This is a genomic window from Aestuariibacter sp. GS-14, assembly GCF_006494365.1.
Taxonomy (GTDB): domain Bacteria; phylum Pseudomonadota; class Gammaproteobacteria; order Enterobacterales; family Alteromonadaceae; genus Alteromonas; species Alteromonas mangrovi.
In genome coordinates this window covers 230686-346028 of record NZ_VHIP01000003.1, presented here as the reverse complement: position 1 = coordinate 346028, position 115343 = coordinate 230686, and the positions used below count along the sequence as shown (strand labels likewise).

102 protein-coding genes, 5 tRNA genes and 2 pseudogenes (1 of these 109 running past the window's edge) are annotated in these 115343 nt (G+C 45.1%); 55 read left to right on the top strand and 54 right to left on the bottom strand.

Going from position 1 to position 115343, the window contains the following annotated elements; translation table 11 throughout:
- Both FJ444_RS07480 and uxuA read right to left on the bottom strand, forming a co-directional pair.
- Positions 1-878, bottom strand: partial view of a family 43 glycosylhydrolase gene (locus tag FJ444_RS07480; RefSeq protein WP_219993880.1) — the 5' portion only. The gene continues 343 nt to the left of window position 1, outside the view; only the first 878 of its 1221 coding nucleotides appear in the window; the start codon lies at positions 876-878; its stop codon lies beyond the left edge, outside the window.
- 492 nt (positions 879-1370) lie between these two features.
- Positions 1371-2540 carry a mannonate dehydratase gene (uxuA, locus tag FJ444_RS07475; RefSeq protein WP_140957427.1) on the bottom strand — a complete coding sequence of 390 codons (1170 nt, stop codon included), beginning with the start codon at positions 2538-2540 and terminating at the stop codon, positions 1371-1373.
- A gap of 242 nt (positions 2541-2782) precedes the next feature.
- On the opposite strand from uxuA, the gene FJ444_RS07470 reads away from it, so the two are divergent.
- The 15 genes from FJ444_RS07470 to FJ444_RS07400 all read left to right on the top strand — a co-directional run bounded on the left by FJ444_RS07470 (position 2783) and on the right by FJ444_RS07400 (position 20702).
- Positions 2783-3238 carry a MarR family winged helix-turn-helix transcriptional regulator gene (locus FJ444_RS07470; RefSeq protein WP_140957425.1) on the top strand — a complete coding sequence of 152 codons (456 nt, stop codon included), beginning with the start codon at positions 2783-2785 and terminating at the stop codon, positions 3236-3238.
- Positions 3239-3631: 393 nt separating this feature from the next.
- Entirely contained in the window at positions 3632-4078 is a 447-nt protein-coding gene (locus FJ444_RS07465; protein WP_140957423.1) for a GNAT family N-acetyltransferase, read from the top strand.
- A gap of 49 nt (positions 4079-4127) precedes the next feature.
- Positions 4128-4610, top strand: coding sequence for a MarR family winged helix-turn-helix transcriptional regulator (locus tag FJ444_RS07460; protein WP_140957421.1), 483 nt, complete (start codon positions 4128-4130; stop codon positions 4608-4610).
- Between the two features lie 162 nt (positions 4611-4772).
- A complete protein-coding gene (locus FJ444_RS07455) occupies positions 4773-5165 on the top strand; it encodes a RidA family protein (protein ID WP_140957419.1) in 393 nt (130 codons plus the stop codon).
- A gap of 16 nt (positions 5166-5181) precedes the next feature.
- Complete coding sequence (locus FJ444_RS07450; protein ID WP_219993879.1) at positions 5182-6324, top strand: DSD1 family PLP-dependent enzyme; 1143 nt, start codon at positions 5182-5184, stop codon at positions 6322-6324.
- Positions 6325-6386: 62 nt separating this feature from the next.
- Entirely contained in the window at positions 6387-7856 is a 1470-nt protein-coding gene (locus tag FJ444_RS07445) for an aldehyde dehydrogenase family protein (protein ID WP_140957417.1), read from the top strand.
- A gap of 15 nt (positions 7857-7871) precedes the next feature.
- Complete coding sequence (locus FJ444_RS07440; protein ID WP_140957415.1) at positions 7872-9194, top strand: FAD-binding oxidoreductase; 1323 nt, start codon at positions 7872-7874, stop codon at positions 9192-9194.
- Positions 9195-9303: 109 nt separating this feature from the next.
- Positions 9304-10467, top strand: coding sequence for a DUF1624 domain-containing protein (locus FJ444_RS07435; protein ID WP_140957413.1), 1164 nt, complete (start codon positions 9304-9306; stop codon positions 10465-10467).
- Between the two features lie 118 nt (positions 10468-10585).
- Positions 10586-12169 (top strand): ABC transporter substrate-binding protein, encoded by a 1584-nt coding sequence (locus tag FJ444_RS07430; protein ID WP_255439067.1) that lies wholly within the window; start codon positions 10586-10588, stop codon positions 12167-12169.
- Between the two features lie 466 nt (positions 12170-12635).
- A complete protein-coding gene (locus FJ444_RS07425) occupies positions 12636-13442 on the top strand; it encodes an SDR family oxidoreductase (protein ID WP_140957411.1) in 807 nt (268 codons plus the stop codon).
- Between the two features lie 51 nt (positions 13443-13493).
- Positions 13494-14636 carry an alpha/beta hydrolase gene (locus FJ444_RS07420; RefSeq protein ID WP_140957409.1) on the top strand — a complete coding sequence of 381 codons (1143 nt, stop codon included), beginning with the start codon at positions 13494-13496 and terminating at the stop codon, positions 14634-14636.
- A gap of 101 nt (positions 14637-14737) precedes the next feature.
- Complete coding sequence (locus FJ444_RS07415; protein WP_140957407.1) at positions 14738-15274, top strand: Crp/Fnr family transcriptional regulator; 537 nt, start codon at positions 14738-14740, stop codon at positions 15272-15274.
- Positions 15275-15353: 79 nt separating this feature from the next.
- The gene (locus tag FJ444_RS07410; protein WP_140957405.1) at positions 15354-16253 is read left to right on the top strand and encodes an NAD(P)-dependent oxidoreductase; all 900 of its coding nucleotides are present in this window, start codon (positions 15354-15356) and stop codon (positions 16251-16253) included.
- Between the two features lie 266 nt (positions 16254-16519).
- On the top strand, positions 16520-17626 hold the full coding sequence (locus tag FJ444_RS07405) for an efflux RND transporter periplasmic adaptor subunit (protein WP_140957403.1): 1107 nt from the start codon (positions 16520-16522) through the stop codon (positions 17624-17626).
- Between the two features lies 1 nt (position 17627).
- Positions 17628-20702, top strand: a complete 3075-nt coding sequence (locus FJ444_RS07400; protein WP_140957401.1) for an efflux RND transporter permease subunit — start codon at positions 17628-17630, stop codon at positions 20700-20702.
- A 1057-nt stretch (positions 20703-21759) separates the two neighbouring features.
- On the opposite strand, the gene FJ444_RS07395 is transcribed toward FJ444_RS07400, so the two are convergent.
- The 4 genes from FJ444_RS07395 to FJ444_RS07380 form a co-directional block, all read right to left on the bottom strand.
- Positions 21760-22524: an SDR family NAD(P)-dependent oxidoreductase gene (locus FJ444_RS07395; protein ID WP_140957399.1), complete on the bottom strand. Its 765-nt coding sequence runs from the start codon at positions 22522-22524 to the stop codon at positions 21760-21762.
- Between the two features lie 10 nt (positions 22525-22534).
- Positions 22535-25066, bottom strand: a complete 2532-nt coding sequence (locus FJ444_RS07390; protein ID WP_140957397.1) for a beta-glucosidase — start codon at positions 25064-25066, stop codon at positions 22535-22537.
- Between the two features lie 455 nt (positions 25067-25521).
- Positions 25522-28725 (bottom strand): alpha-L-rhamnosidase, encoded by a 3204-nt coding sequence (locus FJ444_RS07385; RefSeq protein ID WP_140957395.1) that lies wholly within the window; start codon positions 28723-28725, stop codon positions 25522-25524.
- A 101-nt stretch (positions 28726-28826) separates the two neighbouring features.
- Positions 28827-32039, bottom strand: coding sequence for an alpha-L-rhamnosidase (locus tag FJ444_RS07380; protein WP_140957393.1), 3213 nt, complete (start codon positions 32037-32039; stop codon positions 28827-28829).
- Positions 32040-32859: 820 nt separating this feature from the next.
- Between FJ444_RS07380 and FJ444_RS07375 the strand changes: the two genes are divergently transcribed.
- From FJ444_RS07375 to FJ444_RS07355, 5 genes and pseudogenes are all read left to right on the top strand, one after another.
- Complete coding sequence (locus tag FJ444_RS07375; RefSeq protein ID WP_140957391.1) at positions 32860-35358, top strand: TonB-dependent receptor domain-containing protein; 2499 nt, start codon at positions 32860-32862, stop codon at positions 35356-35358.
- Positions 35359-35511: 153 nt separating this feature from the next.
- Positions 35512-35682, top strand: a pseudogene (locus FJ444_RS07370) (IS5/IS1182 family transposase); the annotation flags it as partial.
- 359 nt (positions 35683-36041) lie between these two features.
- On the top strand, positions 36042-36491 hold the full coding sequence (gene cynS / locus FJ444_RS07365; protein WP_140957387.1) for a cyanase: 450 nt from the start codon (positions 36042-36044) through the stop codon (positions 36489-36491).
- A 152-nt stretch (positions 36492-36643) separates the two neighbouring features.
- Positions 36644-38188 carry an EAL domain-containing protein gene (locus FJ444_RS07360; RefSeq protein ID WP_140957385.1) on the top strand — a complete coding sequence of 515 codons (1545 nt, stop codon included), beginning with the start codon at positions 36644-36646 and terminating at the stop codon, positions 38186-38188.
- Between the two features lie 48 nt (positions 38189-38236).
- The gene (locus FJ444_RS07355) at positions 38237-39439 is read left to right on the top strand and encodes an MFS transporter (protein ID WP_140957383.1); all 1203 of its coding nucleotides are present in this window, start codon (positions 38237-38239) and stop codon (positions 39437-39439) included.
- Here the strand turns inward: FJ444_RS07355 and FJ444_RS07350 are convergent.
- On the bottom strand, positions 39428-39799 hold the full coding sequence (locus FJ444_RS07350) for a diacylglycerol kinase (RefSeq protein WP_140957381.1): 372 nt from the start codon (positions 39797-39799) through the stop codon (positions 39428-39430). The genes FJ444_RS07355 and FJ444_RS07350 overlap by 12 nt on opposite strands.
- A 141-nt stretch (positions 39800-39940) precedes the next feature.
- On the opposite strand from FJ444_RS07350, the gene FJ444_RS07345 reads away from it, so the two are divergent.
- On the top strand, positions 39941-41032 hold the full coding sequence (locus FJ444_RS07345) for a mechanosensitive ion channel family protein (protein WP_140957379.1): 1092 nt from the start codon (positions 39941-39943) through the stop codon (positions 41030-41032).
- Here FJ444_RS07345 and FJ444_RS07340 read toward each other — a convergent pair.
- From FJ444_RS07340 to FJ444_RS07305, 8 genes are all read right to left on the bottom strand, one after another.
- Positions 41025-41657, bottom strand: coding sequence for a tetratricopeptide repeat protein (locus FJ444_RS07340; protein ID WP_140957377.1), 633 nt, complete (start codon positions 41655-41657; stop codon positions 41025-41027). The two genes, FJ444_RS07345 and FJ444_RS07340, sit on opposite strands and share 8 nt — an antisense overlap.
- A complete protein-coding gene (locus FJ444_RS07335) occupies positions 41654-42463 on the bottom strand; it encodes an SDR family oxidoreductase (protein WP_140957375.1) in 810 nt (269 codons plus the stop codon). Before FJ444_RS07335 ends, FJ444_RS07340 begins: the two co-directional genes overlap by 4 nt.
- A gap of 11 nt (positions 42464-42474) precedes the next feature.
- Positions 42475-43146, bottom strand: coding sequence for a TenA family transcriptional regulator (locus tag FJ444_RS07330; RefSeq protein WP_140957373.1), 672 nt, complete (start codon positions 43144-43146; stop codon positions 42475-42477).
- A gap of 2 nt (positions 43147-43148) precedes the next feature.
- The gene (locus tag FJ444_RS07325) at positions 43149-44588 is read right to left on the bottom strand and encodes an AMP-binding protein (protein ID WP_140957371.1); all 1440 of its coding nucleotides are present in this window, start codon (positions 44586-44588) and stop codon (positions 43149-43151) included.
- Positions 44581-45270, bottom strand: coding sequence for a thermostable hemolysin (locus FJ444_RS07320; protein ID WP_140957369.1), 690 nt, complete (start codon positions 45268-45270; stop codon positions 44581-44583). Before FJ444_RS07320 ends, FJ444_RS07325 begins: the two co-directional genes overlap by 8 nt.
- 157 nt (positions 45271-45427) lie before the next feature.
- The gene (locus FJ444_RS07315; RefSeq protein ID WP_140957368.1) at positions 45428-45853 is read right to left on the bottom strand and encodes a universal stress protein; all 426 of its coding nucleotides are present in this window, start codon (positions 45851-45853) and stop codon (positions 45428-45430) included.
- Between the two features lie 82 nt (positions 45854-45935).
- The gene (locus tag FJ444_RS07310; RefSeq protein ID WP_370298018.1) at positions 45936-47573 is read right to left on the bottom strand and encodes an FMN-binding glutamate synthase family protein; all 1638 of its coding nucleotides are present in this window, start codon (positions 47571-47573) and stop codon (positions 45936-45938) included.
- Between the two features lies 1 nt (position 47574).
- The gene (locus FJ444_RS07305; protein ID WP_255439066.1) at positions 47575-48459 is read right to left on the bottom strand and encodes a cation diffusion facilitator family transporter; all 885 of its coding nucleotides are present in this window, start codon (positions 48457-48459) and stop codon (positions 47575-47577) included.
- 262 nt (positions 48460-48721) lie between these two features.
- Here FJ444_RS07305 and FJ444_RS07300 point away from each other — a divergent pair, with 262 nt between their 5' ends.
- The 4 genes from FJ444_RS07300 (at position 48722) to bfr (FJ444_RS07285) (ending at position 52048) form a co-directional block, all read left to right on the top strand.
- Complete coding sequence (locus tag FJ444_RS07300; RefSeq protein WP_140957366.1) at positions 48722-49213, top strand: hypothetical protein; 492 nt, start codon at positions 48722-48724, stop codon at positions 49211-49213.
- Positions 49214-49403: 190 nt separating this feature from the next.
- A complete protein-coding gene (locus tag FJ444_RS07295; RefSeq protein WP_140957364.1) occupies positions 49404-50987 on the top strand; it encodes a cation:proton antiporter family protein in 1584 nt (527 codons plus the stop codon).
- Between the two features lie 117 nt (positions 50988-51104).
- Positions 51105-51581, top strand: coding sequence for a bacterioferritin (gene bfr / locus FJ444_RS07290; protein ID WP_140957362.1), 477 nt, complete (start codon positions 51105-51107; stop codon positions 51579-51581).
- Positions 51581-52048, top strand: a complete 468-nt coding sequence (gene bfr, locus FJ444_RS07285; protein ID WP_140957360.1) for a bacterioferritin — start codon at positions 51581-51583, stop codon at positions 52046-52048. The genes bfr (FJ444_RS07290) and bfr (FJ444_RS07285) overlap by 1 nt, the downstream gene beginning before the upstream one ends.
- Before the next feature lie 73 nt (positions 52049-52121).
- Here bfr (FJ444_RS07285) and FJ444_RS07280 read toward each other — a convergent pair whose 3' ends face one another.
- The gene (locus FJ444_RS07280) at positions 52122-52541 is read right to left on the bottom strand and encodes a hypothetical protein (RefSeq protein ID WP_140957358.1); all 420 of its coding nucleotides are present in this window, start codon (positions 52539-52541) and stop codon (positions 52122-52124) included.
- A 283-nt stretch (positions 52542-52824) separates the two neighbouring features.
- On the opposite strand from FJ444_RS07280, the gene ccoN reads away from it, so the two are divergent.
- The 12 genes from ccoN to rssA all read left to right on the top strand — a co-directional run bounded on the left by ccoN (position 52825) and on the right by rssA (position 63700).
- Positions 52825-54258 (top strand): cytochrome-c oxidase, cbb3-type subunit I, encoded by a 1434-nt coding sequence (gene ccoN / locus FJ444_RS07275; RefSeq protein ID WP_140957356.1) that lies wholly within the window; start codon positions 52825-52827, stop codon positions 54256-54258.
- A gap of 13 nt (positions 54259-54271) precedes the next feature.
- Positions 54272-54877: a cytochrome-c oxidase, cbb3-type subunit II gene (ccoO, locus tag FJ444_RS07270; protein WP_140957354.1), complete on the top strand. Its 606-nt coding sequence runs from the start codon at positions 54272-54274 to the stop codon at positions 54875-54877.
- Position 54878: 1 nt separating this feature from the next.
- Positions 54879-55049 (top strand): CcoQ/FixQ family Cbb3-type cytochrome c oxidase assembly chaperone, encoded by a 171-nt coding sequence (locus FJ444_RS07265; RefSeq protein WP_140957352.1) that lies wholly within the window; start codon positions 54879-54881, stop codon positions 55047-55049.
- Between the two features lie 5 nt (positions 55050-55054).
- Positions 55055-56011 carry a cytochrome-c oxidase, cbb3-type subunit III gene (gene ccoP / locus FJ444_RS07260; RefSeq protein ID WP_140957350.1) on the top strand — a complete coding sequence of 319 codons (957 nt, stop codon included), beginning with the start codon at positions 55055-55057 and terminating at the stop codon, positions 56009-56011.
- Between the two features lie 95 nt (positions 56012-56106).
- Positions 56107-56598 carry a FixH family protein gene (locus tag FJ444_RS07255; RefSeq protein WP_140957348.1) on the top strand — a complete coding sequence of 164 codons (492 nt, stop codon included), beginning with the start codon at positions 56107-56109 and terminating at the stop codon, positions 56596-56598.
- Entirely contained in the window at positions 56599-58974 is a 2376-nt protein-coding gene (locus tag FJ444_RS07250) for a heavy metal translocating P-type ATPase (RefSeq protein WP_140957346.1), read from the top strand.
- A gap of 9 nt (positions 58975-58983) precedes the next feature.
- Positions 58984-59205 (top strand): cbb3-type cytochrome oxidase assembly protein CcoS, encoded by a 222-nt coding sequence (ccoS, locus tag FJ444_RS07245; protein ID WP_140957344.1) that lies wholly within the window; start codon positions 58984-58986, stop codon positions 59203-59205.
- Positions 59198-59866 (top strand): sulfite exporter TauE/SafE family protein, encoded by a 669-nt coding sequence (locus FJ444_RS07240; RefSeq protein WP_140957342.1) that lies wholly within the window; start codon positions 59198-59200, stop codon positions 59864-59866. Before ccoS ends, FJ444_RS07240 begins: the two co-directional genes overlap by 8 nt.
- A gap of 28 nt (positions 59867-59894) precedes the next feature.
- Complete coding sequence (gene fnr, locus FJ444_RS07235; RefSeq protein WP_140957340.1) at positions 59895-60632, top strand: fumarate/nitrate reduction transcriptional regulator Fnr; 738 nt, start codon at positions 59895-59897, stop codon at positions 60630-60632.
- A 91-nt stretch (positions 60633-60723) separates the two neighbouring features.
- On the top strand, positions 60724-61644 hold the full coding sequence (gene uspE / locus FJ444_RS07230; protein ID WP_140957339.1) for a universal stress protein UspE: 921 nt from the start codon (positions 60724-60726) through the stop codon (positions 61642-61644).
- A gap of 105 nt (positions 61645-61749) precedes the next feature.
- Positions 61750-62688, top strand: a complete 939-nt coding sequence (ttcA, locus tag FJ444_RS07225) for a tRNA 2-thiocytidine(32) synthetase TtcA (RefSeq protein ID WP_140957337.1) — start codon at positions 61750-61752, stop codon at positions 62686-62688.
- 4 nt (positions 62689-62692) lie between these two features.
- Positions 62693-63700: a patatin-like phospholipase RssA gene (gene rssA / locus FJ444_RS07220; protein WP_140957335.1), complete on the top strand. Its 1008-nt coding sequence runs from the start codon at positions 62693-62695 to the stop codon at positions 63698-63700.
- A 45-nt stretch (positions 63701-63745) separates the two neighbouring features.
- On the opposite strand, the gene FJ444_RS07215 is transcribed toward rssA, so the two are convergent.
- The 7 genes from FJ444_RS07215 to FJ444_RS07185 all read right to left on the bottom strand — a co-directional run bounded on the left by FJ444_RS07215 (position 63746) and on the right by FJ444_RS07185 (position 69108).
- Positions 63746-64342 carry a DUF2987 domain-containing protein gene (locus FJ444_RS07215; protein WP_255439065.1) on the bottom strand — a complete coding sequence of 199 codons (597 nt, stop codon included), beginning with the start codon at positions 64340-64342 and terminating at the stop codon, positions 63746-63748.
- A gap of 35 nt (positions 64343-64377) precedes the next feature.
- A complete protein-coding gene (locus FJ444_RS07210) occupies positions 64378-65169 on the bottom strand; it encodes a glucosaminidase domain-containing protein (RefSeq protein WP_140957332.1) in 792 nt (263 codons plus the stop codon).
- Complete coding sequence (locus tag FJ444_RS07205; RefSeq protein ID WP_140957330.1) at positions 65162-65896, bottom strand: YciC family protein; 735 nt, start codon at positions 65894-65896, stop codon at positions 65162-65164. The genes FJ444_RS07210 and FJ444_RS07205 overlap by 8 nt, the downstream gene beginning before the upstream one ends.
- Before the next feature lie 93 nt (positions 65897-65989).
- On the bottom strand, positions 65990-66616 hold the full coding sequence (locus FJ444_RS07200) for a LysE family translocator (protein WP_140957328.1): 627 nt from the start codon (positions 66614-66616) through the stop codon (positions 65990-65992).
- Positions 66617-66629: 13 nt separating this feature from the next.
- Positions 66630-67355 carry a Sir2 family NAD+-dependent deacetylase gene (gene cobB, locus FJ444_RS07195; protein WP_140957326.1) on the bottom strand — a complete coding sequence of 242 codons (726 nt, stop codon included), beginning with the start codon at positions 67353-67355 and terminating at the stop codon, positions 66630-66632.
- The gene (locus FJ444_RS07190; protein WP_255439064.1) at positions 67348-68193 is read right to left on the bottom strand and encodes a sulfurtransferase; all 846 of its coding nucleotides are present in this window, start codon (positions 68191-68193) and stop codon (positions 67348-67350) included. Before FJ444_RS07190 ends, cobB begins: the two co-directional genes overlap by 8 nt.
- A 48-nt stretch (positions 68194-68241) precedes the next feature.
- Positions 68242-69108 (bottom strand): GyrI-like domain-containing protein, encoded by an 867-nt coding sequence (locus FJ444_RS07185; protein WP_140957324.1) that lies wholly within the window; start codon positions 69106-69108, stop codon positions 68242-68244.
- Positions 69109-69389: 281 nt separating this feature from the next.
- On the opposite strand from FJ444_RS07185, the gene FJ444_RS07180 reads away from it, so the two are divergent.
- The 5 genes from FJ444_RS07180 to FJ444_RS07160 all read left to right on the top strand — a co-directional run bounded on the left by FJ444_RS07180 (position 69390) and on the right by FJ444_RS07160 (position 74075).
- Positions 69390-70538 (top strand): methyl-accepting chemotaxis protein, encoded by a 1149-nt coding sequence (locus tag FJ444_RS07180; protein WP_140957322.1) that lies wholly within the window; start codon positions 69390-69392, stop codon positions 70536-70538.
- A gap of 11 nt (positions 70539-70549) precedes the next feature.
- Positions 70550-71383, top strand: coding sequence for a nitrate- and nitrite sensing domain-containing protein (locus tag FJ444_RS07175; RefSeq protein ID WP_140957320.1), 834 nt, complete (start codon positions 70550-70552; stop codon positions 71381-71383).
- A 160-nt stretch (positions 71384-71543) separates the two neighbouring features.
- Entirely contained in the window at positions 71544-72314 is a 771-nt protein-coding gene (locus FJ444_RS07170; protein WP_140957319.1) for an alpha/beta hydrolase, read from the top strand.
- 1 nt (position 72315) lies between these two features.
- Positions 72316-73548 carry a kynureninase gene (kynU, locus tag FJ444_RS07165; protein ID WP_140957317.1) on the top strand — a complete coding sequence of 411 codons (1233 nt, stop codon included), beginning with the start codon at positions 72316-72318 and terminating at the stop codon, positions 73546-73548.
- Positions 73549-73787: 239 nt separating this feature from the next.
- Positions 73788-74075 (top strand): hypothetical protein, encoded by a 288-nt coding sequence (locus tag FJ444_RS07160; protein ID WP_140957315.1) that lies wholly within the window; start codon positions 73788-73790, stop codon positions 74073-74075.
- Positions 74076-74161: 86 nt separating this feature from the next.
- Here FJ444_RS07160 and FJ444_RS07155 read toward each other — a convergent pair whose 3' ends face one another.
- The 9 genes from FJ444_RS07155 to FJ444_RS07115 form a co-directional block, all read right to left on the bottom strand.
- Positions 74162-74557 carry a hypothetical protein gene (locus tag FJ444_RS07155; protein ID WP_140957313.1) on the bottom strand — a complete coding sequence of 132 codons (396 nt, stop codon included), beginning with the start codon at positions 74555-74557 and terminating at the stop codon, positions 74162-74164.
- A gap of 325 nt (positions 74558-74882) precedes the next feature.
- Positions 74883-74969, bottom strand: a tRNA-Leu gene (locus FJ444_RS07150).
- 45 nt (positions 74970-75014) lie between these two features.
- Positions 75015-75088 (bottom strand) — tRNA-Cys (locus FJ444_RS07145).
- A gap of 57 nt (positions 75089-75145) precedes the next feature.
- A tRNA-Gly gene (locus tag FJ444_RS07140) sits at positions 75146-75221 on the bottom strand.
- Positions 75222-75358: 137 nt separating this feature from the next.
- A complete protein-coding gene (gene pgsA, locus FJ444_RS07135) occupies positions 75359-75925 on the bottom strand; it encodes a CDP-diacylglycerol--glycerol-3-phosphate 3-phosphatidyltransferase (protein ID WP_140957311.1) in 567 nt (188 codons plus the stop codon).
- A gap of 96 nt (positions 75926-76021) precedes the next feature.
- Complete coding sequence (gene uvrC, locus FJ444_RS07130; RefSeq protein WP_140957309.1) at positions 76022-77839, bottom strand: excinuclease ABC subunit UvrC; 1818 nt, start codon at positions 77837-77839, stop codon at positions 76022-76024.
- A gap of 13 nt (positions 77840-77852) precedes the next feature.
- The gene (gene uvrY / locus FJ444_RS07125) at positions 77853-78491 is read right to left on the bottom strand and encodes a UvrY/SirA/GacA family response regulator transcription factor (protein WP_140957307.1); all 639 of its coding nucleotides are present in this window, start codon (positions 78489-78491) and stop codon (positions 77853-77855) included.
- 557 nt (positions 78492-79048) lie between these two features.
- A tRNA-Ser gene (locus FJ444_RS07120) sits at positions 79049-79140 on the bottom strand.
- Between the two features lie 493 nt (positions 79141-79633).
- Positions 79634-79725, bottom strand: a tRNA-Ser gene (locus tag FJ444_RS07115).
- A gap of 243 nt (positions 79726-79968) precedes the next feature.
- On the opposite strand from FJ444_RS07115, the gene FJ444_RS07110 reads away from it, so the two are divergent.
- The 5 genes from FJ444_RS07110 to FJ444_RS07090 are packed head-to-tail and all read left to right on the top strand — an operon-like array spanning position 79969 to position 82031.
- The gene (locus FJ444_RS07110; protein ID WP_140957305.1) at positions 79969-80634 is read left to right on the top strand and encodes a Bax inhibitor-1/YccA family protein; all 666 of its coding nucleotides are present in this window, start codon (positions 79969-79971) and stop codon (positions 80632-80634) included.
- A gap of 56 nt (positions 80635-80690) precedes the next feature.
- Complete coding sequence (gene tusD / locus FJ444_RS07105; protein WP_140957303.1) at positions 80691-81077, top strand: sulfurtransferase complex subunit TusD; 387 nt, start codon at positions 80691-80693, stop codon at positions 81075-81077.
- Positions 81077-81427: a sulfurtransferase complex subunit TusC gene (gene tusC / locus FJ444_RS07100; RefSeq protein WP_140957301.1), complete on the top strand. Its 351-nt coding sequence runs from the start codon at positions 81077-81079 to the stop codon at positions 81425-81427. The genes tusD and tusC overlap by 1 nt, the downstream gene beginning before the upstream one ends.
- Positions 81427-81684: a DsrH/TusB family sulfur metabolism protein gene (locus FJ444_RS07095; protein WP_140957300.1), complete on the top strand. Its 258-nt coding sequence runs from the start codon at positions 81427-81429 to the stop codon at positions 81682-81684. The genes tusC and FJ444_RS07095 overlap by 1 nt, the downstream gene beginning before the upstream one ends.
- A complete protein-coding gene (locus tag FJ444_RS07090) occupies positions 81669-82031 on the top strand; it encodes a TusE/DsrC/DsvC family sulfur relay protein (RefSeq protein WP_370298017.1) in 363 nt (120 codons plus the stop codon). The genes FJ444_RS07095 and FJ444_RS07090 overlap by 16 nt, the downstream gene beginning before the upstream one ends.
- Before the next feature lie 54 nt (positions 82032-82085).
- On the opposite strand, the gene serS is transcribed toward FJ444_RS07090, so the two are convergent.
- The 7 genes and pseudogenes from serS to lrp form a co-directional block, all read right to left on the bottom strand.
- Positions 82086-83381, bottom strand: coding sequence for a serine--tRNA ligase (gene serS / locus FJ444_RS07085; protein ID WP_140957298.1), 1296 nt, complete (start codon positions 83379-83381; stop codon positions 82086-82088).
- A 10-nt stretch (positions 83382-83391) separates the two neighbouring features.
- Positions 83392-83775: a fluoride efflux transporter CrcB gene (gene crcB, locus FJ444_RS07080; protein ID WP_140957296.1), complete on the bottom strand. Its 384-nt coding sequence runs from the start codon at positions 83773-83775 to the stop codon at positions 83392-83394.
- A complete protein-coding gene (locus tag FJ444_RS07075) occupies positions 83772-85091 on the bottom strand; it encodes a replication-associated recombination protein A (RefSeq protein WP_140957294.1) in 1320 nt (439 codons plus the stop codon). The genes crcB and FJ444_RS07075 overlap by 4 nt, the downstream gene beginning before the upstream one ends.
- On the bottom strand, positions 85091-85705 hold the full coding sequence (gene lolA, locus FJ444_RS07070) for an outer membrane lipoprotein chaperone LolA (RefSeq protein ID WP_140957293.1): 615 nt from the start codon (positions 85703-85705) through the stop codon (positions 85091-85093). Before lolA ends, FJ444_RS07075 begins: the two co-directional genes overlap by 1 nt.
- A gap of 12 nt (positions 85706-85717) precedes the next feature.
- Entirely contained in the window at positions 85718-85918 is a 201-nt protein-coding gene (locus FJ444_RS21790) for a DNA translocase FtsK (RefSeq protein WP_370298020.1), read from the bottom strand.
- A gap of 65 nt (positions 85919-85983) precedes the next feature.
- A pseudogene (locus FJ444_RS21785) lies at positions 85984-88234 on the bottom strand (DNA translocase FtsK 4TM domain-containing protein); the annotation flags it as partial.
- 207 nt (positions 88235-88441) lie between these two features.
- A complete protein-coding gene (gene lrp, locus FJ444_RS07060) occupies positions 88442-88927 on the bottom strand; it encodes a leucine-responsive transcriptional regulator Lrp (RefSeq protein ID WP_140957587.1) in 486 nt (161 codons plus the stop codon).
- A 132-nt stretch (positions 88928-89059) separates the two neighbouring features.
- Between lrp and ald the strand changes: the two genes are divergently transcribed.
- Positions 89060-90187 (top strand): alanine dehydrogenase, encoded by a 1128-nt coding sequence (gene ald, locus FJ444_RS07055; protein ID WP_140957289.1) that lies wholly within the window; start codon positions 89060-89062, stop codon positions 90185-90187.
- A gap of 118 nt (positions 90188-90305) precedes the next feature.
- Here the strand turns inward: ald and pyrF are convergent, their stop codons facing one another.
- The 9 genes from pyrF to gyrA form a co-directional block, all read right to left on the bottom strand.
- Positions 90306-91004: an orotidine-5'-phosphate decarboxylase gene (gene pyrF, locus FJ444_RS07050; RefSeq protein ID WP_140957287.1), complete on the bottom strand. Its 699-nt coding sequence runs from the start codon at positions 91002-91004 to the stop codon at positions 90306-90308.
- 6 nt (positions 91005-91010) lie between these two features.
- The gene (gene lapB / locus FJ444_RS07045) at positions 91011-92171 is read right to left on the bottom strand and encodes a lipopolysaccharide assembly protein LapB (protein WP_140957285.1); all 1161 of its coding nucleotides are present in this window, start codon (positions 92169-92171) and stop codon (positions 91011-91013) included.
- A gap of 5 nt (positions 92172-92176) precedes the next feature.
- On the bottom strand, positions 92177-92431 hold the full coding sequence (locus FJ444_RS07040; RefSeq protein WP_140957283.1) for a lipopolysaccharide assembly protein LapA domain-containing protein: 255 nt from the start codon (positions 92429-92431) through the stop codon (positions 92177-92179).
- Between the two features lie 108 nt (positions 92432-92539).
- Positions 92540-92827 (bottom strand): integration host factor subunit beta, encoded by a 288-nt coding sequence (ihfB, locus tag FJ444_RS07035; RefSeq protein WP_140957281.1) that lies wholly within the window; start codon positions 92825-92827, stop codon positions 92540-92542.
- Between the two features lie 90 nt (positions 92828-92917).
- Positions 92918-94588 carry a 30S ribosomal protein S1 gene (rpsA, locus tag FJ444_RS07030; RefSeq protein ID WP_140957279.1) on the bottom strand — a complete coding sequence of 557 codons (1671 nt, stop codon included), beginning with the start codon at positions 94586-94588 and terminating at the stop codon, positions 92918-92920.
- Positions 94589-94706: 118 nt separating this feature from the next.
- Positions 94707-95378, bottom strand: a complete 672-nt coding sequence (gene cmk, locus FJ444_RS07025) for a (d)CMP kinase (RefSeq protein WP_140957277.1) — start codon at positions 95376-95378, stop codon at positions 94707-94709.
- A gap of 218 nt (positions 95379-95596) precedes the next feature.
- Positions 95597-96886, bottom strand: coding sequence for a 3-phosphoshikimate 1-carboxyvinyltransferase (gene aroA, locus FJ444_RS07020; RefSeq protein ID WP_140957275.1), 1290 nt, complete (start codon positions 96884-96886; stop codon positions 95597-95599).
- Positions 96883-97968 (bottom strand): 3-phosphoserine/phosphohydroxythreonine transaminase, encoded by a 1086-nt coding sequence (serC, locus tag FJ444_RS07015; protein WP_140957273.1) that lies wholly within the window; start codon positions 97966-97968, stop codon positions 96883-96885. Before serC ends, aroA begins: the two co-directional genes overlap by 4 nt.
- Before the next feature lie 145 nt (positions 97969-98113).
- Entirely contained in the window at positions 98114-100795 is a 2682-nt protein-coding gene (gene gyrA / locus FJ444_RS07010) for a DNA topoisomerase (ATP-hydrolyzing) subunit A (RefSeq protein WP_140957271.1), read from the bottom strand.
- A gap of 288 nt (positions 100796-101083) precedes the next feature.
- On the opposite strand from gyrA, the gene ubiG reads away from it, so the two are divergent.
- From ubiG to yfaE, 4 genes are all read left to right on the top strand, one after another.
- Positions 101084-101800: a bifunctional 2-polyprenyl-6-hydroxyphenol methylase/3-demethylubiquinol 3-O-methyltransferase UbiG gene (ubiG, locus tag FJ444_RS07005; RefSeq protein WP_140957270.1), complete on the top strand. Its 717-nt coding sequence runs from the start codon at positions 101084-101086 to the stop codon at positions 101798-101800.
- Between the two features lie 426 nt (positions 101801-102226).
- Positions 102227-104548, top strand: a complete 2322-nt coding sequence (nrdA, locus tag FJ444_RS07000) for a class 1a ribonucleoside-diphosphate reductase subunit alpha (protein WP_140957268.1) — start codon at positions 102227-102229, stop codon at positions 104546-104548.
- Between the two features lie 63 nt (positions 104549-104611).
- Positions 104612-105742 (top strand): class Ia ribonucleoside-diphosphate reductase subunit beta, encoded by a 1131-nt coding sequence (nrdB, locus tag FJ444_RS06995; protein WP_140957266.1) that lies wholly within the window; start codon positions 104612-104614, stop codon positions 105740-105742.
- A 3-nt stretch (positions 105743-105745) separates the two neighbouring features.
- Positions 105746-106030 carry a class I ribonucleotide reductase maintenance protein YfaE gene (gene yfaE / locus FJ444_RS06990; RefSeq protein ID WP_140957264.1) on the top strand — a complete coding sequence of 95 codons (285 nt, stop codon included), beginning with the start codon at positions 105746-105748 and terminating at the stop codon, positions 106028-106030.
- Between the two features lie 113 nt (positions 106031-106143).
- Here yfaE and FJ444_RS06985 read toward each other — a convergent pair whose 3' ends face one another.
- From FJ444_RS06985 to dapA, 4 genes are all read right to left on the bottom strand, one after another.
- The gene (locus FJ444_RS06985) at positions 106144-106995 is read right to left on the bottom strand and encodes a DMT family transporter (protein ID WP_140957262.1); all 852 of its coding nucleotides are present in this window, start codon (positions 106993-106995) and stop codon (positions 106144-106146) included.
- Between the two features lie 83 nt (positions 106996-107078).
- Positions 107079-107792, bottom strand: a complete 714-nt coding sequence (purC, locus tag FJ444_RS06980) for a phosphoribosylaminoimidazolesuccinocarboxamide synthase (RefSeq protein ID WP_140957260.1) — start codon at positions 107790-107792, stop codon at positions 107079-107081.
- 14 nt (positions 107793-107806) lie between these two features.
- Positions 107807-108913 carry an outer membrane protein assembly factor BamC gene (gene bamC / locus FJ444_RS06975; RefSeq protein ID WP_140957258.1) on the bottom strand — a complete coding sequence of 369 codons (1107 nt, stop codon included), beginning with the start codon at positions 108911-108913 and terminating at the stop codon, positions 107807-107809.
- Positions 108914-108922: 9 nt separating this feature from the next.
- A complete protein-coding gene (dapA, locus tag FJ444_RS06970) occupies positions 108923-109807 on the bottom strand; it encodes a 4-hydroxy-tetrahydrodipicolinate synthase (protein ID WP_140957256.1) in 885 nt (294 codons plus the stop codon).
- Between the two features lie 228 nt (positions 109808-110035).
- Between dapA and FJ444_RS06965 the strand changes: the two genes are divergently transcribed.
- Positions 110036-110569, top strand: coding sequence for a glycine cleavage system protein R (locus FJ444_RS06965; protein WP_140957254.1), 534 nt, complete (start codon positions 110036-110038; stop codon positions 110567-110569).
- 3 nt (positions 110570-110572) lie between these two features.
- Positions 110573-111037, top strand: a complete 465-nt coding sequence (gene bcp, locus FJ444_RS06960; RefSeq protein WP_140957253.1) for a thioredoxin-dependent thiol peroxidase — start codon at positions 110573-110575, stop codon at positions 111035-111037.
- A 31-nt stretch (positions 111038-111068) separates the two neighbouring features.
- Here bcp and FJ444_RS06955 read toward each other — a convergent pair whose 3' ends face one another.
- A complete protein-coding gene (locus FJ444_RS06955) occupies positions 111069-112502 on the bottom strand; it encodes a serine hydrolase (RefSeq protein ID WP_140957251.1) in 1434 nt (477 codons plus the stop codon).
- A 52-nt stretch (positions 112503-112554) separates the two neighbouring features.
- Positions 112555-114093, bottom strand: coding sequence for a sulfotransferase (locus tag FJ444_RS06950; protein ID WP_140957249.1), 1539 nt, complete (start codon positions 114091-114093; stop codon positions 112555-112557).
- 329 nt (positions 114094-114422) lie between these two features.
- Between FJ444_RS06950 and FJ444_RS06945 the strand changes: the two genes are divergently transcribed.
- The gene (locus FJ444_RS06945) at positions 114423-115304 is read left to right on the top strand and encodes a dienelactone hydrolase family protein (RefSeq protein ID WP_140957247.1); all 882 of its coding nucleotides are present in this window, start codon (positions 114423-114425) and stop codon (positions 115302-115304) included.
- The last annotated feature ends 39 nt before the right edge of the window (positions 115305-115343 follow it).

Sequence of the window (115343 nt, the reverse complement as noted above, 5' to 3'; positions counted from 1 at the left end):
ACATCATTGGGATGTAAAATTCCCAGCGTCTTGAAAGGACCATGATAATCCTGAGCACTTGCAATTTCTGACGGGTTCGGAAAATACCCTGACAGACCAGACGTTGTCATATAGATAGTATTGTCGCGCTTGAAAAGGGCTGGAGCCTCGCGAGTATTGGGTGGCTTTCTTGGAAAGTGATGTGAAATATTTTCGGTGGCATCTGTCCAGTCTTCATTTAATTCGGCACAGATAATTTCAGAATGATCGTGTTCAAAATACATATAGGCTTTGTTGGTGTCTTCATCGATCACTAAATCGAAATCACCAGCATGAAGCCCTGCTGGGAATAGTTTTTCGTGCACCATCAGATAGGGACCGGTGATTTGATCAGCTATCAAAACCGTTCTGAATTGCGGACCTAATCCACGAATTTTTATCCAGCAAACGTATTTTTTGGTGACTGGATTATAGATAATATGCGGTCTTTCTGGGTATACCTTATAGCTTAAAGGAGACTCAGGATCTTCGATATTCGCTGGAATTATGGCCCCTAAGTCTTCCCAGTTGTACAGGTCTTTTGAGCGATAAAAACGTATCCCCCAACTCTCAATACCACTTTTACCGTCTGTGTATTCTTTATTTTCACCGTACCAATAATAGGTATCGCCAACTGCAATTAATGAACCCGCATGTGCCTGTATTGGTTTTCCATCAGTATCAAGCCAAACTTTACCAGGATAAATTGCATCCAGCTTTTTTGGTGCAGTAAGTAATTTTGATGATGTCGTGCCGCAACTCATTAGCGAAAATGTGCCAAGCAAGCTGGCAGCACCGCCTAACAGCGCTCTACGGGTGACTTTTGGTGCATCTGACGTAATGTCATCTATATTATTCATGAAAAACCTCTTAATCCGCTCTAATACGATGCTTGCTAAAATGTTACCCACAACAATACATCTCTAAAGATTCAAATTCTAGTATTACTGACAAACAATGTAAATAAAACATTTTATTTATTAACAATTCTGCTAACTGAATGGTGCGAATTGCTAAATTCATCGATTACATACGGTAATTTTTACCAGTCGATTACGACGTTTTTTAATAAAACAAAACTGACGCTTGATGATGTGGAATGGGTGTTCAACTGTGTCTTCAATTTGTTCACTAAATTGCGAGAGACATTAGTTTTGTTGAGCATGTGTTTAAAGTAATAGCCTTGGAGCTTAGTTTCCAGTGGATAGAAACTGCGTTCATTACTCATCTTTGGATTGCACTGTTCAAAGCATAGCGATAATTTTTTAAGAGCGCCTTTCCCTTACTTAGACGCTCATATATATTATCAAACTTCCGACTGCTAACCCGCTATTTGACCACCCAAACAACAACTAACGAGAAGAATCCAAGGCATTAAGTGTGTGAATTACACCTCTCAATTCACTCAGACCTTTTAATCTGCCTGTATAGGAATAGCCTGGTTTAACATCTGCGGCACCTATTTCATCAGCCATTAAATGACCGTGATCAGGTCTCATTGGTATTTGAAGCGCATGTTTTTTCTCTACTTTCAGTAAAGCATCTATTAGGCTCACCATATTGGTGTCGCCATTCAAATGTTCGGCCTCATAAAAAGAGCCATCACTTTCCCTGATTACATTTCTTAAGTGTACAAAGTACACCCTATCTGAAAATGAATTAACGATATCGACAAGATTATTGTCTGCCCTTGCGCCAAATGAACCAGCACACATCGTTAATCCATTTGAAGAACTTGGAACAGCCTCAATGATTTTTCTTGCATCATCCTTAGTAGAGACCACGCGCGGTAAACCAAACAATGAAAAAGGAGGATCATCAGGATGAATACATAGCTTTACACCATGCTCTTCTGCAACGGGAATTACTTCACGTAAAAATTCAAATAAATGATTACGAAATCTCTCTGTACCAAGATTAATAAATTCTTGTATCGCGACTTTAATTGACTCTCGGCTATATGAACCTTCGCCACCAGGTAATCCTGCGATCACATTTTTTTCAAGCAGCAAGATTTCTGCTTCAGTCATACCATTAATTCTTACTCTCGCTTTCTCAAGTTGCTCTGGTGTGTAATCCGCTTCTGCTCCCGGTCTTTCCAGAACGAAAACATCGTAAGCGACAAAATCCGACATTTCGAAACGCAATGCAAAGCTCGTGTTCGGCAACTTGTAATTTAAATTGGTTCTTGTCCAATCAACCACAGGCATGAAGTTATAACAGACTGTATCAACGCCCGCCTTGCCGGCATTGGCAACGCTAGTCTTATAGTTCTCTATGTACTTTTTAAAATCACCGGAGCGAGTTTTGATATCATTGTGAACAGGAATACTTTCTATCACTGACCACGTTAAACCAGCTTTTTCAATCAGTTTTTTACGCTCCAGAATATCGTCTAAATGCCAAGCATCTCCTGTTTTTACTTCGTGCAGCGAAGATACAATGCCCTTAGCACCCGCTTGCGCAATTTTTTCTAGTGAAATGGAATCTCCCGGTCCAAACCAACGCCATGTTTCAATCATAAAACCCTCAACTAATTTTAACTTTCGAGAACATTAGAAACTCAAAACTTTTACATCTCTAGAGATGTTAATGCATCACTGGAGATATAACTAGCATTATTTTGAAATTTTTGTTAAAAATAAGATCATGTGGTTTAAGGGTAAGCAAAAACGAAAAATGCTTGGTGTTTGAATATGCTCATGGGATTACATACTATGAACGTGAAACGATTGCCCTCACCTTTATTAACGAATGACAAAAGATGACAATAACACTCGGAAACTTAAACTACGCAATTAAAAAACTAAAGCTAGCATCTGAAGAAGCGGCTGTAAAAACTTCAATACCTGTTGACCCTCCCCTAACACCAGGTGAGTCAGCTGTACTGGAATTTTTAGTGTCTCAAACAGAAGAGAAATCAATATCAGAAATTGTTGAGGAAACCAGCTTGGTACAAAGCTGGGTATCTACCGTCGTAAAGTCTTTGGACAAAAGAGGTTGGGTAAAAGTAGCAAGACACCCAAAAGATAAAAGGGTCACTACTGTAATAGTGACAGACGAATTAAGAGAAGGTGCGGAACTTACCTTAAAACGCGACGCCAATGTGGTATTTGATAAGCTTTTAAAAAATGCTTCTGAGGAAGAAAAACTCGCAGTCAAAGTAGGATTGGAAACACTTTACGATATCATTCGTAAACTTGATCAAGCAGAAAAGTAGTTAAGTACCAACTGTAGTTACAATACGAGTCCATCAAGCAATGTCAGTCAGTTAAACTGCCTGACATTGCTCTTTGCCATGGAAAATAAGTCATCATCGGCTTTTTCATCCTGGAAGACCTTTCCCATTCGTAGATGAAGGAAGTTAAATAAATCTATATAGAACAAAGAGAAGAATGTAATTATTTTTCGATTTTTACCAAGGCTGCCTTACAAATAGTCACCAAACGCAAAAACTAGTTGAGGACACGACCTACCAGTCAACCTACTAACTATCTACCCTCCCCTAGGTACTCAAAATAAAAATTACGTAAATCTTATTTATGCTTGAAACGAAGCCCAAAGATGTTAGTTTGCGTGTTTTTTTGGTTTTGAAGAGATATGGGCGTAATCAATGGGTAATACAACTGGCGTTAATTTTGATGCTTTATCTATTCACCGTATTCAGTGGGAAGATACTATTTCACTTCGTCACTCTGTACTTTGGCCAAACAAAGATCCCAGTTTTTGTTTTGTACAGGGAGATCAGGATGCTTTCCACTACGGAGCTTATGTCAACTCAGAGTTAGTTAGCGTAGCTTCAATATACATTGATAAAACAAGTGCGCGACTGCGTAAATTTGCGACTAATAGCATTTACCAAGGTAAAGGAATCGGCTCATGTATGATTCGCTATATTATTGCTGACTTGCAGCAACAAAATATAATCTTATTGTGGTGTGATGCCAGAGAAACGGCAAGACACTTCTATGAAAGGCTTGGCATGTCCGTATGCAGTGAACGTTTTTACAAGTCTGAGATCGCCTATTTAAAAATGAGTAAGCATCTAACAAGGTCTTAAGTAAGTTAGTAATAATGGTTGTTACCGTAAAAGTTATGGAAAATTAGTAATGTATAAAGATGTTGTGGAAAATTTGTTAGCCGACTGGCGTAAAGAGAGGCCAGACTTAGATGGCGACGGAATAGCCGTAGTAGCCAGAATTATTAATCTGGCTAATCGGTACGAACAAGAGATCAATCGATTTCTGAAAGACTACGGAATTAATTATACCGACTTTGATTTGTTAGCAACCCTCAGGCGTAAAGGTTCTCCTTTTAAGCTTTCCCCAGGTCAACTTCAAGATGATGTCATTTTAACATCCGGAGCAATGACGGCCTGTTTAAAGCGACTAGAAAAAAAGAACTTATTAGCACGTACTACTTCCGAATCAGATCGACGCGGTGTTGACGTTCAATTGACCGAGCAAGGCAAATCCTTGGTTGATGAAACCATATCAAAACGATTCGAATTCGCGACATTGTCAGTAAAATCACTCGAAAGCAATGAGCAGGTTCAACTCGCAAATTTGCTTCAAAAATTGTCCAAAAGCTAACGTGAATCATTGAAAATTAATCATTTTTCTATCTATTTTTAGCCTGTTTATTGCACAGCAAGAATAGAACAGCATTTTCTGCTGCTGTTAAAGGTGAGTTCACAACAATATATCTTCATATAAAGATATATTGTTGTGAACTCACCTTAAGAGAGATTAAAAATGGCTACGGACATTATATACACAATAAAGGCGCCCTCGCCTGGCGGACACTATGTACAAGCTCTAAAGCATGAAGGGCTATTGTACATATCCGGACAGCTATCGTTTCCTCCAGAGGGACCGACGAGTTTGAACGATAATTTTACCGAGCAAGCTGCACAAGCATTTGAAAATGTTGGCGCTGTACTCAACGAAGCCGGATTGGACTTCTCTCATATTTTACAATTGCGCGCATATATCGTAGGCATCGAAAACTGGCCTGCATTTGATCAGGTCTGTGCACAATATCTACAGGAATATAAACCTGCTCGTGCCGTTGTTCCTGTCCCAACGCTTCACTACGGTTGCATGGTGGAGCTTGAAGCAGTAGCACGCGTCATTTCCACAAAGTAATAAAGCGAGAAAATCCATGTCTGACTCATTACGTACGGTAAATACACCTTGTTTAGTTATCAATCAGCAGGCGATGAATACCAATATTAATCGCCTGAAGTCTCATTTGAATGACTTAGGAGTGAGTTTTCGTCCTCATTTAAAAACAGCTAAATCCATTGCCGTAGCCCGAAAGGTTATGATGTCCGAATATGGCCCGGCTACGGTATCTACTTTGAAAGAAGCTGAGCAATTTGCCGCAGCTGGCGTGACTGATTTGACTTATGCTGTCGGCATTGAACCAGGTAAGTTTCCGCGCGTTAGTGCACTTCGGAACAACAATATCGATATTTCGGTATTGCTCGATTCGGTAGAGCAAGCTCATCAGTTGGCTCAATATTGTGCTGAACATGGCGAATTTATTCCTGCGTTAATTGAAATTGATTGTGATGGCCATCGTTCTGGCGTCAGGCCTGAGCAGGAAGAATTACTTATTGAAATTGCCCAAGCTTTAAACAGTAGTAATGCTTTGTTCAAAGGCGTCCTAACTCACGCTGGCGCCAGTTACAGCGAGAGTACCGTTGCTGCATTGAAACAATGTGCAGACCATGAGCGTGATGCTGCTGTCGGTGCTGCCAAAACACTTGCCGCAGCTGGATTCAATTGTGAAGTAGTGAGTGTCGGCTCTACCCCAACCGCTCATTTTTCTGAAGATCTCACTGGTGTAACAGAAGTTAGGGCTGGTGTTTTTGTTTTCTTTGATCTGGTCATGGCAGGCATAGGCGTTTGCAAAATTGAGGATATCGCCTTGTCAGTGCTAACCACGGTGATCGGTCATCAAGCAGATAAAGGCTGGATACTGGTTGACGCTGGTTGGATGGCAATGTCACGGGACCGCGGAACATCAAGGCAAAAGATTGATCAGGGGTATGGGATAGTGTGTGACGTTCACGGACGCCCTTTTGCTGATCTCATTATGGTTGATGCCAACCAGGAACATGGTGTTATTGCACTGAGAAGCCAGTCGTCTAAGAGGTTACCCAATTTGCCAATCGGTACCCGCCTACGAATCTTGCCAAATCATGCCTGTGCAACCGCCGCACAACACAATGAATACAAGGTTGTTGATGGAGACCAAGACAACATTGTTGACGTTTGGCCTCGATTCTACGGTTGGTAATGAAATACCTGATTTGGCAATAAATACACACAGCTGACTTTCTGTTTCTTTTAGAGATCAATATGAGTAAAGACGAAAATACATATCAGTTAATCGCAGAGTTGCCGGTAAAACATGCACTTATTAATGGGAAGTGGATAGAACTTAAACAACCATCATTGATTTCTGTTATTAATCCATCCACTGAAGAAGTGTTAACCCACATCGGACTAGGTCGAGAATCCGACGTTGATAGTGCTGTTGCTGCGGCAAAATATGCTTTTAAAAAGTGGTCGAAAACGTCTGTGGAAGAGCGAGCAGACCTACTACAACGTATTTACACGTTAATTCATGAACGAGCAGAAACATTGGCTCAACTGATTTCTCTCGAAATGGGAGCGCCAATTAATTATGCGCGCAGTGCTCAGGTTCCCTTGGCTGCTGAACATGTAAAAGCGGCAAGAGAAAACTTGCTCAGATTTGAGTTTATAAAACAGAGAGGGACTACCGCAATTGTCAGAGAGCCAATTGGAGTGGCAGGACAAATTACGCCTTGGAACTGGCCTCTGTATCAAATCACGGCAAAAGTTGCTCCAGCGCTGGCAGCAGGGTGCACTGTGGTTTTGAAACCGAGTGAATTATCACCGCTCAGCGCACTGTCATTTGCGCAACTAATGCTTGATGCGGGCGTTCCTGATGGTGTGTTTAATTTAGTTTTGGGCGACGGAAAAACGGTTGGAAACGCGCTTTCTAAACATCCCGACGTCGATATGATTTCTATTACCGGCTCAACCAGAGCAGGCATAGAAGTGGCAAAAAGTGCGGCATCAACAGTTAAACGTGTTGCCCAAGAATTAGGTGGAAAATCTCCCAATATATTGTTACCCGATACAGACTTTGCTACTGCGGTTCCTCTTGGGGTCGCCGCTTGTATGCGAAACAATGGTCAGTCTTGTAGTGCCCCAACAAGAATGCTGGTGCCAAAAGCATCTCTGGCTTTGGTTGAAACCTTAGCGTTATCCGCACTTTCTCAATTTAAAGTCGGGAATGCGAGTGATCCGCAATCAACACATGGCCCTTTGGCCAATGTTGCGCAATACAACAAAGTCAGAGAAATGATCTCTATTGGTTTAGATGAAGGCGCACGGTGTATTGCGGGAGGCCTGCAAAAAACGCCACTGTGGCCAAAAGGTTACTTTGTTTCTCCAACCATATTTAGTGATGTCTCAACGTCGATGACCATTGCAAAAGAGGAGATTTTTGGCCCGGTACTTTGCCTCATCCCATACGATTCTATCGAAGAAGCCATTTATATTGCCAATGATACGGTATTTGGACTCGGTGCTCACGTTCAATCCGCAAACCTTGCGCAGGCTCAAGACGTAGCCAAACAAATCCGCAGCGGTCAGGTACATATTAATCATCCAGCATGGGATCCGAATGCGCCGTTTGGCGGTTACAAGCAATCTGGTAATGGCCGGGAGTACGGTGTTGAAGGGATAGAAGAATACCTGGAAACCAAAGCCATTTTGGGTTTCTACAACGAACAGTGAAAGTGAGAAGTCGACATGTCACCAGCGCTTAAAAAAATATCCAATAGCGAAAAATTCCCTGATGAAGTGGATGTTGTTGTTATTGGCGGCGGAATTATAGGCGCTTCAGCGACCTATTTTTTGGCCAAACAAGGGTATTCCGTAGCACTTATTGAGAAAGGTCTCGTTGGGTGTGAACAATCCAGTCGTAATTGGGGATGGTGTCGTCAACAAAATCGAGACGAAAGAGAACTGCCTACCTCCGGATTGTCAATGCGATTGTGGGACGAGATGTCCCGTGATATTGGTCTGGACCTGGGGTTTAGACGCTGTGGTCTTATTTACACTACTGATGATCCAAAGCAATTGGCTGAATGGGAAAGCTGGCGAAGTACCGCAAAGCAATTCGATATCAACACCAAAATGCTAAGTGCTAAGGAAGCAAACTTAACGGTACCAGCAAAGGGCAGAAATTGGATCGGAGGTGTTCATTCTGTCGATGATGGTAAGGGAGAGCCATCGTTGGCTGCGCCCACTATTGTTGAGGGGGCAAAAATACTTGGGGCCTACCTTCATCAGCAATGTGCTGCCAGAGGGCTGGATATCACAAATGGCAAAGTGACAGGTGTTGTGACCGAAAAAGGCACAATCAAAACCTCACGAGTGCTTTGTGCGGCGGGTGCCTGGGCATCCACTTTTTGTCGCCACCTAGGTGTAGACTTTCCACAAGCCAGTGTTAGACAAACTGCTTTAAGAACAGCGCCTACGGCAAACTTAGGTGAAGCCATTTATACATCGGGTTGCGCATTAACCAGACGGTTGGATGGTAGCTATACGATAGCATTAAGCGGTACTGCAAAACTGGAAATTACGCCGCAAGGGTTGCGCTATGCAAAAGAGTTCTTCCCGATGTTTTTAAAACGATTAAAAGCAGTGCAAATCGGGCTAGGCAGTTCATTTTTTTCAGGCCCCGAAGCAATTAACCGCTGGGAGAATTCCACTGTCTCACCGATGGAACTGATTAGAATTCTTGATCCGGCGCCAAGTAAACAAAATGCCCGCAAAACCATCGCCGCGGTGAAAAGTATGTTTCCGGCTCTGGCCAACGTCGACATCGTTGATAGTTGGGGGGGCTATGTAGACTGCACGCCAGATGCGGTGCCTGTGATTTCTGAAGTTGACAATGTAGAAGGGTTTTATCTGGCAGCGGGGTGCTCAGGACACGGGTTTGGCCTTGGACCCGGCCTGGCAAAAGTTGCATCTGATTTAGTTGTTGGCGCACCACCGGTGTTGGATTTAACGCCTTTTAGACTCTCACGTTTCCACGGCGGTGAGAAATTGGAGGTCGGTGCGCTATAGCCCGACAAAATTATGGAATCACTAATCAACAAATTTGAAAAGTGATGAGCTCTCGCATCAGTCCAGCACTGTGCGGGGTTACTTCTCGTCAATGAGTAGGAATATAAAAATGGAAATAGCAGGGCGAAACGAAGTAGTACTGCATAAAAAGAGAATTGCTTCTATCGATATATTGCGTGGTTTGGTGATGTTGCTAATGACGGTTGACCACGTTCGGGAGCGTTTTTTTTATCACCTGAATGTGTCGGATCCAATGGATATCGATACCACTAGTCCACAACTATTCTTTACACGGATCACCGCGCACTTTTGTGCGCCAGTATTTGTTTTTTTAACAGGACTTTCAGCGTGGCTTTATGCCAATCCTCCCGGCAAAAGTTCACGTTCTGCTACCGGCTTTTTGTTCAAACGCGGTGTATTTATTATCTTTATAGAAATTGCAGTGATCAACTGGTTGTGGTCTGGAACATATCAAACACTGTGGTTGCAAGTTATGTGGGCTATAGGGATCAGTATGGTCTTTTTATCGCTTCTGAGTAAACTGCCAGCCAAAGCAATACTGTTATTGGGCTTTACCATTGTGTTTGGTCACAACCTGTTAAGCCCAATTACTTTTGACCCGTCTGATACGGGGTATGCGTTGTGGTCATTTCTGCATCAGAAAGGGTTTATCTATACGTCTGAAGTCTTCCGAATTAAAATTTCATACCCGGTTTTACCCTGGATTGGGGTAATTTTACTCGGGTTCAGTATGGGGCCGGTCTATGCGCAATCGATGCAGAGTCAAACGCGTAAGAAGGTGTTGCTCACGAGTGTGTGTAGTATGTGGATGTTGTTAATTCTGCTACGCAGTACCAATTTTTATGGCGAGCCCAATTTGTTTGAAGTGCAGGAAAATACTATTCAGACTGTGATGTCATTTATAAATTTCACCAAGTACCCGCCATCGCTTGATTTCCTTTTATTCACGTTAGCAGGCGCATTCCTAGTGCTTTATTTATTGGAAAACGTAGACAACAGATTATCCAAATGGGTTGAGACATTCGGTTCAGCGCCTATGTTTTACTATATCGTACATTTAACTGTTTTGTTGGTTAGCTATCGCGTCGCGTTGGCCATAATGGGGCCAAATTACGGCGACATGCTGGTGTTCGGCGATTTATGGCAAGTGTGGTTTGTGGCGGCCATCTTAGTATGTCTATTGTATGTTCCGACCAAGGCGTTCTCTGCGTTCAAGCGGCAAAGCAAGAATCCATTAATTAAATATTTTTAAAATTCATTCAATGCAGGAGCAGTTCTTGCCTCTGCATGAGATTTTAATTCATGTTGCTGATTTCAGTTCAGGCAAGTACTAAGTTGCATCAAAGTCGTAGGACAAGAGACAAATAATTATGGCAGCAAATAATGAGTTCAACACACGCAGGGATTTATTAAAGTATTTAGGCGTTGCAGGCATGGCCACAGCGGCCAGTGGTATGTTGATTCCGAATTACCTATTGGCGCAACAATATGAAAAAGGCGCCGGGGAAACCCCCAAATATGGTGGCAAGATAAGGGTTGCAACGACGTCATCTTCAACCAAAGATACGCTGGACCCAGCTAAAGCCTCTTTGGGAACGGATTATGCCCGTATTTATATGCTCTATAGTGGCTTAACTCAATTTAACGAGTCTTTAGGAGCTGAACCTGCTTTGGCTGAACGACTCGAAACAGAAGATCAAAAGATCTGGTTTATCGAGTTGCGTAAAGAAGTAACTTTTCACGATGGAAAGCCACTTACATCAGCGGATGTTCAATATTCTCTGATGCGACACAAAGATCCTGAGTTAACCTCTCGCGTTGCGCCAATCGCCGAACAATTTGAGGAGGTAACTATACTTGGCTCTCATAGTTTGCGCCTCACACTAAAAACAGCAAATGCTGATTTGCCAACAATTCTGGCATCATCAAATTTTTGCATTGTCGCTGAGGGTACACAAAACTTCAGAGATACAGCAAACGGTACTGGCCCATTCAAATTGAAGCAGTTTTCACCCGGGATCAGAACGGTTGTTGAAAAAAATCCAAACTATTGGAAACAAGGTAAACCTTATTTACAAGAGATAGAACTGGTTGGAATTTATGATGAACCCTCCCGCGTCAATGCGCTCCTCGCGGGAGATTTGCAGATTGCCGTTGCAATTAACCCCAGATCAACCAAAAGGATAAAAAATTCCGGTAAATGTGATGTTTTACAAACAGAGTCGGGCTTGTACACCAATCTGGTAATGAGAAAGGATACCTACCCAACCAATAGCGATGATTTTGTTCTTGCTATAAAGTATATGCTGGATCGTGAAACCATAAAAAGAGCGCTGTTTCGAGGGTTTGCCACTGTAGCTAATGATCATCCAGTCCCCCCATCCCATAAATATTATAACTCGGAATTACCACAACGCCTCTATGATCTAGATAAAGCAAAATACTATTTAAAAAAATCGGGTATGAAAGGAGCAAGGTTTCCTATTTTTGCCACCCAGGCAGCCGAAGGGTCAGTTGAAATGGCGGCCATACTTCAATTATCGGCTATCGAATGTGGTTTCAACCTTGGAATAAATCGGGTGCCAGCCGACGGATACTGGTCTAATCATTGGATGAAACATCCACTTGGTTTTGGCAATATCAACCCTCGACCAAGCCTTGATGAGCTATTTAGTCTTTTTTACAAATCAGACGCGCCCTGGAATGAATCTGGTTGGCAGAATAGTCAATTTGATCAGCTATTGTTACAAGCCAGAGGTGAAGGAGATGAAAGCAAACGAAAACAAATGTATTGGGATATGCAGGAGTTGATTGCACAGCACTGTGGTGTAAGTGTACCAGTTTTTATGAACCTGATTGATGGATTCGACAAGCGCATCAAAGGGTTCAAAGCCATTCCTACGGGTGGACTAATGGGGTATATGTTTGCGGAGCATGTTTGGTTTGATGCGTAATTAACAATATGACTGCAGGCCCCGGGTAATCCACGGGGCGTTGCCATTCAGATTACGAATTGTATTTCATTCTTATACCCACTTCCCTATTAGGCGTGTAATGCGTCGGCAGCTAACACACGATAGTCCTAAGTAATTTATCACGACCAATCAACAAGTTAATCGTAGCAGTGATATCTACTTGTAAGATCGATATCGACTCCTTTATCACTAACATCCACAGTTATAAGGAAAAATCTAATTTCTCGCTGTTCTAGCCCATAAATTCTTTTGTGCCTTTTATTCTTAGGCCCGCTCTCTTTTCAATTGTAAATAAAAAGATAAAAAAAGATTGCAATAAACATCTCTAGAGATTAATTTACATCTCTAGAGATTTTTATTGCGTTAACCGCTAAGTTAATTTTTCCCCTAGAAAGTCAGGCTAAGAAAAATAGAAACTAGTAATGGGACAAGTGGAGCTTCACAGATGGTAGTGAAAAATAAAGTGTTTGTTGTAACCGGTGCAGGAAGCGGAATGGGAAGAGAGATCAGTCTCTCATTGCTCACTCGTGGTGCTCTGGTCGTAGCGGTTGATATCAATGAAAAAAACCTGATAGAAACCAAAGACCTAGCATCCGTGAATGCTGAAAATCTTAAAAGCTTCGTACTGAATATTGTAGACATAGACGCTGTTAATCAGCTACCAGAACAGATTATTGGTGTATTTGGACACATTGATGGCCTGATAAATAACGCAGGCATTATTCAGCCTTTCGAGCGTATAAAAGATATTAGTCTTTCAACGATTGAAAAAGTGATCAATGTAAATCTTTACGGTTCACTTTATCTTATAAAAGCACTGTTGCCTTATTTACAAGAGAGACAGGAAGCCCACCTTGTCAATGTATCGAGTATGGGTGCGCTTGTTCCAGTTCCTGGACAAGTCATGTATGGTGCCAGCAAAGCAGCGATAAAATTACTAACGGATGGACTTCGTTCTGAACTGGCTGACACCAGTATTCACGTTAGTCTGGTCATTCCCGGGGCCGTTAACACCAATATAACCTCTAATTCAGGTGTCGCAGGATTGAGCGGTGTGGATGCATCTGGCGATAAAGTGCTGAGTGCTGAAAAAGCAGCTCGCATTATTGTTGACGGGATAGAAAAAAATAAGGCCAGGATTTTTGTGGGTAAAGATGCACGTATATTAGACATATTAAGTCGCATCAGTCCTGCTTTCGCTGCAAGCATCATCAATAAGAGTATGGCAAAGCTATTGCCCCCCTCTGCGTAACAAACTCCTACAGCAATAAAGATAACTATTTATTATGGACAAGAGCGAACAATGAAATACTACGCACTCCTCATATCTTTTAAGCTTTTTCTACTTTCTTTTACACCTTTTGCATCATTCGCAGAAGCATCTGAATGCGACAGCGCAAAAGAACTACTCCAAAAGTTTGAGCAAATTCCTCTGCGCAATGAAAAGCTGGACACAAGCGGCGAACTCGTAGAATGTATAGGTGAATCCGTTATTTTGCGGAATGTGACCCAGGCGACAATAAGCCCTGTTCTTCCTGAAAAAAACACAACGGGCTTAGCCGTTGTGGTGGCTCCCGGCGGCGCCTTTATGATGCACAGCATTATGGCCGAAGGCTATGACGTAGCAGAATGGCTCGCATCTAAAGGTATTAGCGCATTTGTACTCAAGTACCGACTTAATCCTACTCCGGAAAGTCATGATGATTTTCGAAAGCTTAGTCGAGAGATATTAGGCACAGGAGAATCGCTCAAACAATCTGATCAGCAATCTGAAGCAACTCCAGAGGCGCTTCAGGATGCCCAGGATGCGATAGCATATATACGCCAAAATGCGGAAAAATGGGGCGTAAAATCGGACCGAATTGGCATTGTTGGATTTTCAGCCGGCGCAATGACTGCATTGTCTGTTGGCGATACACAAATTGCACTATCAAAACCAGACTTTATTGCCCCTATTTACCCTCCCATGTCATCCCGTAGAGTACCTTCTCATGCGCCACCAATGTTTTTATCTATCGCCCTGGATGACAACTACTTCGCCAAAGACAAGCCCTTGGAGTTAATAAACTCATGGCGTCAGGCGGGGATTCCAATTGAGGCTCACTTACATCAAAGTGGTGCTCATGGTTACAACCTTTACGACAAAAATCACTCGGCAAATCTATGGCGTGAGTTGTTTTTTGCGTGGTTAACCGACCGCGGATTAACGACAACTAAGATACACTACTCCGTTGATAAAACAGTAATTGGTACTTTATTGGATAATCCAGAAGCAAGAAAAATACTGGCTAAGGTGATTCCCAATATTGTTGCCTCAGATGACAAAAATAACCCTCAGAGTAATGCCATGCGACAAATGACATTGTCTGCACTTAAACCATACTCGCAGGGTTCGATTACAGAAAAGCACCTAAAAAGCATTCAAAAAGCGTTAGATGAACTGTAGTGTTTTTCCCCTAAGGGAAGCACAACATTAATAGGAGAATTGCTAAATACTGACATTTTTTCTAATGTTTGTACTTCCCTAAATCCTACTTGAGATGTGACATGAAAAAAAGATCTGATTTGTATGAGGTGTTTCTGCAACATGCCAAACCAGTCAGTTATCAGAAGCGGGAATCAATACTCAGAGAGGGGGAACACTGCAATTGTGTGTACCTGATTGAACAAGGATTTGTGAGGTCCTGGTTTAATGACGACGGTAACGACATAACATTTCAGTTTTTCTTTCCCGGCGACATTGTGACGTCATTTGAAAGTATGAAAATGCACCTGCCTAGCTTATACAATATAGAATCAATCAGCGCGGTAACACTAAAAAGGCTGACTGAATCAGAACTGAAGCTCATTCTTAAGGATTCCCCTGACCTAAACGCAGTTATCACAGATTATCTGACTGACAGGCTTTACCGCTATCAAAAATTATTTATATCACGCATAAAAAATAGCCCGCAGAGACGATACGAAGAACTGCTAGAGCATTCACCTGAAATTTTTAATGAAATCCCCCATCACTATATTGCCTCATATTTAGGCATCACACCTGTCTCCTTAAGCAGAATTAAAAATAAACATCCACTCTGATAACAATTGTTAATGCCCGGTTTTGTGCAAGCAGTAAAGTTTCACCAACTTAACGCTAAATCAAACCAAGGTATTAATTATGACAAATACAAACAATTCATTAAGAATAGGCTTTATCGGGTTGGGTAAAATGGGGGCCGGAATCTGCGCTAATATCCAGGATGCCGGTTATCAGTTAACGGTGTACAACCGAACACACGAAAAAACGGCACCATTTGTGGCCAGGGGTGCGACTGCAGTGTATTCAATCACAGAAGTACTGGATAGTTCTGATATCATTTTTTCCAGCCTTTTGGACGATAAGTCCCTATTAGACCTATGCCTGCAAAACAATGGAATTGCACAGCACAAAGCTGCTGGTAAAATTCATGTTGGTCTAACAACCGTTTTGCCCGACACCTCATCGAAACTGGCAGAAGCGCATCAACGTGTTAGTTGCCATTATATTGCAGCACCTGTGGTTGGCAGACCAGACGCCGCAGCAGCTGGTGCACTCATATCATTTATCGCTGGCGACAAAAGTGCAACCGAAATAATCACACCAGTTGTAAACACTTACACAAAAAAGCAAGTTTACCTGGGCCCACATACCAGTAGTGCCAATGCATTGAAAATTTGCACTAATTATATGGCCATGACCCAGCTGAATATGCTCGGGGAAATATTCACCTATGGCGAAAAAAGTGGACTGAACAGAGATCTCGTTGCGCATGTAGCAAGCCTTTTCTTCGCAGGTAATGAGCCCATGCTTGAATACGTCGATAGAATAAATAACAGAGATTTCGATACGGTTGGATTCAACTTGTCTGCCGGCCTTAAAGACGCCCTGATATTTGATCAGGCATTCACTGATGCAGGCCTATACGCAGGAGCTATAGCCAAAGCTAAAGAAAACTTACTAACGGCAAATGCCAGAGGGTTAGGCAACAAAGATTGGAGTGCGCTGACCGAAATGACACGCCAATCTTCCGGACTGTAATTTACTTATCAATAAGGGAGAGTATCGAACCTCTCCCCCATTCATTGTTATCATTTCTATAACCCTCCTCGAATAAACATTTTTATAACATTATCAATTTCTCTTTGATTATATATCTTTAGAGATATATCATTAGGGATATTATTGTTGCCGAAGCTATGTAAACGTCAACATCAAAACAGTTCCGTTGTCCAAAGTTCGCCAAAAAAACAAAAAGCTAACTGCATCGGTATCTGTCAATAAAGACTTTTTGTAGGTTGCCTAGAATGAAGATTAGCTCTAATCGTGTTTTAAATGCATGTATCACAGTTGTCGCTCTGCTGTTAATGGCTGGTTGTGAAGAAGAAGCATTGACCGACTTGAGACCTCCCAGAAGTGTATTAACCGTTGAGACTGTTTCGCCCGCTAAAGCGTTCTGGCCTCAAACCCTCAAAGCAAATGGCGAGATTAACGCCTGGCAGAAGGCGTCGATTAGTAGCGAGATCGCAAATCTAAAACTATTGGAAATATTGGCCGATGTAGGTGACAAAGTAGAAAAGGGTCAGGTACTTGCAAGATTCGATACTGCGTCCGTAAAGCTCGATGTAGAGCAGGCAAAGGCCTCTTTACTGGAAGCCGAAGCCAATTTACTTTATGCGCAAAAACAAGCTGAACGGAATATTAAATTGAACCAAAAGGGTACCGTCAGTGATGACGCGCTACTGCAAAGTGAAGTCAACGCCAAGTCAGCAAAAGCTAAACTGATTTCTGCCCAGGCAAACCTGGACTATCAACAATTCCGATTGGAAAGAGCCATTGTGACAGCGCCAGACGACGGCGTGATATCGGCAAGAAATGCACAAATAGGTTCCGTCTACACTCCCGGCACCGAACTTTTTGAATTAATAAGACAAAACCGCTATGAATGGCTCGCAGAGTTGTCGGAAACACAATTTAAACGTGTAGAGGTCGGGCAAAATGTAACGCTGATATTAGATTCAGGGCATCAGATTAAAGGAACGGTTAACAGGAAAGCGCCTTTGGTTGATAAGTCCACCCTTACGGCTACCGTATATGTAACGCTTCCACAGGATCCAAATATATTGGGTGGCAACTTTGCTTCAGGAAATATAGAGCTTCCACCCAAAGAAGTCACTTACCTGCCTGAAAGCAGCATTGTTTACAGAGACGGCTATACCTTTGTAATGGCCGTGGTTGAAAATGCAATACAGCCCATCCGTGTTGTAACCGGACAGCGTCACAGCAAATTTGTTGAAATTTTTACAACACTGAACAGCACAACAATGTTTGTTAAATCTGGTGGCGCTTTCCTCGTTAATGGTGACAAAGTTGAGGTTTCTTCTCAGCCGAACACCAGTACACAAGGGGAATAGTATGAACTTTTCAGCATGGGCCATTAACCGCCCTATCCCACCTATCTTATTATTTATGCTCATGTGCCTTGCTGGTCTTGTTTGTTTTAAACAATTGCCCATTCAACATCTGCCTGATACTGATTTTCCAATAGTTAAGGTAGTTGCCAGTCTCCCCGGTGCATCTCCTTCCACACTTGAAAACGAGGTCACCAGACGTCTCGAAGACAGCATTGCGACTATTGGCAATGTCCGGCACATCACTTCGACTATCAATGAAGGGAATTCTGTCAGTATTGTTCAGTTTGAATTGGAAGTTGATTCACAACAAGCAGTTAGTGACGTACGAAATGCCGTTGAAACAGTGAGAAATCAGTTACCATCGGAAATGCAAAACCCGGTAATTTCCCGCATGAGCACCACGGGTTCAGCGATTCTCGGATTCTCCGTACACTCTGACATGTTATCCGAAACAGAATTATCCTGGTTCACCGACAATGAAATCAGCAAACAACTACTCACTGTAGAGGGCGTAGGCGAAGTTAAACGAACAGGTGGTAATGAACGCGAAATAAGAATCGAGCTGAGTCCTATCAAACTTGCTGCGTTGGATATTACTGCTGCGGACGTATCAAACCAACTTAAAAGTTTATTGAAAGACGCTCCTGGCGGAGAAAGTGAAATTGGTGGTATGCGTCAATCAATCAGGACGATTGCAGCAGCCGGTAACCGTGATGACATTGCAGCGATAACCATAACGTTATCGGATGGAAAAGCGGTCAGACTTGATTCCATTGCGGCAATAAAGGACACCTTTGCAGAGCGTAATCAGCTTGCTTTAGTAAATGGCAAGGAAAGTGTCACTTTCGAAATAAAAAGGGCCCGGGGAGCCAGTGAATTAGAAACAGCAGCTAGAGTCCGTGACAATATCGCTATCATCCAGAAGAAATATCCTCACGTATCCATAGAGGAAATTTTTAATACTATTTCACCGGTTAAAAATAACTATGATGCTGCGATGAATACCCTGTTTGAGGGCTCAATTCTGGCAATAATAGCGGTTTGGATATTCTTAAGGGATGTCCGAGCGACACTGGTTGCATCCGTTGCATTACCACTTTCTATACTACCAACTTTTGCATTTATCTACTTCCTGGATTTCCAGCTTAACTCGATTACATTGCTGGGAATGACCCTGATTATTGGCGTTTTGGTGGATGACGCTATTGTAGAGATAGAAAACATAGAAAGGCACTTGCATCACGGACTCACTCCCCGAAATGCTTCTTTGGTAGCAGCCAACGAAATTGGCCTGGCTGTGGTTGCAACCACATTTACACTGGTTGCAGTATTTTTACCAACCGCATTTATGAGTGGTATGGCGGGAGTCTTCTTTAAGCAATTCGGCTGGACAGCCTCTATCGCCGTACTGTTTTCATTACTGGTGGCCCGACTCATTACCCCCATGATGGCAGCCCAAATCATGCGTGCCAAACCGACACAAAAGCATACGCAGTTAGATTCTCCAGGCAAAGTAATGAGCACATACCTCAAAACTGTTCGCTGGAGCCTGAAAAATCCGAAAACGACCCTAGTGCTAGCCTTCGTTTTCCTTGTTATGTCGATAATGCTGGTTATGCAAATTCCTACCAACTTTGTGGATGCTGATGATCAGGACCAGATTTTGGTCTCGCTGGAAACACAACCCGGGAGTCAATTGTCAGAGACTATCATTGCAGCTGAGCAGGCAGGTGCATTGCTGGAACAGTTCGACGAAGTCGAAAATGTGTATATCCGAGCAGGCGATGAAAATGGCAATGTGACTCAGGCAAAGATTGTCGCCACACTTTCACCTATCGTGGACAATGACCGGAGAACGCAGCAGACATTAGAAGGGATACTGCGGGAAAAAGTCACATTGATCCCAGGGGCACGAATCACTATTGGCGGAAATAATGCCGGCCAGGTTATGGAAATTGGACTAAAAAGCGATAATACCTATGCGCTTGAAAAAGCGGCCACTGAAATCGTAGGCGCCCTGCGCGCCCAACCGGGCATGGGCAACGTGATTTCTAGCTCAGGTTTAATGCGTCCTGAGTTAACCATAGCACCTTATTATGATCGTGCCGCGGAATTAGGGATCACGACAGCAGCTATCAGTGACGCCATCAGAACAGCCACTACCAGTGAGTATGAGCAGTCCTTACCACGGCTCAATTTACCTGACAGACAACTTTATGTCAGAACCATGATTGCAAAAAATGATCTGACAGATGTTGACACCGTTCGTAACATCAAAGTTGTTGGTAACAGTGGAGCAGTGCCACTTGGTAGTTTTGCGACTATGAGTTTTGAAGGCGGTCCCGCACAGATAGACCGCCTCGACAGAACCCGGACAATCACCATAAAGATTGATACGATGAATCAGCCTCTTGGTGAAATTACTCAACTGATTGAAAGTATTCCCGAACTCAAAAACCTGCCAAGTAGTGTTGAGCGTGTTTCTGCAGGCGATGCTGAACAGCAACAGGAATTATTCGCAGGCTTTGGAATGGCCATACTGGCAGGCGTTCTCTGCGTTTATGTTGTTTTGGTACTGTTGTTCCATGACTTTTTGCAGCCTATAACTATTCTTGTCGCGCTCCCCTTGTCGGCGGGCGGTGCATTTTTAGCGCTCTATATTTGTGGTTACAGTTTGTCACTCTCATCGCTAATCGGTTTAATTATGCTAATGGGGATTGTAAGTAAAAACTCTATCCTTTTAGTGGAATTCGCCATCATGTCCCGGGAAGAAAAAGGGCTATCCCGAACTGAAGCAATAGTCGACGCCTGTTCTAAGCGAGCACGTCCAATTATTATGACCTCATTCGCGATGATTGCGGGTATGTTACCTATGGCCCTGCAAATAGGTGTACCGTCAGCATTCAGAGGCCCTATGGCAATTACTGTTATCGGCGGTCTAATCACATCAACAGCATTGAGTTTATTGGTAGTGCCCTGTGTCTATGTGCTAGTGGATAAACTAAAAGTTAGGCTAAGAAAACTGTTCAAAACTCAAGAACAGTTCGAACCTGCCGGCCACGCCAACGCGAGTTGATGTTTCTACGTGTCCACGGACAGTAAAAATACGAAACCGATATTTACCTAAAAATATGATGAATGGCCTTCGCAGGAAAATATGTCTGAATACCATGAATTTCAGAAACATTGTGCTTGTGTAATTGGCCATAAATCCAATAATCAATTCAGGGATAACTATCATAAGTTGAATATTTCTTCAGTTCCATGGCCGAAATATCGCATAACCAAATCGATTTGAAGCAAAAATCAAATAAATTTCTTCGGTCAATGTGTGAAGAATTTTATGCTAAAGAATAAACTCCAGCCAATGCTCAAAGAAATAAACTCGATAGACGACTGTTTCTGGTGAAGGAACTTCATTTCCCGATAGATAAAAACGGCATAATTATTACGTGCCATCGATGATTAGATTAAAACAGTAAATCTCATCAGACTAGAGAGGAGCTCCATTGAATGACACAATTTTCGTGAATTTAGAGCAAGAGTGTAATATTCCGCAGGCAATTCTAATATATTGCCTATCCTGGACAATACCGAATTGCTTTTTATAAATTTGCAGCTCAGCGATACATCATTGATGGAATAAAACACCAATGAAATATCAACCGGTATTGTGAGATTGCGTGCTATTTTTAAAAATGAGAATTTAGCCTAAATACCAATAAGTCTGTGAAGCTAAATAGGTAATTGAATAGTTCTCCTATTCAATGAAATTAGATGCCTCGCATACTTTTTAGTTTCGATGGTAGTAACTGGGTGGTGATCATCAAGGTAACCTTTACGTTAGATAGTTAAATCAGATAACGTAAAAATCGCACTAGTGGCTACTGCAGACTGATATGTTTATGCGTTTTTGACACTTCCAAGAATGGGCTTTCAGGGCATGTACTAGGTATCGCTGAAAGGTTATACACCCTGTCTATCAAATAAAAAACGTTGCTTTAAATTAATATTTTTTGATATTTCAGTTGCGAATCCATCTTACAACGAAAAAACGAATTACTTTATATCAGGCGCATATGGCAGCGAAACCCCAGACTTTAACACTATCCGGGGTTCATTCTTTTACCGGCCTAGGTGCGCATAATGGCCCCGCCATCAACACAAACCGTCTGCCCTGTAATCCATGCAGCCATGTCTGAAAGTAAAAAGGCCACAAATGCCCCCATGTCCTCTGGAGTGCCGACTCGAGGAGCGGGGATCATCTGTAATACCATATCGACTAAATGACCAGAGTTTTGTTTTCCACTCTCAGTTAGTACAAGACCTGGCGAAACAGCATTACACCGGACTCCTTGTTTTCCGAAGCGACTTGCGGTATTTCGGGTCAGCGCCCCTACTCCGGCCTTTGTTACGGAGTAACTCAGCTTATCAGGCATGTTTGCATACACAGCGTCAGATATCGTATTAACGATAGAACCGCCACCAGCAGCAATGATATGTGGGGTGGCGTACTTGGTCGTAAGCATATAACCCGTTAGGTTAATATCGATATTGCGTTGCCAGCAGGCAAGATCTATATCGACTGAGTTTGTGTCCTGTGCTACCTCAGTTGGATCTATATTCGCTGCGACATTGAATAAGCCGTTTATCTGTCCAAACTCACTGATAGCAAACGCCACAAGTGCTTTAACTTGTTCTTCATTCGCAATATCCAGCGTTGTTGCAACACCATCCCCACCCGCATTTTTGACGACTTCAATGCAACGCTCAGCGCTTGCAATATTAATGTCGCCCACAACGATTTTGGCTCCGCTTTGCCCCAAATATTGAGCAACGCCATCTGCAATACCACCGGCACCTGCGAAAACAATAACTTTATCTTTTAACCCTTCCATTGCTCGCTCCTTACTGAATTGAAACACTGGTTGAAACTGGTAAATTACGTGATGAACTTCCAATTGAAATACGGTAACTGCCTGACTCAGTTACCCAGTCATGCTGATGCACATCAAAATAGGCGAAGTCACGTTTAGTAAGGCTGAAAGACACTGATTTTGTTTCTCCCGGGGCGAGTGAAATTTTATCGAATGCCCTCAACTCATTCTCGGGTCTGGGAACAAGACGTGCTTCATTGTCACCAACGTAAACCTGAACAACTTCCTGCCCGGCAACGCGGCCGGTATTTTTTACTTTCACGCTAACACTAACCGTTCCGGACGCTGTGTCGACAGACGCTGATAAATCACTGAATGCAAAATCTGTGTACGACAAACCATGCCCGAACGGATATAGCGGCTCTATGTTTTTCTTGTCGTAATAACGGTATCCGACAAACACGCCTTCGCCGTAATTCGCGTCCCGTCCACCACTGTAGTGAATATAAGTTGGGTTATCTTCAATACGTTTTGGGAAAGTCAGTGGTAATTTACCTGAAGGATTTGTTTTACCAAGCAGTACATTTGTCAATGCATGGCTGCCCTCTTCACCACTGAACCAAGCTTGCAATAACGTTGGTACTTTCTCATCCCAGGGAAGACTCACTGGTCCGCCAGAATTAAGCACCACAATCGTATTTGGATTCGCTTTGACCACGGCTTCTACCAATGCATTTTGTTGGCCAAACAAAGTCATATCGCTACGGTCATGACCTTCTGTTTCCGAGGTTCGGGAAGATCCCACAAAAACTAAAGCCACATCGGCATTTTTTGCCGCTGCAACTGCATCTTCAATAGCCCCCGCTGGGGTGCGAACATTAAAGTAAAAAATTGGCCAGGTTTTCGCAGACTTTGTATAACGCATTTCAATAGGAACGGGCTTACCTGCAGTCAAGTAGACCTTTTTACTGGGCTTGTCTTGTAAGTTTTCCCATTCTTTATCATCTACATTTGCGCCGTAAATAGCCTTGCCGTCGACAAACAATGATGTGTTGCCGTGGCCATGTGCAGCAAACTCATACTCACCATCCACCTCTGGCCAAAAATAGCCTGTCCACTTGACACTGAACGACGGGTTCTTGAAATAAACTTCCCGACCAAATCCCTTTTTCTCAAACCAAGTGTCTTGCTTGGTGATTTCGGGCTGCCCGGAAAAGTCAGGGTTCGCGAAATAGTCGGCACTTAAACCAACGATTTTCCTGGCTTTGTCAGTACTAAAATAATTGCCCTCTGCTGGCGGTGGTGACTTATCATTATCGACACCTTTTGCATAAGTAACCGTCACGTTTTGAGGCAGTTGTTCACGCAAACTTTCAAGCGGCGATACTATGTCGGTTGGCACCACTTTTGAGCTACCGCCGCCACCGGTCAGGGCGATATTGGCATTAGGACCGATAACCGCCACAGAACGAAGTACTTTTGTGTTTAACGGCAGTACGCGTTGATCATTTTTTAAAAGCACGATGGACTCTTCCGCGGCTTTCAGCGCAATATCCCGATTATCTTCAAGCGCCTTAAGGCCCACGCTTTCGGTTGTTTTTCCAAATTTTCCGGTACGGAAAGCAAGTCTTAGCAACCTTCTTGCGGCCTCATCGATCACGCTTTCTTCAACCTGCCAATGCTTAACGGCTTCCGCTAACTTTGCATCAAAGAATTTACCGGGTCCCGGCATTTCCAGCGTTAGTCCACCATTGATTGCACTCACCGAGCTATGTAACGCTCCCCAGTCTGACATTATGACACCGTCATAACCCCATTCTCCACGCAATACATCATTGAGAAGGTAATCATGCTCTGTCATATAGGTGCCGTTTACACGGTTGTAGGCAGCCATGAAGGTCCACGGGTTCGATTCTTCCAGCATGATTTCGAATGGCTTCAAATAAAGTTCACGTAACGCACGCTCGCCAATATTTGAACTTCCCCGCCCACGTTCGAGCTCTTGTTCATTACCTACGAAATGTTTTGCCGAAGACCCAACGCCTTCACTCTGGAGACCTACAACATAGGCAGCACCTAGCTTGCCGCTGAGGTACGGATCCTCAGAAAACTGTTCAAAATTACGCCCAGCCAACGGCGTTCTTTGAATATTCACTGCCGGCGCCAACATCAAGTCAACCTTCCTGGCTCTTGCATCTCGGCCAATCGCTGCACTGACCTGATTGACCAGCTCAGTATTCCATGTTGAGCCAAGCGCAATGCCGACTGGATAGGCGAGTGTTGGATCACTGCCTAAATCCCTGACCCCTGCCGGACCGTCAGAGAAAACAATAGATGGGATCCCCAGGCGTTCTATTGCTGCTGTAGAAAATGCATCACCGCCGGCAAGTAGGGTAATTTTTTCTTCCAGTGTTAATTGCGCAAGCAACTCTTCAACCTGCTGTTCCGAATAAGAGGTTTCATTTTTGTAGGGTACGGCTGTTTCTGCATTCACAGTAACCACTGAAGAGTGGGTAAAAATACATATTCCCAACAGTGCTGAAGACAATTTCGTTAACTTCATATCTTTAATTCCAAATATCTATACACATCTACGGTGCTTCAATTAATGTGAGTGGTTCTTGTACAAGTCGGCAAGAACGTCAAAAGCGAGTTTTTCTCCCCTTTTTCTGACACAACGCCTTTACGGTTATAAATGTCCTGTATACCGCTGAACTCTCTTAAATAAGAGCGAGAACCCATAAACAGTAAGGCTAACGTACCCTTAACAACGGTGCTGGATTCCAACAGATTCAATTGCGTTACATAAAAAATAGTTCTCTACAGATGAATATACATCTGTAGAGATTTAATAGTCAATAATTCTTTAACTTTAATTGTTAATTTCATTAACACAACACAGATCTGTACTCGTTATAGTTATGAATTGCTGCTTAGCCAAGACGGTGATGGAGTAGTCAGTCCAAAATATATTGAAATACCTGGATACACCTAGTGTATCCAGGTGGGTCGAGAGATTTAATTGAGGATGAATTTATACTGACCTGGGTTAGCCGATAACGTCAGGTTTCCTGGTTCATTGCTCATCATTTCAATTGTGTTTTCACCAAGCACTGTTCGTACCGATTTGACCACTGGTGGCAGTATTACATCTGCTTTAGTGTTATTTGGAACAGTCAGTGACAATTCTCCGGTCAAATCTGCATCAAACGTCCACGCCACGTTAATTGCGCCCTTCACACATTTATGTTCAGACTCACAATACCCGAGTCTTTCTGAGAGAATTGGCGCGACCTTAAATGTAGCAAACCCGGGAGAGGTGCCTTCAATACCGGCAATGCGCCGATACAAGAACCCAGTTACTGCACCCAGCGCATAGTGATTGTAGGAGTTCATCGCTACGTCGCCCACATCGCCATTCCAGCGCTCCCAGATTGTAGTTGCGCCCTTCTTGACCATATACCCCCAAGATGGGTAAGCATCACGCAGTAACAAATCACAAATCAATTCATATTCGTCGACACGGGTAAGCGCATCCAATGCAAAGGGAGTCCCCAAAAAACCGGTCGTTAACATGGTGCCAGCATCACGAATAGCCTGTGCTAATTTCTTACCGGCTTTCTGTACCATATCCGCATCGAGTAAACCAAACTCAATGGCCAGAATATAACTGCAATGACTACCATTACCTACGCTACCGTCTGCTTGTACGAAGGCTTTGTTAAAATTAGCCTTGCAGAGTGGTAGCCTATTCCGCCAGGATTCAGCCTTAGCGGTCTCACCCACCGCGGCTGCCATATCAGCAAACTGTTGCATAGAACGGTATAAAAAAGCGGTACCAATCAGATCTTTCGGTGTTGGTTCATCACGTCCGCTTTTATAACCAATAGACAAATGATCTCCAAAGTCGAAACCTCTGCCGTTTTTCCAAACCAGATCTTCATTAAGACTCACCACGTAGTTAAGGTAGCGTTCCATTGCCGAGAGATTGTCTCGTATTACTGCGGTGTCACCATAATGCTGCCAGGCGACATAAGGCAAATTAACAATGCCATCAGCCCAGCCTGGAGTCGGAAACGGCAGCGGATCAGGAACTGGCTTGGGTGCCCATAAAGGTGGTGTGCCGTTTTCTTGTTGGGCATCTCTGATGTCGGTCATAAATTTACGAGTAAACCCACCAATATCCATGTTATACGCAGCTGTATCCCAAAAAACATTTGCGTCTCCAGTCCAACCCAGACGTTCATCCCGCTGAGGACAATCAGTCGGTACAGCGACGAAATTGGAACGCTGACTCCACTGGGTATTTTCCCAAAAGCGATTAATCAACGCACTTCCACACTTAAACTTACCTGAAATAGGCAGGTTATTGTGAATAACCTGTCCGGTAAGTTCGCTTTTAGCCGGTGCCTTATCTAATCCGCTAATCTGAACATATCTGAAGCCATGATAGGTAAAGTAAGGTTCATAATTAGCGACAGCGCCCTTACCAATATAGATATCCCGACTCAATGCAGCACGCAAATTAGACTGGTCTACAGAGCCATCGTCATTTAGTACTTCGGCAAAACGCAGCGTTACCTTTTGCCCCATACCAACATACATCCCAAGGTGAACCCAGCCAGAGAAATTCTGTCCGTAGTCAACAACATAATCACCATTATCAAGGGGGGTAACAGATTGCGGGGACAAGGTTAAAGTACGCTCGATAGGTTGACTGTCCCTGGCAACAATAGAAATAGGCGGCTTATCGGCGAGTTGTGCATTTTCCCAACCGCTATCGCTAAATCCAGGCGCATTCCAGCCTGGTAATTCCAGCCTGGCATCATAGACTTCACCGTCGTATATTTCTGAAGATAAAACAGGTGACGTGTGTACTTTCCATTTGTCATCGGTACAAATACGTTCTTTTGTACCGTCATTGTACTCAATGTCTAACTGTGCCAGCAGGCGCAAAGGTGCCGGGCCGTAACTAAAACGGGTACCACGCGCGACATAACTGGCATACCAACCATCGCCCACAATTGTTGCCAGCACATTTTCTCCCGGCTTTAACAATGCTGTTACGTCATTAGCGTTATACATTGCACGCTTTGCAAAGTCGGAACTTTCGGGTTGCAGTACTGCTGAGCTGGTATTGTCACCATTCAGGGTTAACGTATAACCGCCCAATGCAGTTGAATAAAGTCGGGCTTTCTTAACCCTTTTTTTCAAGGTAAAGGTTCGACGCAGATAATTTGCCGGAGCCGGAGCCCAAGGCTCGACAGGGGCAGGCTCAACGGTATCTAGTTTGGCCCAGCCTCCTAGCTCTGTTGCGTACTGCCACCCATCTTTGACTCTCAAAATGTTGCCGGTTAGCTTTTCCGTAATCTTCAACATCGAGGCGAAATTTACGTAGGGCGGACGAAAAACACTGGTTTGTGCGGTGATTTTTACTGCCAGTGTGAAGTCACCTTTTGGCAAATCAAACTGGAGTTTAAAGGGCTTTCTCATACCAAATGCATTGTCGGGATGAGGAGGCAGTTCCACAGCTTCGCCGTTCATTTCCATCGCTTTAATTTCACCAACGATGGCGTAATTAAGCTCTACAGAGGATTGTTCCGCTGTTGAAAAACGTAATCGGGTCCATATTTGCTTCGGGGGTTTAGGTGGGTACTCGAAACGCTTGCCTAAAGGAAGCGGAAAAGTGTACCACGTCATACCAAATTCACGGTCTTCTCGTTGCGCCTGGTTTTCTGCAGCGATCCATTGCGCCTTCCAGTCGTCACTTGAAAATAATCCTGTCTCCCATTGGCTTACGTTACTTTCAGAAAAACCTTCATCGCCATTGTGCCATACCTGCACTTTCCAATAATAAGTGGTTTGCTGCTCCAGCGCTGGCCCGGCATAGACAACACCGGCACTCTGCGCAGACGGGACTTTCCCGGAATCCCAAACATCGTATTCATTTTCCAGAAGTATGCTTTTGGCACTCGCGACAAGTATCCGGTAGCTGCGTTGCGTAAAAGTTGCTGATTGTTGATTAAAAGCCCACGCAAAAGCAGGATTTTGATTGTGAATATGCAAAGGAGAGCCAAGTTGATTAACCAGCAACGACTCCGATTTAGCCTGTTTACTTACCTGTGACTGCGCACCAGAATGCAGTGAACAGCCCATGGGTAAAGCAGTAACAATAACTGCACTGGCAGATATTTTTAGAAAATCTCGGCGATTCTCATTCATTACAAATGTCCTCGTATATAATCAGCCAGCTACCTGAACTCGAAATTCAACGGCCTGGCTGACGTAAAACAATTCACGACTTGTCGGTTTTACTCGCCAAATCAAGCGTTGAAATTCAATGTGTAGCGACCAGGCAGAACCTTTGCTTCCCAGGTACCGTTCTGAACAGTCAAAGCAAGGACATTCTCTAATTCTGCAATATCAGACGACCCGTTTAGCGTGACTGGCACGAAGGTATCAGGAAACTCGAGTAGTCCATGGCAATTGGCCGGGATTGTGACTTCGCACTCTATACGGTCGGCAGTAACGTAACGCCAGCTCACATGGATGTCGCCTTTAATACTGGCGTATGTCGCTGAACAATGGCCAATCTTGTCAGAGAACAGAGGCGCGATTTTTATCTCCTCACAACCGGGTTTGGATACTTCAATACCAGCGACTTTGCGGTACAGAAATCCGCTTACCGCACCCAATGCGTAATGATTGTAAGAATTCATTGAGACATTGCCGACGTCACCGTTCCAACGTTCCCACACACTCGTTGCGCCTTTCTTAATCATGTATCCCCATGACGGATATTCGTTGCGCAACAACAGCTCGTAAATCAGGTCTGTTTGACCAACTTTCGCAAGGGCGTCCAATGCAAACGGAGTACCTAAAAAGCCGGTAGTGAGCATCGTACCGCGGTCACGAATAGCCTTCACAAAAGCTTTTCCAACCTGGTCTATTTTATTGTCCGGGGTTAAATCAAATGCTAATGCAAGGATATAGCCGGTATGACTGTTGTTACCCACCATACCGTTGCTTTGGATAAAGTGGTGGTCAAATTGTTTGCGTGTATGTGATGCGAGATCAAACCAGTATTTGCTGCTGGCTTTATCTCCGCTTGCTTCACACATTTGTGAAAATCGATACATTGAAAGATACAGATAAGCTGTGCCAACGAGATCTTTAGGTGTCGTTTCATCCTCAGGGTTCTTCGCGTCCACCGACAACCAGTCTCCATAGTCTTCTCCACGATCATTTCGCCACACACCATCGGGATTTGTCGCAAGCACGCCATTAAGATAATTGGTCAACTCCGCTTTGTAGCGGGCAAACAGGCTTAAATCACCATAGTGCTGCCACACTACGTAAGGCAACGTAATAATGGCGTCAGACCAGCCCGGCGTGGCACTATCAGCCTTGTGCGGATCAGAATTGGGCGCCCACAATTTTGGTACGCCATTTTGATTCTGCGTATCAACAATGTCGGTCACAAATTTGCGCGTAAAACCATTCACCTGCATATTGTAAGCAGCGGTATCCCAGAATACATTGGCATCACCGGTCCATCCCAATCGCTCGTCACGTTGAGGACAGTCAGTGGGAACCGACAGAAAGTTAGAACGCTGACTCCACAGTGTGTTTTCCCATATTTTATTAATTTGGGCATTTCCACTTGTAAACTCCCCCGTTTCTGCCAGGCCATTGTGTACCACCACACCCATGACTTCGTTTTGATTAGGCTTGGCTTTTAAGCCACTGATTTGGGCATAGCGAAAACCGTGATAAGTAAAATAAGGTTCGTAGTTAACTGGCTTCCCATTGCCAATGTAGACATCGCGTGCCTTTGCCGTTCTTAAGTTACTCTGGTCCACCTCACCATTTGCAGACAAGATTTCTGCGAATCGCATAGTAACCTTTTGATCTTTTGAAACCGGGGTTTGTAACCGTAGCCAGCCAGAAAAGTTTTGCCCGTAATCAATCAGGTAGTCTCCATTGGATAACTTATTGATTGAAATTGGTGCTATCACTTTATTTCGGGTGACAGGCTCTGCCTCATGGGCGTTGAGTTCAATTGCAGGCGCGTCAGCAAAATGGCTCTCATTCCAACCAACAGGGTTATAGCCTGGCTTGCTCCATCCGTCCTGTTCCAGCCTAGCATCATAAATTTCACCGTTGTAGAGTTCAGATTCAACAACCGGAGAAGCTGTGCTTTTCCAATTTTCATCGCTGGTCACAATCGCTTTTGTGCCGTCGTCATAAATAACTTCTAACTGTACGATGAAGCGCAAAGGTGCCGGGCCAAAATTAAACCGGCTTTGTGGCATCAGAAAACTGCCGTACCAACCATCGCCAACCATGCTCCCCAGTGCGTTGTCGCCAGTAAGCAGTAGATCTGTTACATCTTCTGCAACATAGAGTGCGCGCTTGCTAAAATCAGTACTGCCTGGCTGGAGCACTGCATCCCCTACTCTGTGTCCATTAATAAAAAGTGCCATTGCACCTAACGCAGAGGCGTACAGACGGGCCTGTTTCACTGGCTTGGTCAATGTAAAACTGCGACGATGCATCTGCGGGTGTTGTGGCGGCCAGGGTGTTTTAGTGTTTTTGGAATCTTTTTCAACTTCAACCCAGTTTCCAGCCGTGTCTATTTTCTGCCAGTCCGGGTGTTGACGTGAATAGGTACCATCTTCATGCGCTAACCGAACCATAGTGGCAAAATTGACGTAAGGCTTTTTCGACGTCATGGTAAATACGCGGGCTTCCAGCAATACCTCACCTTCGGGGACCTCCCAGGTCACTTCAAAGGGTTCTCTCGTACCGTAGCGTATATTCATTATGTCCATTAGGTTGAACGGATGCCCATTCAATTTAAGTTCGGTGATCACCCCTTCAATAGCAAAAAACAACGTTAATTTGGCCGCTTTAGAAACGGGAATCTTTGCTTTTACTGGGACCAATGATGAAGGCGCGGGAGGAAAACGTACGCTGCTGCCAAGAGACAAATAATTCCATTGAAATCCAAATTCCCGGTCCAATTTCATCACCGGACTTTCTGAAGCGATCCAATGGCCTTTCCAATCTGACGATGACCTAAGTCCGGTTTCGCTAGAAGCAATATCACTGATCCCAGACAATACCCCATTACTTCCCCACACCATCACCTGCCAATAAAATGTAGTGTTGGATGGTAAGTTTTTGCCCTGATAAGTCACGCCGCAAGAAGTCATTGAGTCAATTTTGCCGCTATCCCAGAGATCGTACTCGCACATTTCCAGCTTTTTAGGCGTAGTAGCAACAACCACACGATACGCAGACTGCATAAAAGCCGACGGAGCTTTTGTTTGAACGGTTTGCCATGAGAAAACAGGCACATGTTGGTTGAGGCTCAATACCCGGCTTTTTTGGTTTAACGCAGCCTCTACGCCACCGTAACCACCCTTTGTTTTGCATTCATTGAATAAAGAACCTGCATAAGAAAGTGGCATTGCCGTTACCAGTACAGAACTACTGGTTAACTTTAAAAAATTGCGTCGATTTAACGGCATACATCCTCACTATTCAGCCAATATTCAATCAAATTTTTCAAATCATTCTAGACAGGCCAAATAAATCTGTAAAGATGTTAATTTGAGTAACATTGGAATTTGTGACTAGTATAAACAGAACAGAAAAACACTAGATTATTGAAAAATATATATAAAATTACATTTCCAATATATGTATTCATTCTTGTACTACGGTCAATCAGCAAAGAAATTGTTAAGAATTTTGCACTATCACATTTGGTTTAAATATGAATACAGTCATATAAAGAGTTACGGTCAGCGATAACACATGATAGGAAAAATGATTGAATTACAATAGATTCACGTTCAGCTTGGTTGTCTGATGCGTGGCAGCAATGAACTCACATAAATCCCCCGACATTATGTGATGTGACGAGACTTCATTACTACGAATAGAACTATAAAGCTGAATCTTAAATTACCCCGTATATTAGTAACTTTAAAAATGTTTAATTCATGTAAATAAATTCAAATCTTTCTGTCTCACAGACCGACCAGCTTCAATAAAAATCATATTAAAACATAAACTTAGAACAAACAAAGCCGTTACCTCCCGCTTATAGTCTTAAAGTTACACATCTCATAATTATTAACATAATGTAAAAATGTGGTTGCAAATCGTCAATCTCGATTATAATATATCGCTAAAGATGCATCGTTGGAGATTTTAAATGCATCCACGTTATTGCATGATGAGTAGTTGTTGATTCATAGCTATTCAAATGTAACTTACTCTTACTTGAGTATGCGTAATGTTTAAATAACCAGTATTGGTTGGGGTCTGAACATAGGAACTCATATGGAACACACACTAAAATACAATAGAATTACAACGTCTTTGAAGCACGGATTAAAGTCGTGCCGCCTCAAATATCTCATTGGTGCATCACTACTTGCCGTTTTGCCCACAACGCAAGCACAGAGTACGAATGAAGAAAGTGTTGAGAACATTCAGGAAGTAATTGAAGTAAAAGCACGCCGTGTCGGTGAAAGCATTCAGGACGTGCCACAAACTGTACGTGCTGTAAACTCCGAATTGATGGAGAAATTAAACCTTCTGGACTTTGAAGACATCGAATATGTTGTACCCGGACTGTCGTTGAACAGTGAATCAAATGGATTTAGTTCATCGGCATCAATGCGCGGTGTGTCATATGTTGCAGAAACCAGTGCAACACCTACAATCGATTTCTATTTCAACGATGCGCCTATTGAATCAAGTACAGCTTTCCAATCCATGTTCGACATCGGCCAGATAGAAGTCTTGAGTGGACCGCAAGGTACATTGCGTGGACGTTCAGCTCCTTCAGGAGCGATAACCGTTGCAGCACGTCGTCCGGATCTCTATGGACAAGAAGGTTACTTCAATATTTCGGCATCAAATTTGTCTTCTTCAAATATACAAGGAGCGTTTAACCTGCCTATTATCGAAAACATGTTAGCGGTGCGTTTTTCAGGTTTGTATAACCAAAACGATATTGATGGTGTAAAGAGTCTTTACAATGATAAAGATCCAAAAGCAGAAACTAACGCATATCGCGCAAGTTTGTTGTTTACGCCGATGGACAACCTCGAAATCAATTTGGTATATCAAAATCTAAAAACGGATCGCAGATCATTTATTCAGGTTTTTGGTGATGGTGCAGATGGTGCGAACGGCCCGGTCATTACGCCTAATCAAAGAGTGGGTATTACCGACGGTGCGCGAGATGTAGAGCAAGACAATGATTTATTGGTTGCGCAAATTGACTGGACAGTTATGAACCATGTAGTTAGCTATATTGGTTCGCATTCTAAAACTCAAACCAGTTCATTGACTCCCAGAGACCAGGCTCATTGGGTACCAGGTGCTGAGTTATACCGTTTGCTTGACTCAGATACGGAAGTAAACAGTCATGAGTTGCGAATTTCTTCTGCGACTAAAGTGTTTGACCTGTTCGATTATACTGTGGGAGTTTTTTACAATAAAAACGAATATTCAACGTATCTAGATGATAAAGCCAGTGCGCTTTCAGGTACATTTGGATCACCACTTGAGGGCTTGGATTTATCCTCATTTAACGAAGATTTCATTATCCCTCTATACTTAACTTCAGACTCATCTGCCAAAGAATTCTCAATATTTGCAAATGTTACTTTTGATATTACAGATAATACTGAACTTGCATTGGGTTTACGCCAGATTCAGTCTGATGTTGTACGTGATAACCAATTAGATATCGGCTCCGCAAAAATTGCATTAGCGACTCTGCCAGAAGCTTATTGCGGACCGGCAGGTGGGACATGGGAAGGCACTTACACAGGAGTGTGTGACCTCACAATTTCTCCGAGTAAATTGCAGGACATCGTAGATAAGAGAGACGACGACAATCTTATATACAATGTATCACTGTCTCATCGCTTCAATCGCGATCTGATGGTTTACGGAACGGTTGGCACATCATGGCGTGCAGGTCCAACTATAGTAGGTCTGACCACTGAATTGGACGAAACGTTAGAAAATTTTGTGTTTTTAGATCCTGAAAAATCCACATCATATGAAATTGGCGCAAAGTCGTCGCTTTGGGACAACCGAGCGCGTCTTAACGTAGCACTGTTCCGTCAGGACTTTGAAGGCTTCTTTTATTATGGTGAGTCGTCCTATTATCTGATTGCAGGGAACTGTATTTCTGGCGACAACATTGGCGCTTTTGATTTCACGTCAAATGCTGATGCTACAGTAGATGGAGTCGACGTTGATCTGGACCTGAGCCTGACCGACGACTGGAAAATGAAAATTGGATACAGCTACTCGACCAGCTCAATTCAAGATTCCGAAGTACCATGTAATGACTCAAACTTTGATGGTATTGCTGACGACGGCACGCCTACGGCAGCTGATTTCCGTAGCTACGGAAAATATGTAGCATTGTGTAAATCCGATGCATCTGTTTCACTATTACCTAATTGGAAACTCAGTCTCTTATCGGAATATTTCTTCCAGTTGCGTAACGATATGGAAGCTTATGTTCGGGCCGTATATCTGTACACCGGAGAAAATAATAACTCAAGCTACACCGCTGATGCCTATGGATTGCTGAACTTATATACTGGTATAGTTGGAGGCGAAGGTTTGTGGGAAGTGGGACTGTATGCGAAAAATGTCCTTAACGAAGAGCAGGCGTTACAAGGAGACACTTCTGCACCTGTAAACTCGCTGAGTGGCATGGACACTTTATTAGGTTCTTCAGGTTACTTTCGCGTGACACAATACACCCCAAGAAGAGAAGTCGGAATCAGCATTCGTTACAGCTTTTAAGATACAACATTAATTGATACGCCACCTCACCAGAGGCTGCAGATTGACGACAAAGGCCAGGACGTAAGTCCGGGCCTTTGATCTATTAGGCATAGTGAAATAGGAGTGTTCACCAAGCTAAAAGACAAATCCCTTCAGCAAGTTGAGCTCGAAATGGTTTACATCAACGAGCTGGTTCCCGAAGACCATCTGGTTCGCCTTATCGATATGGCTATCGATTTTGAGTTCATCCGTGATGAAGTCGATCACCTTTATTGTAAGATCAATGGCAGACCAGCCGCAGACCCCGTTCGCTTCTTTAAAATCCTGTTTCTCGGTTACTTGGGATCTTCATTTGGGTAATAGTTGGAATGAGTGCAACCATTACACCAGTTTGTTCCCTGTCCTGACTACACTGCTCTTATTTGGTGCGCAATGTACTCTTTGCTGCGCAACTATAGTTCATTCCTGCTCTATCTTCCGTTAATCATTTAGCCCAGAGTTTTGTTTTAAAAGTACTTTAATCAATTGGCATTATATCTGCTCTACATAAACTGAAACGTACCAAGCAGTAAACAAGTCACAATTTTTAACGGATAAAGGCGTCCTGTCTGGCTAATCATTTAGTCAGCAAGGACGCCTTTTGCATTTTTAAACCTTATTAACAGGCTTTAACTGTACAAATACTCACAGAGGAAAGAGCAATGATTACAGATCGCACGCAAGTTACCGCAATGATTCAGTCTGCCAAGGTAAAAAAAGGCATTAAGTGGGCTCACGTTGCCGACATAATTGGTCAGTCTAAGGAATGGAGCACCGCAGCTTGTTTAGGCCAAATGGCGATGAGTAAAGAACAAGCAGAAAAAGTAGGTGATCTATTTGAACTGAGTGATGAAGCTGTCGCCTGGTTACAAATCGTACCCTACAAGGGTTCATTACCTACAGCGGTTCCTACTGATCCCCTTATTTATCGCTGGTATGAATTAGTGAATGTGTATGGCACCACATTAAAAGAACTGATCCATGAGGAATTTGGCGACGGCATTATGAGCGCGATTGATTTTTCCATGGACCTGCAGCGTGAACCCGATCCCAAGGGTGACCGTGTAAGCGTAGTGATGTCAGGTAAGTTCTTACCCTATAAAATGTATTGAGTTTAAAAAGGGTACTTGTGCATAGTACGCGTACCCTACTCTGCATAAATTGCCAGCCATCAGACCGTTAGAGCAACACGTCGCACGTTGCAGCATTAAACAAATATAATGTTATACTAAAGTTGTGCTTGTTTTATGGATATTGGCACCGTATGCCATCTACAAATAATTATCACTTCTTGTCGTTCGCATTTAAGCTGGTCATCAGTGCATCTGTTAGCATCGGTGTGTATTTAGCGGCAACCAAATATCTGGAGAAGGATTTTGAAACCGTTATCCATGCTGAAATTCAGGATTCCTTCGCCGAAATATCCAATATAACCAACGAACTGTATGTTGTTTTTAATGAGCTTAAATCCTTAAACGCTACTGAATGTAACGATGAGTTGTTACTGGCAATGCGCCGGCAATTATTCAATGCAAACTACACAAAGGATTTAGGCTTTTTACAGGGCGAATATATGCTCTGTTCTACCGGCATTGGCGTGTTCGGTTCTCCTGTGTATGTTGATGTAGCAGATTATATCGGGCCAAAGGGATTAGAAATTTGGGTAGACAGAGGAATCGAGTTATTTGATCAGCAGGTAAAAGCCATGATCATCCGAAGTGGTGATTTTAATGCGGTCATTACTCAACAGCAGTTCGATTCACTTATTCATATTCCTGTGCAATGGCGCATTGTATATCATTATGAACAACAGCATGTTCATGTTGCAGGCCACAAAGCACTCCCCGTTCCCGACTCTCAGCAGCACAAAATTGATGAAAACTATTTTTATCAGACTGATTGCAGCGATACAGTACCCTATTGTATCGGTACTCTCACTCCCCGGAGTTACTTTGAGCAGTACAATCACAAACTGTTAACCCTTTGGTATGTTATCTCTATTTTAATTGGCGTATTTTCACTTGGTGCAATGTTGGTAACCAGTAATCTCCGTCGGGCTCCTAAATCGAGAATCATGCGAGGATTAAAGGCTTCGCAGTTTTATTGCGACTACCAACCTATTGTTGAATTATCTTCAGGTCGCATTATTGGTTGCGAAGTATTGGCAAGATTTAAAGACAATTCCGGGCCAATATTTCCGGATGCGTTTATTCCTATTATTCAGGATACAAACAAAACCTGGGAATTCTCGGTTCAAATAATGAATCGGGTTTATAAAGACTTTTCAAAGGTTGATCTCAACCTTAAACCGTTCAAGGTTAACATTAACTTTTTTGCACGGGATATCGATAACGGTCGGGTTTTAGCGGTTCAACACCACAGTCTGGCCAGTCTCCCCGGGATCAAGGTTGTGGTAGAAGTCACTGAAAGTGAACAACTTGCGAGTTTGTCCAGCAAAAACACCTTACAATTACTCAGTCAGAATGGATTTCAAATCGCAATTGACGACTTTGGAACGGGGTATTCTAACCTTGGGCAATTGCGCCAATTTACTTGTCATACACTCAAGATCGATCGCAGTTTTGTGAGTGAAATGGAAGATGGCTCCATACGTTCATCCTTAATACCCCACGTGGTAGACATTGCTAAAAACATCAATGTTAATATTGTTGCGGAAGGTATCGAAAATGACAAACAGCGTGTTGCGCTGATGCAAGCAGGCATTCAATTCGGACAGGGGTATTATTTCGGCAAACCCATGCCATTACTTCAGTTGATCACTCAACTAAAGTCAGACAAGTCGTTGTGATTTATGATAAAGTAACGCCTCTTTTCATCTGGTACATTTCTCTAACCAATGACAGATTCACGGTTATTCTCTTCACAGTTTTCCTGGTTTTTATTGGGTCGGGGTGTATTCAGCACCATCGAATCAATTATGGGTGTGGCCTTTGCCTGGCATTTGTATCAATTAACCAAAGATCCCTTTGACCTGGCATTAGTGGGATTATTCCAAATAGTCCCGGTGTATTTGCTGTTTCCTATAACAGGATGGGTAGTAGACCATCTGTCCCGAAGCAAAATTCTGGTGTTGGGTGCAACCGCACAACTTACCGTACTCATCGGGTTTGCGTTGCTCATGCAAACACCTGATTTCAATAAATGGTGGCTGCTGTCGCTCATCAGTATTTACGGATGTGCAAAAGCGTTTATGTCTCCCACATTACAAGCTACTTTGCCTAACCTGGTAAAACCACACCAACTTAACCAGGCCGTAGCCATAACCAGTACAGTTTGGAATATAGCGCTGACCATAGGCCCTTTTGTTGCGGGATTACTCATTGCCCTGCTCGACCGGAATATTTATTGGCTTTTAGTATTTGCCGCGTGCGGAACATTAACAAGCTTTTTGCAGCTCCCCGCGATGGGGCCTGCCAATGCCGCCGGGGGAAAACGTGATCTCTTAGGCGGTTTGCGTTTTCTAAAACAGAATCAAGTGGTACTTGGCAGCTTAGCCCTCGACCTCTTTATTGTGTTGTTAGGCAGTGTAGTTGCTTTATTGCCGGTATACGCGGCAGATATTCTGCACGTTGGGCCGGAAGGATTGGGATTGCTTCGCGCGATGCCAGCGGCAGGTGCTGTGTTAATGGGTATATACCTTTCGCGGTTCAAAACCGAATTTGCACAAACGGGTACCACTTTATTTAACGCTTTGTTTATTTTTGCCGGTTCTATTTTGGTATTTGGGCTGTCTACCAATATCTGGATTTCGGCCGTTGCACTGTTTGTTTACGGTGCATCAGATATGATCAGTGTGGTAATTCGCGGAGCGGTTGTTCAGTTAAATACTCCCGATGCCTTGCGTGGACGGGTAAGCGCGGCTAACTCTATCTTTATTGCGTCTTCCAACCAGCTGGGCGATTTCAGAGCGGGCAGCGCTGCTGCTGCATTGGGTCCGGTAAATGCCACACTGGCCGGTGGCATTTGTGCATTTGCGGTGGTTATTGCAGGAAGCTATTGGTTTAAAGACTTGCGTCAGTTAAAAACCTTAGAAAAATAATCCGTACAAAATACCACCCCAACAGAGCAGCGCCAGCATAATGGCCATAAATACAGCGGCAGAGCCAATATCCTTGGCTTTGCCGCTTAACTCATGTATTTCAGGTCCGATACGATCAACCACGGCTTCTATTGCGCTGTTTAACAACTCAACAATAATGATCAGCAATATGCTGCCTATCATTAAAATACGTTCCATCATGGATACATCCAGCCACAGGCTGACTGCAATGCCTACTATCAGCAGAAAGCTCTCCTGACGGACTGCGGGCTCACTCAGAAAAGCGGCTTTTAACCCTTTTAATGAATACCAGGTTGCATAGTACAAGCGCTTGTAACCCGTGACCTTTGTAACAAACATAACATGATCCCAAAACTGTGTGACCGGCATAGTACCAAACTAATGCGACGAGAATATGAATCTCTGGTGTGTCGATTGCAAGTTTAACTGTAACTGAGTGTGTAGATACCTTTACCAATCACTTTGAAATAAAGGTAACCAATGGATTTTGCTAACATTTTAACAACCCAGCAAACAATTACCGCAGCGGCCTGTATTATCGTTCTGTTGTGCCTTTATCTGGCAAAACGCCTCTTTTTGGTGCGTTTGCGCGCCCAAATTCATCAGCAAGACAGTCAGGTAACGCACTTTTATCAGGTACTTGCACTAGCACTCAATGCACCGTTAAATCTCATCATCTTCACCATTTTATTGTGGCTAAGCCGATATGGTTTTGACATTACCGGCGTATGGGCCTATCCAGACAGTGAAATAGTGGCAGATGTAATTCGCGCACTTATTATCATTACTTTTATTTTATTTATAGAGCGTTGGGTAACTTACGCCATCAAAGTATACGCAGCGCGTTCATCATTGCTTACCAATACACGCAGTATTGCCAGTGGCGCCATTCGTGCCTGTTTAATTGGGCTAGCCATCTTATTGGTATTGGGATCCATGGGTATTTCGGTTACGCCATTAATTGCCTCTTTGGGGATCACGTCTTTGGCGGTGGCCCTTGCCCTGCAACCCACACTTGAAAACTTCTTTTCAGGGGTACAAATACTCATCGACAAGCCATTCCGCATTGGCGATTTTATCGAGCTGGAAAGCGGTGAACAGGGTTTCGTAGACAAAATTGGCTGGCGGTCGACCTGGATAAAAATGCTCCCAAATAACATTGTGATTGTGCCCAATGGTAAAGTGTCGCAATCTAAAATCATTAATTATTACTACCCGGTAAAAGAACTTTCTGTTCCGGTAGAAGTAAGTGTACATTACCGCTCAGATTTGGAGTTCGTAGAGTGCGTTACACTTGAAGTTGCCAATCAGGTTTTGCAAGAACACGAATGGGGCGTAGAAACCTACGAACCCTTTGTGTTATTCCATACGTTCGATAATTCCAGTATTAACTTTACGGTGATGCTGCGAACCAAAGAGTACTTCAACCGATTTTTCGTTAAATCCATGTTTATTAAGAAGCTGCACAAGCGCTATAACGAGGAAGGGATTGTTATTCCCTTCCCCATTACCGCCATTAACCTTCAACAAGAACAGGAAGATACCGTTGTTAATACAGACAGAACTAATTAAGTTTTGCTTCTACCCGCTGTTTTAACGTAGCTATTTCCAGTTGACGGCCTTTATCTGCCAGCGGGCGGTCTGCCCTCGGTGCTGCGGTTTGCGCTACCTGCAAATGTTCGAGTGCTTTTGCGTATTGCTTATTATCGTAAAAATATTCCGCTGCAAAATAGTTGCTGTCGATACCATCCGGACTCTGTTTTAATCCGGCAAGTATGAGCTCTTTCGCTTTTTTGTCATCACCAAATCCTAACGGCCATCCCGGCACCTTGTGATAAAGCACGCCCAAACTTACCATTGCGGATCCATTCAACGCATTTTCGTCTAACCGGAGTGCCTGCTCGAAGTTTTTCTTGGCTTTTTTAGCCAAAGACAGTGCCCCTAACCCACCTTTCGCTCCAGCAAAACTCGACTGAACAATGCCAAGCCATATGTGAGCTTCAGCAGAATCAGGTTGAGACTTCACCCAGGCTTCTGCTTTTTCAAGTAAGGTATTAAAGGCTTTTTCCTGGTCGTCACCCGTTAAATCGTAATTCACGTGTGCCCAATCTTGCTGAACATCTAACAACGTATCAGCGTGCGCAGATACAGCTAAAACTGACACAGACAGAAGTAATGCAGACAGTAAACGTTTCATATTTTCGCCTCCGAAACAGCAAAATTTGCGTATCGTTTGATTATGGGTAATTGCTTTACTAATGCAGAATCCACAATAGACGGAAAGACTGCATTTATTTTAACAAACAGTCGTTCTGGCCAACCCAGCGTTTTGCGGGGTTGCTGTTTGTTGATTTGTTGAATTAATTCCTGAGCAACGTAAACGGGGCTGTCAACTTTGGTACCCAGTGCTTTATTCAGCGCAGAGACCTCACCAGCATTAATCGTGGTGTCTGTTGCTCGGGGCGCAAAGTAATGCACATTTACACCAGTGCCATGTAATTCCCGGTACAAACTCTCTGAGAAACCTTTAATACCGAACTTACTGGCGCAATATAATGCTTGCGAGGGGTAACCAATGCTGCCAAACACAGAGCCAACATTCACGAGGTAACTGTGACTTTGCAGTTTTAACAAAGGCAGTAGTCTTAATGTTAGCGAGATGGTTGCGGTTAAATTGGTACCAATAACCTTGTTTATTTGATGATTACTCGTTTGCTCAAATAATCCAAAGCCACTCACCCCTGCGTTATTGATAAGCATGGTGAGTCCGCCATGTTGATTTACCGCATTAAACACGTTGTCTACACCGACCTCTGTTGCGAGATCGGCAATAACATAACTATGACGCTGGTTATTGAGTTCATTCAATAACGCCCGCAATGTCACTTCATTGCGTCCGTGCAGTATCAGCGTTGCGCCCAGCTGTGAAAGCTGGCGCGCGATTTCTTTACCAATTCCACCGGTTGCGCCCGTGATGAGACATACCTGATCCTGCCAGTTCATTATCATGTTCCTTATGCGGCCATCGGTAAACCGTGCTGGTTATCCAGTTCACGGAATATACCGGCATAAAGACGGTAGAACATTTTAGCACTGTGAATAATGCATGCCTGTTCTTGTTCATCTGTGATCTTGTTCATCAGATTTTCAAAGAAGACAATGTGTTCCTGATCCAGTGCACCGTGAGATGTTAAATAACTGAACGCCTTTTTGGGTAACGCCAGTGTTGTTGCAATTTGTCTTGCCGCACTGTCTGCGATGGTTATGCTGGTACCTTCCAGCACAAACACCATGCCAAAAAAGGCCAGTGGATTATTACGGGTTACTGTGTCGTAAGCGTAGGCAACCATTAGCTCAGTTGAAGCCGCTGGTTTACTGTGCCTTGCTGCTTCTTTATTAGCGCCACATGCTGCCAGGTCGTTGAGGATCCATTCCTGATGGCCCATTTCTTCTTCAATGTATTCGCCAATTGCTACGCGTAACCACTCCTGATCATCACGTAACCTGCTGCCTGTTGCCATCAGCAAAGGTACTGTGTGTTTAACGTGATGATATGCCTGTTTTAAAAAAGCTACATAATCATCAATTGAAATATCACCATTAAAAACCCGTTGAAAAATCGGGCTCGACAACAGGTATTCCCGTTCCGCTTTTGTTTCATTGTTCAGTGTTTGATAAAAAGTCATATCTACTCCTGTTTGTACTGCTTGAAGTACATCGGACTGATTGTCCCATCATAAAATTCAGAAATGGCTGTTCTTACTGGCTTACCCGTTGCGGTAAGACACCCATTTTGCGGTGAAGGTAGTTCTGGAAATGCTTCCCAAACAAATACCCTTGCGTAATCCGGTAAGCGTTCATTTACCGTATGAAAAATTGCATCGACATAGCGCCTGTCTATATTTGGCGACGCCAATGAATAGAGCGCAGTTAAATAGGGTTTGGCATCGCCAAGTACCACAATGTGCTGAAATGCCCCGGTGGCAAACAGTTCTGCCTCTATCCACTCGGGCGAAATATTTCTGCCCCAGGAATTAATTAACAGGTGTTTACGCCGGCCACTAACATGCAGGAATCCATTTTCACAGAACCCCAGATCGCCGGTAGCCACCTTGTCAGGATAAAAAGAATCAGCGTCGTTCAAATAACCCAGAAAATGACTGCCAGACACAACAATTTCTTCGGCTACAATCTCCACCTGATTGTGAGCCAGGCAATACCCCACGGCAGAATCATTCTGCTGAGCGGGTGTATTCAGGGCAACAACTGAACAGCATTCAGACAACCCATACCCCTGAAAAACAGGCAGTCCAAGGTGTCTGGCTTTCGACAACAACTGCGATGAGACCAGCCCACCGCCAACCGCAATAAAAGCCAGTGATGAGGGTGGTTGCCAACCGTTGCTGGCAGCAACCACTAAAAATTGCAACAATTCAGGTACCAGTATGAGTGTATTGGGCTGCTCAGTGGATATCAGAGTCAGTAACGTCTGGGGATTCACCAGCCTACTTCCCTCAAATCCTCGCTCTTGTGCGCTAGCCAATACAATCTGACCGCCACTTAGCAGTGGGCTGTAAATTCCAGCAATATTTTCCAGTAGTAAACTCAGTGGTAATACTGCCAAATGCTTCACTTTTGGAATGTCTACCGCTTTTGCTAGAGATTGCGCCACAGTCAACTGCGACTGTGCAGATAAACACACGCCCTTGGGCTGCCCGGTTGACCCCGAAGTAAACGTTATTTTTGAAGTCCCGTCTGGAATCAATGCTGTGTTATGTTGATTGTGACGTTCGGTAACACTGGCAAAAAAACCGGTTTCAGGATTAACGAGAGTTCGTTCGCTAATAACATATTGAATATCGGCACTGGTAAAAAGATGATCTTGCTGTGCAGCAGAAAAAAATGCTGGAACAGGAACAAGTACACAATTGGCCATCTGACACGCTAAATCAAAGAAGACCCACTCCAAACCGTTATCAGCAATGATTGCAAAACGTTGCGCATTAAGCTGCTTTATATACTGTGCACGTGATAACACTGCTTCATACAAATGCGCATAAGTCACTTGAGTGGATGCTGTGCTAAGCGCAACATCATTATTTACGTCAAAAGGATAGGTATTAAGCATGGCGTAACCACCGCAGTTGAGACGCAATGGTGGACGCCGCGGGTTGCTGAGCCCGATCAATATCGGTAAGACGCGGGTTGTTTTTTACTACTGCTGAAACTCGCGCCAGGTCAAGCAACATTACTGTTGGACCAGCCTGGTAATAGCTTCCCCATTCAGCCGCTTTACCGTCCAGCTTCTCAGGACTAGCCGGGCAAATTGCTGAAGCTTGTAAACCATAGCGCATAAAGAGTGCCTGAACACGCGTAGTTGCGGTAAATAATGCATAGGTAAAACCAGCTTCGAGCAGCGCTTTAACGGTTGTCAGTAATAAAGGTAATGTGTAGGCGTGAGATTCACTGTATAAATTGCCAATTTCGGCAACCTTACCTTCAACATCTTGAATTCCTTGGGCTGCAAGGGTCTCAGTTAATCCACTGTCAAGGTAACGCGTAACCAACATATCAGTAGTTTGGGTACGCAAACCCAGTACAGAATGAATATTCTGCGCTCTTGCTGTTACCAGCAAGGGCAAAAAATCCTGCACATCTGCGCGATACCACTGGTAGAACCCTTTGCGGATAAATTCTTGTACCTGATGGCGGCATGAAGCATGCCTATCACACCCTATCACATCTACAGAAGGTATCGATGTGCTTAAAGGGTGAAACTGCAGAGCATTAGCATTAAACGCATTCATCATGTATCAGTCCAACGGAATTTCAGAACATGATGAAAAGATAATCGCGAAAACTTAACGGAACATTAAGAATAAAAATAATTTTAAAAAATAAAAAAAGGCAGTGAATGGTTGGGAATTCACTGCCTAAATACAGGCGACACAATGCCCGCCTGGCAACTTATACTTTTACCGCCAGTAAATCACATTCAATGCCGTGCAGCACGGAACTGGCGGTAGAACCTAACAACAACTGCACACCACTTTGACCGTGTGTTCCCAACACAATTAAGTCAGCGTTGAGCTTTTTGGCTACCAGGTGAATTTCCTCTGCGGCAGAACCAATTGCAACCTGTACGTGGGTGCGCGGCACGCCATGACCATCGGCGATCCTTTCTAATTTCTTTTGCGCCTGCTCGCGCACTTCTTCAGAAAAATCACGTTCAAGGAACAAACCATAAGGCTCGAAATTCGTCTGCGGATACGCTACATATATCAGGTTAAGCTTTGCAGGTGCCCCCGCTACGGCCAATGCTTTTTCTACAACGGCTTCATGCTCGTTTGAGAACACATCTATTGCTACCAAAACGCAGTTATAACCACTCATAATCAGCCTCCTTATGGCTGTTTTCTGTAATGTCAGTATAGAATAGCGGCAATCAATTACTGTTGATTTTAATCAATATTTGCTAATTACTATTCACTGATTGGGTACTATTTTCAACCTGAGCCAAAATATTGACCGGCTTAAACGATGCAGCAGATGCTTCTTTTATATGCAATGCATAATGCGATGGCACATCGTCGCTATAAAAGCTACCGGGTTGAATAAGCGGAAATATTTCATCGTAACGTTTAACCGTTTCCTGATTAACCCGCCTAAAGATATGAGTGCGAGTCAGTTCACTGGCTGAGCGATGCCCGGTTGACGATAAAATATCTACCATTGCCTTCACGGTTTTGTGATGGAAATTGGCTACCCGTACACTTTTATCTTTAACATCCAGCCCTTTAAACAGCTTTGGATCCTGTGTGGCAACACCTGTTGGGCAGGTATTAGTATGACAGGACAATGACTGTACACACCCTAATGCCAGCATCATTCCTCTCGCACTGTTACATACATCGGCGCCCAACGACAGATTTTTAACCATATGAAACGCCGTAATGATTTTTCCCGACGCAATAATTTTAATCTTGTCTCGTATCCCAAATCCCACCAGACAATCATCAACAAATGCCAACGCGTCCCTTAACGGAAATCCAATTGAATTTGAATATTCCAAAGGTGCTGCACCGGTGCCACCTTCTCCGCCATCAACCGTAATAAAGTCAGGCATAATGCCGGTTTGTTTCATGGCTTTGCACACTGCAATAAATTCACTCTTGCGGCCTATAGCCAGTTTAAATCCTACTGGTTTACCACCACTGAGTTCACGTAGCTGTTTAACAAAATCAAGCAGGCCAACAGGTGTACTAAAAGCACTGTGAGTAGGTGGCGAAATAACATCTGTTGCCACGGGGACGTCGCGGATTGCTGCGATCTCCGGGGTGTTTTTGTGTGCAGGCAAAATACCGCCATGACCAGGCTTTGCGCCCTGACTTAATTTTATTTCAATCATTTTTACGGCAGGCAAACGTGCTTTTTCCTGAAATGTTAGCGGATTAAATGTGCCATCTTTATTCCGGCACCCAAAATAGCCGGTACCAATCTGCCAAACAATGTCGCCACCGTTTTCCAAATGATAAGGCGTTAACCCGCCCTCGCCAGTATTCTGGTAAAACCCGCCTAACTTCGCACCTTTATTTAGCGCGAGCACTGCGTGCTTGCTCAAACTACCAAAACTCATGGCCGAAATGTTCAACAAGCTGGCGTTATAAGGCTGAGTGCACTCCGGACCGCCAATTTTTACTCTGGGATCATCATCCAGTTCTTCTACGTTTAATGCAGATAGAGAATGCCCTATCCATTCGTAGCCTGATTCATAGGTATCCAACTGAGTGCCAAACGGTACCGTGTCTAAACTGTTCTTTGCCCGCTGATACACGATGGAGCGAAACATCCGGCTGATTGGTTTGCCACTGGTTTCTGTTTCTAGCAGGTATTGCTGAACGAATGGCCTTAGCTCTTCTATTATCCAACGCAAACGGCCTACAAGAGGAAAATTAGCGAGCAACGAATGACGTTTTTGGAAGGCATCGTGAAGTGTTAATGCCAACAATAGGGCAAATACTCCAACTACCCATTCAAATCCCTGATAAGTAAATGCCAGCAGAAGTGATGCTAACAGTCCCATACCAACAATAAACAATACTCTGTTTCTCACATTAACTCCGGTCAGATAACTCATCGGGTTCAATGTGTATCACAACATCATTAAGCTCGATATGCTTTTTGAGATAGTCTTCGAATTCATGGGCAAGCTTGTGGGCCTGCGTAACCGTTAAGTGTGGCGAGACAATGAGCGTTAGATCCGCGTTGATGTGCTCGCCCATTCTTCTGCTGCGTACTTCCGCAACCCGGGCAATATCGTTAAAGTCGCTGGTATACCGGGATAGCGTTTCAACCGAAAGCGATTTGTCATTGGCGTTAGCGTCAACCAGCACTGGGAGTGCCTGATTAAACAGTTCCCATGCCAAATGCGCAACCAACAAAGCCACTCCCAGGCAAAAAACAGTATCCAACCAATACCACCCTGAAGCGGCAAGTTGCCAGCCCACCAGTACCGCTACCGATGTGAGCACGTCACTAAGTGTATGTTTGGCATCGGCTGCCAATAATTCAGACCGAAGGAATTTGGCCTTGCCCATTTGCCAGCGACTCAGCAGAAAATTCACCGCAATCGCGAGTATTAACAATACCAGGCCAGTAATGTTTTGCTCTACAGGATTACCATGATGTTCAATGGCGTAAATCACCAATTCAAGCGACACCACCGACAGTAAAACAGCCAACAGAAAAATAGCCAGGTATTCAAATTTCTGATGTCCGTAGGGATGGGAATGATCGGGTGGTTTCTGGCTGATTCGAATGGCAACAAAAGCAATTACGTTGTTGAAGAGATCCGTTAAGGAATGCAGCGCATCGGCCAGAATGACTGAGGAGTGAGTAATTATTCCTACCGAAAGTTTTGTCAGGGTCATTAACAGATTGACACAACCTTCAATAATCAACACCCGTTTAATCGCTGAAAACCGCTCAGTTTTATTCACATAATACCCAATGAGTTAATTAAAAAGCTTCAAAAGCACGCAACTGTACCTCATTTTACTGCACCGACCAGTACGAATCGTGTTTGATTTTTGACAATTTTGCACATTTTGTGTCAAAAGTTTGACTTTTGTAGTATTGCATGTACAAATATTCAACAGTACTATAACGCAGAATTTCGGCAATTTGTCGATAGTCCAATAATAATATCCATATAAACCAACCTGATCGCTGTTTGAATCCGGTATAAAAAAGTGCGCTAAAATGGAAAAATTAGAAACAGTTAAGAGCTTAGTCAGAGCCAATAACTATAAAAACAATGATGTTACCTATAAGCAGTGCCTTGACATGGGCGTATCGGTAAACAGGGTTGGATTGGAAATATTTGCGCGTAAATTACGTGCAATGGATCGTGCTGAAGAAATTGAAGCACATAAAAACCACTCCATGCAGTATAGCCAGTCTCAACGGCTTCATGGCGAATCGATGCTATCGTTTGAGAAATCGTCTATCGAATACGGTAGCGGATATCAACGACCTTCCTCAGGCTCGGTAGCAGAACTTAAGAAAGTATCCAATATCGCGAATCTGGAATCCCGACGAAAAATGCCTGGGTACAGCCCGTCGGAGCGAAAAAAGGAAATCACCTTTGAGCTCGGCACAATTAAAGTGCGCGAATATGAATTATTGCAAGAACTCAATCTGCTTATAGCAGAAGAATCCCACGATAAATCCAAACAAGCAGCAACGTTTTAGTTTTGCTCTGAGGCTCACGCTTAACACATCATGTCACCAAGGGAACTGGTGACAGCTCACTCTCCTCAAATGTGTATTTAGCAGTTCTCCATGCTGATAAGTATCCTAAGTGCCCGCTCGGATAATTTTGCCAGCACCAAGTCTAACATGGTACTTTTGTGGCAAATCTGACTATCTCAATGTTGCGATAATGGAGTATATCTTTTTACTGTTTGCATTCATTTGCGGGCTTGGCGTGAAACTTATTGGCATTCCTCCACTGGTTGGCTACTTGGCGGCAGGTTTTTTACTTCATGCTCTGGGTTATTCAACCACACCAGCAATCACCACACTGGCCGATCTTGGTATTACAATAATGCTGTTTACCATCGGCCTTAAACTCAACATAAAGGATTTGTCTAAACGGGAAGTGTGGTTTGGCAGCATCGCCCATACTGTGTTGTGGGTAGCAGCCATTTCTGCCCTGTTAATTTTATTTGGCAGCCTGGCAGCAGCGGGATTTGGCGGACTTGATTGGCAGAGCGCAGCACTGATTGCGTTTGCACTGTCGTTTAGCAGCACAGTGTGTGTGGTTAAAGTACTGGAAGAAGCCGGCGAATCAAAAACGCGTCATGGCAAGCTGGCTATCGGTGTATTAGTCATGCAGGATATTTTTGCTGTGGTATTTCTGGTGGTTGCAACCGGTAAAATACCCAGTATATACGCACCATTGTTACTGCTGATTATCCCTGCTCTTCCATTGCTAAACCGCATTATCAATCAATCAGGGCATGGTGAATTGCTTCCCTTAACCGGTTTTATTTTTGCACTTGGTGGGTATCATCTGTTTGAATTAGTGCAGATAAAAGGCGACCTGGGTGCACTGATATTCGGTCTGTTATTCGCCAAACATGCCAAAGCTACTGAAATGGCAAAATCCCTGTTGGCGTTTAAAGACCTGTTCCTGATCGGCTTTTTCCTGTCAATTGGATTAACCGCCCTCCCCAACCTTGAGATGCTGGGAATGGCGCTGATTATCACCCTGCTGCTACCCATTAAAATGTCGTTATTCTTCTGGCTGTTTACCCGGATGTCGTTGCGAGGACGTACCGCTTACCTTGGCGGATTAGTGTTATCCAATTACAGCGAATTTGGTTTGATTGTTGGCGCATTAGCCGTGAGTCTGGGAATGCTGGGTGATAACTGGCTTGTTGTTTTGGCAATATCAACCTCCCTGTCATTTGTGTTAACCAGCATTGTATATCGGTATTCGCATAGTATTTATCAACGTATCAAAGACACCGTGAAGCGCTTCGAGCGAGAGAAACGACTCAAAGAAGATATCTACCCGGTTATCGCCGACGCTAAAATCCTGGTGGTCGGGCTTGGTCGTGTTGGCATTGGTGCCTTTACCTCGCTCAATAAACTCATGGAACATCACGTGTGGGGAATGGATGCCGATCGCGTTAAAATTCAAAAGATGCGCAACGACGGCATGAATGTAATCACAGGTGATGGTGAGGATGTTGATTTGTGGGAAAACCTGGATATCCGGCACGTCGAATTGGTACTACTCGCCCTGCCTTCTATAGAAGACGCAATGAACATTAGCAAACAGCTAAAGAATGCTGGTTATCAGGGGAAAATAGCGGCCATTGCGCGTTACGAGGACGAGGTTGAAGCACTGTTAAACAATGGTGTGGATAAAGTATTTAACTTCTTTACCGAAGCGGGCTTAGGTTTTGCAGAGGAAAGTTTATCGCTGGTAAATTATCAGGTTAACCGTACCGAATAGTAACAAAGGCCAGACTAATAATTATTCTCATTAGTATATTGTTGTTTTTAAAGGAAAAACTTGATTTTTGGAGCAGTGAGGACTACACTTGCCCTATTCTACGGTGAGGAACGAACTATGAAAGGCGATAAATCCGTAATAGCCATTTTAAACGAAGTATTAACCTGCGAATTGACGTCGATCAATCAATACTTCCTTCATGCCCGGATGTTTAAAAACTGGGGCCTGAAAGAGCTCAACGAAAAGAACTACAAGAAGTCGATTAAAGACATGAAGCAAGCTGATGATCTCATTGAACGCATCTTGTTTTTAGAGGGTTTACCTAATCTTCAGGCTCTTGGCAAATTGTACATTGGTGAACACACAGTAGAAATGCTGTCGTGCGACCAAAAATTCCAGGAGGAACAACTTCCTCTACTTCGCAAAGCCATTGCGCTGTGCGAAGAAAAGCAGGATTACGTTAGCAGAGAACTGCTTGAGTCCATTCTGGAATACGAAGAAGAACACCTGGATTGGCTGGAAACTCAGTCTTATCAGATTGATAAACTAGGTGTAGAAAACTATCTGCAAGCACAAGTAATGGGAGACGACTAATGCAAGGTAATCAAAAAGTCCTGGAAGGTCTCAACGAACTGCTCGCTTACGAGCTTGCAGCGATGGACCAGTATTTTATTCATGCGCAAATGTACCTCGACTGGGGATTTAACAAACTGTACGAGCGCATCAATCACGAGTTTGATGACGAAAAAGGTCATGCAACCAAGCTTATTGATCGCATGTTAATGTTAGGCTTCGCCCCAGACATGACACAGCGCAGCGGATTCCAGGTAGGAAAAGACGTGCCTGAAATGCTGGAAAGTGATTTACGTGTTGAATATCACGTAGGCAACAAACTGAAAGAAGTAATTGCCATCAGTGAACAGGCCCAGGATTACGTTACCCGGGATATGCTGGTTGAGTTGCTGGACGACACAGAAGTTGATCACGCTCACTGGTTAGAGCAACAAATTAAACTTATCAAGGTACTCGGTCTGCAAAACTATCTACAGACGCAACTGTAGGTAGTTTCGAACCTGCCGGACGCCAGTGCCAGTCACTGGCGTTTTTATTTCTGTGATCACAATGTATGTGTGTTTAGCCTGATTGCTCAGTGGTAAACAAAATAGACACGGGTGACTCATTTTCATTAAATTGAATTTGTAATTGCCACTGCATGCGAGGCTCTGTGCAACTTCCCAACATAAACCAGCCTTCCCATTGACCGTGATCCTGCAGAGTAAGTTGAACAGGCACTACCCCCATAAACATATTCACGCCCTCTATTCGGGCTTGTTTAACGGTAAGTCCAACGGGCAAGGTGACGCTGATATCCAGTTGTTCTTCCGTAGTTAACAGTCCCGAAATATCCACTCGTACACGCCCTGCTGTCAGCATAAATTCACAATGATTTTCGGTTAAAATACACTGCGTATTTTCACTGTCGTTATTGTAGCTATTATTAATGGGAATAATACCCGTGGATATACTGGTTAAAATTCCTACGATTAGAAGCAAAACAATGGCTTGAATAAGTTTTACATGTCTATTTAATGTTAATTTTTTGTTCATTATTTTAACGTTATTGTTAAGCGTGGTTCTTCTTTATTGACAGAGATCAACCCGCCCTAGTTTATGGTATCTTTTTATTATTAAAAACCTTATTATCCGCGGTACCAACTGGTCTGGACGATAATAAGTCATACACTCCAGGCTCAGTGTTACGGCCGCAACCGTACCTGAAAATTCAAATTTTTGCAGTTGGAAACCCTTTTTATAAAGAAGTGGAAGATTCATTACAATGAGTGAAATAAGCCAAGCAAAGCCGGATTACAACTATAAAGTTGTACGGCAATTTACCATTATGACCATCATATGGGGTATTGTGGGAATGAGCCTTGGGGTATTTATTGCTGCGCAATTATTTGCCCCCGCGCTAAACTTCGATATTCCATGGTTAACCTATTCCCGCCTCCGTCCTCTGCACACCAACGCCGTAATTTTTGCTTTCGGTGGCTGTGCATTGTTCGCAACCTCTTACTACATTGTTCAGCGCACCTGTCAGGTACGTTTGTTCAGTGACAAACTTGCTGCATTTACCTTCTGGGGATGGCAAGCGGTAATCGTGGCTGCGGTAGCTACACTGCCCTTCGGTATTACCACCAGTAAGGAATACGCAGAATTAGAATGGCCAATCGACATTTTGATTGCATTAGTTTGGGTCGCATACATTATCAACTTCTTCGGAACGCTGGTAATTCGTCGTGTGTCGCATATCTATGTTGCCAACTGGTTCCTGGGTGCCTTTATGTTAACGGTTGCGGTGTTGCATATTGGTAATAGTATGGCTTTGCCTGTTTCATTCTTTAAGTCTTATTCGATTTATGCAGGTGCAGTAGATGCCATGATGCAGTGGTGGTACGGCCACAACGCGGTAGGTTTCTTCCTGACTGCAGGCTTCCTGGGTATGATGTACTACTTCGTACCTAAGCAAGCGGGTCGCCCTGTTTACTCATACCGTTTGTCAGTTGTTCACTTCTGGGCACTGATTTCACTGTATATCTGGGCTGGTCCTCACCACTTACACTACACAGCCCTGCCTGACTGGACTCAGTCTCTGGGTATGGTGATGTCTGTGATCCTGTTCGTTCCATCTTGGGGTGGTATGATCAACGGCATCATGACGCTGTCTGGCGCATGGCACAAACTGCGTACTGACCCTGTATTGCGTTTCCTGATTGTTTCTCTGTCTTTCTACGGTATGTCTACTTTCGAAGGCCCAATGATGGCAATCAAAACGGTAAACGCACTGTCTCACTACACAGACTGGACAGTAGGTCACGTTCACTCTGGTGCGTTGGGTTGGGTTGCAATGGTATCAATCGGTTCTGTTTACCACTTGATCCCTCACCTGTTCGGTCAGCAATCTATGTACAGTACCAAACTGGTTAACGTGCACTTCTGGTTCGCAACTATCGGTGTGGTTCTTTACATCGTAGCTATGTGGATGTCTGGTGTACTGCAAGGTCTGATGTGGCGCGCAGTTAATGCTGACGGTACATTAACTTACAGTTTCGTAGAGTCACTGGAAGCGTCTAAGCCTTTCTATGTTGTTCGCTTTGTGGGCGGTTTGTTTGTGGTTACCGGTATGTTAATCATGGCCTACAACACCTACAAAACTGTTCGTGCCCCCAAAGGTAGTCTGGTAGCTGAACCAGCCGGCCAGGCAGCATAAGGAGTCTAGACAGATGCGTAATCCACATGAATTAGTAGAAAAGAACGTTGGTCTTCTGACCATCCTTATCCTGGTTGCAATTAGCTTGGGTGCACTGGTGCAAATTACACCGCTGATGTTCCAACAGCAAACTATGGAGCCCGTTGAAGGCCTGAAGCCCTATACTGCTCTGCAACTGGAAGGTCGTGACCTGTATATCCGTGAAGGATGCGTGGGTTGTCACAGCCAGATGATTCGTCCTTTCCGTGCAGAGACCGAGCGTTATGGTCACTACAGCGTGGCAGGTGAATCAGTTTGGGAACACCCGTTTCTTTGGGGTTCTAAGCGTACCGGGCCAGATTTGGCGCGCGTTGGTGGCCGTTACAGTGATGAATGGCACCGTGTGCACCTGAGAAACCCTCGTGACGTGGTGCCTGAGTCAAACATGCCTGGTTTCCCTTGGTTAATGGAAAACACATTAACAGGTAAAGACACCGCTAAGAAGATGGAAGTACTTCGTGCTTTGGGCGTGCCATACACGGATGAAGACATCAATGGCGCGCAGGCGGCAGTAAAAGGCAAAACCGAAATGGAAGCCATTATTGCTTACCTTCAGTCTCTTGGCACATATTTGAAATAATATGGATCAGGGTACTGTAGGCAGCATTTTTACTGTCATCGTCTTTGTCATATTTATGGGCATTGTCTGGTGGGCATTTAGTAGTCGCAATAAGAAGAAGTTCGACGAAGCCGCTAACCTGGTATTTGCTGACGAAGACCAAGAAGAATCAAAGAAGAATAGCGGGAGTTAACACTCATGAGCATGTTTTGGACAATCTGGATCTCTGTGATAACACTGGGCTCCATTATTGGTACTTACCTGCTGTTACGTTGGAACTTAACCAACTACACAGGTCATCCAGAAGGCGAATCGATGGATCACGAATTCGACGGGATTGTGGAAATCAATAACCCACTCCCTCGCTGGTGGACCATTTTGTTTTACATCACCATTATATGGAGCTTTTTTTACCTTGCTCTGTATCCTGGTCTGGGCGCATTTGAAGGCTTCCTGGGCTGGAGAAGTTCTAACCAGAACATCCAGTCAATCGAAGAATCAGTGCAGGCTCGTGCTGACGCCAAACAAGAAGGTTTAATCGTTCAATACGATCGCGAACTGGACTATGCGGCAGAAAAGTTCGACCCAATCTTTGAAGCGTATTCACAAATCCCGGTTGAAGAACTGGCGAAAAACGAAGAAGCTGTAAAAGTTGGTCAACGTTTATTCATGCAGAACTGTTCACAGTGTCACGGTTCAGACGCTCGCGGTAACGCTGGCTTCCCTAACCTGACTGATAATGACTGGTTGTATGGCGGCACTGGCGATAAGATCAAAGAAACGCTGACCAATGGTCGTCAGGCAGCAATGCCAGCGTGGATTGATGCCATGGGCGAACAAGGTATTCAGGAGACAGTTGCTTATGTACTGAGCCTGAGTGGTCGTGAAATGAGCGAGAATCACGAAGCTCTGGCGTCGGCAGGACAACAGCGTTTCATGGTTTGTGCAGCCTGTCATGGTATGGACGGTAAAGGTAATCAAATGCTTGGCGCACCTAACCTTACCGACAATATCTGGTTGTACGGTGGCTCTGAGCGCGCAATCACCGAAACCCTGACTCATGGTCGCAACGGTGTAATGCCTTCGTTCAAGAAAACCCTGGGTGACAACAAAATCCACGTAGTTGCCAGCTACGTATACAGCTTGTCTCACTAATCAGGCATAAAATGATAAAGCCTCGTTTTTACGAGGCTTTTTTTATGCGACACTACTCAACATTCGTAATAGCACGCTCTTAGGTATTTTGATTCATGGAAAAATCAGACGTAAAACCCTGGTACAAACAATTTTGGCCCTGGTTCTTGATTGCCATCCCTACTTCGTCGTTCATCATGGGGTATTTCATTGTGAAATTTGCCACCAATACTCAGGACTCACTGGTAATCGATGACTATTACAAAGAGGGCAAAGCCTACAATGTCAACCACCAGAAGGTTGAAAATGCACGCAGACTTCGCATTATGACCGATTTGTCGATTAACGACGGTCAGATAGCACTGGAATTCCACAGTGGGATCCCACAAGAAGGTAATGCTCTAAAACTCAGTTTTTATCACGTTACGCTCGCCGAGCGGGATGTGTCATTGTTATTAACCCGCGACGCCAATGGTATTTATCGCGGCTTTGTAGAACAGGATTTACAAGGAAAATGGCGGGTAACATTAAGTCCTATGGACGACAGTTGGAAAGTTCAACAGGAAATTGGGCTACCACGCGCAGATAAAATTCGATTTGTACCCTAAATGACCAGTAAGACGCCCTGTTACCACTGCGGGCTCCCCGCAGAAAGCCCCAGCCCTTATCACGCCATAGTGTTAGGCAAATCAAGGGATATGTGTTGCCTTGGTTGCCAATCTGTTGCGGAAGCCATTGTGAGTAACGGCCTTGAAAACTACTATCAGTTTCGCACTGAACCTGCGGCTCAGGGTGAGTCAGAAATACTGGAAACCCTCGACAAGCTCTCTGTTTACGATGACCCTGCATTACAGGAAGATTTTGTTTATCAGGAAGGTAAACACAACCAGATTCAGCTTACTGTAGAAGGCATCACCTGCGCAGCCTGCGGCTGGTTAATTGAAAAGCAATTGGCCAAAGTAAGTGGTATCAGCCAGGTGGCTGTCAATGTTGCAGAACGTCGCGCCATGGTGACCTGGGAACCCAACAGTATAGCGTTGAGTGGGATCCTGAAAGCCCTTAAACGCATCGGTTATAAGGCGCTGCCCTTTCAGCCAGATCAACACGAAGCATCCTATGTAAGCGAACAAAAACAGTTTCTGAAAAAAGTGGGACTTGCCGGGCTCATGACCATGCAGGTTATGATGTTAATGACCGGCCTGTATTTTGATCTGTTTGGCAGTATAGAAGCCGAAACCCGACAGTATTTTTATTGGGTAGCCTTGGTTCTGACTACGCCAGTGGTGTTGTATTCCGGCAGTACGTTTTATTTGGGTGCAATAAAAGCGATCAGCGCTCGCACGGTGAATATGGATGTCCCTGTAACCCTCGCAATATTCGGTACTTATATCGCAGGTTTGAAGGCCACAATACTCCAAACCGGAGAAGTCTATTTCGAATCCATCTGCATGTTCATTTTCTTGTTATTGCTCAGTCGCTATCTTGAACATCGGTCACGCCACCAGGCAACCCAGATATCAGCCAACATGATGCAGTATATCCCGGTAACCGCACACCGCCTGGCTGCCGACGGACAAATCACCGATTGTTTGGCAAAACACCTGCAAACAGGCGATATCGTAATTGTAAAGCCGGGTGAAACCATTCCGGTAGATGGTGTAATAACAGATGGCGTAAGCGCCATCGATGAATCTATGCTTACCGGCGAATTTGAGCCTGTTACCAAGCAGCCCCAATCCACGGTATTCGGCGGGACGGTGAATCAACAAAGCACCCTTACCGTGGAAGTAAAACAGCCACTCAAACACGCGTTGGTGAATCAGATTATTCGCTTACAATCCAGCGCAATGGCCAATAAACCCAAAGTGGCACAAATGGCTGATACCTTCTCGCGGTATTTTGTTATTGCCGTACTGGTAGTGTCGGGCGCCGCCTTTGCTTACTGGTATTGGCAGGGTAACGACGACGCTTTTTGGATAGCAATAGCCGTACTGGTAGCAACCTGCCCTTGTGCGTTGGGGTTGGCAACCCCTTCTGCCCTTACCTGTGCAATGGCAAGGTTAAACAAGCAAGGTGTATTACTTAAGCGTGCAGATGCCCTTGAACAACTCACCACTATAGATACTATTGCGCTGGATAAAACCGGCACTTTAACCGCGGGCGAATTCAGTTTACAGCAGTGTTGGGTCACCGAGGGTATTTCAGAAGCCGATGTAATGCAGGTCGCAGCAAGTCTCGAAGCCCGTTCCGAGCATCCAATCAGTAACGCTTTTCAATCTGAAATGCTCCTTCCGGTAAGCGACTTTGATGTAACAGCCGGTGGAGGCATAAGCGGTACAGTGTTAGGTCGTAAATGGATGATGGGATCGGCCAGTTTTACTGGTGTGTCACCCGTTACCATTGCAGAAAACGCCAACGTATTCTTAACGTCAAACGGTAACTGTATTGCGGCATTTTTGGTGAGTGATAGTTTAAAACCAGGCACAGCCGAAACGCTCGAAGCGCTCAGTGCCATGCAATTAGTACTGCTAAGCGGCGACAATCAGCACAACGTAGATGCTATTGCACATAAGTTACCTATTCATCAGGCGTATGGGGGCCTTACCCCCGAACAAAAATACCGCCATGTTCAGGCGCTCCAGGCAAAAGGACATAAAGTACTGATGTTAGGCGACGGCATCAATGATGCGCCTGTGCTGGCCAGTGCAGATGTCTCCCTGGCGGTAGGTAACGCCACCGACGTAGCCCGGAATGCCGCAGATGTTGTGTTGCTTAGCGACTCACTCAGCATGGTTCCACCGTTACTGAAGTTAGCAAACCAAACACGCCAGAAAATACGACAGAATATTTTGTGGGCGGTTGGTTATAACCTGCTGATCCTGCCATTTGCCGTTTCGGGCCTGTTATTACCCTGGATGGCGGTGATTGGTATGTCACTTAGTAGTATTATTGTAGTTACCAATTCTACCCGATTGTTAAAATAAGAGTGTATTGTGAGCATTATTTACGTTCTGATCCCGTTAGCTATTCTATTGGTAGCGTTGGCTATCGGAATTTTCTTTTGGGCCGTGCGTTCCAACCAATTTCAGGATCTGGAAAGACAAGGCTACAGCATTTTGTTTGATGACGATTTAGCAGAAAGCAAACAACCAGTGAAGACTGAAAAGACAGAAGCTGCGTCTGGTATCACATCAAACCCAAACAAGCATGACTGACTTTTCGTTATTTTCTGCCTTTTTGGTGGGAATCGCGGGTTCAGTGCATTGTTTTGGCATGTGTGGTGGATTTGCTGGCGCCCTCACCGCGGCAATCCCTCAAGGAAAATCTCCCACACCGTTTGTGTTAAGCTATAACACTGGCAGGATCCTTAGTTACACGCTGGCGGGTGCCATTACCGGTGCATTGGGTAGCATTGCGCAAAGCTCGATGACATCGCTACTTTACGGTTTTAAGTTGTTCAGCGCCTTTATGCTGATTGCAATGGCACTCTATCTGGCACAGTGGTGGCGTGGTTTAGCCAGAATTGAATCGCTGGGTAAACAGTTATGGCAACATTTACAGCCGCTTTCGAGACGATTTTTACCTTTCAAATGTCCCCTATCAGCGCTGCCGTATGGCATAATCTGGGGTTGGTTACCCTGTGGTTTAGTATACTCCACGTTAACCTGGTCATTATCGGCCGGTACCGCATTACAGGGAGCCATGATAATGGCAGCGTTTGGCGTGGGTACGTTACCCGCGTTGCTTGCAGTAAGTTTTGGCGCTAACGGGTTACTTACTTTACTGCGTATGCCTAAAACGCGAACATTCATCGCGGTAACGTTAATTATATATGCGGTTTTCTTGATTTATCGCACTGTAAATAGTATTAGTTAGGCCTACGTTTACACGGAGACGTTGAGTTATGTCAAAAGGTTCAGAATTCTCTATTCACTGTCAGAGTTGCAGTTTTAGCCACTTGTGTTTGCCTGTCTCTCTGAATAAAACAGAGCTGGACTCTCTGGATGACATCATCGAGCGCAAAAAGCCGCTGCATAAGCACGACAAACTGGTAAAAGCGGGTGACAAATTTAATTCGTTGTTTGCGGTGCGTGCGGGCTCATTTAAGTCATTTGTGAGCAGCAAAGATGGTGAAGAACAGATCATCGGCTTCCATTTCCCTGGCGACATTATTGGTTTCGACGCGCTTCGCGAAAATACCCATCAAAGCTATACACAGGCGTTAGAAACCGCCATGGTATGCGAATTACCCTACGAAACCCTGGATAAAATGTCGGTGCAGTTTCCTAAATTGCGTCATCAAATCATGAGTTTCATGAGCGCTGAAATTAAACACGATCACGACCTCATGATGTTATTGAATAAACGCACAGCGGAAGAACGCCTTATTTATTTTCTGGCGCACTTATCCAAACGTTTTGAAGAACGCGGCTTTTCGCCGCGTCAGTTCAATCTGAGCATGACGCGCAACGAAATTGGTAATTACCTGGGATTAACAGTAGAAACCATCTCTCGTTTGCTCACGCGTTTTCAAAAAGAAGGCATTATTCAGGTTGACGGCAAACTCATCACCATTCTGGATTTTGAAGCCATGGATGCCAAGCTTCACAGTATGGATATTCCTACCATTGCAGTGGATTAACTTTCCGGGTTGATCCACCGCAACACCAAAAACTGGTGAAGATGGCACTCTGGACATACACTCATAGAGTACATAATGTCCGGAGGCTGTTATGATCAATTACACCCATATTCTTGCTGTTGTTGATACTGAACGAAGTTCGCAACCCGCCCTTTCCCGCGCCCTTGAATTAGCCGCCAAAACCGGTGCTAATATCACTGCTTTTATGACCATTTACGACTTCTCCTACGAAATGACGACCATGCTGTCGGGTGAAGAGCGTGAAGCGATGCGAGCAGCTGTTATTAAAGAGCGCACCGAATGGCTTAAACAGCAAGTATCCGAATACGGCACAAACATCGCAGCAGTGGTGCAGTGGGATAACCGTCCCTACGAGGCCATTATTCGCCACGCAATCATCTCAAAGGCCGATATAGTGGTAAAAGCCACTCGTGCACATGATGATTTACGCTCAGTGATCTTTACCCCAACCGACTGGCACCTGGTAAGAAAATGCCCTACTCCTGTTCTGTTGGTTAAAGAGCACGACTGGCCAGCTGATGGCAACATTATTGCTGCCGTGAATGTGGGAACTGAAGATCGGGAACACGCGCAACTCAATCACAAGATCACGGAAATCGCCCGAGACTACGCATCACTGCTCAGCGGTTACGTACATTTGGCCAACAGCTACCCCGCTACTCCGCTCAATATCGCTATTGAAGTGCCGGAATTTGATCCTGAAAGTTACAATGCATCGGTAAAAAACCATCACCTTGAAGAAATGGAAAAGCACAGTTCACGCTTCGGAATACCGTTAGATCGCTGTCATGTTAAAGAAGGTCTGCCAGAAAAGGTCATTCCATTTGTGGCCAAAACCATTGATGCAGAATTAGTGATCATAGGCACCGTTGGGCGAGTCGGGATTTCTGCGGCATTAATTGGCAATACTGCAGAACACGTTATTGATGAACTGAACTGCGATGTACTCGCCATTAAGCCTGACGGATTTGAGTCACCGGTAAGGGCTTAGTCCTTACCAGTTAGCCATATAATGTTTACAGAGCACGGTCGATTCTTCTAAGCGCCCGGTGTTGATGATACAATGCGGCCTGAGCAGTTACAGGTCGCCAGATTAATGAGTTTACAGGTAAATTCTCTGGGTACGCTTGCACCGTCCCAGTCCAAACAAAAATACAATTTTAACAAGCTTCAAAAACGCTTGCGCCGCAATGTGGGCAAAGCCATCGACGACTTTGGCATGATTGAACATGGCGATAAAGTGATGGTGTGTCTGTCGGGTGGAAAAGACAGCTATACCTTGTTAGACATTTTAATGTACTTACAGCGTATCGCGCCCATTTCGTTTGACATAGTGGCCGTTAACCTAGACCAAAAGCAACCTGGGTTCCCCGAGCATGTACTGCCGGATTATTTAAAAACGCTGGGCATCGATTACCGTATTGTTGAAGAAGATACGTATTCCATAGTGAAAGACAAAATCCCGGAAGGCAAAACCACGTGTTCGCTTTGCTCACGATTACGCCGAGGCATTTTGTACAGAACAGCCACTGAGCTGGGTGCGACCAAAATTGCATTGGGGCACCACAGAGATGACATGCTGGAAACGCTGTTTTTAAATATGTTCCATGGTGGCAAGCTGAAGTCAATGCCGCCCAAGCTGGTAAGCGATGATGGCAAACATGTAGTGATCCGCCCGCTTGCTTATTGCGCAGAAAAAGACATCGAAAAATACGCACAGGCAGTCGAGTTCCCCATTATTCCTTGTAACCTGTGTGGTTCGCAGGAGAATCTGCAACGTCAGAACATCAAAATGATGTTACAGGACTGGAACCGTCGGTTCCCGGGCCGCATTGAATCCATGTTCCGCGCTATCCAGAATGTCACGCCTTCGCATTTAGTAGACAGCAATCTTTACGATTTTAAAACCATCAAGGCTACAGGCGTTGCCTCTGATGACGGTGACATTGCCTTCGACAAACCCGATTTTAGTAGTCAGATGATCACCGAAGATGTTGATGATAACGCCATTCAAATAGTTAACTTAACGGAATAAATTAATGAAAATTGGCATTGCACTGGGTTCTGGTGCAGCAAGAGGCTGGGCCCATATTGGCGTCATTCAGGCGCTGGAAAAACTGGGGGTTCGCATTGATGTAGTGGCTGGGTGTTCAATTGGTGCTTATGTTGGTGCAGCCTATGCCAGCGGCCATTTACAGGAACTCAAAGAGTGGGCCTGCTCTCTCACTGAGTGGCAAACGCTCAGTTTAATGGGTATTGGCATTCGACGAGGCGGTCTGGCAAGTGGTCAGAAGGTGTTTGATAAACTGGCAGCCGAATTCTGTGCGCCAACCTTTGAGCAAATGCAAAAGCCCTTTGCCTGTGTGGCTACCGATTTATACTCTGGGCGGGAAGTTGTGTTTAATCAGGGTGAAATTGGTAAATCTATCCAGGCGTCCTGTGCCATCCCCGCGCTATTCTCCCCCATTAGTCATGAGGATCGCTGGCTGGTAGACGGTGCAGTGGTAAACCCTGTGCCAGTGAATTTATGCCGTCAACTTGGCGCCGACTTTGTTATAGCCGTGAATTTGAATGCCGATTTTCGACCGTTACAAATTGCCAGGGAAACCCAAAAGCACAAGCAAAACCAGGAAAAGAACGAACATTTCTTTAAGAAAAGCCAGGATGTGGTTCGTCAGTGGTTTTCACCTGAAACCAAGGAAGAAAATACCAAGCAATCGCCTGGGATCCTGGGCGTAATGACGAGTTCGTTGGAAATTCTTCAGGCGCGGGTTACCCGCTCGAGATTAGCCGGCGAGCCACCAGATATTTTAATTGAGCCACCATTAACCGATGTAGGCCTGATGGATTTTCACCGGGCGACTGAGCTGTGTGAGACCGGAGAAAAAGTGATCCAGCGTCTCGCAGAGCAAATTCGCTATCAGCTGGTATTGGACGAGGTGTTACCAGCAGAACAAGTAGTAGCGCCGCTGGATGAGCAAATATCGGAAGAATCTGGTAATCCTGTTACTAAACAGGATGCCGAAACGAACGAAAGAGTCAGTTAAGTTAAGGGCGGATATTCCGCCCTTTTTCATCCGTCGTATTAAAGATTAACTTTTTGCAATCGCCGTAATACGCAGTGGTGCCTGAGGTAAAGTTATCCCTTTACCCTGTGCAAGCCAATCTTTATCAAGCATCAGCATGCCACCATTAATGCCATTGGTGCCTGGAATGGGCAGATTCAGCGATGGATCAGAAAAGCGAAATATAAGTCCGTTGACCGATGGCATCATAAATGACAAAAAACCACCCATTTCATTAAAGAATGCTTCGTATTGACGCGTGATAAAGGCCAGTTCGTCTGCGCTGTACTCGGTTTTAACGTATTGGGCCGTGGTTTCGATTTGCACCGACATATCACACAGATTGGCGGCTTCCTCCAAATCAATCAAAATAAAGGCATCAGCTAGGTTTAATGCGCGTTCTTTGGGAACCAGGAATCGTTGTTCTTCACTCACGTCAAGTGGAATGGTTTGTTTTTGGGTGATGATTTGCGCACTGTTTATTTTACACAGGCGATCCTGCCCAACACGCATAAAACCAAAGGCAAATTGCAGCGCTGCCGTGTCTTCATCACCTATTTTATTAATGTGGCTATAAAAGCGCTTGTATTCAACTTCAATGGTCTCGGCGTGAGATTGTGCCATAAAGACGCTCAAAATAAGCAAACTAAGAAAACGCGTCATTCGTTGATGTACTCCTGATTAAATCGAATCATATGCTGTAGTTCATTGACATAAGCGGCACCGCGCTCGGAATAACTCATCAGCCCTTCTGCAAGTGCCAGGCCTGTTATGGGAAGTTGCGCGCGTCTGAGTGAAGCGCGAATATGACGAAGCTCTTTATACGCGCTATGGCGATTAAGATTGCGCATGTAATGATACGTTGCGCGCGAAATGTTCTCAAACTTAGCGACTTCGTGCTTTTCTCCACTGGAACGGAGATTTGGTACAAATCCGCAGCCCTTTTTATAACACCAGAGACCGTAAAAATTATAGCCCTCGCTGGCAAACCGGGATGTGCCCCAGGCAGATTCATTTGCTGCCTGCATCAGCACCAGTTCAACAGGCAAAATATCAACGCGATTCAACAATAACTTAATTTGATCTTCAGTGCGTCTATTGTCGTCAACGCGATATTCTTTTATCAACCAGCTCAACCGTTTATCGTCTTCTCTGGTTAGGCCGTGTCCTGCATTCAATTTTCGTTGCAGCGTTTGCAGGTAGTGACGCAAACTCAGTAAATATTCATTTTGCTTTTCTACTTCAGGACGCAGGTAATTAAAAAACGCACGTTTCTTTTCGTTCGTGTCGCTGATAGCGGAAAAATCCGGTACCGGATTGGCGGCTTCTTTGGTTTCAGGGTAATCGAAGATATCAGGATCACGGCTAGCAGTTTTCCAGGCAAGGGCCACTGTGATCGCCATAACGGCAACCACAATTAGCACAATTTTGCTGGTTTCCCGCTTATGCATCCAGTAAAGAATCCTGCGATGGTGGCTGAGACGTTATGTCTGATTGAGTACCAAATAAATCATTATAAAGTTGTCCCAGCACAAGGCTGTAAATTGGGCCGACCCAAAAAATAGCTAAGCCCATGGTTAAAAACACCAACGTGAATAGCAATACAAACAAAATGAGTAGCAATAAAAACGGCAGCAGATAGCGGTTAACTACTTTGGCCGACAGAATAATTGACTGTATGACGCCTGCCCGTTGTTCAGCAAGTATCACAACTGCAAATTGGGTAACCAGATAGACGTAAATACCAGGCAAAATTAACAGCATAAAGCCAAGCTGCACCAGTAAACTGGTCAGTAGATTTAAGGTTACCAGAGCAAGGGTTAGCGAGAAGTACGCGCTCAACTCGGATACATCAGCCTGTTGGTTAGCCGACAACTTCACACCTAGCATGCGAAACCCCGCCAAAAGCGGTGACATGATCACCAGCATGATGATGTCTATCATGCCAACCGGACTGTTTTGCATACCCTCAACCGAGCTGGTATCAACATTGAATACTGACATTAATACCAATGTGCTACCCACACCAATTAACAACAGCATACCAACGGCTTTGATAAAGGTTAGCAAATTAGACTTGTACATGTCCTGACTGTTATTAAACAACGCTTTGAAATCAAATCGATATTCACCATTTAACGCGCGTTCGAGGTTACTTTTTCCTTGCTCAGGCTGCATAGTTTCCGACAAATATTATTCGTTACTGCTCTTGGCGCGCAGTATAACACCTGCACACAGCTTCCCCAACCGGCTTCAGCTTATCCCACTGGTTCACAGCGTAACTAACCTTACCGCCAAACCAATAAGCACGACGCCCATCAGCCTGTCGAGCCAGTAGCCTTTGTCTCCAATGAGCTTCACCACACTTGATGTGCTGAGCAAATACGACAACATGCAAAACCACAAGCCAGTTGCGACGGCCAGATAAATACCATAAAGCGCTTTTACCGAAGTTCGCGTATCAACGTTAATAAATGCTGTAAATAATGATAAGAAAAATAAGGTGGCCTTTGGATTCAATCCGTTTGTTAAAAAGCCATTGATCAAGGCTTTTTTCGGGCTCACTTGGGTTTGTTTTGCATCAGTACTGATATTAGCCGACGAGTTTCCTGGTTTACTTTGCAACGCACCAAAGGCCAGATACAACAGGTACGCGGCAGACAAATAACAAATCGCAGAATACAGCCAAGGTGTAGTTTTTATCACAACGCTAAGGCCAACCAGGGAGTAAGCTACATGTAATAGAATGCCCAGGCCAACGCCAACACTGGCGTACATGGCAATTCTACGCCCGTGATTGACGCTGTATCGTACAATAATCGCAAAGTCCGGCCCCGGGCTGGCAACGGCGACCAGATGTACCAGTGCGATAGTGATAAATTCGCTTAGATATTCCATTAACTTACTCTAATCAGTTGAGGTATTGCTGAATAAACTGCGATACGAAGGCTGGCAGTGTTTCTCCCGCCGGACCGGTGATGCGCTGATCAAATAAACGGTTTTGTTGACCCGGTTCCAGATTCATTTCAATGGTTTGCGCACCACTTTCTGCGGCTATGGACACAAAATTGGCAGCAGGATAAACCTGGCCTGAAGTACCCACCGCAATAAAAATATCTGCTTGCGCCAGCGCATCGATGATTGTATCCATGTGCATAGGCATTTCACCAAACCACACAATGTCTGGCCTGAGTGGTTCCGCTGGAATACAGCACCGGCAGCCGGTTGTATGATCAAAATCGTCATACCACACTCGCGATTGACCGGACGCACAACATCGCGCAGACAACAGCTCACCGTGCATGTGTAACACCCGTTCACTACCCGCTCTTTCATGCAGATCATCAACGTTTTGCGTCACTAACAGAAAGTGCTCACCTAAGCACTGCTCAAGGTCTACCAATGCCAGGTGAGCGGCATTAGGCTTAACATCGGGAGACTGCAATTGTGCCCGACGTGCATTATAAAATCGGTATACCAGCGACGGATTGCGAGAAAAGGCCTCCGGTGTAGCTACGTCCTCTACCCGGTGATTTTCCCACAGACCATTGTTGTCCCGAAACGTTTTCAAACCGGACTCGGCAGATATGCCCGCGCCAGTTAGCACCACTACGCGTGGTAATTGTGGATTAGTCATGCTTTGTAACTACCGGGAATGTGTTACCCGCGCCCCACTCTGCCCATGAGCCATCATACACAGTAACCTGCTGTGCTCCGCACTCTAATGCTGCCATTCCCACAATACACGCCGTAACACCGGAACCACAGGAACACAGTAACCGTTGTTCAAGGCGGATATTCGCATAAGAAAAATAACTTTTGAGGGTGTCGGATGATGCCAGAGATTTGTTTGCAGTTAACAACTCAGTAAATGGTACATTGACTGCGCCTGGCATATGACCACTGCGTAAACCTGCACGCGGCTCAGCTACTTCACCATTAAATCTGGGCCGGCTTCTCGCATCCAAAATAGTAACATCAGGATTATCCAAGGCATTGACTACACCATCAGAATTGCAGAACCAATCTGCTTGAGGTTGCGCCAAATATTGAACGGGCTCAATGCTTTCAGGTGATTTAAGCGACTGACTAACCGGCAATCCTTTGGCTTTCCAGGCTGGCATACCGCCATTCAGCACACATACCTGCTGATGACCGAGCGCTTTGAGCATCCACCACAAACGAGGGGCGCAAAACAAACCGTAATTATCGTACAGTAGCAAAGTAGTAGAAGCGGAAATACCAAGCCCACCCAGTAACGTGGCCATTGCTTGTGCAGATAACAGCGTATGAGGCAAATCACCGCTGTGATCACTGCCTTCGGCATCCAGGTCAATCTTAACCGCACCGGGTATATATCCGTCGCTGGCCGTGTCTTTTTCACCTGATACCGGATTGCTCATAGAAACCAGTACTACCTGAACATTGTTCAGCGTATCCTGGGAAATATCATCAACTGAAATAAAACGCTGCACTGCAATTCCTTACATTTCGTGTATTGCGGTGCAGTGTACCACTTTGTGCTATTTGAGTAATACCATGACTCGGTTTAATGATTGATTTAACGGGACATCCGGATAAAATCGAATTCGTTGAACTACGAGCGGACAATCAGCCATAACCTCGTTATTAGCAGGAATAAACTGGTCTATAAGGGTATGTGCTGCTTGCTGGATGAGATGATCGCCACCTTCAATATCCATCACGGCATAACGACCCGCTGGCAAGCTGGTTTTATACACTTTAGTGTCTGCCAGTAATGGCACAGCGCGAATAGCCTCGCACATAATATCGACTCTTACATCGCCTTGGGCTCCAAAAGGATCCTGCCAAAAGGCGTTGTAGGTCCGACTGATAGACGGCGATAGCTTATGCTGCTGTCGCCACGCGATAAATTCCCTCACAGTAACCGGAATAGAAGACGGGTTGCCTCTATGGGACATGGCATAAACCGCAACTGCAGGTAACGCTAAAATATGTGGCTCGTTGTGTTTCGCATTATCTGATTTGTTGTGTTGCTCTGTAGTGCGTTGCAACGCTGCTAACGTTTCTATATGCGGTAAATTTTCTATTTTTATATGTCGCCGTTGAAAATCAGTAGGTGTAAAGCCGGTTACCCGCTTAAACCCGCGCCTGAAACTATCAGTACTGTTGTATCCACACAAAATGGCCACATCAGTAAAACGCAGTGACTGCCTGTAATGCAATAGGTAACAACCACGATGAATCCGCAATAGTTCCACTAATTTTCCGGGTGTCATACCGGTAAGCTTACTCACTTGCCGATGAAAATGCGTTTCGCTGTACCCGAGCTCAGACGAAAGTGATTCTGTAGAAATCGGTGATTCAACATTTTCCACAATAAAGGCAATAAGGGAATGTAAATTCATTTTGATTAACAGCCTGCAAAGTTAATGACGCAAATACACACAACAGCATAAGTGAAAGTTATCGCAAATCTGCCACCGGTGTCCGACAAATACTGCCACCTTTTGAAAAAGAAATGTGCCATTTAAACGCAGCGGCGCACCACAAAAGTGCACAACAACCAAAATCAATCAAAACTCACCCATAATCCGTCGAATAATCAAGTACATTAACCCTGTTGAACATGGCGTAAAGATTGCTGTAGTCCAACTTTCAAGGAAGCCATAAGTTAAGGACACAATTTATGCTCTCATTGTTAAGATTCCCTGGCATTATTTTAATTAATGCTTTCGGGCTTAAACAAGCCGCCGTATTTGCCGTGATATTTAATTTGGCAGGTTATGGTTTTATTCTTCTTAATCCTTTGGATACCCTGGCTTTTCCACTTTCATGTGCAGCGCTAATGACCTGGCTGGTGCTGTCTATGTTGCTGTTGTTAGTGAATGAAATTGACATCATTGACACCCTGCTTGCTGAAGTGAAAAACGATCAGCAAGGTTACCAGAACCTGGTAGAGAATCCGTCAATTCTCACTCAACATGTGAAATCGGTTTTTGACATATTAAAAGAAGTCGCCAGACAACGTGATAAATTCGCAGAACATTTTTCAGAAATGAAATATTCATCTGAACAAATGATTCAATCGGCGGTAAAGGTTGCCGACAATGCCACATCACAGTCTGCCGCTACTGAGTCTACGGCAGCAGCAGTAAATGAACTAACCGCGTCACTCAATGAGATAGTTGAGAAATTTAATCAGGTAAACGATGCTGCATTACAGGCATCCAATCTGGCACAACAAGGTCATAGTTATATGGATAGCCTGGTGAATGATGTGGAACACGTGGGTAAAGACGTTGATGCCACTCACAGTGCCATTACCACGTTGGGGCAATCTATAGAAACGGTACTGTCCCTCACTGCCACTATTCAAAACATCGCTGAACAAACCAACCTGCTTGCGCTAAACGCGTCTATTGAAGCCGCTCGTGCCGGTGACATGGGCCGCGGATTTGCCGTGGTAGCCGATGAAGTGCGCAATCTGGCCTCTGAAAGCCGTCATTCTGCCGATACCATTAATCAGAGCATTGCAGAGCTGGATGCGCAACGAAAACTGGTTGCTAACAATATGCAGCGCGTTACACAACGCACTACAGACTGCCTGACCAAAGCTAAAGATGCAGCCGACATACTGGCTAATATAGAACTACAATCGGAACACTCTCGGAATCAGGTAATGGAGATCTCCGCTATTACCGAACAACAAAGCAAAGCAACAGAAGAAATTTCCCGCAGTATAGAACGCGTGGTTGAAGGTGCAGCGGCCAATGCACACATAGCAAAAGAAACGTCAGCAGTGGCAGAATATCTGCGCACGTTGTCGGCCGGCTAGGAGGAAAGCGTATGAGTATGCTTATATTGGGAATGGTGTTGTTACTGATTGGCTTGATTGCCTTTCAATGGTTTCGCAGTCGGCGTTTGTTAAAACAGCGCCTTTACAATGCGCTGGAGTTAATCGGAAGTATCAAGAAAATTATCAGTTACACTCAAAAACACCGGGGGTTAACGGCGTCATATTTGCAAGGCAACCAATCTGTTCGAAATGAATTACTTGCTCTTAAACAACATATTTCAGGCATTGCTGACCCGCTAAAACACAATGACATGCTAAAACGTGAGGAGCGTTGGGACAGTTACCAGGATCACTGGAGCCGATTAAAAGGCAATGCCGAAACTCTCACGGTAGCCAGCAGTTTTCAACAGCACACTCATTTAATAGAAACCTTGCTTTACTTGCTTGAGGATGTGGCTGAAAACATTGAATTTGGAGGCGAACAACAAGCAACGCCACAGATTCACTTTTTATGGCATGAATTTCCCAAAGTGATTGAATTTATTGGCCAGGCACGCGCTATTGGCGTTGCCGTGGCTACCAAAGGTGAATCTACTCAAATCGATAAAGTTAAACTGGGTTACCTTGTCGAGAAAATAAATACCTTGAGCAGTCAGTCGTTTGACCGCTTAACCTTGCTACAGGCAGGTTCATCCATAGCGCAAATTGAGCAAGCCAAACAAGCGTGTCTGACACTCACAAAGACAATACGGGAACAATTAATTAACGTGAGTAAAGTTACTTTGGCAAGCCAGGAGTACTTTAATCTGGCCAGTCACACTATGGATTTATGTAATACCGTGTTAGATAACGAAATTAATGCTATAAAACACAATTATCGCTAAATTCGCTTCAGTAACAGACCAATTGTTTAGGGGCACATCATGTGCCCTTTTTGTTGAATTCGTTCATTTCAATAAGGATTTTCTTATCAAAAAGCTGCTCCCTTTGTTACTGCTAACGTCAGTCGTTACGGCATGTCACACGCTTAATTCAACGGAACGCATGCCTGCTCAATCCAACGGTAGTCGGGTAAACATTCCCTACAGCGAGGTGATTGCGCTTCCCTATTCGCGGTATAGCGCAGAAGTTGCCTATGGTGAAGATCCGCTGCAACGCATTTATGTGTGGCAGGCAGCCGGCAAGGCATCCGCGACCTTGGTGTTTATTCATGGCGGCTGTTGGCTAAACGCGTTTGATTACACACACGGACAGCCAATGTTTACCGCTCTGGCCAGTGCTGGCGTCAATGTGTACGCCATTGAATATCGCCGTACAGGAGATGTTGGCGGTGGCTGGCCCGGCAGTGCAGAAGATGTTACTTCAGCTACACATCAGGCTATTAACCTGGCGAAATCCAACAACGCCAATACCCCGGTTTATCTTGCGGGTCACTCTGCGGGCGGGCATCTGGCTTTGTTAGCCGCGCAAGCTTTATCGTTGCCAGTTCGAAAGGTTATTGGCCTGGCAGCTATTACACAACCGGAACTGTACGCACAGGGCTCAAACAGTTGCGAAACCGCCACGCCACTGTTTTTTGATGGTACACCAGACGAACGCCCGGATGTATATAAAGAAGCGACACCCTCGATCGAAAATATCACGTCTCCCGTACTACTGCTGCAAGGCACAGCAGATCAAATCGTGGATGAACGACAAAGCCGGTTTCCAGGTGCTACCGTTGTAGAGGTGCCGGGCGCTGGTCATTTCGATTACCTGCATTCTGAATCCCTTGCTTATCACACTTTGTTAAACATACTGTTAAACGGACAATAAGATGCTCGAAGAAGCCCGAAAACGGGACCAACTGGATCCACTGGCTGCATGCCGTAACGAATTTGATATACCTGCTAATTGTGTTTATCTGGATGGCAATTCATTAGGTGCCCTACCTAAAGCAGCCAGAAAAAGAGCGGCTGAAGTTGTTGAGCAACAATGGGGGCGAGACCTCATTACCAGTTGGAATAAACATGCCTGGATTAACCTGCCACAGCAGTGTGGTGCGCGAATTGCGCCGCTACTTGGCGCTAAGCCAAGTCAGGTTATTTGCTGCGATTCCATTTCGGTAAATTTATTTAAGGTGCTTTGTGGTGCGCTGGCAATGCAACCGGGCCGAACCAAAATTGTTACCACGGCCGATAATTTCCCAACGGACGTGTATATAGTGCAGGGAATTCATCAATTATTGGGCGAACAGCGCTGCCAACTCATTACTGTTAACGAATCCGACATTGAGTCGGCGTTAAACGATGATGTTGCCATATTACTGTTAACACAGGTAAATTTTCGCACCGGACACCTGCTTGATATGGCAAGGATAACGCATGCCGCTCATCAGCACGGTATACTCACAGTGTGGGATTTAGCCCACTCTGCAGGCGTAATACCCATAGAGTTGGCGCGGTGGCAGGTAGATTTTGCTATTGGCTGTACCTACAAATACCTCAATGGTGGACCAGGCGCACCGGCATTCATGTATGTAGCTGAACGTCATAGTAATGCGTTTATTCAGCCCATTACCGGCTGGATGGGCCATGCTACTCCATTCACGTTTAGTGGGGGTTATACTCCACACGAGAGTGTTACGCAAAGTTTGGCTGGCACCCCACCTGTTATCTCCATGTCAGTTTTGCATGCTGCGCTGGAAATGTGGAGTAACATTGATATTCAACACGTCAGGGATAAGTCGATTGCCTTGGGCGAATTCATGCTGTTGTGTTTAGCCCACTTACACCTAACCGATGAACTGCAATTAGCAAGCCCATTAAACCCAGCGCAGCGAGGCAGTCAGTTAGCGTTCCAGCATGAGCATGCTTACGCCATTTGTCAGGCCTGGATAGCAGAGGGCGTGATTGCCGATTTCCGGGCACCGAACATTTTGCGGGTTGGCTTTGCCCCACTCTACATTGGATATGAAGAGGTGTGGTTGGCCTGTGAGAAATTACAGCACATTATTCAACAGCGCCGCTACCTCGAGCCCGAATTCCAGACGAAGCACGCAGTAACTTGAAGTGAAGGCCTGAAACGAACACTCAGGGTGATTAATGGGGAATATGCGGTATAAAAGACGGCATTTCCCATTTCTCCTATTTCTCCAATTTCTCCCATTTCACATAGCAATTGCGAATTGGTAATTCATTAGTTAATTGGGTGGATATTATTAAATATAAGAAATGGTGCCCGGGGCCGGACTTGAACCGGCACGCTTTTACCAGCGAGGGATTTTAAATACTCTCAAACCTTTCAATAATGGATGAATATATTCTTCACGAGTTACAAAAAGTGCTTCCATTTGGCGCTCCAAGAGCTAAACCTGAAGATATCAAAATAAGGTTAGAGGATTACCTCAAAATGCGAAATTTGGCCTCGGAATCGGAGCCACAGCTCAGATCAAAAATTGGTAAAGCACTTAAATGTTTAAAAACACCTAAGACCGGAAAACGAGGTGTGAATATGATGTATCAATTTCCAAAACCTAACGAAATGAGACTCCAATTTGCCAAGAAGCTAGGTGTACATCCTGATGATCTCTTTTAACGGTTTACCTGTCCTACCTGCACCCGAGTTTGGGACAGGTGGGACAGGTGGGACAGGTGGGACAGGTTAAGTGCGATTTTTATAATCTACGCTTTATCAAATGCCTTTTTGAAATTCTTTGCTTGCTGGTGAAAGCGAATATGTTCAGGATGCTTTAACTTACGCCGAGTGCTGTATTTGGGCGTAATATAACCCCAGTCTGCTCTTTTAGAGAAGTAGATAACAAAATCAATATCGTCTTCTTCACTCCACTGAGGGATCACAACAATATTTTCGTCGCTAGTATCCACAGATTTGACTTGAATGCGATAAAAATGATTTCCATCTGAAATGAGTACGTCCGTCTTTGCACCATGATCGACATACGGTGCGTAAACTTCCCATCCATCACGCTGCAGCCAAGTGCTGACAAGGTGTTCAAACGAGGTGTTTTCGTAATATTTACGAGCTTCTTTTGAAATTAATTTAGATTTAATTGGCATTGAAATAGAGTTCCAAATCACCTGAAGCACTCTTGGTCGGGGTGTTCAGCGCCTATCAGCTTTAGGGCTAATACGCAATTTGGACCTACAAAACAAGCTTAAGCTTGAATCTCTAAAACAATGGAAGGCCATTCCTGCTGCCTATGCTCATGCAACTACAGCATTAATGATTCGACGTCCTTTGGACGGTAAGTCAGATTAAATGTTCCAGTTTAATATAATAGACATTCTGAAAGGACACAACTGTCCATTATAAATGTCTACTATACGTCTACAATGACATATTATTTTTAGTTTTGTTAGTGGATACTATCGATATATGAAATGGTGCCCGGGGCCGGACTTGAACCGGCACGCTGTTACCAGCGAGGGATTTTAAATCCCTTGTGTCTACCAATTTCACCACCCGGGCTTGGGTTGCACTTAAGTGCTGGTGTGGGCTGGTTGCCCGAAATAATGGAGGCGGAACCCGGAGTCGAACCGAGATCCACGGATTTGCAATCCGCTGCATAGCCATTCTGCCATTCCGCCATTGTTGCGTAACAACTCAAGGCTAAACCTTATTTATAACGCAAACCATTCGAGAATTGGAGCGGGAAACGAGACTCGAACTCGCGACCCCAACCTTGGCAAGGTTGTGCTCTACCAACTGAGCTATTCCCGCTTCGAATGTGGGAGGCATTCTACCTGCCCAAACAAATGTGTCAACAACAAAAAATCCCTTTCGCCGCGTTTTTAACCAAAAAAAGTTTGTTTGCTTATAATTCGGTCATTTCGGTGTAAATTCAACCTTTTCGCTACTCAGGATTTACCCGCTAGGTGCGGCCACGCGGCCTTTGTATACACAACCATAGACCAAACAGACAGCACAGTAGCAATATAAAGTAATCCATAACCCAGCGTTACCCAGTAAATTGGAAAACCCATAAAACTTTCTAAACCAGAAAGTAAGCCAATTAAGGCTAACATTTGCGCCATGGTTTTGGCTTTACCGATAAACGATACCTGCACAGTATCCCTTACGCCTTGTGATCCCATCCACTCTCGTAATGCCGAAACATAGATTTCGCGGATCAACAATAGAATAGCCGGAATAGTAATAAAAACAGAATCGTAAGTGTGTGTAATCATGAGCAAAGCCGCCGCAACAATAAGTTTATCGGCCACTGGATCTAAAAAGGCACCGAACGGCGTAGATTGCTCAAGTTTGCGAGCCAGATATCCATCGAACCAATCGGTAATAGCAGCAAACCAAAAGATAAACGCGCCAACCTCGTGCGCCCAGCGCCAGTCGAGGAAATACACACATACAAATACGGGAATAAGTACTACCCGAATCAGGGTAATAATGTTTGGAATTGTCCACATACACAACTCAGAAGGGATCCTTATTATTTCATCGTATTGTCACACGATATGCCAAATTAAGGAAGTTGGAATCAAACAGTGACGGATTATATCCGTTTAATTGTGTAAATGATCGTAGATGGTTTCAGCCAGTTCTTCACTGATACCCGGCACACTGGCAATTTCGCTTTTGCTGGCTTTCTTCAACCCCTGCAAGCCACCCATGTACTTCAATAGGGATTGGCGACGCTTAGCGCCAATGCCCGGGATAGACTCCAACGCACTGGTGGTCTTTACCTTCTGACGGCGGTTTCTGTGGCCAGATATAGCAAACCGGTGCGATTCGTCGCGAATATGCTGAATAAGATGCAGCCCCGGCCTGTCTGCATTCATAGGAATGGTGTCGTGAGAGTCAGCCAGGATCAAGGTTTCTAAACCTGGTTTTCGGGTGGTGCCTTTGGCAACACCTATAAGAAAAGGCTTCTTATCGTAAGGCCATTCAGCAAAGAATTGTTCCGCTTGTGATAACTGCCCTTTCCCACCGTCGATAAACAAAATGTCAGGAATTTTTTCCGCATCCTGCACATTTTTGTAGCGTCGGGCGAGCGCCTGCGCCATGGCCGCATAGTCATCGCCCGGCGTGATCCCTTCAATATTATAACGGCGGTAATCACTTTTAAGTGGCCCTTCGCGATTAAATACCACACACGATGCTACCGTTTGCTGACCCGAGGTATGGCTAATATCAAAGCATTCCATACGCTGAATCGGGCTTTCCCATTCCAGCGCCTCTTCCAAATCAACATATCGGGCAAAGACTGATTTTTGTTGTCCGTATTGCGCTTCCAGCGCATTCAGTGCATTCACCTGAGCTAATTGTAAATACTGACGTTTTTCTTCCCGGGCCCCTTTAAAAAACTTCACCCGATAACCGGCTTCCTGACTTAATAAATCAGCAATCGCCGACTCATCACTGAGTTCCTTTGGAAGCACTATTTGTTTGGGAATAACTTTATTGCCCGCTAAATAGAATTGCAGCAGGAAAGCTTCAAAAATCTCATCTTCGGTTGCGGTAGACGGTACTTTTGGGAAAAACGCTTTACTGCCAAGTAACTGACTATCGCGAATGAACATTACCTGTATACAGGCCATATTGCCTTTAAACGCAAAGCCAAAGATGTCCATTTCATCCTGCGTACCTGCTACCCACTGGCGCTCCTGCACTTTACGCAGCGCATTAATTTGGTCGCGATATCGAGCCGCAGCTTCAAAATTTAGCTGCTGGCTGGCAGCTTCCATTTTATCTACCAGTGAATTAATCACCTGTTGGTTTTTGCCTTTCAAAAACAACCGAACCCACTGCACCTGCTCTGCGTATTCGTTGTCGGTGACATAGCCTTTTACACATGGCGCAGAGCAGCGTTGCATTTGATACTGCAAACACGGTCTACTGCGAGCCCGGTAATAACTGTCTTCACACTGGCGAACCGGAAATAACTTTTGCATCGAGCGCAGGCTTTCCCGCACTGCCCAAGCGCTGGGGTACGGACCAAAATATTCCCCTTTTTTCTTTTGCGGGCCGCGATGAAAAGACAATCTGGGATGTTCGTGATCAGACAGGTAGATAAAAGGATAAGATTTATCGTCGCGTAACAATACGTTGTAACGCGGCCGGTATTTCTTAATAAAGTTGTTTTCAAGCAGAAACGCTTCGGTTTCACTGTTCACCACAGTGACATCCATTTGCGCAATCTGACTTACCAGCGCCTTGGTTTTTGGGCTGTCTACGGTTTGTTTAAAATAACTGGAAACGCGATTTTTGAGGTTTTTTGCCTTTCCTACATAAATTACATCACCAGCCTCGTTATACATTCTGTATACACCAGGCTGGTGAGTCAGTGATTTCAGAAAAGCCGTTGCGTCAAAAGCACTCATCTATAAGAAAGACTTACACCAAATCAATGAGTTTGTGGCGCAACGCCAGGTGCGTCAACTCAACGTCTGTGCTGATATTGAGCTTTTCGAATAATCGGTAACGGTAAGTATTAACAGTTTTAGTAGCAATGTGCAGTTGCTCGGCAATGTCCGGTACTTTCTGGCCTCGCGTAATGCGCATTGCGATATCAAGTTCACGACCCGACAGTTCAACAAACGGATTTTCGTTGTCAGGCATTAATTTACTCATCGCAATACGCTGAGCTATCTCGGTGCTAAGGTATTTCTGGCCAGCAGCAACTTTGTAGATCGCATCAATCATTTCAGTAGATTCGGCATCTTTAGTTAAAAAACCAAATGCCCCCGCCTGGATGACCTGAGAGGGTATAGGATCTTCTTTTTGCATAGACAAGCCAATTACGCGTATATTTTCTCCAATACGCATAATTTGTCGTGTTGCTTCCATTCCCCCCATGCCAGGCATGTTCAGGTCCATAAGCACCACGTCCGGTGCATACTTTCGGCAGTATTTAACCGCTTCCTCACCGTCTTTTGCTTCACACACTATTGAAAAATCAACCACATCTTCAAGGATGCGTTTGATGCCTGTTCTCACCAGGTCATGATCATCAACCAATGCAATTTTGATCATGTGAATCTCACTTTGGCTATTTATAGTCGTTATTTGGAATTGTCCAATACCCTCACCCGCTTAATCACGTCGCGAGCAAATTGCACCCATTCCTGTGCCTGTAGCCATGATAATCAATATTGAATAGGAAGGTAAGTATTTAAGTTAAGCAAATTAACTTTTTGCTGCAAATGTCACCAAACGCAATGACGTTGAGAAAAAGAAACATTATACATCTCTAACAAAGCACTAATTCGACGGGTAGATCGCAGTGTACAAATCGACTTTCCTGTCGATTTGTAAAACCCCAACGGGGGTCTCACCCGCACGGTTTGCCTATATGTTTTTTTCAGACAATAAAAAACCCGCAATTATGTGCGGGTTCTTTGTGTATGGCGGAGAGTGAGGGATTCACTCGCGCCGTCCATGGCGCTCGCCCTGCGGGCAGCCAAAGGCTGTGCAAATCGACTTTCCTGTCGATTTGTCAAACCCCAACGGGGGTTCTCACCCTCACGGTTTGCCTATATGTTTTTTTCAGACAATAAAAAACCCGCAACTATGTGCGGGTTCTTTGTGTATGGCGGAGAGTGAGGGATTCGAACCCCCGGAAGGTTTAACCCTTCGCCTGATTTCAAGTCAGGTGCATTCAACCGGGCTCTGCCAACTCTCCAAGTGATGCGTATCTTAATGATATTTTTGTGACTGTAAAGCGAAACTTTTATAAAGCAAACTGTTTGCTTATAAAACCATCACAAATAAGGTTTAGCGGTTATATTTGTATCTGTGATAGCAATTTCACAAGTATCATTTTCATTCAAACCGAATCACAAAGTCTCGGTTTGCCCAAATACAGTGTAGAAATATGGTGCATTTAATTCTAACCCGTTGATTAAAATTCGTGTGCTCACCCTCACGGTTTGCCTATATAACTTTTTCAGACAATAAAAAACCCGCAACAGTGTGCGGGCTCTTTGTATATGGCGGAGAGTGAGGGATTCACTCGCGCCGTCCATGGCGCTCGCCCTGCGGGCAGCCAAAGGCTGTGCAAATCGACTTTCCTGTCGATTTGTCAAACCCCAGCGGGGGTTCTCACCCTCACGGTTTACTTATCTGTTTTTTTCAGACAATAAAAAACCCGCAACTGTGTGCGGGTTCTTTGTATATGGCGGAGAGTGAGGGATTCGAACCCCCGGAAGGTTTAACCCTTCGCCTGATTTCAAGTCAGGTGCATTCAACCGGGCTCTGCCAACTCTCCAAGTGCTGCGAATGTTAATGATATTTTTGTGGCTGTAAAGTGTTATTTTGCAAATTGCGGTTTGTTTGCTTGAGATTTATGCAAATCTACCTCGAATTTTATAAAAATCATTAAAAAGTAAACAATTCATTACTTTGATAACGTTTAGCTATTGAAATTCGGAACTAAAACCCATACAAATGCACTAAACTATAGCGTAATATGGTTTGCAACTTAGTTAGGTCTATCCTATTGGAGGAAACAATGGATAATCGTTCGGTGTATTCAACTGCATCAACACAGTCGGTTTTGGAAACCAACAAAGTACTTCGCAATACTTACTTACTGTTGGGCATGACCCTGCTGTTCAGCGCGGTATGTGCTGCAATCACTATGGCAATGGGTATTTCGCCTATGGTATCGCTACTGATGACCATTGGCGCGTTTATCACATTGTTTGTTGTTAATAAGAAAGCAGATACTGCATCAGGTATTTACTGGATCTTCCTGTTTACCGGGTTAATGGGCGGTTCTTTAGGTTACACACTTAACTTCTATCTGGGTGTTGCTGGTCCAGGCCTGATTATGGAAGCACTAGGCGGTACAGCCTTGATCTTCTTCGCATTGTCGGCTTACGTTCTGACTACCAAAAAAGACTTTTCCTTTATGGGCGGTTTTTTAATGATTGGTATGCTGGTTGTGTTGGTTGCCGCCATTGCAAATATTTTCTTTTCAGTGCCTGCGGTTCACTTGGCCATTAGCTCAGCGATTATTTTCCTAATGTCAGGCTTCATACTGTTTGATACCAGCCGTATTATCCACGGTGGCGAAACAAACTACATTCGCGCTACGGTAGGTTTGTACCTGAACATCTACAATATTTTCGTATCACTGTTGCACATTTTAGGTGTGTTCGGTAGCGACGATTAATAAGCGTGCTTAAAGCTTAACGAGAAACACCCCGTTAAGGGGTGTTTTTGTTTACTATGACAACTATCTCTGTGCTGGTTACCTGCTCTCCTGAGCAAATAAACACAAGTCTCAATGCGTTAGCCTATTGTGAAGCTCTTGCTCAACACGCGACAATTGGCCAGGTTTTCTTTTATCAGCAAGGCGTTTTACACGCCAATGGCATGATTGCACCAGGTACCGGGGACATACATTTACCGACGCGCTGGGCTACTCTGGCTAATCAATTCAAGTTTCCTTTGCGTGTATGCGTAGGCGCAGCAACCAAACGCGGTATCATCGATCAAGAACAAGCGGATGAGTTGGGCATATGCCAACCCACCCTTCACAGCAGTTTTGAACAGGTTGGGCTGGGTGAATTCTTTAGTGAATTGCATCAGTCATCTAAGTTGGTACAGTTCTAATGGCTACTATTGCAGTTATCCTTACCAACCCGCCATATGGCAATACAAACGCTTCTGAAGGCGTTGAGTTTGCGCTGGCGTCCACCAATTATGGTCATGAATGCAGCGTTTTCTTTGTGGGTACCGGCGTATTGCAGCTTATGGCAAATCAACAGCCAGCCACACAAAAACACCACGCAAAACAGTTAAAGGTGATGCCCTTTTACGACATTGAAGACTGCTATGCATGTGCGGCCTCCTTGCTTAAGCACAATATCTCAGTAGATACAGTGCCAATCGATATTCACCCTTTAACACCGGATGAATTACGTGCAACCCTGGCCACCTTCGATCACACGGTAACATTCTGATGCTAATAGTAATTAACCAATATTGTGATCTGAATGAGCTGGCAGCATTACTGGATGGACAAGCCGAAACTGCCACCATTATTTGCTGTGCTGATGGCGTGTACCTGACTGAACATATTATTAAAAGCTGGCCTCTCCTCTCTTGTTATGCCCTGACCGATGACTGTACCAGCCGGGGAATTAAAGCGTCTCAGACCATGAGTTTTTCAGAATGGGTAGCACTTTCATTACAACATAAACAATGGGTAGCACTTTAACCATGAGTCAGGCATTTTCATTTGAGTTTAAAGGCAAGGCTATCGCAACCGACAAACAAGGTTATTTGCTGGATTACTCACAATGGCATCAGGATATGGTGCCCGTATTGGCCGAGCAGGAAGGGATTGAATTAACTGATGCACATTGGGAAGTGGTGCGATTTGTTCGCGAATTTTACGAAGAGTACGAAACCAGCCCGGCGATCCGAGCCCTGGTTAAAGCTATGGCAGAGAAATTTGGCCCGGAGAAAGGCAACAGCCGCTATTTACAGCGGCTGTTTAAAAAGGGGCCAGCCAAACAAGCTACAAAGTTGGCGGGGCTGCCTAAGCCTGCCAAGTGTTTGTAGGCGCATTTAATAGCCTACAAACTACTTTTAACGATATTTAGGCGCCTATGCGAATTACTTCGCAGTAATCTCAGTTACGCCACCCATGTAGCTTACCAGTGCTTCAGGCACTTTTACCGAGCCGTCTGCTTGCTGGTAGTTTTCCAGAATCGCAACCAAAGTACGGCCCACTGCCAGACCTGAACCATTTAACGTGTGTAGCAGTTCCGGCTTATTGGTTTCCGGGTTCCTGTAGCGAGCTTGCATACGGCGGGCCTGGAAATCCAGCATGTTTGAACATGATGAAATTTCCCGATAGGTATTTTGCGCAGGCAGCCACACTTCTAAGTCGTAGGTTTTGCAAGAACCAAATCCCATATCGCCAGTACACAGCAACACTTTACGGTAAGCCAGTCCAAGCTTTTGCAAAATCGCTTCTGCATGTCCCGTTAGCTCTTCCAGGGCATCAAAGCTATCTTCTGGCTTCACCAATTGCACCATTTCCACTTTATCGAACTGATGCTGGCGAATAAGCCCCCGTGTATCACGGCCATAACTTCCCGCTTCACTGCGGAAACATGGCGTGTGTGCGGCCATCTTAATCGGCAACTCTTTGGCTGCAAAAATTTCATCGCGGGCCAGGTTGGTTAGCGGCACTTCAGCAGTTGGGATCAGTGATAACCCCTGGCCCTCTTCAGTAGCAGGTTTGGTATGAAACAAGTCAGCACCAAACTTAGGTAACTGGCCGGTGCCATACAAACTGTCTGCATTTACCAGATAGGGAACATACATCTCCTGATAGCCGTGTTCATTGGTATGCACATCTAACATAAACTGCGCGAGTGCACGGTGCAAACGAGCAATCTTGTCGCGCATAACTACAAAGCGGCTACCGGTTAATTTAACCGATGCTTCAAAATCCAGGCCTTTATTTAACCCTTCAGCGATGTCTACATGATCTTTCACGTCAAAATCGAACTGAGGAATATCACCCCATACCAAAATTTCCTGGTTTTCGGTTTCGTCTTTACCTACAGGCACACTTTCATGTGGCAGGTTTGGAATACCTTGCATTAACGCAGTGACTTCGGTGAGTACTTCGTTTAGTTCTGCTTCTGCAGCGCTTAACTTGTCACCCAGATCCGCCACTTCGGCCAATAATGGCGCAATGTCCTGTCCTTGTGCCTTAGCTTTACCAATGGATTTACTTCGCGTGTTGCGCTCGTTCTGCAGCTCCTGCGTTTTAATTTGCAGGGCTTTGCGTTTTTCTTCAAGGGCGTTAAAAGCTTCGACATCCAACGGGAACCCGCGACTAGCCAGTCGCTCAGCCGTTGAGTTAATGTCACTACGCAAACACTTTGGATCTAACATGTGAGTTTCTTTATCCTTTGGTTAATTCCACGGCAAGCCAGGCTGCTAGCAGGCAAGCACAAACGTTCAGTAATATATTGGCCAGTGCCTTAAGCCACAGACCATTTTCCAATAAGGTAAGGGTTTCAATAGTAAAGGTTGAAAACGTGGTTAATGCGCCCAACAACCCTACTCCAATTAACGCTCGGTACGGCTGTTCCGCCAAATCACCTCGTTCGATAAACCCATACAGGGTCGCCAGTAAAAAAGAGCCGACCACATTGACGGCAAGTGTACCAAAGGGCAAGGCTTTTCCAAACCAGGAATCGATTAAACCCGTACAGAAAAAACGCAAACACGCGCCTACTGCACCGCCACTGGCAATAAAAAGATATAAAGTCAGAGTATGCGTCATGAAGGCTTCCGTTTGTTATGACTTTGAAGATTGAGTTCGTCCAGATAATCACGCTTGGCTTTGAGGGCTTTTTCAAGACCTCGCTCGCTGGGAGTATAATAACGCGTTTCGGCCAATTCAGGCGGTAAATACACTTCTCCCGCTGCAAAGGCATAGGGCTCATCATGTGCATACCGGTACTCCGCGCCATGCCCCATTTCCTTTAACAGTTTGGTCGGTGCATTGCGCAAATGCACCGGAACCGGATAATCCGGGTGTTCACGTGCATCACGCATGGCTTGTTTAAACGCAACGTAAACAGCATTACTTTTAGCCGCAAGCGCACAATATACCGCAGCTTGGGCAATGGCGCGCTCGCCCTCTGCGGGCCCGACGCGGTGATATACATCCCAGGCATTGACTGCTATTTGCATGGCACGCGGGTCGGCGTTGCCTATGTCTTCCGACACAATGGCCAGCAGTCTGCGCGCCACGTACAGTGCATCGCCACCGCCATTCAGGATACGGGCATACCAGTACAAGGCCGCGTCAGGATCAGAGCCCCGCACCGATTTGTGAAAGGCCGAAATCAAATCGTAAAAGGTATCGCCTTGTTTATCGTAACTGGCAACTTTTTCTCCTACCGCTTGTTCAATATCTGCCAGTGAAATCTCACTGCCCTCAGTAAAATCACTGGCCAGTTCAAGGTAAGTGAGCAGCCGGCGCCCATCACCTGCCGACAACCCAATTAATGCTGAGCGGGCATCACTGGCAATACCAAGGTGTCGATTACCCAATCCTTTTTCGACATTGCCCAGTGCACGATCTAACAACGCGCTTAACGCGTCATCATCAATGGCTTTAAGTACATAAACGCGAACACGCGATAACAACGCATTATTGAGTTCAAATGAGGGATTTTCGGTGGTTGCACCAACAAATGTAACCAGCCCTGACTCAACAAATGGCAGGAAGGCATCCTGCTGCGACTTGTTAAAACGGTGAACTTCGTCAACGAACAACAAGGTTCGCTCACCCATCGACTGGTTTTGCTCGGCCTGATCCACCGCAGCGCGAATGTCTTTCACGCCGGAGGTCACCGCTGAAAGCCTGATAACCTGCGCCTTAGTGTAACGCGCAATCAGCTCTGCAAGGGTGGTTTTGCCGGTTCCCGGCGGCCCCCATAAGATCATAGAATGACAATGCCCGGATTCGAGCATTTTACGCAGAGGCTTGCCCTGCCCAACCAAATGTTGTTGCCCGACATAGTCGTCCAACAATTGCGGACGCATACGGGCTGCCAGCGGCTCGTACTGTGGTTGGGCAAATAAGGTCATTATCGCTGGTCGTCCAGCATGAAGCCATCTGGCACGTTTACGGTAAACTGCTCAGGTGATATCACCGCGTTGAATTTTCGCTTACTGAACTGGATCACGCTCTGTTGCTTCTGACTGTCCAACATAACTAAGCCTGTTAAGCCGGCTTCATCAAACTTCACGGTTAATGTACGAATTTGACCATTGCCAGCAGTAGGCGACACATTGAATGCGTTGTTGTCTACTTGAGTTATGCTGTATTGCTGCCACAGTTCATCACTATTACTGGTAAGCAGTACCATTGGGTTATTTTCTATCGCCTGCTGCTGCGACATTACAGTAACCTGCTCCACAAAGAAATCGACATGCCACACCGATTCACCATCTGCAATTAATGATGTTTCATCTGGCAATACGGTTTCCCAGCGCAATTTGTTCGGACGCGTCATGGTAATGGCGCCCTGTGCTTCATGTACCGTTTCGCCCTGCTCGTCTTTTACTGTTTGACTAAATTCAGCGTTAAACGACTTCAAACCCGATAAACGCAATTTTAACGATTCCGCATCATCAGCAACGGCATAACCTGCAAACACTAACTGGCTTAACACCAACAACGTTTTAACGTATTTATTCATAACTTTCCTGTATTAATCCCGGGGAGCAGGTGGCGCTAACACTTCACGGTTGCCGTTATGCCCTGCAGCACTGACGACACCACTTTGTTCCATTTGTTCCACCAATCGCGCCGCTCTATTGTAACCAATTCTGAATTTTCGCTGCACGCTGGACACAGAGGCCCGTCGGGTTTCAGTAACAAATGCCACGGCTTCATCGTAAAACGCATCCATTTCCTGATCCGCCCCTTCAGGCTGTTCTCCAGGTAACAGAATTTCAGCGCCCATATCCGGGTTGAGAATTTCATCAATGTATTGCGGTTTACCACGTTTTTGCCAATCGGCCACAACCGCATGAACTTCGTGGTCATCCACAAAAGCACCATGAACACGGGTAGGCACCGGGCTACCAGGCGGCAGATACAGCATGTCCCCCATACCAAGCAATGTTTCGGCACCCTGTTGGTCGAGGATAGTACGGGAGTCAATTTTACTGGATACCTGGAACGCAATCCGGGTAGGAATGTTAGCCTTAATCAAGCCGGTAATAACGTCAACCGACGGACGCTGGGTAGCCAGTATCAGGTGGATCCCTGCAGCCCGCGCTTTCTGCGCTATTCGGGCAATCAGTTCTTCCACTTTTTTGCCCACAATCATCATCATGTCGGCAAATTCATCTACCACTACTACGATGGCAGGCAATTTTTCCAGGTCCGGCGCAACGGTTTCCATGCTGTCTTCAGCACGCCAGAGCGGATCTTTAATGGGCTGACCATCCGCTATTGCCTGTGTCACCTTAGCGTTGTATCCCTTGAGATTTCGCACACCCAGCGCTGACATCAGTTTGTAACGGCGCTCCATCTCGCCTACACACCACCGCAGGGCATTGGCCGCCTCTTTCATGTCGGTAACCACTTCAGCCAACAAATGTGGAATGCCTTCGTAAACCGATAATTCGAGCATTTTAGGGTCGATCATGATCATGCGAACATCTTCTGGTGTTGATTTATACAACAAGCTCAAAATCATGACGTTCACGCCCACAGACTTACCCGAGCCGGTGGTACCGGCAACCAGCAAGTGGGGCATCTTAGCGAGATCCACTACCACAGGTTTCCCGCTGATATCGGCACCTAACACCATGGTAAGTGCAGAAGGATTAGACTGGAAAGCATCGGCACTGATCACTTCACTTAAACGCACCATTTCGCGCTTTTTATTCGGTAATTCAAGTCCAATAACGGATTTGCCAGGTATAACCTCTACGACGCGTACCGATGTTGCCGACATCTCACGGGCCAGGTCTTTCGATAAACTGGTAATTTTGCTTACCTTTACCCCGGGAGCAAGGTCGATTTCAAAACGCGTGATCACCGGCCCCGGATACACGCCCACTACAGACGCATCTATATTAAAGTTAGCCAGTTTTTCCTCTACCAGACGTGAAACGATGTCCAGTTCTTCCTGGGAAATTGGATTCTCGTGCTTATCAGCCCGCTCTAACAGATCAAACGAAGGCATTGGGCCTATATCGGCATCATCTGTTCCCTGTTGTTCTGAGAAGAGCTTATTTACAGGTTTGCTCTGCACCGGTTTAGATGCCGCAGTACTCTTTATAACCTGAGGTTCTGCATGGCTAACACTCTCCCCTGCCCCGCTGCCCAAATCGGTAAAACTCACCTTTTCGGTTGTGCGTGATCCAGCCGGCGCAGGTGCGTCTTCATCCTCATCATCTATGTGGAAAGGAGGAAGATCTTGTGGCATGTCGTCATCGAAGTTGTCGGCAAACACTTCATCCGGAATAGACATGGTAGGTTCATTGCGAACGTTCATTCGCGGTGCGCGTTTTTCAGCATCAACCGGTGGCTCTGCGCGTAGACTGGTAATGTTCAAATCGTCTGATTTTTGCGACGTTTTTTCCGCTTTGTTCGGTAAGGATAACGCAGGCATGTTTAGCGATAATAGCTTTTGTGGCCCGGCAATCGCTTTTTGACTTACCCAAATAGTGCTTTCGCCCAGTTTATCAATAATTAACAACCAGGAAATGCCCGTCATCAACGTGAAACCAACACAACAAAAACACAGAAGCAGCAAAATAGTGCCCGGCGTATTGAAATAGGGGATCAATGCTGAGCTAATAACGTCACCAACCAGACCGCCGGCACTGAAACTAAACAAGTCGTCAAAATTAACGCTGGCAATGCCGCTCAGGCCCAACGCCAGCAGCAGACTGCCGATAATCCGCAAACCTATGGTAAGGTAATCCAATTCACGCCAGTTTTTCACGTGATGAAAAGCAAACCAGCCCAGAAACGCACTACAAAACGGCATGATGTAGGCTAAGTATCCAAACGTAAAAAACAACAGATCAGCGGTCCAGGCACCCGTAGGCCCCACCCAATTGTGCACATTTGGTTGTAAGCCTGCCTGACTCCAGCCCGGATCCCCCGGATGGAATGACGCAAGCGCCAGGAGTAAGAAGAACGCGAGAGCACAGGCAATGATCATACCTGTTTCCCATATGCGTTGAACGCCAGAAAGTCGCACCATATTCCCTAAAATTCTCTGTTCGTTTGCCTCGTTGGGCACACTGTCATTATTGTATTAACTATGTATTACTGATTAACACCGCTTACAAGGTTAATCAGAATCAGCCCACGTTATATCACACTTGGCAATGCAATCATTACAGCAATATCTGCGCCTGATTTACTGTATGCGCCCAATATACACCTGAGGCGTATTCTCAATACTACGCTATTTTGTATTAATTCTAAGACTATTGGTACTCTTAACTTCTTCCATTACCACATAGGTGCGCGACGCACTGACACCAGGTAGTCTAAGCAACGTATCACCCAGCAATTTTCGATAACTCGACATATCTGCAACCCGCGCTTTTAACAGAAAGTCAAAATTACCAGAAACCAGGTGACACTCTTGTATATCATCATGTTGCTGAACCGCAGCTGAAAAATCGGCAAAGATGTCGACGGATGTTTTTGTTAATGTAATTTCTACAAACACCAGCATTGCTGCACCCAGCTTCTGTGGATTCAGTAACGCATGATAACCCAGAATATACCCCTGGGACTCTAGCCGTTTAACCCTTTCTAAACAAGGACTTGGACTCAAGCCCACTTGCTTGGCTAATTCCACATTGGATATTCGGCCATCTTTTTGCAGTACAGAAAGTATATTTCTATCAATACGATCGAGATGTTTCGGCGTTTTTACCAGCATATTTAATTTTGCGATATGGGATTTAGCCAAAATATAACACTGCAACTTTATAAATTACAGCAGATATATTTCTAAATCATTCGCTATACTCAGCATCTTTATTGAACAACCCAATTTGAGACGGGGAAAAGCATGTTAGTTGGCGTACCAAAAGAAATTAAAAATCACGAGTATCGCGTTGGCTTAACACCAGCCGCTGTAAAAGAGTTCGTTGCACATGGTCATCAGGTAATGGTTGAAACCAATGCTGGCACTGCAATTGGTTTTACAGATGAACTGTATCAAAACGCAGGCGCAACCATTGTAAACTCTGCTGAGCAAATTTTTGCGGAAGCAGAAATGATCATTAAAGTAAAAGAGCCACAGCCTTCTGAGTGTAAACAATTACGCAAAGGCCAGACGCTGTATACCTACTTACACCTTGCTCCTGATCCAGAACAAACTCAGTTGTTAATTGCATCAGGCGCAACTTGTATCGCCTACGAAACCGTAACTGATCGCAATGGCGGTTTGCCACTATTGGCACCAATGAGCGAAGTCGCTGGCCGTATGTCAGTTCAGGCAGGCGCGCATTATCTTGAAAAAGCGCATGGCGGCAGCGGCACCTTATTAGGTGGTGTACCTGGTGTAGCACCGGGTAAAGTACTGATCATTGGTGGTGGTGTTGTCGGTACGCAGGCAGCCAAAATGGCACTGGGCCTGGGTGCAGATGTCACCATTCTGGACCGCTCGCTACCGCGTTTACGTCAGTTGGACGACATTTTTAACGGCCAGGTAAAAACGGTGTACTCTACCGTTGATGCCATTGAACACTATTCTGCCAATGCGGATTTGGTAATTGGTGCAGTACTTATCCCTGGCGCCGCAGCACCTAAACTGCTAAACCGTGAACATATCAAGAATATGAAACCTGGTTCAGTACTGGTTGACGTAGCCATTGATCAGGGCGGCTGTTTTGAAACCTCAAAAGCAACAACGCACCAGGATCCTGTGTACATCATTGATGACGTGGTGCATTACTGTGTAGCCAACATGCCAGGTGGCGTAGCCAGAACGTCAACTATGGCGCTGAACAATGCTACGCTGCCATTTGGTCTGGCATTGGCAAACAAAGGCCCTAAACGCGCAATGTTAGAAGACATTCACTTGTTGAATGGCTTAAATGTTCACGAAGGCAAAGTAACTTATCAAGCGGTTGTTGAAGCCCTTGGCGACAAACTGGGGATCACTTATACCCCAGCTTTGGATGCATTAAGATAATCACTTAGTGCTGGTAGCAGATACAAAAAGGGGCCAATGTTAATTGGCCCCTTTTTTATTCACTTGCCATGTTTATACCTAACGTTGAAGTACAGAGCACAATTAATCGACGCAAATATTAAGCAATTGTATTGTTAACTGCGGTAAGTGTTGCTAATGGGTCATTAGCCTGAGTAATAGGTCTGCCCATTACCAGATAGCTCACGCCAGCCTCTATTGCATCTACCGGCGTCATAACGCGCTTTTGGTCGCCCACATCCGCACCTGCGGGTCGAATACCTGGCGTCACCAGTAGAAATGTCTCGGGAAGCGTTTGTCTGAGCAGCACGGCTTCCTGGGCCGAACACACTACCCCGTCTAATCCCGCTTCGGCTGTAAGCGCTGCTAATTTTGCAACTTGTTCAGCGGGCGTTACCTGGGGTACTACATCGTTTAACTGCGCCTGATCCATACTGGTTAACACGGTAACCGCGATGAGTTTGGTCTCTGGGTGAGATGAACTCTCAATAGCTAGCTTGGCCTTACGCATCATCTCTGCGCCGCCACTTGCATGCACATTCACCATCCACACTCCCATTTCCGCTGCTGCTTTACACGCTTTAGCCACAGTATTGGGTATATCGTGAAATTTAAGATCCAAAAAGACGTCAAAACCTTTTGTGATTAGGGATTTTACAAATTCAGGCCCAAACAAAGTAAACATCTCCTTGCCTACTTTAAGCTTACAGGCAGAAGGGGTTAATTGATCGACCAGTTGGTTGGCTTGTTCGACATTGTCGAAGTCCAGCGCTACGATGACGCGAGGATCTTGTGTCACTGTTTACTACTCTCCGTCTAATCCACGAATGGGGTGTACAACCCCCCACTTTTTACATGATGGACATAACCAATAAAGCTTACGTCCAGAAAATCCGCAGCTCTTACAGCGATACCGCGGACGTTGTTGAATTTGTTTACCAACCAGTTCAGCCAGATGCTGATAGGTTACTTTGGCATCTTCGTCGGTTGTATTGTCGCTGTATAACTGCATTAACCGATGAAAGCCACGCATGGTAGGCGTTTTCTGCAATTGTGCAAATAAATAGTCTGCCGCCTGCTGGTTGCGATTTTGTTTCACCATTACCGTGACCATTGCCAGATAAGCGGTTGCGCATTGCACCCAGTGCTCATTTAGCAAGGTTTCAAATGCATCCCAGTCCTGTGTTTTTTCCGTAATGTTTTGAATAACCGGTATCGCTTCAATAAACCAGTCTTCTTCGCGTTGAGCAACCTGTAACAAGTATTCAATTGACTCATTGTAGCGCCCCTCGTTGAAGGTAACCTGACCTAGCATTAGCCATGGCCGTGTCGCATTTTCGTCGGCATTCACTGCCTTTTGCAGCAACGACAAGGCCGATTCCAGATTGTGGTGATCCAGTTCAATCTGAGCCTGCTCACAGTAAAAATGCGCGAGTTTAGTGCGAACGGTATCACTGTCCTGCAGCATTTTTTCAGCAAGCGCGATTGCCCGTTCCCATTCTTTGGTTGTTTGATAAATCGAAAATAACTGCTGCTGAGCAAAGTCGAAATGCTTATCACTGGATAATAATTTTGCAAAGGTGTCTTCAGCGCGCTCCAGAAAGCCAGCCTGCATATAATCCCGGCCTAATTCGCGTAGCGCATTTTCTCGTTGGCTGGATTGTAATTCGTCGCGTCCCACCAGATTTTGGTGAACCCGAATGGCACGGTCTATTTCACCGCGATGACGAAAAAAATTGCCCATGGCAATGTGAGTTTCGGCAGTATCATTGTTCAGGTTAATCATTTTGATTAACGTATCAACCGCTTTGTCGGGTTGATCAGACAATAAAAAGTTCAAGCCGCGATAGTAATGCTTGGAGAGTATACTGGATTGCTTGCGTTGTGCTTGTCTAACGCTGTTCCGCCCCATGATGTATCCGTAACCGGCGGCCACGGGAAGCAGCAAAAATAGCAGCTCTAACATGAAGATTATTCTTTCTGAAGTCGGTTGAGCTTAGTTTGCAGTCTGATCAGTTTTACGCGTAACGCCAGCCAACTACTCAAAACCGCTAACACACCTACCACAACACCTACCGCTACCGCGACGGCGATGAGAGTGGCAATGGTTATTTCTGATTTGGCTATTAAATAGTTAACCGAGATTACTGCGTTATTCTGTGAACCAATTGCAACAGCCAGAACCAGCAATATGACGATACAAACAAAAAACACTAAGCCTTTCAAGAAAGCATTCCCAACAAGAAACAATAAATGCAGGATAGCAAAATGCTTACCCTGTTACAGTATTGATATACAAAAAAAGCACCTTTAAAAGTGCTTTTTTTATTTAAATCAGGCTATTGACTCGTTTACCCGGTCACGTAGCTCTTTACCAGGCTTGAAGTGAGGAACGTATTTACCGTCCAGCTCCACCGTTTCGCCAGTCTTAGGATTACGACCGACACGTGGTGCCCGGAAATGCAATGAAAAACTACCAAATCCGCGGATTTCAATGCGATCACCCTTTTGCAGAGTTTGCGCCATTTGTTCCAACATTTCTTTGATAGCAGATTCAAGATCTTTGGCCGGGATATGGCGTGCCTGATCAGCGAGCCGCTCAATTAGTTCAGACTTGGTCATGGTAACCTCTTTGTCATCGTCGATATTAAACAGCTACATCAGTAAACGCACAGCGCTTATACACTGTGCGTCAGATGCTACAAAAGGAGATTACTCGCCTTTTGCCGCTTTAAAGGCTTCAGCCATTGCGTTAGCAAAACCAGCTTCTTCCTGCTGATTTACTTTATCGATAGCTTCTTTCTCGTCAGCCTGGTCTTTTGCTTTAACAGACAGGTTAACGATACGGTTCTTACGGTCAACACCGATGAACTTAGCTTCGATAGAGTCGCCAACGTTCACTTCTTCAGAAGCGTCTTCTACGCGGTCACGAGACAAGTCTGCAACACGAATGTAGCCTTCCACTTCTTCTGCCAGGTTAACAGTAACACCTTTCGCATCAACTGCGGTAACTGTACCAACAACGATAGCACCTTTCTTAGTATCTGTCAGATACTTGTTGAAAGGATCTTCTTCGATTTGCTTAACGCCTAAAGAAATACGCTCACGCTCTGGGTCGACTTGCAACACAACTGCAGAGATTTCGTCGCCTTTCTTGAAGTCGCGAACGGCTTCTTCGCCAGTCTTGTTCCAAGAAATGTCAGACAGGTGAACCAAACCATCGATGCCGCCATCCAGGCCGATAAAGATACCGAAGTCTGTGATTGACTTGATCTTACCAGACACTTTGTCACCTTTTTCGTGTGACTTAGCGAAAGTTTCCCATGGGTTATCGATGCACTGCTTCAGACCCAGAGAAATACGACGACGCTCTTCGTCGATTTCCAGAACCATAACAGTTACTGTGTCGCCCAGGTTAACAACCTTAGATGGGTGGATGTTCTTGTTAGTCCAATCCATTTCAGACACGTGAACCAGACCTTCAACACCGTCTTCGATCTCTACGAAACAACCGTAGTCAGTCAGGTTAGTTACCTGACCAGTGATGCGAGTGCCTTCTGGGTAGCGTTGTGCAATTTCTTGCCATGGGTCGTTACCCATTTGCTTCATGCCCAGAGATACACGTTGCTTGTCTTTGTCGAACTTCAATACTTTAACATTGATTTCGTCACCAACATTTACAATTTCGCTTGGGTGCTTAACGCGTTTCCAAGCCATGTCAGTGATGTGCAGCAGGCCGTCTACACCGCCTAAATCAACGAACGCACCGTAGTCAGTCAGGTTCTTAACGATACCTTTAACTTCATGACCTTCTTCCAGGTTCGACAACAGTGATTCGCGCTCTGCGCTGCTTTCTGCTTCGATAACGGCACGACGAGAAACAACTACGTTGTTACGCTTAGCGTCCAGCTTGATTACTTTAAACTCAAGCTCTTTGCCTTCCAGGTGAGTGGTGTCACGTACTGGACGTACGTCAACCAGTGAACCAGGCAGGAACGCGCGTACACTGTTAACTTCAACAGTGAAACCGCCTTTAACTTTACCGTTAATGATGCCTTTGATAGTAACTTTGTCTTCGTAAGCTTTTTCCAGTTCAACCCACGCTTCGTGACGCTTCGCTTTTTCACGAGACAGGATAGTTTCACCGAAGCCGTCTTCAACTGCGTCTAACGCAACATCAACTTCGTCACCGATAGCGATTTCTAATTCGCCGTCAGCATTTTTAAATTGTTCAACTGGGATGGCACTTTCTGATTTGAGGCCTGCGTCTACCAGAACGATGTCTTTATCAATTGATACAACAGTACCTTTTACAATTGAACCAGGACGAGTTTCCAGTTCTTGTAAGCTCTCTTCAAAAAGTTGTGCAAAATTTTCAATCATATAATTAAGTAAATATATTCAGTTGACATCCACGCTACATTCCCGATACCGTGGGGTTATTAATCAAAGTTATTACGTCCTGTAATAACTGTTGCGATGGTGAAACACGCCTCCGGACTCAGAGTCTGGAATTGATGATTTCCATAGCACTATCAAAGACCTGGTTAATATCCAAATCTGTTGAATCAATAATTATTGCATCTTCAGCCGGTACCAGGGGAGCAACAGAACGCTGTGAATCACGCTCGTCTCTGGCCTTGATATCGGTTAAAAGGCGCGCAATATTAACATCCATCCCCTTATCTTTCAACTGCGTATAGCGGCGCTCTGCGCGCGCTTCCGCGCTGGCAGTAAGGAATAGTTTTACTACTGCGTCCGGGAACACCACCGTTCCCATGTCACGGCCGTCAGCAATGAGCCCTGGTGCTTGCTGAAAAGCACGCTGTCGTCTCAACAGTGCTTCGCGAACTCTGGCCAGCGAAGCAATCTGAGAAGCCACAGCGCCTACTTCTTCCGTACGGATATCATCCGTTACGTCTTCGCCTTCCAATACCACACGGCGTTGGTTATTTTCTGTCTCAAAACTCACGTCAAGACCGGAAGCCAATGGCACTATGGCGGCTTCGTCGTCAATAGGTAGATCGTGATGCATGGCGGCAACCGCCAAAACCCGGTAAATCGCACCGCTGTCGAGCAAATGCCAATTCAATTTTTCTGCCAATAAAGCGCTTAAGGTCCCTTTCCCGGCACCACTCGGGCCATCTACCGTTACTACGGGTGTTGGATGCATACCTGCTCCAGTTATTTAAATTTTTGTTAATGGATTGTCGAAATCGGCCGCAATTATACGCGTGTCAGTCGAATTGGCAATGATACAAGTCAATAATGCTCCGACCTGTTTGATTTTCATTGTCATATTCTTACTGAGAAAGTGCAGGATATTGCCATGAGAGGAAATTCATGCTCACTGCGCTACAGCCAGTGAGCATGATAAAAAAGAAATCTGACTTAACGATGACAGATTGTGGCAAATCGCGTGAAATAATCAGGAAATGTTTTGGCAGTACAGCCCGGATCATTAATGGTTACCGGCGTATCACTTAAACTCACCAGCGAAAAACACATAGCAATGCGGTGGTCGTTATAGGTATCGATTTCAGCATGCTGCAATGCAGGAGCAGGTGTAACGCGAATATAATCGTGTCCTTCTTCTACATCCACGCCCAATTTGCGCAACTCTGTTGCCATGGCATTTAGCCGGTCGGTTTCTTTTACCCGCCAGTTATAAATGTTGCGAATACAGGTATCGCCCTCGGCAAACAATGCTGCAACCGCGATTGTCATGGCGGCATCCGGTATGTGATTCATGTCCATGTCAACGCCATGTAACGTCGCGCCGTGGATAACCACACAATCGTCGAACCATTCCACTTTAGCACCCATTGCTTCGAGCACGTCCGCAAAACGGATATCGCCCTGAATGCTTTGTTTGCCAATACCGGTTACTTTTACTGTGCCACCTTTAATCGCCCCTGCTGCTAAAAAATACGAAGCAGATGACGCGTCACCTTCAACCAAAAAACGCTCAGGCGCAATGTATTGCTGACCGGCATTAATGGTAAAGTGCTGATAATTGTGATTGTCAACCTGTACGCCAAACTTAGCCATTGTATCCAGGGTAATGTCTATATAAGGCTTAGACACTAAATCACCCTTAATACTAATAGTCGTGTCTTCCTTAAATAAAGGCGCTGCCATTAAGAGAGCCGTTAAGAATTGACTGGATACACTGCCATCTACCGATAATTTGCCACCCTGCAGCGTTTTTCCTGCAATGTGTAACGGCGGATATCCCGGGTTCTTCAGGTAAGAAATATCCGCGCCAGCCTCTACCAGTGCATCAACTAAATCGCCAATCGGGCGCTCTTCCATGCGAGGCTCACCGGTAAGTGTAACGTTCACAGTAGATGCGGCCAGTGCGGCACATAGAGGACGCATGGCAGTACCTGCGTTACCCAAAAACAGTTCTAACGGTGCTTCATGGTTAAACGCGCCACCCAGCCCCTGCACAGTGCACTCTGTTTTGCACTCACTTAAAGAATAACTTACACCAAGCTGAGTCAGTGCATTTAACATATGCCGAATGTCGTCGCTGTCGAGCAAATTAGTCAGGGTAGTCGTTCCCTTTGCCAATGCTGCTAACAGTAGAGCCCGATTAGATAAACTTTTTGAGCCAGGTACATTCACTTCACCGTTTACGGCGGTTACAGGCGATAACGTTAATTGCGCTACTGTCATGCGTAATGCTCCTCGAACTCACGCATAAACTTCACCAACGCTTCTACGCCTTCAACCGGCATTGCATTGTAAATACTGGCTCGCATTCCACCTACTGAGCGGTGACCTTTCAGTGCCATCAAACCTGCTTCCTTAGACTTTTCAAGAAACACTTTATCCAGCGCAGGGTCGGCCAGATGGAAAGGCACATTCATAATTGAACGGTTATCCGGATGAACGTTGTTGCGATAGAACGACGAATCATCAATAGCGGTATACAGTAAGTCAGCTTTATGCTGATTGACACTGGCCATAGCTTCAACACCACCCTGCTCTTTTAACCACTGGAACACCAGACCAGCCAGGTACCATGAAAATGTAGGCGGCGTGTTGTACATGGAGTCACTGTTTGCCATTAACGCATAATCAAAAATCGATGGCGTACTCTGACGAGCCTTACCAATCAGATCATCACGAACAATGACCAGCGACAAACCAGACGGGCCAATATTCTTCTGAGCACCGGCATAAATTACACCGTATTTGCTTACATCAATTGGCTTAGACAGGATGTTTGATGACATATCGGCTACCAGCGGCACCTTGCCTGCGTCTGGCAACCAGTCAAATGCAATACCATCAACCGTTTCGTTGGGGCAGAAATGCAAATACGCTGCTGATTGGTCGATATCTGCCAACGCAGGTTTAGGCACGGTTTGAAAACCGTTGTGCTCAACCACTTCACCAATGACTTTGGCCTGGTTGTACTTTTCCGCTTCTTCCACGGCACCACGAGACCATGAGCCACTGACAAGATGCAGTGAAGTATCGTTACTGGACGACAGGTTCAACGGTACTGCGGCAAACTGACCTCGCCCACCACCCTGTAAAAACAGTACTTTGTAGTTGTCTGGCACACTAAGCAAGTCGCGAAGATCCTGCTCAGCCTGAGCAGCGATTTCAATAAAATCAGCACCGCGGTGACTGACTTCCATGACTGAGCAACCGCTGTCACGCCAGTTAGTGAATTCTTGTTGTGCTTTGGTCATTACCGCTGCTGGCAGCATGGCTGGACCGGCACTGAAATTAAATACTTGTTTCATGAGCTTTCTTAAACACTGTTATGGACGTTTGGTATTTTACCTGGGTGATTAAACACTTACTGTGAAATACATACATCCCTGACGGCTAAAAAACAAGCGGCACACAGCCGCTTGTTCACCATTTATATTCCTGTTAAATCAGGATTTATTCGTCTGTCGCAGGCTCATTATTATCACCGTCTGTTGCGGTGTTTGTGGTCTCCAGTGCTTCACCATTTTCGTCAAGCTCTGGCAGAACTTCCTCAACTTCATCAATGCGCTGTAACGCCACTACATGTTCGTCATCAGCGGTGCGAATCAGTCTTACGCCCTGTGTATTCCGACCTACCGTTGATACTTCGCTCACGCGGGTACGCACCAGTGTACCTGCATCGCTAATCAACATAATTTCGTCGTTTTCCTGCACCTGAACTGCACCAACAACCTTGCCGTTACGTTCAGACACTTTTATTGACACTACGCCCTGTGTCGCACGGCTCTTCGCAGGATAATCAGCAAGCGGTGTGCGCTTGCCGTAACCATTTTCAGTGGCAGTCAGGATGGCGCCATCACCATTAGGTACAATCAGTGATACCACTTTCTGGCCTTCCTGAAGCTTGATGCCGCGAACGCCAGTAGCGGTGCGTCCCATAGGACGTAATGCATACAGCTCTTCACCGGTTTCCGGATCAAGTTTCACTTCACCCGTTTCTGAATCACGCAGTTTTTCGTTGAAACGAACCACTTTACCTTCATCAGAGAACAACATGATGTCGTCATCACCGTGTGTGATCGCCACACCAATCAGTTCATCACCATCATTCAGGTTTACCGCAATAATACCGTTACTACGCGGGCGTGAATACTGGGTCAGGCTGGTTTTCTTCACTAAACCATTGGCCGTTGCCATCAAAACAAACTTGTCTTCTTCAAATTCTTTAATTGGCAGAATAGCAGTAATACGCTCATTATCTTCCAACGGCAGAATATTCACTATGGGTCGACCACGGGCATTACGGCTGGCCAGCGGTAACTGATACACTTTCAACCAATACAAACGGCCTCGTGTTGAGAAGCACAGTATATGATCGTGGGTGTTGGCAACCAGTAGTTTTTCAATGAAATCTTCGTCTTTCATCTTAGTTGCAGATTTGCCTTTACCACCGCGACGCTGCGCTTCGTATTCAGTTAGCTTCTGGTACTTCACATAACCTTCGTGAGACAAGGTAACTACCACGTCTTCCTGCTCAATCAGATCTTCGATGTCGATGTCATGGCTGGCCGCAGTGATTTCGGTGCGGCGCTGATCGCCAAATTCTTCACGGATCTTCTCAAGCTCTTCACGAATGACTTCCATCAAACGCTCTGGGCTACCCAGAATGTGCAGTAATTCTGCAATCAGTTCCAGCAGCTGTTTATATTCGTCCAGGATCTTTTCGTGTTCAAGCCCAGTAAGTTTGTGTAAACGTAAATCAAGAATTGCCTGGGCTTGTTGTTCAGTAAGATAGTACTGACCATCGCGAATACCGAATTCCGGTGCTAACCAGTCCGGACGGGCCGCATCGTTTCCGGCGCGTTGCAGCATTTCGGCTACGTCGCCCAATTCCCAGCCTTGTGAAATCAGTCCTTTCTTCGCATCTGCCGGGCTGGACGACGCTTTAATAAGGTCAATTATCGGATCGATATTAGCCAGTGCAATGGCTAATCCTTCAAGGATGTGTGCACGCTCTCTGGCCTTGCGTAATTCAAATACCGTACGACGTGTTACCACTTCACGGCGATGAAGAATAAAGGCTTCCAGTATTTGCTTTAAGTTGAAAACCTTGGGCTGACCGTTGTCCAGCGCCACCATATTAATACCGAAAACTGTTTGTAACTGAGTATTGGTATAAAGATGGTTAAGTAACACTTCCGCAGATTCGTTGCGCTTTACTTCAATGACAATACGCATCCCGTCTTTATCAGACTCATCGCGCAATGCAGAAACGCCTTCGATACGCTTTTCTTTTACCAGCTCGGCGATCTTTTCGATTAATCGCGCTTTATTTACCTGGTAAGGAATTTCGTGAACGATAATGGTTTCTTTACCGTTACTTTCGGTTTCGATTTCAGCACGGGCACGCATGTAAATTTTACCGCGACCGGTGCGATAGGCATCGTCTATCCCTTTACGACCACTGATCATTGCAGCAGTGGGGAAATCCGGGCCTGGAATGTATTCCATTAACTGTTCAATACCCAGAGTTGGGTCTTCAATTAACGCAATACAGCCATTGATAACTTCAGTGAGGTTATGCGGCGGAATGTTAGTGGCCATACCAACCGCGATACCCGACGAACCATTAACCAACAGGTTGGGTACTTTGGTAGGCAATACGGCAGGTATTTGTTCTGTACCATCGTAGTTAGGTACAAAATCCACGGTTTCTTTTTCAAGATCGGCCAGCAATTCATGGGCAATTTTGGCCATGCGCACTTCGGTATAACGCATTGCAGCAGCGGAGTCACCGTCTACCGAACCGAAGTTACCCTGGCCGTCTACCAGCATGTATCTCAACGAGAAAGGCTGCGCCATACGAACGATTGTGTCGTAAACAGCAGAATCACCATGCGGGTGGTACTTACCTATAACGTCACCTACTACACGAGCGGATTTTTTATAAGGCTTGTTAAAATCGTTCTTGAGTTCGTTCATGGCAAACAGCACACGGCGGTGTACTGGTTTTAAACCATCTCTTACGTCAGGCAGCGCTCGCCCAACTATAACGCTCATCGCATAGTCTAGATACGATGTTTTGAGCTCTTCCTCAATGTTAATCGGGAGAATTTCTTTGGCGTTATCAGTCATAAACTGCTTGGTCCCTTATTATAAGTTTCTCGTGGCTGGACGGTAATGCGGCGCCCTTGCGCCATATTTCCCTTCCGGCACGCATTTGGGGTCTCTTGATTAACCAACGAGTCTACCACCCAAAACAGCATTTATGTAGTGATTAATGGCATGGATCGCAGCAAAACGCCTCGAGCGAACATTTTTTGTGCAATTACAAGGCAGCATTGAAATTTAGCCGTGAAGCAACCTTGAATATAAGGTAATGTGCAAACCAACATAGGTTATTTATATGGACTAAACAAACGCATGCCGGTTACTCAAAACGTTGACCAGACTGAAATCGATAAATTCTCTGACATTGCAGAACGATGGTGGGATCCCGAAGGTGAATTTAAGCCGTTACACACGATTAATCCGCTCCGTCTCTCTTATATAGAAGCAGAATGTGATGGTTTGTTTGGCAAACATATCCTGGATGTCGGTTGTGGCGGAGGCATTCTGGCAGAGTCTCTGGCTGCACGGGGTGCAACGGTAACAGGTTTAGACATGGCTGAAGCTTCGCTGGAAATTGCCCGGCTGCACGGTCTGGAGTCGGGTATTAGTGTGGATTATCACTGCGTCAGTGCAGAAGCGTTTGCCGCTGAACACGCTGGGAGTTTTGACGTTGTAACCTGTATGGAGATGCTGGAACACGTACCAGACCCGGCCTCAGTTGTTCAGGCATGTACCCAGTTGGTAAAACCTGGTGGCCACGTCTTTTTCTCTACCCTTAACCGCAATATCAAGTCGTACCTGCTTGGAATTGTTGCGGCTGAATATGTGTTGCAGTGGGTGCCCAAAGGAACACACCAGTATCAGCGCTTTATGAAACCTTCAGAACTAATGAAGATAGCCGATCAGGCCGGCTTGATCCCGCGATCCACAACAGGTATTCACTACGATCTATTTAATCAGCAGTTCCTGTTATCAAATAAAAACATAGATGTAAACTATATCATTCATTGTGAAAAGCCTATCGCCTAACACAATATATAGTGCTATGAAATACCCCATAGCACTATATAGCGGTTTTTTATAAGAGCGCCATTTCTAGAGAAAAATATTTTAAGGCGATCAAAAAAAAACAAAAATGCTTGCATTTATACAAATATTGCCAAGGTAAACGATAAACAGTTAGTCAATACTAACCTGATAATGAGTTGTGTTTGATCGGCGAATTAAGCACCAGATATTGGGTTGCATTAAAGCCAAAACCTCACTATCTTGTGGTTATCCGCTCTTAGTCCAGCTTCAGTTCAGTTGAACATTTGTTTACCTGATCGTCCGGATCATTTGTGGATCGGCAGGATCGTGCAGTGTTCCTTCCGTATGGAAAGCATTTAAAACAATAATTGGGCAATGCATCACCTGCCCCCGCGACAAGCGCTAACAGACAAACGGCCAGTAAAAATGAATAACAATTTATCTGTCACCAAACGCAACGGTGAGAAAGAGCCCATTGATCTAGACAAAATTCATAAAGTCATCACTTGGGCAGCAAAAGGTCTGAAAAACGTTTCTGTTTCACAGGTTGAAATTAAAGCACACATTCAATTCTACGACGGCATTAAAACCGCCGAAATTCACGAAACCCTGATCAAATCTGCCGCTGATTTAATCTCTACCGACGCACCGGACTATCAATATCTGGCAGCCCGTTTGGCCATCTTCCATTTGCGCAAAAAAGCGTTTGGTCAATTTGAGCCACCGGCCCTGTTCAATCACGTGGCCCGCATGGTAGACATGGGTAAATACGACCAGCATCTTCTGCAAGACTACTCGCCAGAAGAATTTGCGGAAATGGATTCGTATATTGACCATTGGCGCGACATGAACTTCAGTTATGCTGCGGTTAAGCAACTGGAAGGAAAATACCTGGTTCAGAACCGCGTTTCCGGTGAGATTTATGAAAGCGCTCAGTTCCTGTACATTTTGGTAGCAGCTTGTCTGTTTGCTAACTACCCAAAATCTACACGTCTTGATTACGTTCGCCGCTTTTATGATGCATCGTCAACGTTCAAGATTTCATTACCAACACCAATTATGGCGGGAGTACGCACTCCAACGCGTCAGTTTAGTTCCTGCGTGTTAATTGAAACGGGTGACAGCCTGGACTCCATTAACGCCACGGCTAGCGCCATTGTTAAATATGTAAGCCAACGTGCCGGTATTGGTGTGAATGCAGGCCGTATCCGTGCGCTGGGCAGTCCAATTCGCGGTGGGGAAGCTTTCCACACGGGTTGTATTCCATTTTACAAATACTTTCAGACAGCGGTTAAAAGTTGCTCGCAAGGCGGTGTGCGCGGTGGTGCTGCTACCCTTTTCTATCCTTTGTGGCACCTGGAAATCGAATCCCTGTTGGTACTGAAGAATAACCGTGGTGTAGAAGAAAACCGCGTACGTCATCTGGACTATGGTGTGCAGTTTAACAAGCTGATGTATCAGCGCATGATGAAAGACGACTACATCACCCTGTTTAGCCCGTCTGACGTGCCAGGATTGTACGACGCATTCTTTGCTGACCAGCCAAAGTTTGAAGAGTTGTATGTAAAATACGAACAAGACGAGTCAATTCGCAAGAAGCGCATTAAGGCAATGGAATTGTTCAGCCTGTTTATGCAGGAGCGCGCAAGCACTGGCCGTATTTATCTGCAAAACGTTGACCACTGTAATACGCACAGCCCGTTTGATCCGGCGGTTGCTCCAGTACGTCAAAGTAACCTGTGTTTGGAAATTGCACTCCCAACCAAGCCGCTTGAGCACGTAAACGACGAAAACGGCGAAATTGCCTTGTGTACGTTATCGGCCTTTAACCTGGGCGCGATTAAATCAGTGGATGAATTTGAAGAGTTGTCTGATTTGGCAGTGCGCGCACTGGATAGTCTGCTGGATTATCAGGATTATCCGGTACCAGCGGCATATAATGCCACCATGAATCGTCGTACTCTGGGTATTGGTGTTATTAACTTCGCCTATTATTTGGCGAAGAATGGCGTGAAGTACTCTGATTTCAGTGCCAATGCGTTGGTTCACCGCACGTTTGAAGCAATGCAGTATTACCTGTTAAAGGCATCGGTGAATCTGGCAAAAGAGAAAGGTGCGTGTCCTAAGTTCAACGAAACGACTTATGCCAAAGGCATTTTGCCAATCGATACGTACAAGAAAGACCTTGATGCCGTATGTAGCGAACCGTTACACATGGATTGGGAAAGTCTGCGTGCTGAAATCGTAGAACACGGTTTACGCAACTCTACTTTATCGGCCCTGATGCCTTCTGAAACCTCATCACAGATTTCGAATGCAACAAATGGTATTGAACCGCCACGCGGCCATATCAGTATTAAGTCGAGCAAAGACGGTGTGCTTAAACAGGTTGTTCCGGAATATGAACGTCTGAAGGACAAGTACGAGTTGCTGTGGGATATTCCATCTAACGACGGGTATCTGCAGTTATGCGGTATTATGCAGAAGTTTATCGATCAAACTATTTCTGCTAACACCAGCTACAACCCGTCTATGTATGAAAACAGTAAAGTGCCAATGCGTTTATTGCTGAAGGATTTGCTAACGGCTTACAAGTTGGGTGTGAAAACACTTTACTATCACAATACCCGTGATGGCGCGGCTGATTCAGCACCGATTGAAAGTAGTCAGGCTGAATCGAAACCACAAGCTCAGGCCGTAGTGGAAACCGAAGATGATGATTGCGCAGGCGGTGCCTGTAAGATTTAAAATAAAAATAATGCCCGGCTAAGATGTCGGGCGATTTTTTGCGCTAGTGAAGTGATTGGAACTATGAAATACACCACCTTTAATCAGGAAAAAACCAACCAGCTTGAAGAACCTATGTTTTTCGGCAAGCCGGTAAACGTTGCCCGCTATGACCAGCAGAAACATTCCATTTTTGAAAAGCTCATCGAAAAGCAGATCAGCTTTTTCTGGCGACCTGAAGAGGTGGACGTAAGCCGTGACCGTGTTGATTTTCAAAAACTAAGCGATCCTGAAAAGCACATTTTCATTTCTAATTTGAAATACCAGACTTTGCTGGACTCTGTTCAGGGGCGCAGTCCAAATATCGCATTTTTACCAATTATTTCCATTCCTGAACTGGAAACCTGGGTTGAGACCTGGTCGTTTTTTGAGACCATTCATTCGCGCTCGTACACCCATATTTTGCGCAACTTATTTGTAGATCCAAGCGAGATATTTGAAGACATCGTAGAAAATGATGAAATCAAGCGCCGTGCAACCGATATCTCCCGCTACTACGACGATTTAATATACGCAACGCAGCTTTGGCAAACCCAAGGCGAAGGTACTTATACGCTCGATGGCGAACCCTACGTGGTTTCTATGCGTGAGCTTAAAAAGAAGCTTTACCTGTGTATGAACTCAGTTAACGCACTTGAAGCTATTCGCTTCTATGTGTCGTTTGCCTGCACATTTGCCTTTGCTGAACGCGAGCTAATGGAAGGTAATTCCAAAATTATTCGTTTGATTGCCCGTGATGAAAACCTGCACCTTACCTCTACTCAGCATATTCTGAATTTGTGGGCAAAAGGCAAAGACGACTCGGAAATGGCTGAGATTGCCGTTGAATGTCAGGACGAAGCCCAGGCTATCTTCCTCAAAGCAGTGGAACAAGAAAAACAGTGGGCAGAATATTTATTCCAACACGGCTCAATGATTGGTTTAAACAAAGAAATTTTGTGTCAGTACGTTGAGTACATTGCGAATCAACGCATGTCAGCCATAGGTATGGGCACGCCGTTTGAGGTGACCAGCAACCCACTGCCATGGATGAACAACTATCTGGTATCAGACAACGTTCAGGTTGCACCACAAGAGTCGGAAATAAGTTCTTACCTGGTTGGTCAGATTGATTCTTCTGTGAGTGAAGATGATTTCGCGGACTTCGAATTATAAGGAATGACCAACAAGGACGATGATCACCGTATCGATGTTATCGATACGGTGTCACAAAAGGTGACAATCACCTCGCAAGCCAACAAAACGCTATTAGAAACCCTGGAATCACATAACATTGACGTACAATTTCATTGTCGGGAAGGGTTTTGTGGTGCTTGCCGAACCAAAATCCTGTCTGGGGAAGTAGATTATACTACTGATCCCCTCGCCTTCATCGACGACGACGAAATCCTGCCCTGTTGTTGTAAACCTATCTCAGATATCACGATAAAAATAGCATTCTGAATGTTGTTATAACCATTCGTATAGAAGTTTACTCAGTCAGCAACAAGCGTTATTAATCAACAACAATGATACAAACCTTTGAAATATATTAGCTATAGATACTGTTTAAGCAACTAACGCTGCGCCTTTACCCATAAAACTAACGCGATCCCTCCCAACACACACAAGGCACTAAACACCATTCGGTACGTAATCGCCTCCTGTAACACGCCCCATCCCATGAGCATGGCTATCACTGGCACCGACAATTGAATGGTAGCCGCTTTTAAAGCCGGCATATGCGGTAATACCGCGTACCAAATGGCATAACCTACACCAGATGCCAACGCGCCTGAAGCAACGGCATAACCTATCCCTGTGGTAGATGAAAAGCTATAAGATAAATCCGGTACAAACATCAGTAAAAGTACCAATGCCATCGGCGCAGCTCTTAAAAAATTGCCAGCGGTCGCGTCTGTGGGTGCGCCTGCTTGTTTTCCCATTACGGAATAGCCGCCCCACGCAATACCTGCAAGTGCCATTAAAAGCGCACTACCAAGTGCTGGCACTGCACTGTTCGGCAATAGCAACATTATTAGCCCGGTAACAGCCAGAGCGAAACCAAACCATTGTATTGCCGTCAGCCGTTCACCTTGAAAAATACCCCACAACAACATAGTGATCTGCACTGAGCCAAATAATACTAAGGCCCCCGCCCCGGCTGTCATCGTTATGTATGCAAACGAAAACGCGCCAGCGTAAATGAACAGGGCCAACGCCATGAGCCAGTTCCCGCGCCGGGGCAGCGATGACTGTGTAACAGCAACGATCACCAGCAACGTGATAGCGCCACTTACTAACCGCCAGGCAGTAAAACTAGCCGGATCGATACTGGTTTCCACCAGTGCCATACGACACAACAGTGAATTGGCAGCAAACGCAAACATGGCGAGTGATGCCAGTACAATTAGTTTTAACCTAGTCACGTAAGTTGTCCTTTATTTCTGGAACACACAGACAAAAAAATACCCGCATAGGCGGGTATTTCAACATAATATTCGTTTAATGATTAAAGTGACAAGCCTAAACGCTCTGCTACTTCAATATAAGTTTCCACTACTGAACCTAAGCCCTGACGGAAACGGTCTTTATCCATCTTTTTACGGGTTTCTTTATCCCATAAGCGACAGCCATCTGGCGTGAATTCATCGCCCAAGACAATGTTACCGGCAGAATCAACACCAAATTCCAGTTTGTAATCCACCAGGATCATGCCTGCTTCATCAAACAAGGCTTTCAGTACATTGTTTACTGCAAACGTTAGTTCTTTCATGCGAGCAATCTGAGCTTCCGTTGCCCAACCAAACGACACAATGTGGTAATCATTTACCATTGGATCGTGCAGCGCGTCGTTTTTCAGGAAGAATTCAAACAAAGGCGGATCCAGTAATTTACCTTCCTCAACGCCTAAACGACGCACCAGAGAACCTGCTGCTACGTTACGAACTACGCATTCTACCGGGATCATCTTCAGTTTTTTAACCAACGACTCGGTGTCCGACAATAACGCTTCAACCTGTGTGGCAATACCTGCTTCTTCAAGTTTGTTCATGATGAAGTGGTTAAACTTATTGTTTACTTCGCCCTTGCGATCCAGCTGTTCAATTTTCTGGCCATCAAACGCCGATGTGTCATTGCGGAAATACAAAATCAGCTTGTTGCTGTCATCGGTCAGGTATACAGTTTTGGCTTTACCACGATAAAGCTCTTCGCGTTTTTCCATTGTGTGTCTCTTAGTTAAATGTCTAGGCCGTCTTCAGTCATTACTTGTTCAAAAGGTTTGAACAGCTTGGTTACCATTTTAGCATCAAATGGTTCACTCTCGTTATTCATAAACGTAATTGACGTTTTCTCGCCCAGATTAGTAATTTTTAAGCGATATTCGTCGTAATCCAGTAGCTGAGACTTGTCTGATGAAAACACATTCTTCCACCAGCTCACGTTTTCATCAGTGTACTGAACAAAAATTAGACCATTTGATTTATCAAGGTCTTTCACGTTAAAGCCCAATTTACGTAATACCAACTGAATACGCGGCCACGCTATGTCGTATTTTGAATCGACTACAAACGCTGGATTACCGTCGGCATCGAAACCCATTTCCATATTTAGGCCCTGGCGAATCAGAGCAATACGCTGATTGGTTTCGAGTTGATTGAGGTATTCATAATGACCAATAACCCGGTTCAACAGAGCAACTTCATCACGACGACGTTGCATAGTCGTTAATTCGCCTAATCCGGTAGTACCCTGTTTAAAATCGAGTAATGACACGGTTAACTGCGCGGTTCTGCCGTGGGGTTTAATATCCAGCGAAAACTGATACTGGCCCTTAGCTGGCGTTTCGGTATCAGATGAAGACCAGTCAAACCAACCACTCTCTTCTTCGCTGGGGTTTAACACCATCCAACCGGTAACCAGTTTCCCTGTGGCAGGGTCGAAGTTCTCAACTGCCACATTGCGATCTTCCAGATACCCAATCAACGAATTCCAGATAGTTTTATCAAGTGTTTCGCTCTCTTTTACCTGATCCAACAACACAGTGGCCCCTTTAGAGCCTTCCTGCACATGAGAACCTGAGACCAAAGGAATAACCAGTGATGGCGGAATAACTTCCAGGTTGCGACCAATTAATTGTTCGCTTTCAGGCTGATTCACTGCGGGAATATCAAAATCGTTACTAAATTCTGGTGAATCCAGGTCTGCGGGTACCTGCAGGTGGGTGCGCTCAGCGGCTTTTACGTAAGCGTAGCTTCCGGACGCGGTCACGCGTTCCTGTTGTGAAGCACAAGCAGTCAGAACAAGGCTGGCAATACTGCTCACCAGAGCCAGTTTTTTATTCATAATTATCTCTTATTCAGAAATGATGGCGTATTCAACTAATAACTCTTCGATGCTTTTTTGGCTCGTAAGTTCCGGTAAAACCATCGGTAATCGCAAAAACGGGCTTTTCATCATGCCCATTTTGAACAATGCCCATTTTGGCATCACTGGATTCGGCTCAATAAACAACGCGGAATGCAGTTTTTCAATACTGGCATTAATGGCGTTACAACGCGCGTAATCACCTGCCAAAGCTGCTTCGCACATCTGCGCGATGGCTTTAGGCACAATATTCGCTGTCACTGAAATAACACCGTGACCGCCTTCACATAAAAATTCTGCTGACGTACCGTCATCGCCACTTAATAAAACAAAGTCTTTATCTACCAGTGCCTGAGTGGCTTTCAAGCGTTCAATACTGCCGGTAGCGTCTTTTAAACCAACGATATTTTTATGCTTTGCCAGTTCCGCTACGGTTTCGGGTAACATGTCGGCTACAGTGCGCCCTGGCACGTTGTACAAAATAACCGGGATATCGGTTGCATCGGCGATCGCGTTAAAATGCGCAATCATGCCTTTTTGCTGTGGTTTATTGTAATAAGGTACCACACTTAAAAAACCATCTATGCCCAAGCCGGCCATTTGCTCACTCAGGAATATGGCTTCGTCAGTGGAGTTGGCGCCACTTCCGGCAATAACTTTGGTTCTGCCAGCAGCAGCGGCTACCGTTTGTTTCACTACTTCAATATGTTCGTCAAATGGCAGAGTAGCGGATTCACCTGTGGTGCCCACAGATACAATACCATGTGTGCCCGCCTGGATATGAAACTCAACCAGTGCATGTAACGCCTCGTAATCGATCTTGCCGTTGTCATGCATCGGTGTAACTAGTGCAACGTAACTACCGGTAAACATAATCTCTCCACTTTTTTCGAGCGCACATGGTAATTGTCACACCGCATAAAAACAAGCATTTGCCGCATTTCAATAGCCATTATTGCGCTAATTTATCCGTTCCCCGGCTATTCTGGTTTTTACACCTAGCTATGTGATGAATATCTATCGTTTTTTATCCTTCAGGGGGCTGTTCGACTTTACCGGGTACTATGATAGAATCTGCGCCCCATAGAGTGAGTCGGGTTTATGAAACAACAATTAATCGCCGTGATATTAGGGACTGATCAGGCCGGTATCCTCAGTGATATTGCCACCTTGGTTAGCGAATCTGAATGCAATATTTTGGACAGCCGTCATGCCATTTACGGGCAGGAGTTTTCTTTGACCATGATCATTGAAGGTTCGCACACGGCGATAACCCGGGTCGAATTAAGTATCCCTGAGCTGTGTCAGCGACGTGATCTGCTGTCTATCCTGAAACGTACTCGGGAACACACCAAACAAAATCTAACCCATTTATACGATGTAGAATTCAATGGTGTGGATAATCCGGGACAGATACTGGCCGTTACGCGATTCTTTGCCGACCAGCACGTGGCCATCAGTGCGTTCAGGCAAACTACCGCAGTAGATGAAAGCACCGGACACAAAATGATGCGCTTCAAGCTGGTTGTTAATATTCCCGACGACGTGCATTTAGCTGAGTTCCAGTATCGTCTGGAGCTGTTGTGTAAGGTGTTACACCTCACTGGCAAAATTGTAGATAAACACAAAGGATAAACCATGAAAACTCTAGTTGCGGGTAATCCCGCACCAGCATTTACACTTCCAGACCAAAACGGTGACAGCATATCTTTGGCGTCATTTGCAGGTAAAAAAGTATTGGTTTACTTCTACCCTAAAGCGATGACTCCCGGTTGTACCGTGCAAGCCCAAGGATTGCGGGATATTCAGCAAGAACTGAAACAACACAATGTAGAAGTACTTGGTGTCAGCCCTGATCCAGTAAAACGTCTGCCTAAGTTTATCGAAAAAGAACAGCTCAACTTTACCTTGTTGTCTGACGAAGACCATGCTGTTGCAGATGCATTCGGCGTGTGGGGCCCGAAGAAATTCATGGGCAGGGAGTTTGACGGTCTCCACCGCGTTAGTTTCTTAATTGATGAAACGGGTAAAATTGAGCAGGTGTTTGACACGTTTAAGACCAAAGATCACCACCTGGTGATACTGAAATACTTAAACGCCTGATTACCCTCTGACAGCGCTAAAAAGCCGGTTTTTACCGGTTTTTTAATGTCTGCAAATCCACACCGTAATTTGTTTCATGGTAATCGCTGTTAAACTCAGCTGATAACGCAAGGGCCTGTCTGAACGTATCTTTTGCGCCGGCAACGTCACCTTTCAAATGAAAAACATACGCCAGGCTATCGAACGCCTGGGGGGCAGTAGGGTAAAAATGCTGTAGAAATCCAATGATGTCTGTTGCAGCGTCAAATTGACCGGCTCGGGCAAGAGACAATCCCGCTTCGTTAATCGCTCGCCCCATAAACCCGGAATAACCCCGATTTTTGTATAGTTCTGCAAACCTCAGTGTAAACTCGGCGGGCTTCAACGCAAGGTACTGTTGATAAACGAAGTGTTTTGCAGGTAACTGAAAAGCGGCGACGGGTTTCTGTTGAATGAACGACATCATACGGTTGGAAATGTGTTCAGCCACCAATTCGTCGCTGTTCGCCAATACAATAATGATAAGTTGCCGCTCGCGAAGTACTTCAACCGCCGCACTCACACCTGTACCACCGCCATAGGCACCATAGTGCGCTGCATCGGAAAAATACCACTTAAACGACCCACTGGATCTGTTTACTAACTGGTCGGTAAAAAATACAGCCCGAAAAAAGCGGTAAACGTCGGTGGCCGTTGCTTCTATACCACCGTCAGGCCCTGAGACCTCTCTGAAATCGGTAGGTTCCAGGGATTGCTCCAGAGAAAATACATAGCGCTCAGACTGGCACTTATCCCCTTCTCTCCTTTGCAACGACGTATGCGTTGCCCCTATTACCGAGAAGATATTCTCATCCAATTGCGTTTTAAACGACTTACCAGTCAATTTTTCGAGTATCGCCCCTAAAAGGATGTAACCATAATTGGAATAACGGTAATCGGTTCCCGGCTCAAATAACAATGGCTTCCCCTTGAGCAGTTCAACCTTCTTTTCCAGCGTATCGAATTGCAAAGGATTATTCATGTACTCGGGAACAAAAATATCTCTAAAGCCCGCCTTATGCTTTAGTAAATGCGCAATGGTGACTTTTTCTGCAATATCAGGATCAATGTTTAGTCCTGATTCGGCAATAGTGGTGTCCAGCGACAACGCGTCCGCCTCTACTTGCTGTAAAACCAGCACCGCAGTATAGATCTTTGCTATCGACCCCAGATTGAAACGTGTGCACGACTCATTTGCCCGTAGTTTGTCAAAATTAGCGTAACCGTAGGATTGCTCAAAAAGGGGAAGATTATCGGCTGCTATGAGCACATTACCTGTAAACCAACCACTTTTTACATATTCATCGGCAACAGAACTGCTTTGTAATACCCGTTGTTTAAACGCATAATCAGAGGATGATTGGTTAGCCGTTTCAAGTGCTGTTGTTTTATGGCTGAATACAATGAGAAGCAGAAAGCCGTATGCACAAGGCCAAAGTGATTTCATTTTATCGTTCCTTCGATACCTACATAGGGCTTACATAAGGCTTAACCAAAGATTAACTGTATTGCTTAACAAACTCACCTAATTGCGTTTCGTAACGCTTCCACTTTTTCACCGCATTGGTGTTAATGGGTTGGCGTACCTGCCACAAACTGGGCGTTTCAACATGATTCGCTGCACCGCGGATTTCGTCTGCTGAAGGCAACTGTCTGCCTAAAAACTGGCCGATATTGTCTACCTGTGCCTGATAATCACTCACCAGTGCCTGATAAGACACATTCAGCACATCATCCTTAAATAAGGCAGACCAATGCGTCATTAAGCGCTGATACTGCTCAAACACAAAAAAGATATCTTTCAGGTCGTTTGTATAAGCAAAATATTGCGAGAACGTCTCAAAGAATACTGACACCGCCACATCCAACGGATCACGCTGCATATTAATGATCTTCGCCTTCGGGAACATCAGCTTAATCAGGCCTACATGGAAAAAATTCGTCGGTACTTTGTTTACGATCAGCTTTCCCGAAAAATTGGCAAACTGCGCAAAATAATCGTTGTAAGCATTACAAGCAGCAGTCCAGTCTATAGGAGCGCCCTGAATTAAAGATTGCGTATACGCCCCACCTTCACGGGTAAATCCCAGTGCATATTCCAATGCTGGCGTTTCGCCACCTGCGTAGTAGTCGTCCACTATAGACAGAATTTGTTCAGCCAGTGTGGTACCCGAACGGGGCATGCCAACAATAAACACATGCTCCTGGGTGTTGTCCGACTGGATAGCCTCTACCCGCGGTGCAGTGAAAGCCTCAATAATGTGGTCAACCTGTTGTTGAAATACCGTTGCGTCAAATTTGGCCACATTCTTATTGAACTGATTGCCCTTTTCAGCGTGTTCCCAGGCCTGGCTATAATCGCCTTGGTCGGAATACGCTTTGCCTAATGCCAGGTGAATACGCGCTTTGGCTTCATCGTCACCACCCTGTGCCAGCGCGTCGAGCAAAGCGGTAAGTGTCTCGTCAGATACCCGTCCACATTTAGCAATGCGAGCAGCGGCGTAACTGTTGCCCGGCTCTTTTGCAAGTACAAGATGAAAATCGCGTATGGCGGAGTCAAAATCGCCTTGCATTGAGGCAATGTTTGCCCTTGTATGCATCAGGTACGGACTTCCTTCTACCACATCGTTAGATTGCGCTAACCAGGCTTGCGCATCGGCAAGTGCCCGGGCATCAATAGCACAATGGCAACGTGCGGCCAGCACTTCCGCATCCCCTTTCAGGTTGTCTGCAACATTAGATGACAACCTCAAACCGGCTTTAAAGCGATTGTGCTGGATGAACATTCTGATAAGGTGCAAAAACTGCTGCTTATCGATGATTTGTTCAGGATGGGCAAGCAGCGTATCTATATATTTTTCAGCGCTCGCGTATTGCTTTTTATTCAATGCAAAGCCAATAAGGTGAGTTAACACCACAGTGTTAGTTGGATATTGCGTGATGAGCTGCAGTAATAGATGCTCTGCCTGTTGCGGCTGGCCTGTCGTTAGCCATTGATGCACCTGAGCTAGCGCCTGTTGAAGGCCTGGTGTATTCATATTGTTATTTTATCCAAGTTGATCTGCCTGCCGCTTCTAATGGTCGGCTGGCAACGGCAGTATAAGGCTTATTTTGACGGTTAGGTCAGATGTGATGTATTTGGTTTATATACCACCCATTACATAAACTAACAGGCACATTACATACGTGTCAGGCGGGTAAAAATAACAGGATGACCATGCGGTTGCAACCATGCCTGTTAAGGGCGCAGGTTACCCCAATCTACCTAATTCTAACGTATAGAATTCATCTTTTATCGGAATCTGCTTGATGATCTGAATGACTTTGCGGCTATTATAAACAACATATTAACCTGGAGCCTTACATCATGTGTGATGAACGAACAGAACGCGATGCTGCACACTATATAAACGAACACGGAAAAATTAACCGCAGACAATTTACTACCCTGCTTGCAATGGGCGCGTTAGGTTCGGCCTTCCCACAATTTGCAATCGGCGATACATCTGTTATCCGCCAGCAAGTTCAGGTGAACACACCCGACGGTAAAGCCGACTGCTTACTGGTAAGCCCTGCTGCGGGCAAACACCCTGCGGTAATTATGTGGCCTGATATAAAAGGTCGTCGCGACGCATTTGACGCCATGGGCAGTCGACTAGCGGCCGAAGGGTATGCCGTGCTGGTGGTAAATCCGTTTTACCGTGATGTGCAAGGTGCGGCACTGCCGGATGGTATAGAGTTTCCAGCGCCGGAAGCCCGGGCAATTCTGAATCCCATGCGGGCAAAACTGGTAAAAGATGCGGTAGTTAGCGACGCTCGGGCGTTTTTCAGTTTTATGGACAGCCAAGCCGTTGTTGATTCAACTAAACCCGGAGCAGTAATGGGATACTGCATGAGTGGTGCCTTTACTATGTTTGCTGCGGCTGCTATGCCGGAGAGAATTGGTGCTATTGCGAGTTATCACGGCGGCGGACTGGCTACCGATAAAGACGACAGCCCGCATTTAACCGTTGAAGCATCAAACGCCGTTGCATTGCATGCCATTGCGGAAAACGATAACGAACGCTCGCCAGAAATGAAACCTCTGCTTATACAAGCCTATGAACAAGCAGGTTTAAGTGCCGACATAGCGGTGTATCCAGGCACGTTACACGGTTGGACACCACCTGATTCAGCGGTGTATAACGAGGTTCAGGCAGAACTTGCCTGGTCTAAAACCCTTATCATGTTTCGCAAAGCCTTGATTTAATGAAGAATTGATTCACTCACATGCCATCAAACCGATGGC

Excerpts from the sequence above, each read along its gene's own strand:
- bfr (WP_140957362.1), top strand. The coding sequence starts at position 51,105 with ATGAAAGGCGATAAATCCGTAATAGCCATTTTAAACGAAGTATTAACC.
- bfr (WP_140957360.1), top strand. The coding sequence starts at position 51,581 with ATGCAAGGTAATCAAAAAGTCCTGGAAGGTCTCAACGAACTGCTCGCT.
- dapA (WP_140957256.1), bottom strand. The coding sequence starts at position 109,807 with ATGTTTACCGGTAGTTACGTTGCACTAGTTACACCGATGCATGACAAC.
- FJ444_RS07215 (WP_255439065.1), bottom strand. The coding sequence starts at position 64,342 with ATGGCACAATCTCACGCCGAGACCATTGAAGTTGAATACAAGCGCTTT.
- FJ444_RS07410 (WP_140957405.1), top strand. The coding sequence starts at position 15,354 with ATGACAAATACAAACAATTCATTAAGAATAGGCTTTATCGGGTTGGGT.
- FJ444_RS07465 (WP_140957423.1), top strand. The coding sequence starts at position 3,632 with ATGGGTAATACAACTGGCGTTAATTTTGATGCTTTATCTATTCACCGT.
- serC (WP_140957273.1), bottom strand. The coding sequence starts at position 97,968 with ATGAAACAAGTATTTAATTTCAGTGCCGGTCCAGCCATGCTGCCAGCA.
- aroA (WP_140957275.1), bottom strand. The coding sequence starts at position 96,886 with ATGACAGTAGCGCAATTAACGTTATCGCCTGTAACCGCCGTAAACGGT.
- FJ444_RS07090 (WP_370298017.1), top strand. The coding sequence starts at position 81,669 with ATGGGTAGCACTTTAACCATGAGTCAGGCATTTTCATTTGAGTTTAAA.
- ccoP (WP_140957350.1), top strand. The coding sequence starts at position 55,055 with ATGAGCATGTTTTGGACAATCTGGATCTCTGTGATAACACTGGGCTCC.
- nrdB (WP_140957266.1), top strand. The coding sequence starts at position 104,612 with ATGAAATACACCACCTTTAATCAGGAAAAAACCAACCAGCTTGAAGAA.
- crcB (WP_140957296.1), bottom strand. The coding sequence starts at position 83,775 with ATGACGCATACTCTGACTTTATATCTTTTTATTGCCAGTGGCGGTGCA.
- bcp (WP_140957253.1), top strand. The coding sequence starts at position 110,573 with ATGAAAACTCTAGTTGCGGGTAATCCCGCACCAGCATTTACACTTCCA.
- FJ444_RS07415 (WP_140957407.1), top strand. The coding sequence starts at position 14,738 with ATGAAAAAAAGATCTGATTTGTATGAGGTGTTTCTGCAACATGCCAAA.
- FJ444_RS07375 (WP_140957391.1), top strand. The coding sequence starts at position 32,860 with ATGGAACACACACTAAAATACAATAGAATTACAACGTCTTTGAAGCAC.
- FJ444_RS07155 (WP_140957313.1), bottom strand. The coding sequence starts at position 74,557 with ATGCCAATTAAATCTAAATTAATTTCAAAAGAAGCTCGTAAATATTAC.
- lrp (WP_140957587.1), bottom strand. The coding sequence starts at position 88,927 with ATGCTGGTAAAAACGCCGAAACATCTCGATCGTATTGATAGAAATATA.
- FJ444_RS07380 (WP_140957393.1), bottom strand. The coding sequence starts at position 32,039 with ATGCCGTTAAATCGACGCAATTTTTTAAAGTTAACCAGTAGTTCTGTA.
- FJ444_RS07250 (WP_140957346.1), top strand. The coding sequence starts at position 56,599 with ATGACCAGTAAGACGCCCTGTTACCACTGCGGGCTCCCCGCAGAAAGC.
- FJ444_RS06950 (WP_140957249.1), bottom strand. The coding sequence starts at position 114,093 with ATGAATACACCAGGCCTTCAACAGGCGCTAGCTCAGGTGCATCAATGG.
- FJ444_RS07340 (WP_140957377.1), bottom strand. The coding sequence starts at position 41,657 with ATGAAACGTTTACTGTCTGCATTACTTCTGTCTGTGTCAGTTTTAGCT.
- FJ444_RS07345 (WP_140957379.1), top strand. The coding sequence starts at position 39,941 with ATGGATTTTGCTAACATTTTAACAACCCAGCAAACAATTACCGCAGCG.
- FJ444_RS07170 (WP_140957319.1), top strand. The coding sequence starts at position 71,544 with ATGCCTGCTCAATCCAACGGTAGTCGGGTAAACATTCCCTACAGCGAG.
- FJ444_RS07400 (WP_140957401.1), top strand. The coding sequence starts at position 17,628 with ATGAACTTTTCAGCATGGGCCATTAACCGCCCTATCCCACCTATCTTA.
- FJ444_RS07430 (WP_255439067.1), top strand. The coding sequence starts at position 10,586 with ATGGCAGCAAATAATGAGTTCAACACACGCAGGGATTTATTAAAGTAT.
- FJ444_RS07160 (WP_140957315.1), top strand. The coding sequence starts at position 73,788 with ATGGATGAATATATTCTTCACGAGTTACAAAAAGTGCTTCCATTTGGC.
- FJ444_RS07200 (WP_140957328.1), bottom strand. The coding sequence starts at position 66,616 with ATGGAATATCTAAGCGAATTTATCACTATCGCACTGGTACATCTGGTC.
- lapB (WP_140957285.1), bottom strand. The coding sequence starts at position 92,171 with ATGTTAGAGCTGCTATTTTTGCTGCTTCCCGTGGCCGCCGGTTACGGA.
- FJ444_RS07420 (WP_140957409.1), top strand. The coding sequence starts at position 13,494 with ATGAAATACTACGCACTCCTCATATCTTTTAAGCTTTTTCTACTTTCT.
- ttcA (WP_140957337.1), top strand. The coding sequence starts at position 61,750 with ATGAGTTTACAGGTAAATTCTCTGGGTACGCTTGCACCGTCCCAGTCC.
- FJ444_RS07405 (WP_140957403.1), top strand. The coding sequence starts at position 16,520 with ATGAAGATTAGCTCTAATCGTGTTTTAAATGCATGTATCACAGTTGTC.
- uxuA (WP_140957427.1), bottom strand. The coding sequence starts at position 2,540 with ATGATTGAAACATGGCGTTGGTTTGGACCGGGAGATTCCATTTCACTA.
- rpsA (WP_140957279.1), bottom strand. The coding sequence starts at position 94,588 with ATGATTGAAAATTTTGCACAACTTTTTGAAGAGAGCTTACAAGAACTG.
- FJ444_RS06955 (WP_140957251.1), bottom strand. The coding sequence starts at position 112,502 with ATGAAATCACTTTGGCCTTGTGCATACGGCTTTCTGCTTCTCATTGTA.
- uspE (WP_140957339.1), top strand. The coding sequence starts at position 60,724 with ATGATCAATTACACCCATATTCTTGCTGTTGTTGATACTGAACGAAGT.
- uvrY (WP_140957307.1), bottom strand. The coding sequence starts at position 78,491 with ATGATCAAAATTGCATTGGTTGATGATCATGACCTGGTGAGAACAGGC.
- FJ444_RS07095 (WP_140957300.1), top strand. The coding sequence starts at position 81,427 with ATGCTAATAGTAATTAACCAATATTGTGATCTGAATGAGCTGGCAGCA.
- FJ444_RS07395 (WP_140957399.1), bottom strand. The coding sequence starts at position 22,524 with ATGGAAGGGTTAAAAGATAAAGTTATTGTTTTCGCAGGTGCCGGTGGT.
- FJ444_RS07205 (WP_140957330.1), bottom strand. The coding sequence starts at position 65,896 with ATGCAGCCTGAGCAAGGAAAAAGTAACCTCGAACGCGCGTTAAATGGT.
- bamC (WP_140957258.1), bottom strand. The coding sequence starts at position 108,913 with ATGAATAAAAAACTGGCTCTGGTGAGCAGTATTGCCAGCCTTGTTCTG.
- FJ444_RS07295 (WP_140957364.1), top strand. The coding sequence starts at position 49,404 with ATGGAGTATATCTTTTTACTGTTTGCATTCATTTGCGGGCTTGGCGTG.
- kynU (WP_140957317.1), top strand. The coding sequence starts at position 72,316 with ATGCTCGAAGAAGCCCGAAAACGGGACCAACTGGATCCACTGGCTGCA.
- tusD (WP_140957303.1), top strand. The coding sequence starts at position 80,691 with ATGACAACTATCTCTGTGCTGGTTACCTGCTCTCCTGAGCAAATAAAC.
- ccoO (WP_140957354.1), top strand. The coding sequence starts at position 54,272 with ATGCGTAATCCACATGAATTAGTAGAAAAGAACGTTGGTCTTCTGACC.
- cobB (WP_140957326.1), bottom strand. The coding sequence starts at position 67,355 with ATGACTAATCCACAATTACCACGCGTAGTGGTGCTAACTGGCGCGGGC.
- FJ444_RS07390 (WP_140957397.1), bottom strand. The coding sequence starts at position 25,066 with ATGAAGTTAACGAAATTGTCTTCAGCACTGTTGGGAATATGTATTTTT.
- yfaE (WP_140957264.1), top strand. The coding sequence starts at position 105,746 with ATGACCAACAAGGACGATGATCACCGTATCGATGTTATCGATACGGTG.
- FJ444_RS07175 (WP_140957320.1), top strand. The coding sequence starts at position 70,550 with ATGAGTATGCTTATATTGGGAATGGTGTTGTTACTGATTGGCTTGATT.
- FJ444_RS07445 (WP_140957417.1), top strand. The coding sequence starts at position 6,387 with ATGAGTAAAGACGAAAATACATATCAGTTAATCGCAGAGTTGCCGGTA.
- FJ444_RS07240 (WP_140957342.1), top strand. The coding sequence starts at position 59,198 with ATGACTGACTTTTCGTTATTTTCTGCCTTTTTGGTGGGAATCGCGGGT.
- rssA (WP_140957335.1), top strand. The coding sequence starts at position 62,693 with ATGAAAATTGGCATTGCACTGGGTTCTGGTGCAGCAAGAGGCTGGGCC.
- FJ444_RS07300 (WP_140957366.1), top strand. The coding sequence starts at position 48,722 with ATGGAAAAATTAGAAACAGTTAAGAGCTTAGTCAGAGCCAATAACTAT.
- FJ444_RS07470 (WP_140957425.1), top strand. The coding sequence starts at position 2,783 with ATGACAATAACACTCGGAAACTTAAACTACGCAATTAAAAAACTAAAG.
- FJ444_RS06965 (WP_140957254.1), top strand. The coding sequence starts at position 110,036 with ATGAAACAACAATTAATCGCCGTGATATTAGGGACTGATCAGGCCGGT.
- purC (WP_140957260.1), bottom strand. The coding sequence starts at position 107,792 with ATGGAAAAACGCGAAGAGCTTTATCGTGGTAAAGCCAAAACTGTATAC.
- serS (WP_140957298.1), bottom strand. The coding sequence starts at position 83,381 with ATGTTAGATCCAAAGTGTTTGCGTAGTGACATTAACTCAACGGCTGAG.
- FJ444_RS21790 (WP_370298020.1), bottom strand. The coding sequence starts at position 85,918 with ATGGATGCGTTTTACGATGAAGCCGTGGCATTTGTTACTGAAACCCGA.
- FJ444_RS07185 (WP_140957324.1), bottom strand. The coding sequence starts at position 69,108 with ATGAATTTACATTCCCTTATTGCCTTTATTGTGGAAAATGTTGAATCA.
- ald (WP_140957289.1), top strand. The coding sequence starts at position 89,060 with ATGTTAGTTGGCGTACCAAAAGAAATTAAAAATCACGAGTATCGCGTT.
- ihfB (WP_140957281.1), bottom strand. The coding sequence starts at position 92,827 with ATGACCAAGTCTGAACTAATTGAGCGGCTCGCTGATCAGGCACGCCAT.
- cmk (WP_140957277.1), bottom strand. The coding sequence starts at position 95,378 with ATGCATCCAACACCCGTAGTAACGGTAGATGGCCCGAGTGGTGCCGGG.
- FJ444_RS07265 (WP_140957352.1), top strand. The coding sequence starts at position 54,879 with ATGGATCAGGGTACTGTAGGCAGCATTTTTACTGTCATCGTCTTTGTC.
- FJ444_RS07385 (WP_140957395.1), bottom strand. The coding sequence starts at position 28,725 with ATGAATGAGAATCGCCGAGATTTTCTAAAAATATCTGCCAGTGCAGTT.
- pgsA (WP_140957311.1), bottom strand. The coding sequence starts at position 75,925 with ATGTGGACAATTCCAAACATTATTACCCTGATTCGGGTAGTACTTATT.
- FJ444_RS07315 (WP_140957368.1), bottom strand. The coding sequence starts at position 45,853 with ATGAGTGGTTATAACTGCGTTTTGGTAGCAATAGATGTGTTCTCAAAC.
- FJ444_RS07350 (WP_140957381.1), bottom strand. The coding sequence starts at position 39,799 with ATGTTTGTTACAAAGGTCACGGGTTACAAGCGCTTGTACTATGCAACC.
- FJ444_RS07335 (WP_140957375.1), bottom strand. The coding sequence starts at position 42,463 with ATGAACTGGCAGGATCAGGTATGTCTCATCACGGGCGCAACCGGTGGA.
- FJ444_RS07110 (WP_140957305.1), top strand. The coding sequence starts at position 79,969 with ATGGATAATCGTTCGGTGTATTCAACTGCATCAACACAGTCGGTTTTG.
- ccoN (WP_140957356.1), top strand. The coding sequence starts at position 52,825 with ATGAGTGAAATAAGCCAAGCAAAGCCGGATTACAACTATAAAGTTGTA.
- FJ444_RS07435 (WP_140957413.1), top strand. The coding sequence starts at position 9,304 with ATGGAAATAGCAGGGCGAAACGAAGTAGTACTGCATAAAAAGAGAATT.
- ubiG (WP_140957270.1), top strand. The coding sequence starts at position 101,084 with ATGCCGGTTACTCAAAACGTTGACCAGACTGAAATCGATAAATTCTCT.
- gyrA (WP_140957271.1), bottom strand. The coding sequence starts at position 100,795 with ATGACTGATAACGCCAAAGAAATTCTCCCGATTAACATTGAGGAAGAG.
- FJ444_RS07325 (WP_140957371.1), bottom strand. The coding sequence starts at position 44,588 with ATGCTTAATACCTATCCTTTTGACGTAAATAATGATGTTGCGCTTAGC.
- FJ444_RS07460 (WP_140957421.1), top strand. The coding sequence starts at position 4,128 with ATGTATAAAGATGTTGTGGAAAATTTGTTAGCCGACTGGCGTAAAGAG.
- FJ444_RS07180 (WP_140957322.1), top strand. The coding sequence starts at position 69,390 with ATGCTCTCATTGTTAAGATTCCCTGGCATTATTTTAATTAATGCTTTC.
- lolA (WP_140957293.1), bottom strand. The coding sequence starts at position 85,705 with ATGAATAAATACGTTAAAACGTTGTTGGTGTTAAGCCAGTTAGTGTTT.
- FJ444_RS07210 (WP_140957332.1), bottom strand. The coding sequence starts at position 65,169 with ATGCATAAGCGGGAAACCAGCAAAATTGTGCTAATTGTGGTTGCCGTT.
- FJ444_RS07360 (WP_140957385.1), top strand. The coding sequence starts at position 36,644 with ATGCCATCTACAAATAATTATCACTTCTTGTCGTTCGCATTTAAGCTG.
- cynS (WP_140957387.1), top strand. The coding sequence starts at position 36,042 with ATGATTACAGATCGCACGCAAGTTACCGCAATGATTCAGTCTGCCAAG.
- FJ444_RS07355 (WP_140957383.1), top strand. The coding sequence starts at position 38,237 with ATGACAGATTCACGGTTATTCTCTTCACAGTTTTCCTGGTTTTTATTG.
- uvrC (WP_140957309.1), bottom strand. The coding sequence starts at position 77,839 with ATGAGTGCTTTTGACGCAACGGCTTTTCTGAAATCACTGACTCACCAG.
- FJ444_RS07320 (WP_140957369.1), bottom strand. The coding sequence starts at position 45,270 with ATGATGAATGCGTTTAATGCTAATGCTCTGCAGTTTCACCCTTTAAGC.
- FJ444_RS07075 (WP_140957294.1), bottom strand. The coding sequence starts at position 85,091 with ATGACCTTATTTGCCCAACCACAGTACGAGCCGCTGGCAGCCCGTATG.
- tusC (WP_140957301.1), top strand. The coding sequence starts at position 81,077 with ATGGCTACTATTGCAGTTATCCTTACCAACCCGCCATATGGCAATACA.
- FJ444_RS07255 (WP_140957348.1), top strand. The coding sequence starts at position 56,107 with ATGGAAAAATCAGACGTAAAACCCTGGTACAAACAATTTTGGCCCTGG.
- FJ444_RS07330 (WP_140957373.1), bottom strand. The coding sequence starts at position 43,146 with ATGACTTTTTATCAAACACTGAACAATGAAACAAAAGCGGAACGGGAA.
- nrdA (WP_140957268.1), top strand. The coding sequence starts at position 102,227 with ATGAATAACAATTTATCTGTCACCAAACGCAACGGTGAGAAAGAGCCC.
- FJ444_RS07450 (WP_219993879.1), top strand. The coding sequence starts at position 5,182 with ATGTCTGACTCATTACGTACGGTAAATACACCTTGTTTAGTTATCAAT.
- FJ444_RS07440 (WP_140957415.1), top strand. The coding sequence starts at position 7,872 with ATGTCACCAGCGCTTAAAAAAATATCCAATAGCGAAAAATTCCCTGAT.
- FJ444_RS07455 (WP_140957419.1), top strand. The coding sequence starts at position 4,773 with ATGGCTACGGACATTATATACACAATAAAGGCGCCCTCGCCTGGCGGA.
- fnr (WP_140957340.1), top strand. The coding sequence starts at position 59,895 with ATGTCAAAAGGTTCAGAATTCTCTATTCACTGTCAGAGTTGCAGTTTT.
- FJ444_RS07425 (WP_140957411.1), top strand. The coding sequence starts at position 12,636 with ATGGTAGTGAAAAATAAAGTGTTTGTTGTAACCGGTGCAGGAAGCGGA.
- FJ444_RS06945 (WP_140957247.1), top strand. The coding sequence starts at position 114,423 with ATGTGTGATGAACGAACAGAACGCGATGCTGCACACTATATAAACGAA.